This is a genomic window from Streptacidiphilus sp. EB103A (assembly GCF_041261405.1).
GTDB lineage: Bacteria > Actinomycetota > Actinomycetes > Streptomycetales > Streptomycetaceae > Streptacidiphilus.
Genome location: NZ_JBGCAQ010000004.1, coordinates 227,543 through 337,634 on the forward strand (window position 1 = coordinate 227,543; position 110,092 = coordinate 337,634).

The following is a 110,092-nucleotide window of genomic DNA, read 5'->3' on the forward strand; positions in this document are numbered from 1 at the left end:
CAGCACCACGGTGTGGGCGTCCGGGGTGGACACCTTCGAGACGTCCTCGGGGAAGAGTCCGACCAGGTGGGCGTTCCAGTTCGAGGCGTTCGCCTTCAGCAGGTTGTAGACAAAGGAGAAGTCCCGGCTGGTGACCGGCTGTCCGTCGGACCAGTTCCAGCTCTTGAGCGTGATGGTGATCCGCTTGTCGCCATTGGAGTAGTCAAGGGAGCTGAACAGGCTCTTGTCCTTGTTCACCACCGAGTTGGCGCCGTCCCCCGCGTAGACCAGGTACGGCCACAGGGGCTGGGTGAGGTTGACGTTGTAACCGTTCTGGTTGGTCGCCGGAGCCAGCGGGAAGATGAAGTCGGGCTGCGCGCCCACCTCCGCGATGGTGACCGTCCCGCCCTTCTTGACCGGGAGTTTGGTCGCACTGGCGCTCTCGCCGTTGCTGATCGCCCCGTGGCCGCTCCCCCCGCCTCCTGAGCAGCCGACGGCAAGGATCGCCAGGGCTGTCGCGCCCGCGGCGAGTCTCAGTCGTTGGATAGCGCGCATGCGTGTCACCGTCTCCCTCGTTCGCATCACACCATGTCCGAATCAGTCATATTTTCTACATGCCCATGACATCAGCCGTTGCAGGGATTTACCCGTGCCCCACCGGGTCCATGCCCGGCCCGGCGTCACGCTGTCATGATCATGGCTCATTGATAGCAGTGGCCTGCAGCCGCTCACAACGCTTGGAATGTTGCAGCATTGCGAAATGTGCAGCGGCAGTGTGTCGGGCAGTCCGGAACTGTTGACCCAGTTGCTCGACCTCTGCTGAACTCACGCTCATGAAGCCGCAGCTGGAACTCATTCGGCGGCGTCGTCGCTCTGCTCACCGTTGTCAGCACCCTCGCCGCATGCGCGTCGACCACGAAGGCCACGCCACTGAGCATCACCGGCGCGTCGAGCGCCGCCCCCCATCCCGAGTGGAGCCAGTACACCTTCACCATCGGCGACAACGGCGGTGACGGCAGCGAGGCCCTGGCCAGGATCACCGGTGCGTTCGACAACGCCTCCTACAAGGTGAAGTTCGCCCGGTTCACCTACGGCCCCCCGCTGGTGCGGGCTGCCGCGTCGGGCGACATCGACCTGGGAAGCGTCGGCGACGTGCCGCCGATCACCGGCGCCGCGAAGGAGTACGGCTTCAAGATCGTCGCCGTCACCCGGTCGCTCACACCCACCCAGCCGGCGGAGAACATCATCGTCCCGAAGGGCTCGGCACTCCGGACGCTCGCGGACCTCAAGGGCAAGAAACTCGCTGTCCCGCAAGGCAGTTCGGCCCACGGCCTGGCCCTGAACGCACTCAGGAGCGTCGGCCTCACCCCCAAGGACGTACAGCTGGTCTTCCTCGACCCGGCAGCCGGCGCCACCGCGTTCGCGACCGGCAAGGTGGACGCCTGGGCGATCTGGAACCCGCAGTCCGCGCTCGCGGTCAAGGCGGGAGCCCGGATCCTGGCGAAGGGCCTCCCGCCGATCGGCCAGACCAGCAACTACTACGTCGCCAGTGACAAGTCGCTGAACGACCCGACCAAGCGGGCGGCGCTCACGGACCTCCTGAAGCGGCTGGCGAGTGAGTTCCACTGGGCGGTCCAGCACCCCGACCAGTACGCGAAGGCGATCTCCCAGGAGGAGGGAATCCCGCTGGCCGACGCCAAGGCGGTGCTGAGCTCGCTGGAGACCCGGGTGACCGCGGTGGAGCCGGCGGACGTCACCCTGGAGCAGCAGCTCGGCGACGCCTTCCTGGAGGCCGGTCAGATCACCAAGAAGGTCGACGTCCAGTCGATCACCGACAATCTCCTCCCGGCCGGCTACGACAGCTCGAAGCTCAACTGAGCGTTGTCGGCAGGCTCAGCAGCAGGTCCCGGACGGCGGCGGGCCGGGACAGGAAGGGGTGGTGGCCGGTGTCGAGTTCGACGACGCTGCCGGCCCGGCGGGCGAACTCGCGCTGCAGCCGCGGCGGGGTGCCCCGGTCCTGGGCGCAGACCAGGTAGGTCGAGGGCAGCTGCTGCCACGCGGCCGCCCCGACCGGCTGCCCGGTCACCTGGACGCTCTGCCGGGCCAGGTGGTCCGCAGCCTGCGCCTGGACCTCGGGGTCGCAGTCCTGCAGGAAGGTGTCCACCAGCAGCTCGGGGCGGACCCCGAAGGTGCCGGCGCCGGGGTCGACGTCGAGGAACGGGGCGGGGCCGCCGTCGCCGAACTCCGACAGGCTCTGCCCGACCTCGGGCAGGTAGCTGGAGACCAGCAGCAGGTGGCGCACCGACCCGACTCCCGCGGCGGCTTCCGCGGTGACGATGCCGCCGTAGCTGTGGGCGACCACGACGGTCGGCTCGTCGTCGGCCTGCAGCACCTGACGCACCGCGGCGACGTCCTGGGCCAGCCCCGGACCGCCGACGCCGCCGGGCCGGCCCGCCTCGCCGCAGCTCGGCAGGGCCGGGGCCACGCTCGACACCCCCCGCTGCTGCAGCAGCTCGGCGGTGCGGTGCCACCACCACGACCCGTCCCGCACGCACGCCCCGTGCACGAACACGACCCTCATCACCATCTCCAATTCGCGACACAATGCGGCAGTACGCGGTTCACGGTCCCCGGTGATGATGGGGGGCAGGTCCCGGTCCACCAGTCAGGAGAACGCCATGAGCGTCGTCGTCCTCGTCGGCAACCCCAAGCCACGATCCCGTACCTACGCGGCGGCGCACCTGGTCGCCGAGAAGCTGACGGGAGCTCAAGCCGACCACAGCATAGATCTCGCCGACCTCGGCGCCGGGCTGTTCGACCCCGAGGACCAGCGGGTCGCCGAGGCGATCGCCGCCGTCGAGGGTGCGAGCCTGCTGGTCGTCGCCAGTCCCACCTACAAGGCCAGCTACACCGGGCTGCTCAAGCCGGTCCTGGTGGAACTGGGCGCGACCGTCCCGGTGAAGGGCCTGTTCCTGCTGGACTCGGACTACGCCGCCTCGGAGGAGCTGGAGAGCTGGCTGCCGGCAGCACGCAGCCAGGTGACCGCCACGCTGAACACCGAGCGGGCCCGGGTGACGTCATGACGGCGGATGCGAAGGACCCGGTGTCCGAGGCCGACCTGCGCCATCTGCGCCGATCCGTGGAACTGGCGACCGAAGCCCTGGAGGCCGGTGACTGGCCGTTCGGTTCGGTGCTGGTAGGCGGGGACGGGACCGTCCTCGCCGAGGATCGCAACCGGGAAGTGAGCCTGGGCGACCCCACCCGCCACCCGGAGTTCGAGCTGGCGCGCTGGGCCGCGACCCACCTGACTCCGGAGGCGCGGGCGGCGGCGACGGTCTTCACCTCCGGCGAGCACTGCCCGATGTGCGCGGCGGCCCACGGCTGGGTCGGGCTGGGCCGCATCGTCTATGTGAGCTCGGCCGAGCAGACGGCGTCCTGGAACAAGGAGCTCGGCGCCGCACCCGCCGACGTCCGCCCGGTACCGATCACGGATCTTGTTCCCGGCCTCGTGGTCCAGGGACCCGTTCCCGGCCTCGCCGAGGAGGTGCACGAGCTGCACCGAAGGTTCCGCGGTCAGAGCTGAGAGGAACTACGGCTTCTCGCGGAAGTGGACGATCACCCGTCCCTCGTTGCCCGGCGCCGATTCATGGCGGAGGTAGAGCTTCTTGATGTGCCGCTGGTCCAGAAACGCCAGCACGCGCCGCTTCAGCTGACCCGACCCCTTGCCGGGGATGATCTCGACGGCGGATTCGCCGGAGTGCGAGGCCGCGAAGAGGAACTGGCGCAGGGCGAGTTCGATGTCGCGGTTGTTGCGGTAGATCGGGTGCAGATCCAGGCTCAGCACGACGCATCAACTGCCGTAGATCCGGGACGGCTCGACCAGGACCACGGTGCGTCGCTGCTCGACCATCACCCGGTCGTACTCGTCCCAGTCCTCGTGCTCGCCGCCGGCCGCGGTGAACACCGCGCGCAGCAGCAGCCGCAGGCTCTCCGGGTCCAGCCAGGGCTGCGGGTCGTCGGGCCCGGCGAGCTGGGCCCGGCCCTCGACGGTCGCCCAGCGCCAGCCGTGCCGGAAGACCGCGGTGACCTGCGGCCGGTCCCGCAGGTTGGCCAGCTTCACCCGTCCGTAGGTGACGAAGGCCAGAACCGGTACGCCCGTGGTGGGATGCGGCAGCACCCCGGCGTTGACGACCGAGGCCTGCACGGTCGCATCCGCCCGCAACGTCGACACCACCACCAGCCCGTGCTCCTTCCGCCCGACGGCAGCGGCTTCCTGAAGCGTCGTCATGGGTGCTTCCCCTCACTCTCGTCGGGCCGTGGTCCTCTGGCCCGTCAGTCCTGCCAGTCGAGTTGGTGCTCGGGCACTCCCACCGTCCGGCCGTAGGCGCGCGCCTCGGCGGCTACGGCCGTCTCTCCGCGAGCGTAGCGGTACACCCTGCCGGCAAAGACGATCACACGCTCGTTCCCGACCCGCAGATCGGCGTACCAGCCGCCCTCCGCCCGGAGGCAGGACGCCAGCGCCTCGGCGACGCTGTCGGCCTCCCGGTCGTCGACCTCGAAGTCGACCACCGTCCACAGCGGCGGCTGATGCGGACCCACCGTGTCCGACAGGTCCAACCGGGTGATCCGACGGATCCTCAGCCCAGGCGGCTCGAAGACCGCGCCGGGGCGCAGGCTCTCGCCGATGACGCAACCCGTGGCCACGATCACCCCGGCCGGGGGCCGCTGCCGGTCGGAACGGCGCCGAAGTCCACCCGGGGGGTGGGTCGGAAGTCCTCGGGTCGGACGGCCTTCGGCCCGGTCAGCCGCTTGGCGAAGGGCAGCGGGCCGCCCAGGGTCTCCGGGTCGGCCGTGAGGTCGAAGAGGGCGGTGTAGCCGGTGACCAGGTAGAGGCCCCTGGCCTCCGGCTGGCGCGGCCCGGTGGTGAGGTAGACCTGCTGGTATCCGGCTGCCGCGGCGGCCTGCTCCAGCTCGTGGACGATGCGCCGGGCCAGGCCCTGGCGGCGGTGCGCGCTGTGCGTCCAGATCCGCTTCAGCTCGGCGGTGCGCTCGTCGTAGCGGCGGTACGCGCCCCCGGCGACCGGCTCGCCGTCCTGCAGCAGCAGGAGCAGCAGCCCGCCGTGGTCCGGCTCGAACTCCTCGGCCGGATACCGGGCCAGCTCCTTGCTGGCGCCGGCCAGCGAGGGGTAGTGGGTGGTGTACTCGTACTCCAGCTCGCTGAGCAGCGGCTGGACCAGCGGATCCGCCAGGACGGCCGGGCGGACTTCGTACCGCGGGGCAGTGGTCGTCATCGAAGCGCCCCCTCGGCGGCGACGGCCGTGCGGGCCCGCTCGGCGTCGCGCGCGGCGACGCCCTCACGCACCAGCGGGATGACATGGCGGCCGAAGTCGATGGCGTCGCCGAGCAGGTCGTAGCCCCGGGCGGAGAGGATGCCGACGCCCAGGTCGTAGTAGTCGAGCAGAGCCTCCGCGACGGTCTCGGGGGTGCCGACCAGGGCGTTGGAGTTGCCGGCGCCGCCGGTCGCAGCGGCGGTCGGGGTCCACAGCGCGCGGTCGTAGCGCTCGCCCTGCTCGGCGATGGCGATCAGCCGCTGGGAACCGGTGTTCTGCGGGGCATCCGCTCCGGGCCGGCTCCAGGCACCCGCCTCGCGGCGGGCCTTGATCGTCGCGACCGTTCGGTGGGCCTTCTCCCAGGCCAGCTCCTCGGTGGGCGCGATGATCGGCCGGAACGCCACCTGGATCCGCGGCGGGTCGGTGCGCCCGGCCGCCTCGGCCGCCGCCTTCACGGCCTCGATCTGCTTGGCAGTCTCCGCCAGCGGCTCACCCCACAGTGCGTAGATGTCCGCGACGGCTCCACCCGCCGCATAGGCGGCGGGCGAGGAGCCGCCGAAGGAGACGTCCGGACGCGGCTGCCGCACCGGGAACACGTCGCTGGCGAAATCGTTGAAGCGGTAGTACTCGCCCTCGTGGTCGAAGGGCTGGTGCTCGGTCCAGGCCCGCTTGACGATCTCGATGTACTCCCGGGTGCGCGCGTAGCGCTGGTCCTTGGTCAGGAAGTCGCCCTCGCGCTGCTGCTCGTGGTCGTTGCCGCCGGTGATGAAGTGGACCGTGAGCCGACCGTCGCTGATCCGGTCGAGGGTGGCGAACTCCTTGGCGGCGAAGGTCGGATAGGAGACGTTCGGCCGGTGTGCCAGCAGGATCTGCAGCCGGTCGGTGTTGGCCGCGATGTACGCGGCGGCGATGCCCGGCTCGGGCGAGCCGGAACCGTAGGCGAACAGGACCCGGTCCCAGCCGTGGTCCTCGTGGGCCCGGGCCAGCCGGAGCGTGTACTCCTTGTCGAAGGAGGCCCCGCGGCGGGGGTTGGTCTCCGAGCCGTCGTTGGTGGCGGCGATACCGAGGAACTCGACGGGCATGACGGTGCCTTTCCGGTCGTTGGAGTGCGCACCCCCGCCCGCCGACGCAAGCGCGATCAGGCACGGAGGGTGGTGTGACGAAGCGTCAGAGAGTGCGCGGGACAACGCCACGCGCGGTCGGGCGAGACGGCCCGCTACCGGGGAGTCAGCGACAACACGCCGCGGACCACACCCGACCGAAGTCGATGTGGCACCGGACGACCAGGTGCTGCGCGGTACTCATACCGAACAGTCCAACAGCCCATCGGAGCCACGTCAAGATCCGCCCGAGGCGCGGGACGCAGCGTGCTACGCCCGGAGGCCGAGGCGGGACCACAGCTCCCGCTCGACCTCCGTCGGAGGGATGTGAGCGCAGAGGCGCTCGGGATGGCCCGGTGACGGCCGGTCGGCCGTTACCCCCCGGTGCCAGGGCTCCGGCCAGGGCCAGGGCGCGCAGACACCCCACAGGGACCCGCCGAACGCGATCAGCCCCGGCGTCCACCGGTCCAGCAGAATCGACCACCACCGCGCCGCCCGCCGCGACCTCCACCTCACCGGAATCTCCTCCTCTCCCACCGAGTCCGGGAAACGCGGCACCGCCCCTGGCGCACCGGCGCCGACAGGCTGGCTGATGGCGTGTCAGAGCAGGGGCCGGACGCACTCGGCGAAGGTGTACGCCTCCTCCAGGTGCGGGTAGCCGGAGAGGACGAACTCGTCGACGCCCGCCGCTCGGTATTCGTCGATCCGTTCGGCGACCTCCTCGTGGCTGCCGACCAGCGCGGTCCCCGCGCCGCCGCGGACCAGGCCGATCCCGGCCCAGAGGTTGGGCGCCACCAGCAGCCGGTCCCGGGAGCCGCCGTGGAGCTCCAGCATCCGGCGCTGGCCCTCCGACTCCAGCGCGCGCAGGCGCTGCTGTCCGGCCGCGATCGCCCGGTCGTCCAGGCCCGCGATCAGCGCGTCGGCGGCCTGCCAGGCCTGGGCCGCGGTGTCCCGGCTGAGGACGTGGATACGCAGCCCGAACCGCAGCGTCCGGCCTTCCGCCTCGGCCCGCTCGCGCACCCGGGCGATCTTCTCGGCAACCAGCGGGGCCGGCTCGCCCCAGGTCAGATAGGTGTCGGCGTGCCGGGCCGCCAGGGCGATCGCGGGGTCGGAGGAGCCGCCGAAGTAGACCCACGGGGCCGACTCGGGGGGACGGCGCAGCTGGGCGCCCTCCAGGTGGTAGTGCTCACCCTTGTGGTCGAATCGGTCGCCGGTCCAGGAGGCCCGCACCACGTCCAGGAACTCCCCGGCCCGGGCGTAGCGCTCGTCATGGCCCAGCCGGTCGCCGTAGCCGCGCTGTGCTGGAGCTGGAGATGAGCAAGATCGACCAGCTCACCGCGCTGCGCGCGGCCGGCATCGAGGTCCCCCGTACGCTGGCGGTCATCGGCCGCGACGTCATCGCCCCGGCCAAGGCGGCGTCCGCATCAACGCCCACGACGCGGTAGACGAGGAGGACCCGATGGGAATCGAGCCGGAAAGCGATGGGCACGAGCGAGCGCAAGTCTCCCCCTGGCGCCCGGTCGCCGGGGACGTGCCGGACGCGGTCCGCGACGCCTGGAGGCCCGACGATCGGCACCGGGTGCTCGCCGAGCAACTGCACCGGTTCGGGCTCTGGGATCACCTTCCCGCCGAGGCGCGGGCCGACGCCGTCGCAGACGTCGCGTCGGGCGGCTACCCGCTGGACTTCGACCTGCTGTACGAGCGGATCGAGTTCTTCGCCGACGGTGAGTCGCTCGCCGAGGGCGGCGTCGAGAGGTTCCTCGGGGAGATCGCACCGGCCCTCGCCCGGTTCGGGCTGTACCTGCAGGTCCAGGCGGTCGAGCAGCCCTACCTCGGGCTGGGCCACGGCGACTATGTGCTCTCCGTCAACGGCATCGGCTGCACGATCTGGAACGCGGACGACTGGAGCGGAGGCAATACCTGGGAGCAGGCGACCGCACGTCCGCTGGCTGTCGTCAACCAGTTGCTCGCAAGCGCGGGCACCAGCCGGGTCCGCGCGCACACCCTCTACGCCGGCGGCAATGAGGGCATCCTCCTGCTGATGGACCCCAGGGCCGCAGAAGCGATGCGAGCCAGCGGACTGTGCCCCGACCACGAGGTCCCCGCGCTCGCCGCAGCCGGTCAGGGACGTAGCCAGAGGGGTTAGGCGACGAACCAGTGCTCGACGACGCCCTCGGTGGGAGCGGACTGCGGGACCGGTTCGAACAGGGTTGGCGGCACGGGGGGCGTGGCGAGGAGGGCTGCGATCCTCGGGATCTGAGCCGCGATGCTCGCGCTGTGCTGCCTGAACGCCTCGATCGAGGCGAACGCCTGGACGACCAGCAGCGGTCCGTCGGCGTCGCCGCGCGCGCGGTGCACCGAGTAGTGCAGGCACCCGGGTTCGGCACGGATCTGCGTGGCGAGTTCGGTCAGCACCTCGACGAGATCCTCGCGTCGTCCGTTCCTGGCCTCCATGGTGGACACGGCAACGACCGTGCCGGTGCCGACGGGCTGACCGCTCTGGAGCAGTGCCAGTGCCTGGTCCGCCTCAGCCCGACTGCGCAGCCGGATCTCCCGGCCGCCCACCGCCGCTGCGGCCGAGGCCGCGACGGCGACCGCGCCCACCTGGTCGGCACTGACCCGGTCCTGATCGCCTGAGCCGGTCAAGCGGGTCCTGACCGGCCCGAGGACCAGGGCGAAGACGCGCTGCCGTCCGGCCACCTCGGCCTGGAGGACCTGCCGCATCATCAGCAGGGCGGCCTGCTCCATGCTGACCAGGCTGCTGCCGGTTACCGGCGTGAGCGCGGATTCCCCGACGATCAGCGTGAAGGCCCCGTCTGCGTTCAGCCGGGGCAGGAAGGCCCGCAGAACGGCCACGTGCGCGGCGGCGAGCCCGACGAAGGCGCTCTGCCAGTCGCTCTCGTCGATCTCCCAGAGCTGCTTGCCGGCCCACCATCCACCGATCGGGGCCACTACGTCGTCGACGCCGCCGAGCCTGCGCTCCATCTCCTCGGCAAGCTGCTGGGCGCCGACGAACGTCGTGTAGTCGTGGACCAGCAGGTGCAGGCGGTCGGTCGCCGCGTCACCGAGCACGCGCCGGAACTCCTCCGCCCGCTCCCGGGTGCGGGTCGGCACGAGGACGTCCGCACCGGCGGCGAGGTAGCTGCGGACGACACCCTCGCCCACGGCACCGGTGCCGCCCGGAACGACAACCCGGCGACCGGACAGGTCGGGCAGTGCGGTGATGCTGTGCATGGGATCACTCCTCGGGAGCGATGAGGGGCAGTGGACCGGCGATCCGCCACTGATGCCACTCACGTGTTGGCCAACCCAACGTTGGCTTCCCCAACGTAACAGACATGTGTTGGGATGGCCAACAGTTGGGATTAGGATGCGGGAATGGCGGACATGGACCACGCACTGCAACCCCCGGCCCGACTGCGTGCGCTGACCAGCTGGCAGGCGAGCAAGGTGTCGACGCTCGGCGCCCGGCTGACCGCGCGACGCATGCCGCTGGGCGCCCGCGCCGATTTCGCCGTGCTGGCGGCACTGGAGGAGTACGGGACGCTCAGCCAGGCCGAGATCGGACGGCGCCTCGGCCTCGACCGCAACGACGTCAGCGGCATCATCAACCGCCTGGAGGACTCCCGCCGTGTCGACCGCCAGGCTGACCCCGCCAACCGCCGCCGCAACGTCGTCACCCTCACCGCCGCCGGAAGGCAGCACCTCGACCAACTCCAACAGCACGCCGACGCCGTCCAGGCCGAACTCCTCGCCGGCCTCGACACCGCGGAACAACGCCAGCTCCAGGCCCTGCTCACCAAACTGCTCGACAGCCACAAGCCACAATCGGCCTAGCTGACGGCTGCAGCACTAGGAAGCGTCGTCGTGCGCCGGGCCCACCTCACCGACCAGCTGGACCACCGTCGCGGCGATCACGTCGGCGTGCTCGGACGTGATGTACGAGTGCGTGCCGGGGACACTGGCAGCGAGCCGGAAGTTCGGGTGGCTCTCGATCAGCGGAGTGAGCGAGGCACGCATCCGATCGACCCGCTCCTGGGTGTCGTAAGCGTGCGCCTGTGCGGCGGTGATGAACCCGACCGGGCAGTCGAGCAGGTCGTAGTACGGGCCGAGCCCGCCGCAGATCTCGTCGAGCTCGAGTTGGGCCCGCGCGCCCTGCACCGGCGTCATCCGGTCCCCGACACCCAGCCGGATCAGCACCCTCATCAGCGGCGACATCGGCTTGAGCACCTCGCGCACGCGCTCCGTCTCGACCTCGCTGAGCCTCGATACCGGGAAGGCACCGTCCACGAGGACCAGCGCGCTGATCTCTCCCGGGTGTGCGGCGGCATAACGCACGGCCAGGGCCGCCCCGAGTGACCATCCGACGAGCACCGGCTTGCGCACACCGGTCGCGGCCAGGACCGCCGCGAGACCGTCAAGACAGCCGGCGAAGGAGTAGTCCTTCGAACCGCCCGACCTGCCACGGCCCCGCTCGTCGTAGCTGACGACCCGACAGCGGCCCGCGAGCAGCGCCTTGGTAGCACTCCAGTCGGCCTGAGTGCCCATGAAGCTGTTGAGCAGCAGGACGGGGTAGCCCTGGCCCTCGGTGTCGTTGCCGTCGAGCACGGCGTCGGCGACGGGGATGCGTAGATGGCGGGACAAGATTCGCCTCCGGACCACAGGCGTTCGGCCGGCGATGTGCCGGTCCTCCCAAGACTCGCACCGCCACGATGGCCGCGCCATGGCCTGCCCAAGGCGTCACGGAGGGAGTTGGCATCGGTCTCGGTCAACCCCAGTGCTCGAAGTCCGGTGCGGCGATCGACCGCCTCACACACTACGGGCGCGGTCCTGTTCCCCCCGCCGAATGAGTCCGAACTCCGGTTTCAGCGGCGGTCGCTGAGACCCGCGACCACGGCGGCCAGTCGGTCCATGGCGTGGGCCACGCCGAGCCCGTCCATGTAGTCGCGGACGTGCACGATCCGGCCGTTGCGGACCCGGATCACCAGGAGCCCGGGAAAGCTGAAGGGCCGGCCGGTTGTGGTCACGGTTCCGGTGACGAGCTGTTCGACGGTGATCACCTCGGGGTCGGTGCTCTCGTGCACGACGACTTCGCGGATCTCCTGTGGCTGCGCCGGGCTTGTGCCCCAGGCAGCGCGGTAGCCCGCGCGGACATCTTCGCGTCCCTGGTAACGCTCGGGCATGCCAGGGAAGAGGAAGGGAAACTCGTGGACGGCGTCGACGGCGTACAGATCGGCCAGGTCGTCCGCGGACTTGTCGAGCATCGCGCGCTGATAGCGGGCCAGAACCTCACGAGGACCGAGGCTGGCCGAGACTGTGTCCGGCATGGCGGCTGGGCTCCGTTCGGTCAACGCGCGGCTGAACTCGCGTGAGCGGGCCGGGCGTTCGAGCGTGCGGATGTGGTGAGGCCCTTCCCAATCCGATTGTGACACCCGACTTGGAGACCCTCTTGACCGCACTTTACGGGCCCCGGGCCGGTAGAGGTACACGAATGAGTCCATAGAAGGGGCCGGATTCAAGACATCGATCGGGCTACCCGAGGTAGGGAGCTGTCCGATGCTGTAGGTAGTGGCGCAGGCGTAGCCGCTGCGTGTGGTGCATGGGCAGCGCATCGAGGTCGTCCGGCCAGTGAGCCCCTGGAGTGCGCGGCCGCCGCCGCCGGGAGCATCAACGCTGACAGCGTCACCACGTCCGTCACCACCGCCGTGGTCTCGTTGACCTCCGCCCCGACCGCTCATGCCCTCGCCCCGGGCGAGAAGTCGCTGGGACACCCCACGGTCACCGTCAACCTCTCCACGATGAAGATCGCCTCAGTCACCTGCGGTTGAGCGTCCGGGAAGCTGCGCACCGCGTGTGGCCGGAGCCTCGCACTTGCCTAGCGTTTCCGCAGGTCAGCGAGGCCTTCTGTCAGTCCCTTCACTGCTGCTTCAAGCACTTCCGTGCGCTTGCAGAAGGTGAAGCGGACCTGGCTGCGGCCTGCGTCCGGGTCGTCGTAGAAGACGGAGTTGGGGACGGCGACGACGCCGCAGCGTTCGGGGAGGGCGCGGCAGAAGGCGTAGGCGTCCTTTTCGCCGAAGGGGGCGATGTCGGTGGTGATGAAGTAGGTGCCCTGCGGGTCGTAGACCTGGAAGCCGGCGATGCGCAGGCCGTCCGCCAGGAGGCCGCGCTTGCGGGTCAGGTCGGCGCGGAAGTCGGCGAAGTAGCTGTCGGGGAGGCGCAGGGCCTCGGCGATGGCGTACTGGAACGGGCCGGCGCTCACATAGGTCAGGTACTGCTTCGCCGTGCGTACGGCTGCGACCAGGGCCGCGGTAGCAGTTACCCAGCCGACCTTCCATCCCGTGAAGGAGAAGGTCTTGCCCGCCGAGGAGATGGAGACGGTGCGCTCGCGCATGCCCGGGAGCCCGGCGATGGGGTGGTGTGCCCCCTCGAAGACCAGGTGCTCGTAGACCTCGTCGGTGACGACCAACAGGTCGCGCTCGCAAGCCAGTTCAGCGATGGCGACCAGCTCGTCCGGGGTGAGCACCATGCCGGTGGGGTTGTGCGGCGAGTTGAGCAGCAGCAGCCGGGTGCGCGGGGTGACCGCGGCGCGCAGGGCGTCGAGGTCTGGACGGAAGTCCGGCGCGCGCAGGGTGAGCGGGACCCGGGTCGCGCCGGCCATGGCGATGCAGGCGGCGTAGGAGTCGTAGAACGGCTCAAAGGCGATGACCTCGTCCCCCGGTTCGAGCAGCGCCAGCATCGCCGCGGCGATGGCCTCGGTCGCGCCGGCGGTGACCAGCACCTCGCCGTCCGGGTCGTACGAGAGGCCGTAGAACCGCTGCTGGTGCTCGGCGATCGCCGCGCGCAGCTCGGGGATGCCGGGGCCGGGCGGGTACTGGTTGCCGCGTCCCTCCCGGATCGCCCGGACCGCGGCCTCGGAGATCTCGGCCGGACCGTCGGTGTCGGGAAAGCCCTGCCCGAGGTTGATCGCCCCGGTCGCGGTGGCCAGCGCCGACATCTCCGCGAAGATCGTGTTGCCCAGCCCGTCCAGCCTGCGGTTCAGCAGTGGCCTGTCCATCGAGTGTCGTCTCCTAGCGGGGGCGCCTTGGTGCGGCCATCCTGCGTCCCGAGAGGCACGGTCGGCAATTCCGGTCGCTGTTCGTAGGTGCCGAGTATCCGCGAGGCAGTCACTCTTCTCAGTGCTTGAGATCACTTGTCTTGTTCCTTGGCCGCTTCCTACTGCGCGCCGAGGCAGATCTCTCTGTTCTGGGTCATACTTCGACCCCCTCATTCAGACATAAATTCGATTGTGTATCTACGGAGCAGTCCGTACCGCCAGCCCGGATGCGGCACGCGCCTGCCAGACCGAACCTGGAAACATGACCGATCCCATCCTCCAGAACCTGTCCCACGCCGCCGCCCACCGGGGCGAGGACCAAGGCGCCGTCATCCACCTCGCCGCCGACGGCCTGATCTGGCAGGGCCGCCTGGTCAGCCCCGCCGTCTGGGCCGCCGCACAGGCCGACACCCCCTCCCAGGACGACAACCTCCGCGACACGGCCGCCGACGCCAGCGACTACCTGCACTTCGCCGCCGCCTCCTGCTACACCGGAGGGCGATGGCTGCGGATGCACAACGTCAGGATCGCCACCGCCGCGGTCAGCGCCTGGTGGCTGAACCACGCCGACGAGTGACCGGCGCGGCCTGATCCTCTCAGCGGACCGCCGAGAGCTACTGTCCGCGGAGCGGGGTGATCGTGCTTCCGGTGACCCCGTCGACCAGTCGCCGCGCGCCGAGAGGCTGATGCAGCGTTACCGTCAGCTGCTGCGACTGGCCGTCGTCGCATGCCTGGTCGGGCACGGAATGATCCACCCTGTGGATCCTCACGGTGACGGTTGAACTCGACTCTTCGGCAACCAGGTTCGGCTGATCCTCGCAGCCCGTCCAACTGGCGGGCGAGGACAGGCTCCTGCCGTCGCCGCTCACGAGCACCGGGCCGGTCACGGCGGTGGAAGACTCGTGACCGAAGATCTGGTTCGCGTTCCTGATGCATACAACGGCAGCCATGACGAGCAGTGCGGCCACCACCGTGTAGAACGTCGGCCCTGGCCGGTGCACGGGCCGGAGGTGGGACCACATCGGAACCTCCATGTCGGGGAAGCAGCGGCGGCCTGGGTCCGGAAGGAGGTGCCCGGAGCCGGGCCGCTGAATATACGCGAGCGCTGAACGCGAGCCCCCGCCCCGGCCACCGTCTCACGCGGAGGCTGAACGGCCATTCCGGTTCGGAGCCGGTCGCGTTGAGCGCGTCGGTGAGCACATGTGGGTGCGCGTGCGAAAGTTGGTGCGAGAGAGTTCGACCACGCACATCATCGTCGACAATCTCACCCCCGTCACGCGTGCCTGCCCTTAGGGCACAGAAAGGAGACGTCGCATGACCACGGCTGTGAATCCACCGTCGCAATCCATGTCGGTGAGCGACAGCGCGGCGCGGACCCTGGCGAACGCCACCAAGACCGTCCCGCAGATGGCCTCCATCACGCCTCGCTGGCTGGTGCACCTGATGTCCTGGGTCCCGGTCGAGGCGGGCATCTACCGGGTGAACAAGGTCGTTCATCCCGAGTCGGTGCGCATCGAGTGCGACACCAACGACGAGTCGCCGCTGCCCGACACCTTCGTCGACTACTCGCAGGAGCCCCGGGAGTACCGGCTCAAGGCCGTCCAGACGGTCCTGGACCTGCACACCCGGATCTCCGACCTGTACTCGAGCCCGCACAACCAGACCGCACAGCAGCTGCGGCTGACCATCGAGGCGGTGAAGGAGCATCAGGAGGGCGAGCTGATCAACAGCCCCGAGTACGGGATGCTGAGCAGCGTGGCGGCCACCCAGCGGATCTCCACGCTGGCGGGACCGCCGACACCGGACGACCTGGACGCCCTCATCACCAAGGTGTGGAAGCAGCCGGCCTTCTTCCTCACCCATCCGGAGGGGATCGCCGCGTTCGGCCGGGAGTGCACCCGGCGTGGCGTGCCGCCGGCGACGGTGAGCATGTTCGGCTCGCAGTTCATCACCTGGCGCGGCCTGCCGATCATCCCGTCGGACAAGGTCCCGCTGGTGAACGGCAGGACCAAGTTCCTGCTGCTGCGCACCGGCGAGTCGCGTCAGGGCGTGGTCGGACTGTTCCAGCCCGGGCTCTCGGGGGAGCAGGGGATGGGGCTGTCGGTGCGCTTCATGCAGATCGACCGGAGCGCCATCGCCTCCTACCTGATCTCCCTGTACTGCTCGCTGGCGGTGCTCACCGAGGACGCGCTCGCCGTGCTCGACGACGTCGAGGTGGACAAGATCCATGACTACGCCCCCGCCTACCGCTAACGAGACCGCCCCGGCCTGGCTGCCGGACGAGATGACGCTGAGTCGGCTGGCCGGGGAGTTCTTCCGGGCCCTCCCCGGGCAGCCGACGGGGCCGATGGGGCCGATCGAGCCGGCGCCTCCGGTCGGTGACGGCCCGTCGGACTGGCCGACGCCGACCGGCCTGCCGGCCGCGGACCCGCCTCCGCCGGCGCCGATGGCCGGGATGAGCCCGCCCGCCGGGCCGCCACCGACCAGCGCCCCGGCGGGCTACGCAGCGAGCCCGCCCGGCGTCGCCGGACCCGTCGTGGAGCTGCCGGCCCTGCCGGTGACCCCCGCGCCGCCTCAACCCTCGATCCCCGGGCAGTTCTACTTCCTCGCCGAGGCGCCCGGTTTCCCCCCAGAGCCGCCGGAGCTTCCCGGCTTCGGGCATCTGGGGCTGCCGCCCCTCGGCGATCCCGCGCCACCGGCTGCCACGACCGTGCCGTTCTACTTCGTCCAGGAACCCTCGACATCCGGCGCGCCCGCCGCGCCCGTCGGGCTGCCGATCGACCCGCACCCGGGGTTCGACGTACACGCCGTCCGCCAGGACTTCCCGATCCTGTCCGAGCTGGTCAACGGCCGTCCGCTGATCTGGCTGGACAACGCCGCGACCACGCAGAAGCCGCGCGCGGTGATGGACCGGCTGGTCGAGTTCTACTCGCGGGAGAACTCCAACATCCACCGCGCGGCGCACGAGCTGGCCGCCCGGGCGACCGACGCCTACGAGGGCGCCAGGAAGACCGTCGCCCGGTTCATCGGGGCGGGCTCGGCCGAGGAGATCGTCTTCGTCCGGGGCACCACCGAGGCGATCAACCTGGTGGCCAAAGCCTGGGGCCCGCAGAACCTCCGCGCGGGCGACGAGATCGTGATCTCCCACCTGGAGCACCACGCCAACATCGTGCCCTGGCAGATGCTGGCGGAGCAGACCGGTGCGGTGATCAGGGTGATCCCGGTCGACGACGACGGGCAACTGCTGCTCGACGAGTACGCCGCGCTGCTGTCCGAGCGCACCAGGCTGGTCGCGGTCACCCAGCTGTCCAACGCGCTCGGCACCGTCGTGCCCGTCGAGCAGATCATCGCGATCGGGCACCGGGCCGGGGCGCGTGTCCTGGTCGACGCGGCGCAGTCGGTCCCGCACCTGCCGATCGATGTCACGGCGCTGGACGCGGACTTCCTGGTCTTCTCCGGGCACAAGCTGTTCGGACCGACCGGGACCGGGGTGCTCTACGCCAAGCGTGAGGTCCTGGAGTCCATGCCCCCGTGGGAGGGCGGCGGCAACATGATCACCGACGTCACCTTCGAGCGGTCCAGCTACCAGCCGCCGCCGGGTCGCTTCGAGGCCGGCACCGGCAACATCGCCGACGCGGTGGGGCTGGCCGCGGCCATCGACTACGTCAGCCGCATCGGCCTGCCCAACATCGCCGCCTACGAACACACGCTCGTCGAGCACGCCACCGAAGGTCTGCGCCGGGTGCCCGGGCTCCGGTTGGTCGGCACGGCCCCGAACAAGGCGAGCATCGTGTCGTTCGTCCTGGACGGCTACGAGCCGAGCGAGGTGGGCACCGCGCTCAACGAGGAGGGCATCGCCGTGCGTTCGGGCCACCACTGCGCGCAGCCGATCCTGCGCCGCTACGGCCTGGAGGCCACCGTCCGGCCGTCCTTCGCCTTCTACAACACGCACGAGGAGGTGGACACCCTGGTCGCCGCGGTCCAACGACTCGCGGACCGCCGCGGCGGGCACCACCGGAGCGCGTACTGAGTCGGCGCCGATCTCCCCCGGTCAGCGGGGGAGATCGGCGTGCTTCTCCAGGAACATGTCCACCTGGGCCGGGTCCTCCAGCGGCAGCGGGTAGACCAGCAGCCGGTCCACGCCGAGTTCCGCGTAGCGCAGCGCGCTGCCCGCGTCCACCTCGACCGGATCGATCTGCATGAAGTTGATCTCCAACCGGCCCAGCCGCGCCGGCCGGGACACCTCGTCCGCGGCCTGGCGCAGCCCGTCGAGATGGGTGACCAGGTCCTCCGGGGAGCTGCCGCCGCCGATCCAGCCGTGCCCCTTGGCGACGGCCCGCCGGTACGCGGCCGGGCTGTGCCCGCCGATCACGATCCGTGGGCCGTCCGGCCGCACCGGGCGCGGATGCGCGTCCACCGCCTCGAAGTTCACATACCGGCCGTGGTACGCCGGTTCCGGCTCGGTCCACAGCTGCCGCATCGCATCCAGATACTCGTCGGTGCGGCCGCCGCGCTCGGACAGCCGCACACCCACCGCGGCCATTTCCGGTTCGAGGTAGCCCGGCGCGACGCCGAGCAGCAGCCGCCCCCCGGACAGCACGTCCAGGCTGGCGACCTGCTTGGCCAGCACCACCGGATTGCGCTGCGGCAGGATGACGATCCCGGTGCCCAGCTCCATCCGCTCGGTCAGCGCGGCCACATAGGACAGATGCACCAGCGGGTCGAGAATCGGGTCGGTGGGCGCCATCGGCGAGTCGGGCACCCGTGGGCTGGGCAGCACCACATGCTCCCCCACCCACCAGGAGCGGTAACCCAACTCCTCAGCCCGCCGGGCCAGCCGAGCCGTCTCGGCCGGCCCCACCGTCGCCTTGGCACTCAGCCCGAACACACCCAGTTCCATGGGGTCCATTGTTCGGCGGGTTCGGCCTGACTGTCCAAGAACATCCGTGATAGGCATCGGTTATGGATGCCCGTATCCATAATGCCCCCGCTCAGGTCGCGGAGTAGCCGGTGAGCTTGGCGATCCAGGCGAACAGGTCCGGCGCGTCGTAGTTGACCGCGTGTCCGCCGTCCCAGTACAGACCCGAGTTGACCTGGTCGCCGAGCTGCGTGGTGATCGCGGCCAAATTGCACACGACCGTGTGCGCGGTGTTGGTGTCCAGCGTTCCGGTGCGCAGCCACCAGTGCTTGGCGCGGGAGGAGTTCTTGCTCTCCAGGTGGTACATCGGGTTCATCTGGTTGATCTTCTTCGGAAGGTCGCTGTCGAGCTGCGCGCTCTGATTTCCCGAGGCGTGCCGCAGGCTGTAGAGCGTGAAATGCCGGGCGTTCACGGTCTCGCTACCGAACTCGATGTTCTCCGCCGCCGAAAGGTCGAAGGTATCGAATGCGGGGGCGGTCTTCATTCGGGTGCCCACGTGCTTGAGGAAGTTGTCCCAGGTGAACGAGGCCTTGCCGTTGGACCAGGTGATCCAGGTGTTCTTCGCGAGGTAGGCGGTCCGCTCGGACGAGGTCAGGGTCTTCGACAATGCCGTGGTGGCGGAGGGGATCAGATATGCCTTCATCATGTAGGAGGCGTAATTGTCCGCGGTGAGCGTGCCGAAACTGTCGATGCCGGGGAGCGCGAGTCCCTTCTGGTACGTCGCGAACTGCTCCTTGAGCTGGCTGGAGTAGGTCTGGTTGACGGTGCTGCTGCCGCTGCTGCTCGCGGAACTGCTGCCGGCGCCGCCGGGGGCGCCCATCGCCTGGTAGGTGAGCGTGCTCCACATCCACTCGTACTGTCCGTCGGCGTGGTCGAGGTCCGTGATCGGCGAGTAGCAGGCGGAAAGCCAGACGTTGTCGTCCCCGTCGGCAGCGCCGAGCGCCTTGAGATCGGCGTCGTACAGGGAGCTGTTGCCCGACGCGCCGACCAACGAGGACAACGCACCGCCGGCGCTGCCGCCGGAGGAGATGATCCAGTCCTGGTTCCCCGGGATGCGGTCCTTGTTGTGACGCAGGTAGCGGATCGCGGCCTTGAGGTCGACGATCGCGGCCGGGGCCTTGCCGTAGTACGTGCCGTTGGTGCCCGACGACTTCTGGTCGCGGCCCCGGCAGCCCGGCTCGACCACGACGTAGCCGTTGGCCAGCGCCACCTCGCCGTTGTCGTAGCTGGTCCAGGAGCTTCCCATGGAGCTGCCCAGGCCCACGGAGGAAGCCCCGGCCGCTGCGCCGCCGGCCCCGCCACCGCTGCTGCTGCCTGATGCTCCCGATGCGCCGGGAGCCCCGGAGCCGGTCGGCGCCCCGCCCGAGCTCGCGCCGCCTGCGCTCGCACCGCCGGAGAATCCCCCGCCGGCCGAGCCTTCGGACGTGCCGCCGCCCTGCGCGGTCGCGCCCCACGAGGAGGAGGACGTGTATCCGCCGACATTGATCGCGAACATGATCGGCGCCTTGGCGGCGTTCACGGCCTTGCCGTCGATCTCCACCGGAACGCTGATGTTCAGCGACTGGTACTTGTAGTTGACCGGGTGCTGGACGTAGACGTTGTTCCGGTAGAAGCGATAGGTGACCTTCTTCGACCCGCTTCCGGTGTTCACCGTCTTGCTCAGGGTCGTGTAGGAGCTGGAGTCGAAGTCCAGCGAGTAGGTCTGGGAGGAAGAGGAACTCGACGCGGAACCGGACGCCGAACTCGACGACGACTTGGAACCCGAGCTGGTGCATCCCGCGGCAACCGGGATCATCGCCGCTCCGGCCACCGTCTTGAGTACCGACCTGCGCCGCATTCCCGTCCCCATTTCCTCATTGCCATCGAAAGATGATCATTTTCAGCCGGACCCTACAGCACCGCCGGCGAGCGACCCGGATACGAATCGCACTGCTAGGAATACTTGGGCCAGATGTGGGAGGGCTATCCAAATGCCTCGAGGAAACCAAGAACACCAGCCGAGGATTCCCGCGCCTCGATCGTCGGTGGCGTTGGGCTTGTCAGGCGCGGTCGTGGAGGGTGACCTGGTAGCCGTCGGGGTCGGCGAAGGTGAACGTCCGGCCGAAGGGGCCGTCGATCGGCGCGGAGACGATGGTGTGACCGTCGGCGACAAGAGCGTCGTGGATGGCCTGGACGTCGGTGGCGTGGAGCCAGATCGCGGCACCGATGCCGGGCTGGGCAACGGATGCCAGATCGGTGCCGGGAACGACGTCGCGGAGTGCGAACGCGATCGGCTTGGTCTCGAAGACGACGGCGTGCGGAGGTCCGGCCTGCGAGCGGACGAGGCCGAGGTACTGCTCGTAGAACGCCTGTGAGGCGTCGAGGTCGCGCGCCTGGAGCGAGATGAAGTCGGGGCCGGTGGCGGGCATGATGATGCTCCTTCTCTTCGTGTCAGATTCCTGACACAGGCCAATGTATGTCAGAATGCTGACATGAGTCAAAACGGTGCCGGCGTCGACCTGGACAAATCACTGGGCTACCTGCTGAAAGAGGCTTCGAGCGCCCTGCGCGCAGCCATGGAGGAGGTGCTGCGACCACTCGGGATGAGCGTGACGCACTACTCCTGCCTCGAGCTGCTGGCTCAACGGCCGGGCTTGTCGAACTCCGAGCTCGCGCGTGGCGCGTTCGTGACCCGGCAGTCGATGAATGTGCTGCTCCAGGCCCTGGAACGAGACGGCTACGTGACCAGGCCTGCGGAGGCGCCCGTCGGGAAGGTCCTTCCCGCGCGCCTCACGCCTCGCGGCCGACGGAGCCTGGAGAAGGCGACCGTGGCGGTCCGGTCCGTCGAGGTCAGAATGCTGGCCGGCCTGACCGGGACCGAGCAGTCAGGCGCGTTCCGGATCCTGCAGAGCATGATTCATTCCCTGCGCGACGGCAACGACGACGCACAGCTCGTTCCTCGGCGGATTACGCCGACATGACGGTGCGCCAGCCTCCGGACGCGCCAGGTGTGCCGGTGAAGTCGTAGCGCACGGTGTCACGGCCGAGGGCGACCAGCGTGGTGGAGACCGTCCCCGCGATGCGACCGCCGAGGTCCTGGCGGACGACGAGTGCGCGGGGGTCCTGAGGGTCCAGGCCGTCGCCGTCGATCAGGGGGAGCCAGTCGCCCCAGGCGGTTGCCGTCGGGCCGGATTCGGGCGACGGGCGGCGGGCTGCGGCCAGGCGGGGAACGAAGTGGGTGATCCTCGCTCGGATGGCGGCCCGGTCGGGACCCGGCCCCGCCGACGGCTCCGTGCTGCCTGCCAGGCCGAGGTTGGTGACCATGTGCAGTCCGGGTTCCAGCTCGCGGTCGGCGAACGCCTCGCCGTCCCAGCTGAGCAGCCGCACCTCGTCGAGGGTCGCGCAGATGAGATGGAACGGGTCGTAGCGGGCCGGGTCGAGTTCACCGAGCCCGCCTTCCGCCGCGAACCGCAACGGGAGCTCGCCGCGCGACAGGCGCCCGTCCTCCGGGGCGGTTCGCCCGAAACCGTTGAGCACGCACCCGGCCCGGGGCACGCCCGGATCGACCGCCAGCCAGGTTCCGCCCGCCAGCAGGTCCAGGCCGCCGACGACCTCCGGCCGGTCCGGCCAGTGGTGGCCTGGGGGAAGCGACTTCCGATCGTGGAACTCGTCGCGAACGCCCGCCAGGAGAACCGGGAACGAGGCGGTCGGGTCGAAGCTGATCACCGCAGTGCACATGACGCCATTGCAGCACCTGCCGGTACCGCAGCGCGCATCGGGTGCGGCGATCGGCACGTGAGTCACCGTGAGGTCATATCCTGCCTAGGCCGGGACTACGGAACGAGGGACGTGTGTCGGACAGTCAGGACGCCCAGCCCGCCGTGTCGGAGGCCGCTGTATCGGAGGCACAGGCCGAGGAGCGCAGGCTCCGGCGGGATCTGGGTCTCTGGGGCCTGACCGCGATCGGGTTCTCCAACATCATCGGCTCGGGGTGGCTGTTCGCCGCGATGTACGCGGCGCAGACCGCCGGGCCGGCGTCGATCCTGGCCTGGCTGGCGGCCGGGGTGCTGTGCATGCTGGTCGCGCTGGTGATGGTGGAGCTCGGGGTGTCCCGGCCCGAGGGCGGCGGCACGGTGCGCTGGCCGCTGTTCGCCAGCGGACGGCTGGTGGGGACGCTGATCGGATGGTCCACGCTGCTCTCCGTGGGCGGGACCGCCGCCGAGATCAGCGCGATCATGCGGTACGCCGACCACTACCTCCCCTGGCTCTACCACGGCGGGAGCCTCACCGGTCGGGGTCTGGCCGTGGCGCTGGGGCTGAGCATCGTGCTCACCGCGCTCAACTGGTTCGGGGTCAAGCTCTTCGCCCGGTTCAACAACCTGGTGTCGGTCTTCAAGGTCGTCGTCCCGGTGCTCACCGTGATCGCGCTCTTCGCGTCCGGCTTCCACTCCGGCCGGATGACCGCCGCGGCCCACGGCGGATTCGCGCCCTACGGCTACCCGGCCGTGCTCAGCGCGCTGGCCGGCGGCGGCATCGTCTACTCGCTCAACGGCTTCCAGGCTCCGCTGGACTTCTCCGGCGAGGCCCGCAACCCCCGCCGCACCATGCCCGGCTCGGTACTGGGGGGCATCGGACTGGCCCTGGTGCTGTACCTGGCGCTGCAGTTCGCCTTCCTCTTCACCGTCCCTGAGCGACTGCTCGGACACGGCTGGTCGGGGGTGAGCTTCGACTCGCCGTTCGGCCAGCTCGCGCTGGTGCTCAACCTGCAGTGGGTGTCCAGCCTGCTCTATGTGGACGCGGTGGTCTCGCCCGGCGGCTCGGCCTACGTCGGGGTCGCCATCGACGCCCGGCACACCTACGCGCTCGCCAAGAACGGCACCCTGCCGCGGTACTTCATGCGGGTGAGCGGGAACCACGGCATCCCGCACCGGGCCCTGCTGCTCAACCTGGCGGTGATCATCGTCTTTCTGCTGCCGTTCAGCGGCTGGCAGCAGATCGTCAGCGTGATGGGAGACATGTATCTGCTCATCTACGCCGCCTCCGCAGTGGCGGTCTCCGTCTTCCGCGGACGGCCTGACGCTCGGCTCCGCGGCTGGGTTCCCGGGCTGGCCTGGATCGCGCCGGTCAGCTTCGTGGTGGCCAGCGAGTTCGTCTACTGGTCCGGCTGGCACGATCTGCGCCTGGCCCTGCCGATGGTGCTGATCGGACTGCTGCTCTTCCTGCTGCTGCGGCCAGAAGACACCGCAGGGCAGTCGCTCGGCAGTGAACTCCTCAGCGGCTCCTGGCTGGTGGTGTACCTGCTGGTGCTGACGCTGCTGTCCTGGCTGGGCTCGTTCAAGGGCTCCGGCCACCTCGCCGCGCCCTATGACTCGATCACCGTCGCCCTGGTGTCGGCGGCGGTGTTCGCCTGGGCGGTGCGGGCCGGCCGGAGCCTTCCCTCGCGCTGATCAGTCCGTGCCGGACTCCATCGCGGCACGGTTCAGCGCCTCGTCGTCACCGGAGACCTCGCCGCCATGGGCGATGGCCTCGGCGCCGCCCTCCGCCATGCTGCCGATCAGGCCGGTCGCGGCCGCCTGGGCGGCGCCGACGGCGGGGTTGGCGGAGCCGATCAGGCCGAGCCCGGCGTACTGCTCCAGCTTGGCGCGCGAGTCGGCGATGTCCAGGTTGCGCATGGTGAGCTGGCCGATCCGGTCCACCGGGCCGAACGCCGCGTCCTCGGTGCGCTCCATGGACAGCTTGTCCGGGTGGTAGCTGAACGCCGGTCCGGTGGTGTCCAGGATCGAGTAGTCCTCGCCGCGCCGCAGCCGCAGCGTGACCTCGCCGGTGATCGCCATGCCGACCCAGCGCTGCAGCGACTCACGCACCATCAGGGCCTGCGGGTCCAGCCAGCGGCCCTCGTACATCAGTCGGCCGAGACGCCGTCCCTCGTTGTGGTACTGGGCGACGGTGTCCTCGTTGTGGATCGCGTTGACCAGGCGCTCGTACGCCGCGTGCAGCAGGGCCATGCCGGGCGCCTCGTAGATGCCGCGGCTCTTGGCCTCGATGATCCGGTTCTCGATCTGGTCGGACATGCCCAGGCCGTGCCGGCCGCCGATCGCATTGGCCGCCATCACCAGGTCGACCGCGGAGGCGAAGGCCGCGCCGTTGATCGTCACCGGGCGGCCCTGCTCGAAGCCGATCGCCACGTCCTCGGTGGCGATCTCGACCGAGGGGTCCCAGAACCGGACGCCCATGATCGGCTCCACCGTCTCCACACCGGTGTCCAGGTGCTCCAGGGTCTTCGCCTCGTGGGTGGCGCCCCAGATGTTGGCGTCGGTGGAGTACGCCTTCTCGGTGCTGTCGCGGTAGGGGAGGTCGTGGGCGAGCAGCCACTCCGACATCTCCTTGCGGCCGCCGAGCTCGGTCACGAAGTCGGCGTCCAGCCAGGGCTTGTAGATCCGCAGCTGCGGGTTGGCGAGCAGACCGTACCGGTAGAACCGCTCGATGTCGTTGCCCTTGAAGGTCGAGCCGTCACCCCAGATCTGCACGTCGTCGCCGAGCATCGCCCGGACCAGCAGGGTGCCGGTGACGGCGCGGCCGAGCGGGGTGGTGTTGAAGTAGGCACGCCCGCCCGAGCGGATGTGGAACGCCCCGCAGCTGAGGGCGGCCAGGCCCTCCTCGACCAGCGCCGCGCGACAGTCCACCACGCGTGCGATCTCAGCGCCGTAGGACTTCGCACGGTCGGGCACCGAGTCGATGTCGGGCTCGTCGTACTGGCCGATGTCGGCGGTGTAGCTGCACGGGACGGCGCCCTTGTCGCGCATCCACGCGACCGCGACCGAGGTGTCGAGGCCACCGGAGAAGGCGATGCCGACGCGCTCGCCGATGGGAAGGGAAGTGAGGACCTTAGACATAGGAATATTATGCATAATCGCGCATGGCCATGCAACGCCGACTCACCCGGGCGGCCTACCGACCCGCGGGTCAGTCGAGCACGGCGAGCGGGAGGTGCGCGGTGACCACCCAGTTCGGGGCGTCGACGATCTCGGAGATCTTGAGGTCGGCGGTGACGCTCGCCAGCAGGTAGGCGTCCTCCGGGGAGAGGCCGCTGCGGGCGACGATCTGGTCGAGCAGCGCTCGGACCGCGTCGCGGGAGGCCTGCATCAGGTCCGGGCCGATGCCGGTGGTCGCCAGGGCCCGGCCGGTGCGGTGGCTGCGGGCGTCGGTCTCGACGACGGGGGTGGGCGGGGCGGCGTCGCGGAGCAGGTCGACCCGGATCCGCACCGTCGAGTCCGTCTCGATGCCGGTGCCGGCGACCTCGCCGTCCCCCATCGCGGCATGGGCGTCGCCCAGCGAGAGCAGCGCGCCGTCCACCCCGACCGGGAGGATCAGTCGGGCGCCGGGGCCGAGATGGCGGATGTCCATGTTCCCGCCCCAGCGGCGCGGCGGGATCATGCCGTGCGGGCCCGGCTCCGGCGGTGCGACCCCGACGGTGCCGAGCATCGGCGCGAGCGGGATCTCCAGGCCGGGGATCAGTTCGACGGACCCCTCGGTGATCTTGGAGATCCGCAGGTGCGGCGCGGCGAAGTCGTCCGCCAGCAGCCCGAAGCCCGGAATGCAGGCGGTCCAGCCCCAACCGCCGACGCTCATGTCCAGAATGTCGACGACAAGGGCGTCGCCGGGCCGGGCCGAGGCGATGGCGAAGGGACCGGTGACCGGGTTGAGCCGGCCGAAGTCGAGACCCAGCAGGTCCTGCGGATCGGAGCCGGCGTCGAGCTGACCACCGCTGGCCTCCGCGGTCTCCACGACGAGTTCCTGTCCGGGCGTCAGTTCCGCCAGTGGGGACAGGGTCCGGTCCCAGGCGGTGTGGGTGCGGGTGCGCGCGACGTGCATGGCGTCGGTCCTCCAGAGCGGGATCGGACTGCCGCCGCGGCCCTCGCACGGCCGCCCGTGGACGGCGGCGACGGCAGACCGTCCCCCGCTTCTCAGAAGCCGTGCCGGACTGCGACGTTGGACACGGAGGTGATCGTACTCCGGGTTCGACGCCTGGTGAACAACGGATCAGTGCGTCGGGAGCTGGGACTGCGGCGTCGTCGGCCAGATCGGTGCCGGGACGGCGTGCCAGGTGGCGGTGAGGCCGCTGGTGTCGCCGCCCTGGTCGCCGGTGAAGGTGTAGACCGCGAAGCCGTTGACGGTCACCTGGTCGCCGACGCCGTCCGGTCGGACCACTGCGGCCAGGGTCCCGGCGACGCCCGGGGGCAGCGCGAGCGTCGCCCCGGGGTGGGTCAGCAACGGGTGGTACTTCTTCAGACAGGCGGCGACGCAGTCGAACGTTCCCTTGGCCGGGTTGTCGCCGTCGTCGTGGTAGAGGACGTTGAAGTCGGGACCGGTGAAGACGCGGCCCTGGGTGTCGGTGTCGATGACGCCGACGGTGTAACCGGGGGTCGGCGTGGCGACCGGGGCGGCGCTGCGTGAGCCGCAGGGCGCGGCGCCCGCGAGCAGGGGGGTGAGTGCCGCGACCAGGAACGGTGCTGCGATGGCGATTCTGCGCATGACGGGCTCCAGATCCCTCAGTATGTGATCGTAACGCCGCTGACGGCGTGCTTGTCGGTCCTGGCACCGGTCCCTCCGGTGAAGCCGACCAGGACGTTGGGCGGCACCGGGACCGCCACGCTCATCACCTGCTTGCCGCCGACGGAGACCAGCACCTTGCCGCCGGAGACCCTCACGGTGACCGCGACCGGTCCGGCCCGCAGGTTCGCGACGGCGGTCGAGGTCGAGGCCCAGACCAGGTGGCCGCTGCTCGCGGTGACGGTGACGCCGACGAAGTTGTTGGACGGGTTGTCGGTGTTCTGGACGGTGTCCAGCGCCACGGCGACGCCGGGCAGGCCCAGCCAGCCGAGGCCGGCGCCGCCGGTGCCCAGGGCCTTGGGCCCGCTCCTGCTCGCGTCGAGCATCGCGAAGGTGAGTCCGTCGCCGCCGGTGCCGCCGCCGATGGTGGCGGTGAAGCCGGCCGAGAGTCCGCCGGAGGGGACCGGGGCGGACTGGAACGCCGATCCGGCCTGCGCGGTGGTCGCCTGGGTGAGGACCAGGGTGGTGCCGCTCATGGTGGCGCTGCCGTTGCGGACCCACCCGTTGGGGCCGGGCGGCGGGACGGCGTAGGAGCGGGCCGTGATGGTCGCTCCGCGCACGGTGTGGATGTCGTTGCGACCGCCGGTGCCGCCGGTGAAGGCCAGGTAGGCGGCGGGCGGCAGCGAGGCCACCGCCTTGGACAGCACCTGTTTTCCGTCGACCGTGACCGTGACGGTCTGCTTGGCCACCGCCACCGTGACCTGGTGCGGGCCGCTGCGCAGGTTGGGCACGGCCGTGCTGGTGGCCGCCCAGGTCAGGCCGTTGGCGGTGACGCCGGTGGTGATGCCGACGAAGTTGTTGGACGGGTTGGTCGGCGCCTGGTAGGTGTCCAGCGCGACCCCGACGCCCGGCAGCGGGGCGAACCCGAGCTCCCGGCCGGGTCCGCCGACGGAGGCCGGGGTGGCCTTGGCCGGGTCGAGGAAGGCGAACGTGATCCCGTCGGCGCCGGTGCCGCCGCCGATCACCGAGGTGAAGGAGGCGCGGAGCCCGTCGGTCAGCACCGGGACGGGGAAGACCGCCGCGCCCGCCTGGTTGTTCTGAGCCTGCGTCAGGTCCAGGTCGGTGCCGCTGATCTGGGCCGTCCCGTTCAGCCGCCAGCCGCCCGCGGTCGGGTCGGGGACGGTGATCTGCCCGCCGGGGGCGGTCCCGGTGCCGGTCAGCGTCTCGTTCTGCGGGCCCTGACCGTCGTTGCCGGTGATCTGGTAGACGCCGGTGAAGTCGCCGGTCGCGGTGGGCGAGAAGGTGACGCCCTGGTGGACGGTCTCACCGGGGGCCAGGACCTGGCCCTCACTGATCGGGTTGCTGGTCAGGAAGGGTGCGGCCGGCGGTGCGGCCTTGGTGACGGTCAGCGGGATGTTGCCGGTGTTGCTGATGTCGAAGGTGAGGTTCTTGGAGGTGCCCACGGGCACGGAGCCGTAGCCGGTGGCGGTCGGGGTGATGGTCAGATGCGGCGCACCGGTGACGGCGCTGCCGGTCAGTGCGACCGTCGAGGTGCCGTTGGCGCCGGTCACCGAGAGCGAGCCGGTGTCACCGGCGGAGGCCGTCGTCGGCGCGTAGCCGACGTCGACGGTGACCGACTGCTTCGGCTGGACCGTGACGCCGTTGGTGGCGGCCAGTCCGGGGGCGGAGAAGGGGGCACTGGGCCCGCTGGTCGCGGTTACCGTCTCCGGGGAGGTGCCGGTGTTGGTGAAGCTGACCCCGAGGGTCCGGGTCGAGCCGGTGGGCACCTGGCCGAAGTCGAGACTGCTGGGGAAGGCGGTGAATCCCGGCCTGGTGCCGTAGCCGGTGAGGCTGAAGCCGAACGAGCCGAGGTTGGTCGTGAAGGTCACCACATCGCTGGCGGGTCCTGCCGCAGACGGGGCGAAGGTGACGGGGACGGTGTAGGTCCCCTTGCCCGCCAGGGACTTGGGCAGACCGGAGGCGGCGGCGGTGAACGGGCCGCCCGGGGTGGTCGTCACGCCCGTGACGGTGACCGGCTGACTGGCCGTCACGGTGAGGTTCAGGGTCTTCGAGCCGCCCCCGGCCGGCACGTCGCCGAAGGCCACCGGGCTGCCGTGCAGGGCGGCGCCGGCCGGGAAGCCGAAGGCCATCAGGCGGCCGTCGCGGGTGCCGACGTAGACGCGTCCGCCACTGGTGGCCGGGACGGTGAACTTCGCGGTGTGGCCGATCGGGGCCGAGAACAGCAGCCGCATCCTGCCCCCGCTGGGAACGGCGTCGTAGGCGCGGAGCTGCCCGTTGGCGCCGGTCCCCCCGTCGGTGTACTCCACCCAGACCGTGGCCGAGCCGGTCCTGGTGCCGTCCGAGGTCACCACCGGGGAGCCGGAGGTGTAGCCGAAGGTCTCCGCGCTCGTCCCCGCCAGGTGCAGCTTCGGGTTGCCGCTGCTGTCCAGGCCGAAGGCGAGGGCGCGCAGCGGGCCGCGCGAGCCGGTGTAGTAGACGAGCCCGCCCGATCCGCCGTAGGCGGCCGGATGGCCCCAGACGCCCTGGAACGGGCCGGTGACGCCGAGTACCGCGTCGGTGCCGCCGGGGCCCTGCTTGCGGCCGCCGAGACGGTCGCGGTCGAGCAGGAAGACCCGGCCGTCCTTGCCGATCTCCACCAGCAGGTGCGGGTGGGCGGTGCTGGCGCCGAACGGGGCGGCGGGCAGGGCGAGCGGGCCGCCGGAGCCCAGGTCGGTGTCGTTCTGGTCCAGGCTGGGCCCGTTGGCCGGGCTGAAGAAGTCCTGCGCGTGCAGCGAACCGTCACTGTTGACGCCGAGCCGCACCACGGATTCCGAGAGCTGGCCCGGCGGACGGTTGCCCGGTCCGGCCGGCGGACCCGTGCCGTTGCCGGTGGCGAGCAGGATCCGGCCCGGCCCGTCGGAGACCAGCCCGCCGCCGCCCTGCCAGATGCCGCCCCTGCCGTTGGTGGAGGAGTTCTCATCGACCCAGAGCTTCTCCGCGCGGCTGGCGGTGTCGACGCTCGCCACGAACCCCCGGTACGGGCCGATGTCGCAGTGCGAGCCGAAGCCGGCGTAGATCCTGCCGCCGAGCAGGAGCAGCCCTGGCCGCTGCAGTTGGTGGAACGCGTCGAAGGGGCGGCTCGGGTCGTTGGTCGGCGCACCCTGGATACGCACCGGCCAGCCGCTGCGCTCGGCTCCGGTGGCCGGGTTGAGGGCGTGCAGGAAGTAGCCCGGGTGGCTGCCGTCCGGGCTGTTGACCTTGCTGGTGAGGTAGACGGCCTTGGTGGCGGGGTCGTAGACGGGCGTGCTGGTCACCCCGAAGTTGGGGACCAGGTCACCGCAGCCGATGTTGCTCGCCGCCCACGGGGTTCCCAGCGACTTGCTCCAGTGGACCGACCCCGTGGTGGCGTCGATGCCGTAGACGCGGGCGTTCTCGGTCGCGGCGACCACGGTGCCGCCGACGACCAGCGGCTGGGCGTAGACCTGCCCGTCCACCGCCGTGGAGAACTGCAGGCCGAACTGCGAGCTGGTCACCTGCGCGGGCGTGAGACCGGGCTCGGCCTGGTCCCAGCCGGTCCGCAGGGTGTCCTGGGACATGGTGGTCTCGTCGGCGCTGACCTGGATCGGGGCGAACGCTCCGCCTGTGATCACCAGACAGAACGTCAGAAATCTGACCAGACAAGCAGCTCTACGCTCCGTCGCCATGCCCGCAGAATGCGTCAGCCACCTCGCCCGTCCGGGGCGGCACGGCGGGCGGCTGCGGTGATTCATCCGACCGGGCGAACGAGCGGCTTCTCAGCGCGGTCGGCGCTGGTGCCTGCGCCGGGACGCGGCCGGCGCCGTGGATAGTGACTGCATGAGATCCACCACCGCCGCACTGGCTCTGGCCGTGGCTGCCCTGGGGGCGGGTCCCGCAGCGCACGGAGCCGTTGCCGATTCCACCGTCGTGCGCCAGCGGGTGGCACCCGGGGTGGGCTATGCGGCGTTCACGGTCCCCACCTCGCACGGCAGCGCCTGGGTCCACGTGGTGACGGCTGATCTGGGCCGTCGTGGGGTGGCCGCCGGTCTGCTGTACCCCGGTGCGGTGGCCTCCCGCGAGCCGGTCTCCCGGATGGGGCGGGACGCCGGGGCCGTGGCCGCGGTCAACGGCGACTTCTTCGACATCAGCGAGGGGCAGCACCCCGGCGTCCAGGCGACCGGTTCCGCCTCCGGTTCCTCGGTGCTGGACGGTCTGCCGCTGAAGGGCGCGGTGCCCCAGGGTCAGCGTTTCGGCTGGTCGGCGCCGTCCGGCGACAGCGACGAGGATGTCTTCGGGGTGGGGGTGGACGGCCGGGCCCGGATGGGCCGGCTGGTGCTGCGCGGCCAGCTCCTCACCCCCCGGGGCACGCTGGTACTGGCGGGGCTCAACCAGTACGCCCTGCCGGTCGACTCCATCGGGGCGTTCACCCCGCAGTGGGGCGCGGTCTCCCGGGCCCGCGCCGTCTGCGGTACCGACCGGAACCGGGCGGCTCCCTGCACTGCGGACAGCTACGAGGTGACTGTCCGTCAGGGCCGGGTCGAGACGGCGTCCGCAACCCCGGGCACCGGTCCGGTCCCGCCCGGCAGCACGGTCCTGCTCGGCCGCGAGGCCGGCGCGCGCGCCCTGCGCGGGCTGACGCCCGGCACCCCGGTCGGGGTCGACTACCGCCTCGAATCGAGTGGTTCGGTGCCCTTCGCCTTCGCCCTGGGCGCCTACCCGCTGGTCCGGGACCACCAGCCGCTCCCCGGCCTGGACGACGTCACCGCCGAGCCGCGCAGCGCCGTCTGCACCGCCGACGGCGGGCGCACCCTGCGGCTGCTGTCCACCGACGGCCGCGAGGGCGTCTCCAGCGGGCTCACCCTCAGCGAACTGGCCGGCCTGCTCGGGTCCCTGGGCTGCGCCCAGGCCTCCTACCTGGACGGCGGGGCATCCGCCACCCTCGCCACCCTCGACCGGAACACCGGCCGCTTCCTGGTCCGCAACTGCCTCGACCACCAGCAGGAACGACCGGTGCCCAACGGCATCGCCGTCTTCTCCCCCGGCAGGACCATTCAGTCGCGCTGAGCCAGCGGCTCCCCCGCCACCGCCTGCGACGCGCTTCCGTCCACCCCGACCGGGACCTCCCCCGCGAGCAGCACCCGGTGCATGATCCGCGGGGCGTCGAGGTGCTCGGTGTCGGAGGGCGCCAGGTGGATGGTGGCGCGGTTGTCCCAGAACGCGACGCTGCCCGGCTCCCAGCGAAAGCGGACGGTGTACTCGGGCCTGGTCGCCTGCTCCATGAAGAGCTCCATCAGCGGTCGGCTCTCGATCCGGGACACACCGACGACGCGCTCGATGTAGTAGCCGTTGACGAAGAGCAGGCGTTCACCGGTCTCCGGGTGCACCCGCACCAGCGGATGCACCGACACCACCGGGTGGTCCTGCAGCTTCCGCAGGTAGGGGTCCTCGCCCGCCAGGGCCAGGTAGCCGACGCCGTGCCGGTGCTCGGTCCACAGGCCGTCCGCGAAGCGGCGCAGCGGTTCGGACATGCCCGCGTAGGCGGCGGCGAGGTTGGACCAGGTCGTGTCGCCGCCGTAGGGCGGGACGTCCTCGGCCCGGAGGACGGTCGCGGCCGGCGGGTCGATCCTGGCGGTGAGGTCGCTGTGCCAGCCGCGCAGCGCCGTGTGCCGGCGCCGGTCCAGCCAGTCGGCGCGCTCCTGGCCGAAGCGTCCGGCCAGTTCCCGGCGGTCCGCCGTGGTCTCGATGTACGGGAAGTCCGCCGGCGAGGCGGTGCCCCGGGACTGCGGCGGGACCAGGGCGCCGAAACGGCGGGCGAAGGCGACATGGGCCGCGTGGTCCAGGTTCTGGCCGCGGAAGAACAGCACCTTCCACCGGTGCAGCGCCGCCCTGATCGCCTGGACCGTCCCGGGGTCCAGCGGTCCGGCCAGGTCGACGCCGACGATCTCCGCCCCGATGTGCCCCGCGGCCGGGCGCAGGTCCAGTTCCGTTGTGCCGTGCCCGCCCACTCGCTCTCCTCGCGATCGACGCAGAACCACCTGACGCAGCATTACCACCCCTGCTAGCCCTGAAGCCAGTGCCTGCGTCCCAGACTGATGAGCCGCAGCTGGCGGCGGGCGGTGGCGGCGATGCGCTGCTCGGCGGCCGCGTCGCCGTCCGCCTCCAGCAGGGCGGCGGCGGTGGTGACGGCGTGGTCGACATAGAGGTCGGCCAGCATCCTGACGTCCGCCGGGTCCCAGCCCTCGGACTCCGGCTGCGCGGCCAGGTCGCCGGCCAGGTCGTCGGCGAACTGCCGGAAGCGGGCGTCGACCGCGTCGCGCACCGGCTGCACGCCGCCGTGGCGCTCCCGGGCCAGGAAGCGGAAGTGCGCGCGGTGCCGGCCCACGTACTCGGCGATCACGCCGACGGTGCGGTCGATCACCTCGTCCGCGGGGGCCCGGTCCGAACGGATCGCCCTGACCATCTCGCGCAGGCTGCCGAAGGACTCGTCCACCAGCGCCACGCCCAGCTCGTCCAGGTCGCGGAAGTGCCGGTAGAAGGCGCTGGGCGTGATGCCGGCCTCGCGGGTGACCTCGCGCAGGCCGACGCTGCTCAGGCTCTGGTGTTCGAGCAGGCGCAGCCCGGCGTCCAGGAGGGACTGCCGGGTCTGCTGCTTCTGGGCCTGCCGGACCCCGAGAGTGTGGCTCACGTCATACAGTAAACAACTGTTCTCCGGACCTGGCGACCGCGGGGTGCGAGTAACCTGATGGAAGTCAGTGAACAGATGTACTCTCAACTGCCGCGAACGGAAGCCCCATGGCACTCCTCATCGGTCTCCTCGCCCTCAGCTCCCTGCTCTGGGGCGCCTCCTCCTACCTCAGCCCCTCCTTCCAGGCTCTCGCCGCCGTCTTCGTCGGCGGCTGGCTGATCGCCTTCGCGGTCCGCGAGCGGATCGCCCGGGCCCGCCGACGCACCGCCCAGGAGGGCTGACCCATGGCCACCTCCCAGCTCACCCGCAGCCGCAACCGCGCCGAGGGCAACGACACCGCGGTCGCGTCGTTCATCGTCGGGCTCCTCGGCCTGTTCATCTTCAACTTCGTCCTGGGCCCGCTCGCCATCGTCCTCGCCGTCGTCTCCCTGGTGCGCGGGACCGAGCGCCGCACCCGCGCCCTGATCGGCCTCGCCCTCGGCGTCGCGGACCTGCTCGTGCTCGGCGCCCTGATCGCCACCCACCCGGGCGGGGTCACCCTGTACCTGGGCATCTGACCCGGTCGGACCGCTCAGCGCTGCAGCCGCGCCAGGCCGAAAGGCGCGAGGGACCCGGGTCGGCGGCCGGTGAGGATGAAGTCGGCGAGGCGGCGGCCGGTGACCGGGCCGAGGGTGACGCCGAGCATGCCGTGGCCGGTGGCCGCGTAGGCGTTGTCATGGCCGGGGACGCGGTCGATGACGGGCAGGCCGTCCGGGAGGAAGGGCCGACCGCCGACCCAGGGGTCCCGGATGAGGGCCACCAGGTCGTCGGGGTCCTCGAACCACGGGCCGAGGTAGTGGCGGCTGGCCCGGGCCACAGCCACGATGCGGCGCCAGTCGAGGCGGTTGTTGTTGCCGCTCAGCTCCATCGTGCCGGCGATCCGCGTGGTCCCGCCGATGGGTGAGGCGACGGTCCTGCGCTCCCCGAAGTAGAGGGTGTGCCGCGGCGCCGGTTCCAGGTCGACCGAGAAGCTGTAGCCCTTGCCGGCCTGGAGCGGCAGGGCGTGCCGCAGTTCGCGCAGCAGCGCGGGCGAGCGCATTCCGGCCGCGACGACCACGGCCGAGCACGGGATCTCGCCCTGCTCGGTACGCAGCCCGATCACCCGGTCCCCGGCGTAGCGGAACCCGGTGGCCTCGGAGTTCTCGTGGATCTTCACCCCGGCAGCGGTCAGCGCGCCGCCGAGGGCACGGGAGAACGCCTCCGGGTCGACCACGCCCTCCCCCTCGACGAGATAGGCGGCCCGTACCCGGGGCGACAGCGCGCCGTCCAGCCGGTGCGCCGCCGCGCCGGTGGTGACGTCGTCCGGCAGCGGGTAGCGGCCTTCCGCCATCTCCCGCTGCACGGCGAGGTGGTGCCGGGCCTCGGTGGCGGAGAGGAAGGCGTGCACCATGCCCGGACGGCTGAGCGTGGTGTCGATCCCGGCTTCGCCGAGCCCGTCGAAGAGCTCGAAGGTGTCGCGGTTCAGCTCCGCGATCGCCGCGTACCCGCGCCGGAAGGCGGCCGGTGTGCTGCTGCGCCAGAACCGCCACAGCCACCGAGCGAACGCCGGATCCGGCAACGGCCGCAGGTAGAGCGGGGAGTCGGGCCGCCCCAGCGACTTCAGGACGTAGCGCAGCACGCCCGGCGCCGGCACCGGGGTGGAGTGGCTGAGGCACACCCATCCCGCGTTGCCCCGCGAGGCCCCGGACGCGATCCCGCGCCGCTCGACGACCTCCACGGCGAGGCCCGCTTCGGCCAGGTAGTACGCCGTGCACAGCCCGACGACACCGCCGCCGATCACCACCACGGGTGCGGTCACCGGCCGGCCCCGCTTCCGTTGCCTGCGTCGCTTGCGTACGAGGTCAGGAACGCCCGGGTGCGTGCCTGGGAGGGGTTGCCGAGGACCTCGTCCGGGGTGCCCTGCTCCACGATCCGGCCGCCGTCGACGAAGACGACCTGGTCGGAAACCTCGCGGGCGAACGGGAGTTCATGGGTGACCAGCATCATCGTCATTCCGTCGGCGGCGAGTTCGCGCATGACGCGCAGCACCTCGCGGGTGGACTCGGGATCCAGGGACGAGGTGGGCTCGTCGAAGAGCAGCACCTCCGGCTTCAGCGCGAGCGCCCGGGCGATGGCGACCCGCTGCTGCTCACCACCGGACATCTGCTCGGGGTGGGCGAGCCCGCGGTGGGCCAGTCCGACCCGGCGCAGCAGCGCCACGGCCCGCTCCAGGGCCTCCCGTTCGGGCACACCGGCCTTGCGCTGCGCGAGGACGACGTTCTCGACAGCCGTGAGGTGCGGGAAGAGGTGGAACCGCTGGAAGACCATGCCGACGGTCCGGCGCAACCGGGCCAGGTCGCGGCAGACCGTCCGGCCGTCTCGGTGCACTGCCTCCCCGGCGATCTCGACCGTGCCGCTGTCCGGCCGTTCGAGCAGATTGACGCAGCGCAGCAGGGTCGTCTTGCCGCCGCCGCTCTGCCCGATGACGCTGACGATCCGGCTGCGCCCGACCTCCAGTCCCACGTCGTCGAGCACGGTGCGGCCGTCGAAGGCCTTGCTGAGGCCGCTGATCCGCACCACGACGGCGTCGGCGTTCTCGGGCGACACGTCGGCCACGGCGCCGGCGGTGACCGGATCGGTCATACCGTCACCTCCTCTTTCCGGTCGAGCAGTTGGCGGGCGGTTCGCAGCCGCCGTCGCCGCTGCGGGGAGAGCGGGACACCGGCCCGCACCTTGCGTTCGAGGACGAGCAGCAGCTGCGACAGCGGGTAGCAGACCGCGAAGTAGCCGGCCGAGATCACCAGGTACACCTCCAGCGCCCGGAACGTGGCCGAGGCGATGAGCTGGCCCTCCGACATCAGCTCGGCGGCCGAGATGGTGACCAGCAGCGAGGTGGACTTCAGCAGGTCGACCAGCATGGTGTTGGTCCCGGGCAGCGCCAGGCGCAGTGCCTGCGGGAACACCACATGGGTGAAGGTGCTGACCCGCCCGAGCCCGAGCGCCTCGGCGGCCTCGGTCTGGCCCTGGTGCACCCCGCTGATCGCCGCCCGGAAGGTCTCCGAGAGGTAGGCCGCGTAGAAGACGACCAGGCTCAGGCAGCCGGCCGAGAAGACGTCCAGCCTGATGCCCGCCGAGGCCAGACCGAAGTAGGCCAGGAAGATGATGGCGAGCAGCGGGACGTTCTTGAACACCTCGGTGTAGACGGCGGCCAGAACCCGCAGCGGCCAGGGGCGGCCGAGCCGCAGCAGCGCCACGACCAGGCCGAGGACGACGGCGCCGACGAAGCTCACCGCCGTGTAGGACAGCGTCCGCAGCAGGGCGTGCAGCAGGTCGGACCGGTAGTCGGACCAGGGGACCTGGATCAGGGAGGAGGCGAGGGTCATCTCGTCGGCCCTCACTTCGCGGTCGTCGCGATGGACGGCGGTATCCAGTCGGCGGGCCGGTCCACGCCCCTGCGGGCGGTGGCGACGTCGGAGGCCGGGACCAGGAACTGCTGCGGATCGCCGCCCCATTTCCTGATGAGTGCGGCCAGCTCGCCGTTCTTGTACATCGCGTCGATCTGAGCGGAGACGGACTGTTCCAGTGCGGTGTCCTGCTTGGGCAGGTAGAAGCCCGTCTGGTAGGGGCGGAAGTAGGCGTAGGCGGGCTTGGCCGCGACCTGCGCGGCGGTCGGCGGCGTCAGGTACTCGGTTCTGATCTTCAGGTCCGGCCGGGCCTGCTGAGCGGCGATGATGAGCAGCGGGTCCAGGAAGCCGACGTCGATGCGGCCGGCGCCGAGGTCGTCGAAGACCCCGTTGGCGTTGGGGTAGGCGTGCAGGGTGGCGCCGGGCACGGACTGGATGGACTTGACCCACACATAGCCGGTCACCGTGCCCAGGCTCCGGCCCTGCAGGTCGTCGACGGTGGTGTACGTCCCGGAGCGGACCGCCATCGCCGGGGGCGAGTAGTACGGCGGGTCGGTGAACAGGCCCTGCTTCTGCCGGTCCGCGGTCCAGGCGATCCCGCCGACGGTGATGTCGTCCCGGCGGGACTGCACCCCGGCGAGCATGCCGGCGAAGTCCGTCACATCGGGCTGGACCGCCAACCCGAGCTTCGCGGCTGCGTAGTTGATGATGTCGCCGTCCAGTCCGACGATCTTCCCGTCCTTCACGGTGGTGTAGGGGGCGTACGGCTCGACGGCCACCTTCAGCACGCCCGGCGTGATGGTGCCGAGCGCGGCGGTCGAGGCGGAGACGTTCTTGGGGGCACTGCCGCCGCCGGAACCGCAAGCGGTCAGCAGCAGGAGCAGTGCGGGGAGGGCGGCGAGAACGGAACGCATACGGGTCATCGGCTTCGGGCCTTCCGTATCGGGAGTGAAGTCGGAACTGCTGGGGCCCGCCGTTCACCGCGCTGTGCCTGCGGCGGGAGATATGGGGCGTAACGGTACGGCCGCCGCGAGGCCCCGTCACTGGTCGCTCCGTACCGACTTGCCGCCGCGGACCGGCCACGCACTGTACGGTGCGTACCACCCATTCGGCGGGAGGCAGGTCGTGCTGAGCCCCTCACTCGCGCAGGAGATCGCCGGGGACACCTCCGCGGTCATCGGATTCAACGTGCTCATCACCGACGACACGGGCACCGTCATCGGCAGTGGCGACACCCGCAGGGTCGGGTCCTTCCACGAGGCGTCGGTCGAGGTGATCCGCACTCAGGAGGCTGCCGCGCACACCGCTTTGCAGGCCCAGGAGCTGCGCGGGGTGCGCCCCGGGGTCACCCTGCCGCTGGTCATGGACGGACGCGCGGTGGGCACGGTCGGGATCACCGGCACCCCGCGCCAGGTGGGCCGCTTCGGGCTGCTGGTGAAACGCCAGACGGAGATCCTGCTCCGCGAATCGGTGATGCTGCGTTCCCGTCTGCTCGCGGAACGCGCGGCCGAGAAGGTGCTCGCCGACATCGCCTCGTACGACCCGCAGGTCGTGGAGAGCGAGTTCATCACGGCCCGCGCCGCCGGACTGGGCTTCGACCTGCGCCTGCGCCGGATCGCGGTGGTCATCGAGGTGTCCCTGCCGCAATCCGGGTCGCCGCCGGCCCGACCGCGGGGCGGCCCCGCCCGGGACGTGGCGCCGGGCCGCTCGGAACTCCTCCGCACCGTGCGCGAGGTCTTCGCCGACCCGCAGGACATCGTCGCGAGCCCGTCCCCCGGCTGGATCTGCGTGCTCCACCGGCCGACCGCCCGAGCGTCGGTCGACTCGCTGCGGAAGGCCTGCCGCCGGCTCGCCGACGTCATCGCCGCCCAGGACGGCCTGGCCGCCCGCGTCGGCATCGGCGAACCCGCCACCTCGGCCGACGGCCTGCACGACTCCTACCAGGACGCCCGCGACGCCCTCGACCTGGGCGTTCGCCTGACGCCCGGGCCCGGCGTCGTGCACCTCATCACCGACCTCCGGGTCCCCCAGCTGCTCGCCTCGGCGGGCCGGCCCGCCCGCGCCCGGCTGCTCGCCCGCGCCGCCGCCGACCTGAGCACCCAACCGGACTGGCCGGTTCTCCGCGCCACCGTCACCGCATGGTGCGAGAGCGGTTTCAACCTCGTCCGCACCGCCGAGGCCCTGCACATCCACCGCAACACCGTCGTCTACCGCATGAACAAGATCGAGCAGCTCACCGGCCGCACCCTGCGCGACGCGCCGACCGCGCTGGCCCTCTACCTCGCCTGCCTCGCCGACCGACTCGACGCCCCACGCGGCGCCGGCGATTGACTGCACGGTCCGACTGGATGGCCGCCGCCGAGTTGTCGGCGCAGGGGGGCGGGCGCAGGCTGATCGTATGGACGCCGAGGCCGGGGGCGAGTTCGAGCGCGCGCTGGTGGAGCGGGCGTTCCGGCAGGCCTCGATGTCGCTGTCGGTCTTCGACATCGAGCAGCGCTATCTGCGGCTCAACCAGGTGGCCTGCGAGGTCATGGGAGTCGCCGAGGACGCCCTGCTCGGCCAGATCTTCCCCTACGGAGTCCCCGAGGACGTGGACTACCTGGGGACCGTGCGGGCGCTGCGCGAGGTGGCCGCGACCGGGAAGCCCTTTCACTACGAGAGCTTCACCCGGGCGCCCTCCGGCATCCGCGAGCACGCCTGGAACCTGGAGCTCTGGCCGATCCGCGACACGTCCGGAGCAGTCTGCGCGGTCGGGATGGCCGGCTTCGACAGCAGCGAGCAGCACTGGGCCCGGCAGCGCCTGGCCGTGCTGGACGAGGCGGCGGTGTCCATCGGGACCACCCTGGACCTGGGCCGGACCGCGCAGGAGCTGGCCGAGCTGGTCATCCCGCGGTTCGCCGACTTCGTCAGCGTCGACCTGCTCGAAGCGGTGCTGAACGGCGAGGAGCCGGCCGCCGGCCCGCCGGAGACCACCGTGGTGCTGCGCCGGATGGCACATCTGTCGACGGTGTCGGGCACCCCGGAGGCGGTCATCGGCCTCGGCGCCGCCGACACCTATCCGCCCTACTCCCCACCGGCCCGGGCGCTGCGCTCCCGGCAGGCGGTGTTCAGCGGCAGCGGCGACCCGGACTTCGACCGCTGGATGGCCGGCGTCCCGGCCCGGGCGGAGCGGATCAGCGGCTTCACCGTCACCTCACTGCTGGCGGTGCCGCTGATCGCCCGCGACACCGCGCTCGGGGTCGCCGTCCTGCTGCGCACCCGTCCCGACCCCTTCAACAACGACGACTTCGCCCTGGCCAAGGAGCTCGCCAGCCGCGCCGCCGTCTGCGTCGACAACGCCCGCCGCTTCACCCGGGAGCGCATCACCGCGCTCACCCTGCAGGAGAGCCTGCTGCCGCAGGGACCGTCCGAGCTGTCGGCGGTGGAGGTGGCCAGCCGCTACCTGCCGACCGACTCGCTGGCCGGCATCGGCGGCGACTGGTTCGACGTCATCCCGCTCTCCGGCGCCAGGGTCGCCCTGGTGGTCGGCGACGTGGTCGGCCACGGCATCCACGCGTCCGCGACGATGGGCCGGCTGCGCACCGCGGTGCAGACCCTGGCCGACGTCGACCTCCCGCCGGACGAGCTGCTGGCCCATCTGGACGACCTGGTGCTGCGGCTGGGCAGCGAGGACGAGAGGGGCGACCGCCCCCGCTCCGGCGCCGGCGGGATCGGCGCGACCTGCCTGTACGCGGTCTATGACCCGGTCTCCCGGATCCTGACGGTGGCCAGCGCCGGCCATCCGCCGCCGGTCCTGCTGCTGCCGGACGGCACCACCCAGGTGGTCGAGCTCACCGCCGGCCCGGTGCTGGGCGTGGGCGGGCTGCCCTTCGAGTCGACCGAGCTGGAACTGCCGGTGGGCACCCTGGTCGCGGCCTTCTCGGACGGGCTGATCGAGTCCGGCGAGCACGACCCCGACCTCGGGGTCGCCCGGCTGCGCGAGGTGCTGGCCGAACCGCTGGTCGACTCCTCGGCGGACTCGTTGGAGGACCGCTGCGACCGGGTGCTCACCGCGCTGCTGCCGGAGCACCCCGCCGACGACGTCGCCCTGGTGCTGGCCCGCACCAGGGCGCTGGACGCCGTGCACGTCCGGGACTGGGAGCTGACCTCGGACTTCGCCCGCGTCGCCGAGGTCCGCCGGCTCGCCACCGACCAGCTCGACGCCTGGGGGCTGTCCGAGGCCGGCTTCGTCACCGAACTCGTCGTCAGCGAGCTGGTCACCAACGCGATCCGCTACGGCTCCGAACCGTTCCGGCTGCGCCTGATCCACGACCGCTCGCTGATCTGCGAGGTCTCCGACGGCAACTCCACCTCCCCGCACCTGCGCCGGGCCAGGATCTACGACGAGGGCGGCCGGGGCCTGCTGCTGGTCGCCCAGCTCACCACCAGCTGGGGCACCCGGCACACCGCGGTCGGCAAGACCATCTGGACCGAACAGTCGCTGGACTGACCGGTACTCGGGCCATCAGGGCGTCGCGACCACCCGCTGTTCCGTCATCAGATGCTCGACCAGCGCCAGCAGCAGGTCGCGGCTGACGTCGCGCCGACGCAGGTCGCCCATCAGGATGGGCACCCTCGGGTCCAGGTCGAGCGCGTCCCGGATCTCCGGGAGGGTGCGGTCCTGGCGGCCGTCGAAGCAGTTGACGCCGACGACGAAGGGAATGCCTCGGTTCTCGAAGAAGTCGATGGAGCCGAAGCTGCTCTCCAGCCGCCGGGTGTCGGTCAGCACCACCGCGCCGAGGGCGCCGTGCACCAGGTCGTTCCACATGAACCAGAAGCGCTCCTGGCCCGGGGTGCCGAAGAGGTACACCACCAGCTGGGGGCTGACGGTGATCCGGCCGAAGTCCAGGGCCACCGTCGTGGTGGTCTTCTGCTCCACCCCGCCGATGTCGTCAACCCCGACGCCCGCGACCGTGAGGTGCTCCTCGGTGCGCAGCGGCGCCACCTCGCTCACCGCGCCGACCATGGTGGTCTTGCCCACGCCGAAACCGCCGGCGATCAGGATCTTCACCGCTGCGGGGGCTTCCGCCCCGGTGCGGAAGTCCCGGTTGTCAGAGTCTGAGTAGGCCATCTCTCACCGCCTGAAGAAGGTTCATGTCAGGACCTGCACCCACCGCGATCGCCAGCGGCGGCCGCGCCGTCACTCCGCCGAGCTCGATCAGGTCCGCGATGAGGATCTTGGTGATCGCCACCGGCAGGTTCAGCCCGGCAGCCACCTCGGCCAGCGCCACCGGCCTGCTGCACTGCTGCAGGATCAGCCGGTGCTCGGGTTGCAGCCCGCGGGTGACCGGCTGTTCGGCCGGCCAGGGCACGGTGGCGATCACGGTGATCAGCGTGAGGTCGTCCCGCGCCGAGGTGGTGCGCCCATGGGTGATCGTGTAGGGACGGACCAGGGTCTGCTCCGGGTCCTGGTCGTCGGAATCCTCCGTCCAGTGGTTCACCCACGTCCACCGCCCTCCGCATTCATGCCGACGACGCGCACCTCGGTGCCCAGTCGCTGCCCGACCTGTAGGACCAGGGTGTGCATGGCCACGGCCATCACTTCGGCGTCCACCTCCTGGCCGGCCACCACCGCCAGGTGGGTGCCCCGGCCGGCCGAGCTGATGAAGAGCCAGAGGTCGGCGAGCTCGACGATGACCTGTTGGACCGGTCCCCCGCCGAACACTTCGCCGACCCCGCGGGCCAGGCTCTGCTGGCCGGTGGCGATGGCGGCCAGGCGCTCGGCGTCGGCGCGGGCGACGCTGGCGGACTGGCTGACGACCAGTCCGTCGTCGGACAGCACGATGGCGTTCCTGGTGCCCGGAACCTGGTCGACCAACCGGTCGAGCAACCAGTCGAGGTCCTCGTTGGTGGCCGTGGTGCGCTGTGTCATCTTCCGTCTTCCTTCCGGGTGCGGTCGTGACCCGGTGAGGGGTGGTGGTTGGAGTGGTGGTCGGGGTCGTTGGCGAGCCGGGCCAGCCGGGACTGGCGCTGGAAGGCGCCGACGGCGGCCCCGGACCGGCGCGGTTCGCCTCCCCTGCGGGGCAGCGGCTGCGCGGAGGGAGCGGCGTAGGGTCCGTCGTCGTACCGGGGCGGGGGCTCCTGGAGCCCGGCGGCCAGACTTGCCTGGCGTACCCGCTTGGGCAGCGGCTCCAGCCGCGGCGGCGGCGCGGGTGCCGCGGCCGCCGGGGCGGACGGCGCGATCCAGGGGCCGATCAGCGGACGGGCGAACACCTCCTGCTGCTCCGCGGGGTACGCGTGCGGACCGGCGGGTTCGCCGAAGCCGCCGGATCGGGGTGCGGCGTACGGGTCGTCCGGGTAGTCCGAGTAGTCGGAACCCGCGGCCTCCGATCCGGGGTCCTCGATCACGGAGAGCTGCGGCGGAGCCGGCGCGTAGCCGTTCGGCACCTCCTGGACCGGGTCCTTGGCGATCAGCTCCGGCGGAATGAGCACCACCACCCGGGTGCCGCCGAAGGAGGAGGGCCGCAGCTCCACCTTGAGGCCGAGGTTGGCCGCGAGCCGGGCGACGACGTACAGGCCGAGGCGGGCGTCGTCGGCCCGGGAGATCACGTCCATCCGGGGCGGAGCCACCATCAGCTGGTTGGCCTCGGCGTACTGCTCGGGGTCCATGCCCATGCCGCGGTCCTCGATCTCGATCGCGAGACCGCGTCCCACCCGCGCGGCGGACACCTCCACCGGGGAGGGCGGCTTGGAGAAGGTGACCGCGTTCTCCATCAGCTCCGCCAGCACGTGCACCATCGGGCCGACGGCACGCTCGGACAGCAGCGTCTGGCCCTCGGTCTCGATGCGGATCCGGCGGTAGTCCTGCACCTCGCCCTGCGCGGAACGCAGGACGTCGAGGAGCAGTACCGGCTTGCGCCAACGCCGTTGTGGCTGTCCACCGCCCAGGATCACCAGGTTCTCCTCGTAGCGCCGTAGCCGGGCGGCCAGGTGGTCGAGGTCGAAGAGGCCTTCCAGGACCTCGGCGTCCTCGTGCCGCCGCTCCATCTCGCCGAGCCGTTTCATCTGCATGCCGATCAGCAACTGGGTGCGCCGGGCGATGCGTTGCAGTAGCCGCTCGAAGCCGCGGTACTGCTCGGCCTGTCGTACGGCCGTCTCCAGGGAGGTGGTCCTGGCCTGGTTGAGCGCCTGGCCGAGGGCGCCGAGTTCGTCGCTGCCGTGGTCGATCTCGGGCAGCTCGGCGTCCAGGTCGACCGTCTCGCCGCGCCCCAGCCGGTCCACCAGCTCGGGCAGCCGGGTCTGCAGGTCGCTGGCGGCGTTGCGGAGCGCGAAGATCCGGCGGCGCAGCACCAGGGTGAGCCTGATCGAGATCCCTATCACCAGGAGCACCGCGCCGGCGCCGACGGCGGTGTTGGTGATCAGCGTCGACAGCAGGTCGTCGAGACGGCTGGCGGACACGGCGATGATCCCGCCGCCGTAGGTGGTGCCCAGCTGGTTCAGCTGGGGTACCAGCGCGCCGGTGGCCTGCTGCCACTCCTTGCCGGCCTGCGAGGAGACGGCGGAATGACCGTTGCCGTCGGTCGGGGCGGACAGGACGGCGTTCTCGACCGCGGTCTTCTGCTTCCAGGCGGAGCCTGCCAGCACACCCTGGTACATCTGGGCGTACTGCGCGGGCATCAGCGGGATGACCTGGTTCTGGTAGAGGTACTGCTCCGCGCCGATCAGCTGGGAGATCTGCAGGCGCTGGCTGCTGGTGAGGTGGCCGCTCACGGTCCCCGCGGTGAAGATCGCGTTCTCCCGCGAGATCATCTCCAGGCCCCACTGAGCAGGCAGCACCGGGCGCCCGAGCGAGACCAGGTTGGAGACGTTCACATTGAAGTAGCTGTTGAACAGCTGCAGGTCCTCGGCGATGACGCCGGTGTAGTTGTCGTAGGTCTGCTGCTGACCGGCGCTGCCCTTGTCCATGGCGGCCCGGTAGCCGGGCAGTTCACCCACGCCCGGGGTGGCCGCCAGGAAGTTCCCGACCATGCCGCCGGGGCTGGACCCGGCCATGGCCTGCAGGCTGGCGATGGATGCGTCGGTCGCCTGACGCTGCTTGGTCAGCTGACTCCGGTAGGCGCCGGGGTTCGCGATCGCCGCGGCGCTCAACTGCCGCTCCGACTGCAGGTTGTAGAAGACCGCGACGATCGGGACGGCGCCGGACTTGCCCGCCGTGTTCTGCTCGTTGGCGGTGTGCCAGTTGTCGTACAGCTGCACCGCGTTCATCGCCCACAGCGCGACGACCGCGATGGTGGGCACCACGGCCAGCACGAGCAGGACCGACCGGAGCGAGAGCTGCCGTCTGGGCCTGACCCGCGCCGCCGTCCGCGCCGGTGCGTCGGTGCCGGTTCCCTCCCCGTCCATCGAATCCCCTTCGGCCTGTTGTGTCGCCGCTCTTGCATGGAGTGCCACAGAAGTCCCCGGCATGTCAGCAATGGCGGACTACTCCGATTGGGGTCCGCGCCGTGCCAGGGGAGCCTACTAGTAGCTCAACCCTTTTCCATACGGTTTGTTATCCGATCGGCATCGATCACTTCGGTAGCGCCTTCGTTCCACGTGGGTTGACGCCCATCGTTGCCTGTGGAAGCATCATGCTCGCTGTAGAGAATGGGATTCTTGATATGGAGATTGCGCTACTCCGTGCATCCGGGCACATGCTGACCTCACCACCTGGCTGGCGATCAGGCTCCCGGCGGGAGGAACCGCTGCCACAGATGTGAGTCGCGCACGGCTGTGAAGATCATCCGGATACCCGGACTCTCCAGGACCGAGACTGCTCTTACCACGCGCGATGCCGAGAAGGGACAGACTCTCCGAATGTTTTCGGCAATTCTGATCGAGAAGGGCGAGGCGGGGCAGTCGGCCACGCTCGCGAACCTGGCCGAGGCCGAGCTTCCCGATGGCGACGTCAGCATCGACGTCGCCTATTCGACGCTTAATTACAAGGACGGCCTCGCCCTCACCGGCGCGTCCCCCGTGGTACGCCGGTTCCCGATGGTGCCCGGCATCGACCTGGCCGGCGTGGTCACCGCGAGCACCCACGCGGACTGGAAGCAGGGCGACCGCGTCGTGCTCAACGGCTGGGGCGTCGGCGAGACCCACTGGGGCGGACTGGCCCAGCGCGCCCGCCTCAACGGGGACTGGCTGGTGCCCCTCCCCGCCAACTTCACCACCCGGCAGGCGATGGCGATCGGCACCGCGGGCTACACCGCGAGCCTGTGCGTGGAAGCTCTGCTCGGCCACGGGGTCCGTCCGGACCAGGGTGAGATCCTGGTGACCGGGGCAACCGGCGGCGTCGGCAGCGTCGCGATCGCGCTGCTGGCGGCAGCCGGCTTCACGGTGGCCGCGGCGACCGGGAAGGCCGCTGAGGCGGAGTACCTCCAGCAGCTTGGCGCCACCACCGTACTGGACCGGGCCGAACTCGCCACCGCCGGAAAGCCGTTGCAGAAGGACCGCTGGGCGGGCGTGGTCGACGCCGTGGGCAGCCACACGCTGGCGAACGCCTGCGCCCAGACCCGCTACGGCGGCGCGGTCGCCGCCTGCGGCCTGGCCCAGGGGATGGACTTCCCCGCGTCGGTCGCCCCGTTCATCCTGCGCGGCGTGTCCCTGCTGGGCATCGACAGCGTGATGGCGCCGACCAAACCGCGCCGGGCCGCCTGGGACCGCCTGTCACGCGATCTGGACGCCGTCGCGCTCGAAGTGATCGCCCAGGAGGTCGCCCTGGGCGAGGTCGTCGCGGCGGCGGGTCAACTCATGGACGGCAAGGTGCGGGGCCGCATCGTCGTCGACGTCAACCGTTAGTCAGGAGCACCTGTGAGCAAGCCTGTCGAGCTCGACCTCTCCGACGTCGACCACCGCGTGGGCAAGCCGGTCGGCGGCGGGCAGCTGTGGGACCCGTGCAGCTCCACCGACATCCGCCGCTGGGTGATGGCGATGGACTACCCCAACCCGCTGCACTGGGACGAGGAGTTCGCCCGCAACTCGAAGTTCGGCGGGCTCATCGCGCCGCAGTCGGTCGCGGTCGGCCTGGACTACGGGCACGGGGCCGCGCCCGCCTGCGTCGGCCACATCCCGAACAGCCACCTGATCTTCGGCGGCGAGGAGTGGTGGTTCTACGGCTGCCCGGTACGGGTGGGCGACCAGCTGTTCCAGGAACGCCGGTTCCACGACTACAAGGTGACGGAGACCAAGTTCGCCGGCCCCACCATGTTCGCCCGCGGCGACACCACCCACACCAACCAGCACGGCACCCTGGTGGCGCGCGAGCGGTCGACCGCGATCCGCTACCTCTCCGCCGAGGCCGAGAAGCGCGGCATGTACGAGAGCCAGCTCGGCGCCGTGAAGCAGTGGACCGAGGCCGAGCTGGTCGAGCTGGAGCAGCTGCGCCGCGACTGGCTGATGTCCAACCGGACGGGCGTCTCACCGCGCTTCGACGAGGTGAAGGTCGGCGACCGACTACCGCGCCGGGTGCTCGGCCCGCACAGCATCGCCAGCTTCACCACCGAGTACCGCGCCTTCGTCTTCAACATCTGGGGCACCTTCCGCTGGGTCTCGCCGCCCGGGGTCGACGACCCCTGGGTCTACCAGGACCCGGGCTGGACGGAGGGGTTCGCCTTCGACGAGGAGGACGCCAGGATCGACCCGCGCAAGCGCGACGGACTGTACGTCGGCCCCTCCCGCGGCCATATCGACGCCGCGAAGGCCGGCCAGGTCGGCATGGCGCGGGCCTACGGCTACGGTGCCACCATGGGTGCCTGGTGCACCGACTACCTGGCCTACTGGGCCGGCCACGACGGCATGGTGCGCCACTCCAAGTCCAGCTTCCGCGGGCCCGCCTTCGAGGGCGACGCCACCTACTTCGACGCCGAGGTGGTCGGCAAGGAGCAGGAGTCGGCCTGGGGTGTCCCGCTGGTCCAGGTGAAACTGCGGCTCACCAACCAGAACGGCGACGTGGTGGTGGACTGCACGGCCGAGGTCGAGCTGCCGCTCTAGGAGGTAGGCGATGGGCACCGAATCTCCTGGACCACCCCTCTCGCTGGTGTCGGGCCCGCCGCTCAGCTCCGAACCGGGCCTCGGGGCGCTGACGCTGCCCGGTTTCCTGCGCGAGGTGACGTCGCTCTACGGCGAGCGCGAGGCGCTGGTGCTGCGCACGGCCGACGGCGTCAACCGCTGGACCTACGCCGAGCTGTGGGAGCGCTCGATCGAGGTGGCCCGCGCGCTGCGCGCGGGCGGCCTGGGACGTGGCGGCCGGGTGGGCGTCCTGATGACCAACCGCCCGGAATGGGTCGCGGCGGTGTTCGGCACCCTGCTCGCCGGGGGTGTGGCGGTCACCCTCAGCACCTTCTCGACCCCGCCCGAGCTGGACTACATGCTGCAGTCCTCCGGCGTCTCGGTGCTGCTGTTCGAGCGGAAGGTGCTGAAGAAGGACTTCGCCGCCGTGCTGACAGAGTTGGAGCCCGAGATCGGCAAGGCCGCCGCACCCGGCACGCTCCAGTCGCTGCGGTTCCCCTTCCTTCGCCGCCTCGCCGTGCTCGGGGAACCTGTCCCGGACGGCGCTGTGGACCCCTGGGAGGTGTTCCTGACGCGCGGTCGGCAGGAGCCGCGCGAGTTGGTCGAGGCGACGGCTGCGGCGGTGCAGCCCAGCGATCCGGCCGTGCTCTTCTTCTCGTCCGGCTCCACCAGCAGGCCGAAGGGAATCCTGAGCGCGCACCGAGGCGTCGCCATCCAGATGTGGCGCTGCCGGCGGATGTACGGCTTCGGTCCGCAGGACCGGGTCCGCTGCTGGACGGCCAACGGCCTGTTCTGGTCCGGCAACTTCGCCATGGCCCTCGGCGCCACCCTCGCCGCCGGCGGCGCCGTGGTGCTGCAGACCACCTTCGACGCCGCCGAAGCCCTGGAGCTGATGCAGGCGGAACGGGTGAACTTCCCGTTCGCCTGGCCGCACCAGTGGGCGCAGCTCGAAGGCGCGACCCCGTGGGCCCAGGTGGATCTGAGCAGTATGCGCTTCGTGGACTTCAACACCCCGATCGCGGGCCACCCCACCGTGTCGGCCAAGTGGTTCGAGCCCGGCCACGCCTACGGCAACACCGAGACCTTCACGATCACCACCAGCTTCCCGGCCGACACCCCGCCCGAGGTGCACGGGGGCAGCAGCGGCGAGGCGCTGCCAGGGGTGACCGTCAGGATCGTCGACCCGCTCACCGGCGCCGTCGTCCCCCGGCGCGAACGCGGCGAGATCTGCGTCAAGGGCCCCACCCTGATGCTGGGCTACCTCGGCACGCCACTGGACGAGACGCTCGACACCGAGGGCTTCTTCCGCACCGGGGACGGCGGGTATCTGGACGACGTCGGACGGCTCCACTGGGAGGGCCGGCTCACCGACATCATCAAGACCGGCGGCGCGAACGTCTCACCGCTGGAGGTGGACGAGGCGCTGGCGGGCTTTCCCGGCGTCAAGGTCGCACAGACCGTCGGCGTCCCGCACGAGACACTCGGCGAGGTAGTCGTCGCGTGTATCGTGCCGCACGAGGGTGCCGGCCTGCAGGCCGAGGCGATCCGCACCTTCCTGCGGGAGCGGCTGGCGAGCTACAAGGTGCCCCGCCATGTGCTGTTCTTCCGTGAGGAAGAGATCGCGCTCACCGGCAATGCGAAGATCAAGTCCAGCGATCTCCGGCAACTGGCCGCGGAGCGACTGAACAAGTAGGCAGAGGGAGCCGTATGTCCGTTCTGGCAAGGCCCGCGGTCGCCGCCCTGGCCGCGAAGGGCTTTCAGCGTCTTGTCCTCCTGAGCGAGCGCCGCAGCTCGCCGGTGCGCTTCCCGGAGTTCCCGCGGAAGACGCGCGAGATATCCATCCCGACGTCGGTCGGCCCCGCGCGGGCCGTGGTGTACTCGCCCGCGGCACCCGCGAACGGCGACGACCCGCCCGCGGTGCACGTCAACTTCCACGGCGGCGGCTTCGTCCTGTCGATGACGGAGCTCGACGACCCGCTCTGCCGGTACCTGGCCGCCGAGGCGGGAGTCGTTGTGGTGAATGTGGACTATGTCGTCGCTCCGCAGCACAAGTTCCCCGAACCACCCCACCAGGCCTTCGAGGTGGTGCGGTGGGTGGCCGAGCACGGCGCCGAGAACGGCTGGGACGGTACCCGGCTCTCCATCGGCGGCCAGAGCGCCGGCGGCGGCCTCGCCGCGGCCGTGGCGCGCCAGGCCCTGGAGCAGGGCGGCCCCGCCATCGCGCTCCAGGTCCTGCACTACCCACCGCTCGACCTCGTCACCGGCTTCAAGGACAAGGGCATCCCGATCAAGGGGTCAGAACTGCGGCCCTGGATGGCCGAGATGTTCAACAGCTCCTACGTCCCGGATCCGCAGGACCGGACCGACCGGCTGGTCTCCCCCGGGAATCCGGCGGACACCGCCGACCTCACCGGGATAGCCCCGGCGCTGGTCATCACGGCGCAGTTCGACCTCCTCCGTGGCGAGGCGGAGCGCTACGCCGAGCGGCTCCGTACCGCCAAGGCACTGGTCGAACTCCACGACGTGACCGGAGCCGACCACGGCTACGACGTCAGGGACGACCGGAAGGCCCGCGAGGTCTACGCCCTGATCGCCGCTCAGATTCAACTGGCCGCCCAGGGCAAGGCGGTCTGACGCAACGACGTGGACGTGGACGCACAGGTCGGGATGGTTCTGCCGCATTTCGCCGACAGTCCCACCCCGACCCGGTAACCCGCGCCCGGCCGACTAGGCGAAGGCGGGTACGGGACGCACCGCTGCCAGCGCGCCCACGATCTCGTCGACCATGGTCTTGGCGTCGCCGAAGAGCATGGCGGCGTTCTCGCGGAAGAAGAGCGGGTTCTGCACCCCGGCGTAGCCGCTGGCCATCGAGCGCTTGAAGACGACGACGTTGGCGGCCTCCCACACCCGCAGCACCGGCATCCCGGCGATCGGGCTGTCCGGGTCCTCGTAGGCGGCCGGGTTGACCGTGTCGTTGGCGCCGATGACCAGGACGACGTCGGTGTCCGCGAAGTCGTCGTTGATCTCGTCCATCTCCAGCACGATGTCGTAGGGCAGCTTCGCCTCGGCCAGCAGCACGTTCATATGGCCCGGCAGCCGGCCGGCGACCGGGTGGATGCCGAACCGCACGTCGACGCCCCGCTCGCGCAGCAGCCGGGTCAGCTCGGCGACGGGGTACTGCGCCTGGGCCACCGCCATGCCGTAGCCGGGCGTGATCACCACCCGGGCGGCGCCGGCCAGCAGTTCGGCGGTCTCCTCGGCGGAGGTCTCCCGGTGCACGCCCTGCTCGCCGTCGTCGGTGCCCTTGGGCGCCTCGATGCCGAAGCCCCCGGCGATGACGGAGAAGAAGGAGCGGTTCATCGCCGCGCACATGATGTAGGACAGGTAGGCGCCCGAGGAGCCGACCAGCGCGCCGGTGACGATGAGCAGGTCGTTGTTGAGCAGGAAGCCGCTGGCGGCGGCCGCCCAGCCGGAGTAGCTGTTGAGCATCGAGACCACGACCGGCATGTCGCCGCCGCCGATCGAGGCGACCAGGTGCCAGCCGAAGAGCAGCGCGATCGCGGTCACGGCGATGATCGGCCACAGGCCGGGGTGGACCACGAAGAGGACGGTCAGGGCCGCGAAGGCGAGCAGCGCGACCAGGTTGAGGATGTTCTTCCCGGGCAGCACCAGCGGGGCCGACTTGATCCTCGCGCTCAGCTTCAGGTTGGCGACGATCGAGCCGGTGAAGGTGACCGCGCCGATGAAGATGCCGATGAGGACCTCGGCGTGGTGGATGTGCAGCAGGGAGCCGGTGAAGCCGCCGAGGCCGTTGCGTTCCACCTCGATGTAGGAGGCCCAGCCGACCAACACGGCGGCGAGGCCGACGAACGAGTGGAGCAGGGCGATGAGTTCGGGCATGCCGGTCATCTGCACGATGCGGGCCCGCCACAGACCGATGGCACCGCCGATCACGACCGCGCCGCCGAGCACCAGCAGGGTGGTGCCGCGCACCGAACTGTCGTGCACGGTCAGGACGATGGTGGCGGCGAGGGCGACGACCATGCCGACCACGCCGTAGGTCCAGCCCTGCCGGGCCGTCTCGTGCTTGCTCAGGCCGGCGAGGGAGAGGATGAAGAGCAGGGCGGCGACAAGGTACGCCGCTGTGGCGATCGAGGCTGCGGACACGTCAGTTCCCCTTGCTGAACATGGCGAGCATGCGGCGGGTCACCGCGAAGCCGCCGAAGATGTTGATGGAGGCGAGCAGGGTCGCGACCCCGGCCAGCGCCTGGATCGAGTGCACCCCGAGCCCGACCTGGACCAGCGCGCCGACGACGATGACCCCGGAGATGGCGTTGGTGACGCTCATCAGAGGGGTGTGCAGCGCGTGGTGGACCTTGCCGATGACGTAGTAGCCGATGACGATCGCCAGGGTGAGGACGGTGAAGTCCTGCGGGATGGGCGCCGGGGCGAACGCGATCACCAGCCAGAGCAGGGCGATCGCGGTGAGCACCAGCGCGAGCCTCGCGGCGGCCGACAATGGCTGCTTCACCGGCTTCTCCGGCTTGACCTGCACCGCCACGGCCGCCGCGGGGGCCGCGCTGACCTGGACCGGCGGTGGGGGCCAGAGCTTCTCGCCGCGTCCGGTCCCGGTGGCGCGCACGACCGTGATGCCACGCTGGACCACGTCGTCCAGGTCCAGGACGACCTGGCCGTCCTTGCCCGGGGTGAGCAGCTTGAGCAGGTTCACCAGGTTGGTGCCGTACAACTGGCTGGCCTGGGTGGGCAGCCGGCCGGCCAGGTCGGTGTAGCCGAGGACGGTCACGCCGTTGTCGGTGACGATCTTCTTTCCCGCGACGCTGCCCTCGACGTTGCCGCCCATGCCGGCCGCCATGTCGACGATCACCGACCCGGCCTTCATCGAGGCGACGTCGGCGGCCGTGATCAGCCTGGGCGCCAGGCGCCCGGGGATGAGCGCGGTGGTGATGATGATGTCGACATCGGCGGCCTGGTCGGAGTAGAGCTTGGCGGCGGCCTCGTTGTAGCGGTCCGAGGTGGCCTTGGCGTAGCCGTCGCCGCCCTGCTCGGCCTGCTCCTCGACGACCACCGGAAGGAACTCGCCGCCCAGCGATTTCACCTGGTCGGCGACCTCGGGGCGCGGGTCGGTGGCGCGCACGATCGCGCCGAGGCTGGAGGCCGCGCCGATCGCCGCCAGGCCGGCCACGCCCGCGCCGGCGACCAGCACCTTCGCCGGCGGCACCTTGCCGGCCGCGGTCACCTGGCCGGTGAAGAAGCGGCCGAACTCGTGGGCGGTCTCGACCACCGCCCGGTAGCCGGCGATGTTGGCCATGCTCGACAGGACGTCCAGGGACTGGGCGCGGCTGATGCGCGGCACAGCGTCCATGGCCAGCACGGTGATGTCCCGTTCGGCCAGGGCGTCCACCAGTTCGGGGTTGAGTGCCGGGGCCAGTGTCGAGACCAGGTACGCGCCGTCCTTGGGCCTGCCGACGTCGTCGGGCGAGGGGCCGTTGACCCGCAGGACGACGTCCGCGTCCCAGGCGTCCTCCGCGCTGCCGATGGTGGCCCCGGCGTCCTTGTAGCTCGCGTCGGTGAAGGCGGAGAGCTCACCGGCTCCGGCCTCGATCACCAGGTCGTAGCCGAGGGCGATGAGCTGGCGAACGGTCGCGGGTGTCGCGGCCACGCGGGTCTCGCCGACGGGCTCGCGGGTCACTCCTATGAGCATGGGAAGGACTCCTTTGGAACATGAACCTCTGGGTGCGAACGGGGATACGGCGAAGGTCTGGCACCGGCCCGGTGTCCCGGGCCGGTGCCAGACCTTGTTCAGGCGCGAAGAGTAGCGGATCAGTGGAGCATGAGTAGAGCATGACTGGATTGATGAGCACTCCTGTCGACCGGTGTACTGCCCTCGGCGCGGCGACTAGCAGACTCGTCCACGTTTCTGCCGCCGTCAGCGCAGCGAGGGTCGGACCGAGCAGGCAGTAGTTGTCGACGAGGCAACCGGGAGATCGCTCGGGCCCGGGAAGAGGTCGGCATCTTCCCGGGACGAACCCTCTCACTCCACGAGGACTGACTCCCGGTCCCGGAGGCCGCGCAGGACGTGTACCAGCGTCGGCACCAGCAGGAGCAGCGTCGCGGCCTCGGCCAGGACGCTGATCAGCGACTGCGGGGAGGGCTGCAGGCCGCGTTCGGTGAAGCCGAAGACGCCGATCGTGCGCGAGGCGGCGAATCCGCCCAGTGCGCCGGCGGCGGCCCCGGCGGCGGCGATCCGCAGCGTCAGCGGGCCGCCGAACGGCAGCAGGACGGCGAGCGCGAAGGAGACCCCGGCCTGGATCAGGAACAACACGCCGATCACGTGGATGGAGCGGTATCCGGTGATGTAGAGCTGGGCGTGGATGTACCCGCTGACTGCCAGCGTGGCGGCGATCGGGATGCGGAACGCCACATCCACCGGGGGCCGGTCGCTCATCCCAGCCTCCGGTCGTTCACGGCGAGGGCCTGGACGCCCTGACGGTAGGTCACGGTTCGGATGCCGAGGGCGGATCCGAGCCGCCCGGCGGGCAGCACCTGCGGTGTGGGTGCGGGACCGTGGCCGGGAGCGGGCAGGGGGTAGGCGGTGGTGGTGGCGGAGTGGAAGGTGACGTTGCCCTCGGTCCTGCTGAACAACTGGTGCACATGGCCGTTGAGGCAGGTGACCGAGGAGAAACGGCTGAGCAGGGCCAGGACCTGCAGGGCGTCGTCCGTGCTCCACCCCCACGCCGGGTACATGGCGAACAGCGGAATGTGGCTGAACACCACGACCGGGGTGTCGGACTTCAGCCCCGCGACGTCCCTGCGGACGAAGTCGATCTGGTCCTGGCCCAGGTGACCGAGCTTCTCCAGGCTCAGCGTGTTGACCAGCGCGATGAAGTGCACCCCGTGGGTGTCGAAGGAGTACCAGCCGTCGCCGCTGGTTCCGGTGCCGAACCGCTGGCGGTAGGCGCGTCCCGCGTCGCCGACCGAGTCGTGCTCCCCCGGAACAGTGAACACCCGGTCGGTGCGCACCCCGGCGAGCATCTGCCGCACCTGGTCGAACTGGGCCGGGGTCGACAGGTGCGTCAGGTCGCCGGTGTGCATGACGAAGTCGGGACGGAATCCCAGGGTGTCGATCTGGTTCAGCGCCTCGCCGAACGAGGCGGTCACGTCGGTGTTCGCGGGGCCGTGGAAGCCGATGTGGCTGTCGGAGACCTGGACGAAGCGCAGGGCGCCGGCACCCACTGCGGCGGCGCCGTCCTGGTCGTGGGCGATATGGCTGACGACCTCGCCGCCGGCCACGGTCAGGACCACGGCGGAGCCGAACCAGCCTGCGTGCCGGATGAGTTGACGACGACTCATGCCGTGCTCGGAGTCGGGGGTCTCGCTCACTTGGTCACCGTCACTGTCGCGGTCATGAACGGGTGGATGGTGCACAGGTACGCGTAGGTCCCCGGGGTGGTGAACCGGTAGGAGTAGCTCTGCCCCGTGCTCAGCGCCGCCGACGTCAGCGGGCCGCCGGAGCCCTGACTGGTCACGGTGTGGGTGTCGGTGTCCTGGTTGGTCCAGGTGACGGTGGCACCCGCCTTGACGACCAGCGCGGCGGGGCTGAACGCGAAGCCCTTGATGGTCACCACCGCGTCGCCGGCCACCGGAGCGGCCGGAACAGCCGCGGCGGATCCGCTCATGGTCATGCCGGGCATCGTGGAAGGCGCCGGGACCGGGCCGGTGGCGGTGGACCCGGGCGTTCCGGCCAGCGACTGGCTGACGCCGGGACTGATTGCCGCGGCAGGGTGGGAGGGGCTGCCACAGGCGGTCAGCAGCAGGCTCGTGCTCAGGGCTGCCACGCCCAGGAGTGGTCGAAGGTGCAGGCTCATGACTCTCGCTTCAGTAGTCCAGGCGGGGCGCCCAAAGCCGGGGTGCAGCCGGCGTCCCGCGTAGTCATCTGGAGATAGCAGCGGGGTTACACGGCGGCGGTGTAACCCGGAGTGCTATCCCCCTACGACAGCAACAGACCCTGCGAGTCGGAGCGGAAGTGACGGCGCCCCTACGATGAACCGTGACCATGTGGATTCGAGCGCGGCTGGCCGGAGTTCGGAGGCTTCCCGTGCACGCGGCCTCTCCCGGTGAGCGGCCCCGCGCCGAGCCGGACCGGCCGAGCGAGAACTCAAGGCCCACCGTGCTGCCGACCGCCGCGTACGCGGACTGGGACGCGATCTACAGCGACAACGTCGGGCGCATCTACCGGCAGATGTTCGCCAAGGTCGGCAACCGTCCCGACGCCGAGGACCTCACCTCCCAGGTCTTCCTGGATGCCATGGGCCCGCTGCGCACCACCGCGAGCATCGGCGAGGTCCGCTCCTATCTGCTGGCGACCGCGCGGACCGTCCTGGCCCGGCACTGGCGCAACACCCTGGGCCACCAGGTCACCGAGATCGACCTGGACCAGGTCGACCTGGACGACTTCGCCGCGCCCGCCCGCACCGAGGACCCGGGACAGACCCCGGAGCGGGTCACCACGCTCCTGTCCGCGCTGTCCGAACGCCACCGCATGATCCTCACCCTGCGGTTCCTCCGGGGCTACTCGATCAGGGGCGCCGCCGCCGAACTCGGGGTGAGCGTCGCCAACGCGAAAGTGCTGCAACACCGCGCCCTGCGCAAAGCAGCAGGACTCGACCAGGAAGGGGAAGCGTGATGAAGCGTCCGATCGACCGCTACGTGGACGGTCTGCTGCGCCGGCGCCGCCCCAAGTCCTTCGCCCCCGATGAGGAGGACCTGGCCGTCGCACGCACCGCCATCGAACTGGCCGCCACCGGACCCGACGCCCAGCACCCGCGCGAGGCCTTCGTCGAGGACCTGCGCCGCCGCCTCGCCGCCCAGGCCGCCGCCCACCGCCCCGTGCCACCCCGCCCGTCGAGCCGCTGGGCCATGGAACGCCGCTGGTTTCTGACCGCCACCGCGGTAACCGCGTCAGCGGCCGCCGGCGCCGCCGGCTACGCCCTGACGCAGTCTCCTGCTTCCACCCCGGCCGAGTCCGAACTGACCCCCACCACGGGCAGTTGGCAGACCGTGGTCACCGCCACCGAACTGTCCGAGGGCACCACACTCCCCTTCGACCTCGGCACCGTCACCGGGTTCCTGCGGCGCGTCTCCGGACGGGTGCAGGCCGTCTCGGGCATCTGCACCCACCAGGGGTGCCGACTGCGCCTGACACCCCCACAGGACCAACTGGCCTGCCCCTGCCACGGAGCGACGTTCACCCTGGCCGGCGAACCCCTGACCCACCCTCACAACAGCCATCCCCTGCCCGCGCTCCCCCGGCTTCCAGTCCGCGTGCAGGGCAACGACATCCAGATCTACGCCCCGGCCCGAACCTAGACACGACGGGCGAGTGGTACCGCAGTACCACTCCGTCGAGCCAGTTGTCCCCCGTGGTCCCACAGCCACCGCCGCAGGCGTCCCTAGCCTGATTGGCCGGCCACCAAGCAGGGCCAGCCGACGGTTGCCCCGGGGACCGAGAGCGAAAGTCACCTGGACACAATGGGCGCATGACCCATGACACCGCCCCCGGACCACCGACCGACCGCGAGTACTGGACGGAGCTGGTGCACAGCCGTCTTGAGCGCATCGAGGCGCTGCTGGCCCCCGACGAGCAGACACCCGAGCCCGAGCGCCCCGCCTGGCAGCGGCACACCCGGGGCGAACAGCGCTGGGCCGTGATGGTGGCGCTCCTGATGGCGATCTGGGTGCAGTGGGCGCTGCCGGACCGCCTCAGCATCCATCCGCACTGGCTGCTGCCGGTGCTGGAAATGGCCATGCTGGTGGCACTCTGGATCGCTCATCCGCACCAGCGCATCTCGCACAGCTCCCGCCTGCTGCGTGTACTGGGACTACTGCTTGCCGCCGCGGTCAGCCTCGCCAACGGTTGGTCCGCCGTCCTGCTGGTGCGGGACCTGCTGCAGGGCACCGAGGGCTCCAATGCCGTGGCGCTGCTGATGACCGGCGGCGGCATCTGGCTGACCAACATCATCGCGTTCAGTCTCTGGTACTGGGAGTGGGACCGCGGCGGCCCGGCCGCCCGCGCCCTGGGCACGCATCAACACCCGGACTTCCTCTTCCCGCAGATGCAGCAGGAGGGCATCGCGCGCAAGGACTGGGAGCCGCAGTACGTGGACTACCTCTATGTCGCACTGACCAACGCCACGTCCTTCAGCCCCACCGACACCATGCCGCTGTCCCGCTGGGCGAAGCTGCTGATGTCCCTGCAGTCGACCATCTCACTGCTGACCCTGGCCCTGGTCATCGCACGTGCGGTCGGCGTCCTGAAATAGTCCTGCCAAATCCCTCGTCACCGCGCAGATCCTCGAACCAGTCGCCCGGACCAGCACCCGCACGGACTGGCTCCAGCAACTCCTGCACACCACGGTCCTGCTGGGTCTGACCGTACTCCCTGCAGCTCGCCTTCCAGCGCCACGGCGAGTCGGTCTCCGCCTGGATCCGGCGGCGCCGACTGGAGCGGTGCCGCCGGGACCTGGCCGAACCCCTGCTGGACGGGCAGTCGATCGAAGCGGTCGCCGCACGCTGGGGCTTCAGGTATCCACAGGCGTTCAGCCGTGCGTTCCGCAGTGCCTACGGCGAATCGCCCCGTGACTGCCGCGAGCGGCACCGCGCCCTGCGCCGGATCGACCGGTGACGGTGCCGTCCCTCCCCTTCAGCGGGCCCACAGGCCTCGGACATGGCCGAGGTGACGGGTCATCAATTCACGTACGGCGTCCTGGTCACGGTCGAGGAGCAGATCGAGGATCCGGAGGTGCTCCTCGGCGGACGCCTTCAGCAGTCCCCGCTCGACCAGCGCGGTGAGCCCGTACAGCCGCGACCGCTTGCGCAGGTCGCCGACCACCTCAAGCAGATGCTCGTTGCCGGCCAGGGCGAGCAGGCCGAGGTGGAAGCGGCGGTCGGCCTCCACGTAGGCGATGAGGTCGCCGGCGGTGGCCGCGGTGACGATCTCCTCGGCAGCCGGACGGAGTGCTTGCAGTGCCTCCGGGTCGGCGGTGGCGGCGAGGCCCACGACCACGGGGATCTCGATCAACGACCGGATCTGGGTGTACTCGTCGAGCTGGCGCTCGGAGACAGCGGTGACCCGGAAGCCCTTGTTGGGCACCGTGTCGACCAGCCCCTCCTTGACCAGGTCGAGCATGGCCTCACGCACCGGAGTCGCGGAGACTCCGAACCGGCCGGCCAGCATCGGCGCGGAGTAGACCTCGCCGGGGCTCAGCTCGCCGGCGATCAGCGCGGCACGTAGGGCGTCGGCGACGCGCTCGCGGTAGCTGGGGCGGGCTCCGCCCAGGGCGGGCAGGACCGGTCCGGCGCTGCCCGAGAAGAGCTTGGAACCTTTGTCCTCGTTGCGCTGAGCGGCCATGCGTTGCTCCTCCTGGATACGCCTTGCACATGCAATGTCACACGCCACCAGTATGGTCGAGGGTCACAGCACGAAGCCGGCCGGGAACGGGTCGGCCGGGTCGAGCAGGTACTGGGCGGTCCCGGTGATCCAGGCCCGTCCGGTGACCGTGGGCACCACGGCGGGGTGTCCGGCGACCTCCGTGGCCTCGACCAGGCGGCCGGTGAAGGACGTGCCGATGAAGGACTCGTTGACGAAGTCCTGGTCCAGCGGGAGTTGGCCGCGGGCGTGCAACTGCGCCATCCGGGCCGAGGTGCCGGTCCCGCAGGGCGAGCGGTCGAACCAGCCCGGGTGGATGGCCATGGCATGCCGCGAGCGCTCGGCGTTCGAGCCCGGAGCGGCCAGGTACACATGGTGGACGCCGTGGATGGAGGGGTTCTCCGGGTGTACCGGCGGATCCTCCGCGTTGATGGCGTCCATCAGCGCGAGCCCGGCGGCGAGGATCTCGTCCTTGCGCTCGCGCTCGAAGGGCAGCCCGAACCGGTCCAGCGGCAGGATCGCGTAGAAGTTGCCGCCGAAGGCCAGGTCGTAGGTCACCGTGCGGCCGTCGGCGAGGACGGCCTTGCGGTCGAGGCCGACCGCGAACGACGGCACATTGCGGATCGTGACGGCCTTGGCGGCCCCGTCCTGCACCGCCACCTCGGCGACCACCGGTCCGGCCGGGGTGTCCAGCCGGATGGTGGTGACCGGCTCGACCACGGGGACCATTCCGGTCTCGACCAGGACGGTGGCCACGCCGATGGTGCCGTGGCCGCACATCGGCAGATAGCCGGAGACCTCGATGTAGAGGACGCCGAAGTCGCAGTCGGGCCGGGTGGACGGCTGGAGGATCGCCCCGCTCATCGCGGCGTGCCCGCGCGGCTCGTTCATCAGGAAGTTGCGCACGTCGTCACGGTGCTCGCGGAACCACAGACGGCGTTCGTTCATGGTGGCGCCCGGGACGGTGCCGATGCCTCCGGTGACGACCCGGGTGGGCATGCCCTCGGTGTGCGAGTCCACGGCGTGCAGGACGAGCTTGCTGCGCATGAGCGGGAGATCCTCTCTACCGACAGGTAGGAATAACCGGGTCAGGAAAGACCCAGGGCCAGAGCCTTCTCGGTGGCCTCGCGAATCGCCCGCTCCTGCTCCGGGAGCAGCGGGACGCGCGGCGGGCGGACCGGGCCGCCACGGCGGCCGACGATGTCCATGGACAGCTTGATCGCCTGGACGAACTCGACCTTGGAGTCCCAGCGGTGCAGCGCGTGCAGCTGCCGGTAGAGCGGTACGGCGGTGGCCAGGTCGCCCTTGACCGCGGCGTGGTACAGCTCGACCGTCGACTTCGGCAGGGCGTTGGGGTAGCCCGCGACCCAGCCCTTGGCACCGGCGATCGCCAGTTCCAGCAGGACGTCGTCCGCGCCGATCAACACGTCCAGTTCGGGGGCGAGTTCGGCGATCCGGTAGATGCGGCGGGTGTCGCCGGAGAACTCCTTGACGCCCTTGATCAGGCCCGCCTCGTGCAGCTCGGCGAGCAGTTCGGGAGTCAGATCGACCTTGGTGTCGTGCGGGTTGTTGTAGGCGACGACATCGATGCCGACCTCGGCGACGGCGGCGTAGTGCGCGAGCACCGAGCGCTCGTCGGCCCTGTAGGCGTTCGGGGGCAGCAGCATGACGGCGGCGCAGCCCGCGTCCTTGGCCTGCTGCGCCCAGCGGGCGGCTTCGGCGGAACCGTACGCGGAGACTCCCGGCATGACCTTGTCGCCGCCGATCGCCGCGACCGCGACCTCGACGACCCGGGCGCGTTCCTCGTCGGTGAGGACCTGGTACTCGCCGAGGGAGCCGTTGGGGACGACGCCGTCGCAGCCGTTCCCGACGAGCCACCGGCAGTGGTCGGCGTATGCCTCGAAGTCGACGCTCAGGTCGTCATGGAGGGGCAGGGCGGTGGCGACCAGGACACCGCGCCAGACAGGGTTCTCGGTGGTGCTCATCGGAGTCTCGACCTTCTCGTGGAGTGTGACAGCTCACTGCGGGCTGCAGCGGCGGTGGATCCTGAGGGACTGGTCACGAGCGGCCATCGGGCTCCTGGGCCAGCACCGCCAGGGGCACCGGCCGGGCGAGGGGCCGCTTGGCGGGGCCCACCGCACACCCCGCGACGCCGGCGACCCCGGGAGCGCAGATCCGCCCCTGGCACCAGCCCATCCCGGCACGGGTGAGGAGCTTGACGGTCCGCAGGTCGGTGGCGCCCAGGTCCTGGACGGCCTCGCGGACCGCCCCGGCCGGGACCTCCTCGCAGCGGCAGACGACGGTGTCGTCGGTGACCTGTTCCGTCCAGTGGGCGGGCGGAGCGTAGACGGTGTCGATGGCCGCGAAGAACTTCCGCAGCCGGGCACGGGTCCTGGCAGGCGCCGCCCGGTCGGCCCGCCCGGGGTCAACCCCCTTGAGCCTGGCAGCGATCGAGTATCCGGCGATCTCGCCCTCGGCCAGCGCCAGCACCGCTCCGCCGATTCCGGTCGCCTCGCCCGCCGCCCAGACGCCGTCGACATCGGTGCGCTGCTCGGCGTCGGTGACCACGAACGGGTCGCCGGTGGCGTCGATCGCACAGCCCAGCGACTCCGCGAGATCGGTGTGCGCGAGCATGCCGTGCCCGACGGCCAGGGTGTCGCAGGCGATCCGCCGCTCACTGCCCGGCCGGAGCCGGCCGTCCGCGTCCAGTGCGGCGACGGTGACGGCCTCGACGCGGTCGGAGCCGTGCGCCTCCACCACGGTATGACAGACCGTCACCCGAACTCTGTGGCACGTCAGTCGGGCGGCATACCGGACCGCCTCGACGACCTTCGCCGGATTGGCGGCGAGCGTCGGGGCATGCCGGACGAGGCTCGCGGGACGTGCGGACTCCACATACGCGACGATCCTGGCGCCCGCCGCGGCGAGCCCCACCGCGACCGGCATCAGCAGCGGCCCGGTCCCGGCGACGACGACCGTACGGCCGGGCAGCACCAGCCCGCCCTTGAGCATCGCCTGGGCGCCGCCCGCGGTGACCACCCCGGGCAGGGTCCAGCCGGGGAACGGCAGCACCTTCTCGTACCCGCCGGTCGCCAGGAGCACGGCGTCGGCGGTGACCGCCTCCGGCTCCACCTGTTCGGGCCCGAGCAGGGCGTGCACGGTGAAACCCGCTCCACTTCGGACCTCCCCCGGGTCCGAACGCTGCTCCACGAACCAGATATGACGGTCCGGCAGATGTGTGATCCGTCCTGCCGCGATGTGCGCGGCCAGCCGGTTGCGCAGCTTCTTCCAGGTGCCCCAGGCGTGGTGGAGCACCTCCGGCCTGCGTGCTCCGAGTTCGACGGCCGGCTGGCGGTAGAACTGCCCGCCCGCCTGGGCGGCGGAGTCGAGCAGCGTGACCCGCACCCCCTGGTCGGCGGCGGTCAGCGCGGCGGCGAGCCCGGCGGGGCCGGCGCCGATGACCGCCAGAGTCCTATCCGAGGCCGTCATGGCCGGTTCCCTCCTGGGTCAGGATCACGTCGCCGGACCGGGCCGGGACCAGGCAGGCCCGCTGGTTGGGGCGGCCGTTGACGGTGACCAGGCAGTCGAAGCAGACGCCGATGCCGCAGAAGACGCCGCGCGGCGATCCGCCCCCTCGGGTGGTGCGCCACGAAGTGACGCCCGCCGACCAGAGTGCAGCGGCGACGGTCTGCCCGGGAAGCGCCTCGATCGCGCGGCCGTCGAGGGTGACACTGAAGGCGGGGCCGGGCCGGGCCCGGGCGAGTTCCAGGGGATTCACACGGGCTCCTCGGGAAAGCGGTCGGGCCGGAACGGAGTGAGGTCCAGGTCGGGCGTCCTGCCGGTCAGCGACTGCGCGATCAGATGCCCGGTGCCGACCGCGAGCCCGATGCCCGCCCCCTCGTGGCCGCACGCATGATGCAGCCCCGGCACCCGGGGGTCGGCGCCGATCGCCGGGAGGTGGTCCGGCAGATAGGGACGGAAGCCCAGATAGGCGCGCATGGCGTGGACCGTGCCGAGTACCGGGAAGAGGGCGGTGGCCTGCGCCGCCAGGCGCCGTGCCACCGGAAGGGAGAAGCTCCGGTCGAAGCCGACCCGTTCACGGCTGGCACCGATCAGCACCGGGCCCGCTGCGGTGGCCTCGACGACCGCCGAGGACTGCAGTCCCGCGTCGCCGCTGGCCACATCGGCCACGTAGTCGGCGGCGTACACCTTGTGCCGGACGACCCGGCTCGGCAGCGGCTCGGTGACCAGGACGAAGCCGCGCCGCGGCAGGACCGGGAGATGCACCCCGGCCAGCGCTGCCAGCTCGCCGCCCCAGGTACCGGCCGCGTTCACGACCGTCGGGGCATGGACGTCGCCGTGCCCGGTCCGGACACCGAGCACCGATCCGTCCTTCCCGCGCAGGACGCCGGTGACGGCCGTGCCGGTGCGCAGTTCCGCTCCGGCACGGCGCGCAGCTCGGATCACCTGCGCGGCGGCCAGCGACGGCATCACCTGGCAGTCCTGCGGATAGAGGACCCCGCCCGCGAGCCCCGGCGCCAGGTGCGGCTCCAGGTCGCCCAGTTCCTCGGGGGCGACGCTCCGCGCCTCCACGCCCGCCGCACGCTGGCCGGCGGCGAAGGTCTCCAGCGCCGCCATGCCCTCGGGGCGGGAGGCGACGACCACTCCGCCCTTCGCCTCGAACTCCACTGCCCTGCCCAGGCCCGGCTCGGCCGCGAGTTCGCCCCACAGCCGCCTGGACAGCAGCGCGAGGTCCAGCTCAGGGCCCGGCTCCTTGTCGGAGACCAGCAGGTTGCCCTCGCCCGCCCCGGTGGTGCCGCCGGCCACGGGGCCCCGGTCCACAAGGAGCGTGGTCAGACCCGCCCGGGCCGCATAGAGAGCGCAGGCAGCACCCACCATTCCGGCCCCGACGACCACGACGTCGCAGGTCAGTCGATTGCTCACATCAGTACAATGTCACATGCTTCTTGTTCGGCCAAGACCCCCTGGGCTGATCCTCGACCCGCTCCTGGCCGAGTGTGCCTGGCGGTCATGGCGAGGGTCAGAGGGTTGTGACGAGTCCCCCGTCGATGCGGAAATCGCTGCCGGTGATGTTGTCCGCGCGGTCGCTGGCCAGGAACAGGACGAGGTCGGCCACCTCCTGGGGGTGGGTGAACCGCCCGGTGGCGGCATCGGCGGCGGCTTGCTGGGCGACCGCGACCGCGGTGGTGCCGTTGGCGCGGGCGACGGTGGCCGCGACGCCGTCGCCGCCGAGCCAGAGATCGGTCTGGACCGGCCCGGGGCTGATGGTGTTGACGCGGACCCTGGTGCCGTACTCCTTGGACAGGGACTTGCACAGGTTGGTCAGGGCGGCTTTGGCCGCGCTGTAGTCGATCACCGGCGGATCGGGCAGGTACGCGTTGACCGAGCTGACGGTGACGATGGACGCACCGGCTCGGGTCGCCAGGTGCGGCAGCGCGGCGCGCATGGTGCGCACGGCGGCGAAGAAGTTGATCGTCATCGCCCAGTCCCAGTCCTGGTCGGTGACGGCGAGGAAGCCGTCCAGGCGTGGGCGGACCGCGCCGACGTTGTTGACCAGGATGTCGATGGTGTCGAACCGGCCGACCGCCTCGTCGATGAGCAGCGCCGGTCCTTCGGGCGTGGTCAGATCGACCAGGACGGGGTGGACGTCCTTCTGGTCGGCGAGCACGTCGAGCTCCGGGCTGCCGTGCATCGCGCCGGCCACGACGTGCACGCCTTCGGCCGCCAGGGATCGGGTGATCGCCAGGCCTATGCCTTTGCTGGCGCCGGTGACGACGGCGACTCTGCCGGTGAGGTGGAGATCCATGGTTGCCTCACAGGCCTTGCGCGTGCAGCCAGGTGAGCGCGGCGTCCGCGACGTCGCGCCAGCCGTGGTCGATGGTCAGCGAGTGCGCCCGGTCGGCGAACTCGACGAGGTCGGTGACGGCGTCGCTGTGCCGGTACTGCTTGAGGGTCGCCTTGGTGACCGCTTCCGGGACGGTGTGGTCCTTGCCGCCCATGACCAGCAGCAGCGGTCCCCGACCGGAGTTGTCGGTGTCGACCTTCGCCGGGGAGTGCGGGTTGAAGTTGGCCGCGGCGGCCTCGAACAGCGGCTTGCCCGGGGCCGGGATCGCCCACCGGGCGAACAGGGCGTCGGACTCCTCGGCCGGGATGGCGTTGCCGAACGCGAAGCGGAACTGCTCGGCGGTCAGCGCCACGGTGCGGTGCTTGTTGGCCGGGTTCTTGAACACCGGCAGCGTCGCCCGCAGTGCGGACAGCGGCAACGGCAGCACGCCCTTGATCTGGGCGGCGTCGATGGCCACCGCGGCGGCGGCCAGATCCTGGCCGAGCAGCTTCTGGGCGATCATGCCGCCGAAGGAGTGACCGACCAGGATCGGCTTCGCGTCGAGCTCGGCAATGATCTTCGCGTAGTGGGCGACGACATCGTCGATGCCGTGATCGGCCATGCCCTCGGGGTTCTCGCGGGCCTCGGACACGGTCGCGGGATCACCGGGCCAGCCCGGGGCGGAGGCGTCGTAACCGGCCTGCGTGAACACCTCCAGCCAGGGATCCCAGGAGGTGGCGTGCAACCAGAGACCGTGGATGAACACCACGGGCGGCGGCGTAGTCATCAGAGGCTTCCTTTCGGAGCGCGGGTTTGCCTCAACCGTAGGGCGGCACCCTGCCCGCGCACCCCACGCAAACGCGTAGTGCGCACCGGAGCACCGGAGCTACGTCACGGTCCGGTGGTCGGCGTCGGCCACGACGCGGGCGAGCTCGACCCGCGAGCGCAGTTCGAGCTTGCGGAAGATCTGCCGCAGGTGATAGTCGACGGTGTGAGCCGAGATGAACAACTGGGACGCTGCCTCCCGGTTGGTCAGGCCATGGGCGACGTGCTCCGCGACGGCGCGCTCCGAGACCGTCAGCATCGCCCATCGACTCGCCGCCCCGTCCGTGACCGGTTCGGACACCGGCGTCGGCGCGCCGGCATCGGCGTCCAGCCGGACGACCGCGCCGGCGGTGGGGTCGGCCTCGTCCACCGCCGTGCACCACACGCTCCGGACGCCTGAACTCAGCACGATCAGTGATGCCGCGCGCCCCGACGCCTCGGCGAGCAGTGGTTCGGCCCACTCCCAGAGCACCGCACGGTCGCCGGCGTGAACGAGCGAAGCCCCCGCGCTGTTGACGAACATCCTGCGTCCGTCCAGCACGGCGATCGGCCCTTTGGCCCGACGGCGCGCCTGCAGAAACGCGGCGTGCAGGGCCGTGCCGCTCACCCCCGACTCACCGGCCAGTCGCTGCTGCGTCTCATGCACGATGCGACCGATCAGCGCCGGCATCACCGGGCTGTACGCCCGCCTGGCACACGTCATGTTGACCACGCCCAGCACCCGCCCGGTCAGCGGGTCGGTCACCGCGCTCGAAGCGCAGGACACGGCAGTCAGAGCGTCCGCGAAATGCTCCGGGCCCAGGACGATCGAGGGGCCCCGGGTGCTGAGCGCCGCGCCGATGGAGTTCGTCCCGACCACCGCCTCGTCGCAGACGAACCCCGCCGCCGCACCGATCCGGTCCATCGCCGAGGCCGCGCTCGCCGGGGTCCACCGCTCGATGACATGACCACGACTGTCCGCAAGCAGCAGGGCGACCTCGACACCCGCGAGGTCTGCGCTCACCGCCGCCATCCCGGGCGCGGCCGCCCACCGCAGACGCCCGTCGGCGTCGACATCCGGGTCGTACGGCGCATGGATCCTCTGCGGAACCAGGCCGGCCTCGGCCGAACGCCGCCACGACTGCAGGATCGCGTCACTGATGCTGCGCTGACCGCGCGGTCCGTCGGCGAGGCGATCCAGGACGTACTGCAGCGACCTGTCAGCGCCGTCGGCAACCAGGGCCGCGGCATCGCTCACGACGCCGGGCCGTTCCGCGCGACCGGCCACAACGGCCACCGTGTTCCCCTGAGCCTCGCTCCACTGGGCGCACTACCTACCTGATTATGCCCCGAGCCCTGCCGCGAGCAGCGGCCGTTCTCGTGGAGAACGGCCGCCGTACTGCGGGCGCAGTAGGGGAAGTAGCGGCGGGTGGACGACGCCGGAGCGGCGCCGTCAATGGAGACTGGTCGGTACCGGGAAACGGATCCCAGAAGTCCAGAAAGTGAGTCAGAGCATGCCGACGATGAAGTCCGTACAGACCGCCGCAGCCGGTGCCGTCGAGGTCGTGGAGATCGAGCGGCCTGTGCCCGGCCCGGCGGACGCGCTGGTGCGGATCCGCGCGTGCGGCATCTGCGGTACCGATGTGTTCTTCCTGCACCTGGGCGGCATGCCGACGGGGCCGGACGGTGAGACCCGGGCACTGCACCTGGGGCACGAGCCGGCCGGCGAGGTGGTCGAGGTGGGGGCCGAGGTCACCGGGCTGGCGGTGGGCGACCGGGTGGTGGTCAACCCGCAGGGCGCCCCCAGCGGGATCATCGGCTGCGGCGGCGCGCTCGGCGGCATGAGCGAGTACCTGCTGATCGAGAACGCCGTGGTCGGCGAGAGCGTCGCGGTGTTCCCCGACACGGTCCCGTTCGACGTCGCCGCGCTCAACGAGCCGATGGCGGTCGCGCGGCACTGCGTCAACCGCTCCGAGGCGCTCCCCACCGACAAGGTCGTGGTCTTCGGGGCCGGGCCGATCGGGCTCGGAGCCACCATCTGGCTGAAGCTGCGCGGTGTCGCTCAGGTGACCGTCGTCGACGTGATCCCCGACCGCCTGAAGACGGCGCTCGCGGTGGGTGCGGACGCCGTCATCGACTCCTCCCAGGAGGACGTCACCGCCCGCCTGACGGAGCTTCACGGCCAGAGCGCCAACGCGCTGGGCCAGCCGCGCCCCGGCACCGACGTCTACATCGACGCGGCCGGCGCCGCCGCCGTCTTCAACACCGTGCTGGCCTCGGCGAAGTGGAAGGCGAAGCTGGTCATGGTCGCCGTGCAGAAGAAGTCCGACGACATCGACCTCGGCGGGATGCTCAGGAGCGAGCTGACCCTGATCGCCTCGCAGGGCTATCCCACCGAGATCTTCGAGGTCACCGCGGAGATCGTGGAGCACCAGGACCGCTTCGCCCAGCTGATCAGCCACCGCGTGCCCTTCGCGGAGGTCGAGGAGGCCTTCCGGCTCACCATGACGCCGGGGGCGGCCGAGAAGGTGGTCGTGACCTTCGAGGACTGAGCCTGTAGAGGATGGGCCGGGTCAGGGACGGGGCCAGATCCGGCCGTCCAGGCGTTCGATGTCCGTGTTGAACCGCTTCAGGTAGGCGGCGAACTCGGCCACGTCCTCCGCCGACCAGCTCTCCAGGATCCGGTCCAGGCCGCCCACCAGTTCGGTGCGGGCCAGTTCGAGCCGGAGGGCGCCCTCCTCGGTGACCCGGAACTTGCGGGCGATACCCCCGTCCGCGTCGGGAATCCGCTCCAGCAGGCCGCCGCGCAGCATCGCCGCGGTCTGCCGGTTGAGCGTGGAGGCGTCCAGACCGAAGGCCTCACTCAGTTGGCCGATGCTCATCGGGCCCTCCATACGGAGGCGGCTGAGCAGGATGTAGGCGCTGCGGTCCAGATTGGCGCTGGTGGTCTTGGAGCGGTTGCTCATGTGGACGTGCCGTCCCATCAGCATCGTCTCGTACTCGACCAGGTCCGTGGGCTTGTCCATGGGCGCAAGTATGCAGGTCCCCGAGGGTCCGCCGAATCGGTCGGCGGACCCTCGCTGCCGTATGTCGCACTCCTGGACACCTGCGGACGCAGCGCATCGGTCCGTCGCCGTACTGCGTTCACACCAGGCCCAACAGTCGGCAGCCGCACGACGACTACGGGGGTGCGCCCCCGGGAGCCTTGAGAGGTATCCGAGAGAGATGTGGAGACCCTGTCATGGCGTCCTTCCTGTACCTACTGGGCCGGCTGGCCTTCCGCTGGCGCTGGTGCGTCGCACTGTTCTGGGTGGCCGTACTCGGCGCCGTCGGCGCCGGCGCGGCCCTCGCCCCCGCCGCACCCGACAGCAGCTTCTCGATGCCGGGCACCGAGTCCCAGAAGGCGTTCGACCTGCTGGCACAGCGCTACCCGGGAACGACGGCTGACGGTGCGTCGGCCCGGATCGTCTTCGTCGCCCCCTCCGGTCAGAAGGTCACCGCCACCGCCAACAAGGCGGCGATCGAGAAGGCCGTGGCCGAGGTGGCCGGCGGCACGCAGGTCGCCACCGCGGTGAACCCGTTCCAGGCGCAGGCAGTGAGCAAGGACGGCACCACGGCCTACTCGACCGTGTCCTACCAGGCAGTCGCCAAGAACCTCACCGACACGACCAAGAACACCCTGACGGACGCCGCCCAGCAGGCCCGGGATGCCGGGCTCAAGGTCGAGATCGGCGGCACCGCCCTGGAGAAGCAGCCCGCGGCAGGCGGTGCCAGCGAGGGGATCGGCATCCTGGTCGCGGCCGTGGTGCTGCTGATCACCTTCGGCTCCATCGCGGCGGCCGGCCTTCCGCTGCTGACCGCGATCGTGAGCGTGGGCGTCGGCGTCGCCGCGATCACCGCCCTGGGCAGCACCCTCGGACTCGCCAGCACGACCAGCACCCTGGCCATGATGCTGGGCCTGGCCGTCGGCATCGACTACGCCGTCCTGATCATCTCCCGCTACCGCGAGGAGCGCGGCAACGGATACGCCCCGCAGGAGGCGACGGCGCGGGCGGTGGGAACCGCCGGTTCGTCGGTGGTCTTCGCCGGACTGACGGTCGTCATCGGACTGGCCGGGCTGTCGGTGGTCGGTGTGCCGACGCTGACCAAGATGGGCCTGGCCGCCGCCGGGACGGTGATCATCGCTGTACTGGTCGCGCTGACGCTGGTCCCGGCCCTGCTCGGATTCTGGCAGCGCGCGGTCCAGCCGCGCGCCGTTCGCAAGGCCGAGCGCAAGGGCGTGCGTCCGCTGCACAGCGGCAAGAACCCCGCCAAGCTCAACGGGGGCGCCCGCTGGGCGAAGTTCGTGCTGCGCCGTCCGTTGCCGATCCTGCTGCTCGCGGTCGTCGGACTGGGTGTCATCGCCGTGCCGGTGACCCAACTGCACCTGGGCACCGCCGGGGACGAGGCCAAGCCCACCTCCACCACCGAACGCCGCGCCTACGACGACCTGGCCAAGGCCTTCGGGGCCGGGTTCAACGGCCCGCTGACGATCGTCGTCGACGCCAAGGGCGCCGCCGACCCCAAGACCGCCGTGACCGGCATCGCCCAGAAGATCAGCGCCACCAGCGGCGTCGTCTCCGTCTCGGCGGCCCGCTTCAACAAGGCGGGTGACACCGCGGTCTTCTCCGCCGTCCCGGCCACCGCGCCCAACGACACCAGGACCACGACCCTGGTGCACACCCTGCGGGACGAACGCTCCTCGATCACCGCCGGCACCGGCGCGACCTACCAGGTCTCCGGTACCACCGCCATCAACATCGACAGTGCCCAGAAGGTCCAGGGCGCGCTGATTCCCTACCTCGGCATCGTGGTGGGCCTGGCCTTCCTGCTGCTGATGATCGTCTTCCGGTCCGTACTGGTGCCGCTCAAGGCCGCGCTCGGCTTCCTGCTCTCGGTGCTGGCCGCACTGGGCTCGGTGGTCGCGGTCTTCCAGTGGGGCTGGCTGGCCTCGCTGCTGGGGGTCCACCAGACCGGACCGATCATGAGCCTGATGCCGATCTTCATGGTGGGCATCGTCTTCGGACTGGCCATGGACTACGAGGTCTTCCTGGTCTCCCGGATGCGCGAGGCGTACGTCCACGGCGAGCAGCCCAAGGACGCGATGGTCGCCGGACTGCGCACCAGCACCCGGGTGGTGGTCGCCGCCGCACTGATCATGATGGCGGTGTTCTCGGGCTTCATCGGCGCCGACGAAGCCATGATCAAGATGATCGGGTTCGGCCTGGCCATCGCCGTCCTGTTCGACGCCTTCGTGGTCCGGCTGGCCATCGTCCCCGCGGCGTTCGCGCTGCTCGGACAGAAGGCCTGGTGGATCCCGCGCTGGCTGGACCGGGTGCTGCCCAAGGTGGACATCGAGGGCGAAGGACTGGCCCGCCGCACCGCCGCCGCCGTACCGGACCACGCGGGTGCACCCGCGGACGAGGAGCACGCGGACCACGAGAGCTCCGTGGCGAGCCGCTAGTCCACAGCGCCCGTCGCGAGAGGAGAACCACGGTGAACACCCTGGCCGCTGTGGCACTGTCACTCGCCTCGGTCGTCGCCTATGCCGCCGCGGCGGCGGTGCAGCACCGCATCGCCGTCGCGCCGGCCCGCCCCGGAACGTTCTCGCTGCTGGGCCAGGGTGCCTGGTGGACGGCGGTCGCCCTGAACGGTGCCGGGGCGGCCGTCCATGTGGCCGCCCTGATGTACGGTCCGCTGACGCTGGTGGAACCGCTCGGCGCGCTCACCCTGGTCGCCGCCCTTCCGCTGGGCGCCCGCACCGCCGGTCGGCGGGTCGGCCGCAACGAGTGGCGCGGCGCCGTCCTCACCGTCGTCGGCTGCGCCGCGTTGCTGCCGGTCACGGCCGGTGCCTCGGTGCCGGGCGGCGGCCCGGGCGTGGCCGGTGCGACGGTCGTGGCGGCTGCCGCCCTCCTCTTCGTCCCGGTCGCTCTCGCCCTGCGGAGCGGCCGCCCTCGCATGATCGGCCTCGCGGTCGCCTCCGGCGTCACCTCCGGGACCGCCTCGGCGCTGGCCCAGACCCTGGTGCACACGGACCACCTGCTCTCCCCCGGGTCCGTCCTGACCGGAGCGCTCACCCTGGGCCTGGCGGTCGCCGGCCTGATGCTGGCTCAGGCCGCCTACACCGGCGGCCTGGGCGCTCCGCTCGCCGTCCTCACCCTCGCCGACCCGGTCGCCGCGGCGGCCATCGGCCTCACCGTCCTCGGCGAGCGCATGCACGGCGGCCTGCCCGCCGCAGCCCTGGCCGCCGTGGGCGCCGCGCTGGCGTCGTACGGGGTGGTCCTGCTCACCCGCCCCGGCGTCCGGCCCGAGCCCGTCACTCCGGCCGGCGCCCTCGGCCCGGCCGTACTGCGGTCTCAGTAGCCCGACAGCCAGCAGCCGCACGACGACCGAACAGACCCGCTCGGACAGCCTTGAGGGGTATCCGAGACAGATTCCGAAAGCAGGGGCACTGATGACGAACCACCTACGAACCGGGGCGGTCGCCGTGCTGGCCTGCGGTGCGCTGGTCGCCGCGCTCGGGCTGACCCACCACGGCCGGGACAGCGGTTCGGCCCCGGTGGGGCCCTATGTCGCGCTGGGGGACTCCTACACCGCCGGCCCCGACATCCCGGACCAGAACGGCACGCCGCTCGGCTGCGACCGCTCCAGCCAGAACTACCCGGCCCTGGTCGCCGCGGCGCTGAAGCTGCAGCCGGCCCAGATCAGCGACCGGTCCTGCAGCGGCGCCACCACCGCGGACCTCTCCGGTCAGCAGTCCACCGGGAACGGCACCAACCCGGCCCAGTTCACCGCGCTGACGTCCGACACCCGGCTGGTGACCCTGGGCATCGGCGGGAACGACATCGGCTTCAGCTCGCTGATCACCCGCTGCGTCGAGACCGGCGTGCTGTACAACGCGATCAAGCTCGGTGTGAGCATCGGCGACGACGCCCCCTGCCGCGCCCAGTACGTCTCCGGCGGCACCGACCAGGTCCAGCAGAAGATCGACGCGGCCGCGACGCGGGTGTCCGCCGCGCTGGACGAGATCAAGAAGCGCTCCCCCAAGGCCCGGGTGTACGTCGTCGGCTACCCCGCGGTCCTCCCGAGCGACGGCACCGACTGCGCCCGCTCGATGGGACTGGCCGCCGGCGACGTCAGCTATCTGCGGGAGAAGGAACAGGACCTCAACAGCATGCTCCAGCGCGAGGCGAAGGCCGCGGGCGCGGGGTACGTGGACACGTTCACCCCGTCGGTGGGGCATGACGCCTGCGCGGCGGCGGGCACCCGCTGGATCGAGCCCCTGGTCCCCTCTTCTCCTGCGGCCGCGGTGCATCCCAATGCACGGGGGGAGCGGGGTATGGCTGACGCGGTGTTGAGCACTGTTGCGGGATGAGCGGGGGTTTCTGAGGGGTGTTCGGCTGCGGACCGTAGTGGGCTTGTCGCGCAGTTCCCCGCGCCCCTAAGGGGGCTGCGACTAACCCACTGGGGGCAAGTTGCACCCCCCAGGGGCGCGGGGAACTGCGCGACAAACCATGCAGACGGCGCAGCCAGACTCAGTGCTCGCCCGCCGGGCGGGTCACCCACTCGCCGTTGACCCAGCCGCTGACCGTCTCGTAGCCGGGGCGGAACGAGCCCAGCCAGGAGACCCGCAGGTTCTGCTCCGCGGTGGAGACCTTCGGGGTGTAGCTGCTCGCCTCGGTGACCGGGCCGCCGGTGGTGTCGACGGCGATGTTCGGGTACGCGTAGATCGGCAGGCTGGCCGTGGTCCTGCCGGTGGAGTCCACCGTCGAGGCCAGCAGGCTGGACGGGGCCTTGCCCGCAGTGACCCAGGAGGTGACGGCCGTCAACGCGTCGAAGCTGGACGGACCTTGGCCGCCGCCGCAGTGGGCGACGCCCGGCAGCAGGAACAGGCGGGCGAAGTCGGTGGTGGACGCGCTGCCGCCCATGTACTTCTGCACGGCCTGGTAGTAGGAGATGGTGCCGACCGGGTTGATCGCCGGGTCGGCGTAGCCGGCCCACAGGATCAGCTTGCCGCCGGCGGCCTTGAAGGCCGTCAGATCGGGGTCGGTGGCGTCGAGTTCACCGTCGTTGGCCTTGGTGATCTTCGCGAACTCGGCCGCGGTGAACTTGACGTCCAGGTAGGACGCGGTGCCGTTGAAGGTGCCGGACGCGGAGACCAGGCTCTGCCAGGCGCCGGTGCCGATGCCGGCGTCAATGGTGGTCGCCTCGACCGTCCCGTTCCTGGGGACGATCCAGCCGGCCCAGTTGAGCTCGGAGCCGCGGGTCTCGTAACCCGGGTACAGCAGCTTGCCGTTGGAGTCCTTCACGCCGTCGTAGAGCTTGTTCACGGTGGTGACCTGAGCCGCCGTCAGGCAGTAGTCGGCGGTGGTGGAGGTCTGGGCGGCCTTGCACGCGATGCTGCTCGGCTGCCAGCTGCAGGCCAGCGGATCGGCCAGGTAGCCGGTCGCGGTGCCGCCGCAAGCCGCGAGCACGGCGTTGTGGATCGGGGTGAGGTCGGCCGCGGTCAGGACGGAGTTCACGCCGTCGGCGGCGGTGTTCGCCTGGGCGTTCCAGGCCTCCTCGAAGGCGTTGAGCTCGGTCTGGATCGAGGCCGGCGACCCGGCGATGATGCCGTTGAAGTCGGTGGGGTAGCGCTGGGCCTCGATCAGGGCCTCGCGGCCGCCGTCCGAGCAGCCGTCGAAGTAGGACTTCGCCGGGGCGCTGCCGTAGAAGCCCTTGATGACGGCCTTGGCGACCAGCGAGAGCTGGTGCTCGGACGAGTAGCCGAACACGGCCTTGAGTTCCGGGTCCTGGAAGGCGGGCGCGGTGAAGCCGCCGCCCTCGTGGCCCTCGTCGTCCGCGGCGACGGCGAAGTTGCCGGCGGTCGACTGGGCGCAGCCGGTGGCGGCGGCGGGGGTGCCGACGTTCACGTTGCCGCAGTAGCCGCCGCAGCCCTCCTGGAGGTACTCGCTCGCGTAGGTGCTGGTGGGCAGGTAGAGGGTGAAGTGGGTCTCCGGGGCGATGATGCCCTGGACCTCACAGGCGGCCCAGCTGCCCGCCGGGTTCGACGCGGCGGCGACCGAAGTCGCCGAGGTGATCGAGGTGTTGGCGCCGGCGAGCGCCAGCAGGTTGATGCTGCTGGTGACGCTCGCACAGCTGAGCGCGGGCTGGACGACGGCTGCGCTGCTCGCACTGGCTGCCGTCGCGGTGGTGGCCGTGGCTGCCTGCGCGCTGCTCTGTCCGCCGGAGGCCGACAGGCTCAGGCCGATGGCGAGGGCGAAGGTGAGGACGGACGTGGGGATCGTCCACCGGCTCCTGTGCCGAAGGAAACGAGGGGACATGGTGCGACTCCTGAATTGGCAGGTGGGTTGGAGTAGCTGAAAGGCATGGGTGAGCCGGGTCGCGCCTACTACGACCCGGCCACCCGCCCTCGTGTGCGGTGTCAGACTGCGGCGGATTCCGCCTCGATCATCGCGATCTCCGCCTCCTGCTCCTTCTTGCCGCCCAGCAGCGCGACCGTCACCACGCAGCAGACCAGCGCGGCGATCCCGCAGATCAGGAATCCGAGCGAGTAGCCGCTGTCCAGGGCCTTGACCGCGAGCGGGGCGGCCTTGCTGAACGGCACGTCGGCCGGGACGGAGTTGGTCGCGATCGCGCCCGCACCCTCGGCTGCGGCCTTGACCGCCGAGAGCGAGGAGTCACCCGCCAGTGCGGCGTTGAAGTTGGTCGCCGCCTTGCTCAGGGCGACCGCGCCGATCAGGGCCGGGCCCATGGCGAAGCCGAAGTCGCGCACCATGCTGGTGGTGGCGGCGGCCATGCCGGCCAGCTTGCTCGGCACCGTGTTGACCACAGTCGCGGTGACCGAGGAGACCGCGAAGGAGAAGCCGACGCCGACCAGTCCCATCGGCAGGATGATCGAGGGTAGCGAGGTCTGCGTGATCGGCAGCTGGGAGGCCAGGAACTGCCCGACGGCCATGAGCAGGAAGCCGCCGCCGAGAACCCAGCGCGGCTGGTAACGGGCCATCATGAAGGAGGTCAGCGGCAGCAGGAAGATGGTGAGACCGCTGAGCAGGATGAAGGCGAAGGCGGTGCGCATCGCGCTCTGGTGCTGGATGACCTCCATCCGGATGCTGATGGAGTAGGCGGTGCCGAGGAAGGAGAACATCCCGATCACGGTCACCGCGGCGGCCAGCGAGAAGGCGCGGTTGCGGAACAGGTCCATGCGCAGCAGCGGGTTCTCGACCCGCGTCTCGATCACCACGAAGGCGATCAGCAGCACGGCGGCGGCGATGAAGCAGCCGATGACCGTCGCGCTGCCCCAGCCGGCGGTCGGTCCCTCGATCACGGCGTAGAGCAGGGCGAACAGTCCCAGCCCGACCGCGGTCTGGCCGGGGACGTCCAGCGAGCGGCCCTCCGGGGAGCGCGAGTCGGTGGTGAAGAACCAGCAGAACACGGCCACGGCCGCGGAGAGGGCCGAGATGATCCAGAACGCCATCCGCCAGCTGCCGTAGGTGGCGGTCAGACCGCCGAGCATCGGGGCGATGAAGTTGCCCGTGGACAGCAGCGCCGCCCACAGCGCGATCATGCGGGCCCGGCCGGCGTGGGTGTGGCTGCCCGAGGCGATGATGGCCAGGGTCGTGGGGAACAGCGCCGCCGAGCCGAGGCCGGCGATGAACTGGCCGACGTACATCTGCGCGACACCGGTGGAGGAGCCGGAGATGATCTCGCCTATCAGCAGCAGCACGGCACCGCCGACCAGCAGCTTCTTACGGCCGAACAGGTCGCCGAGGACACCGAAGGTGAGCTCCAGGGCGGCGATCGGGAGCAGCGTGCAGTCGGAGATCCAGTCGAGCTGGGAGGCACCGGTGGGGTGCAGGACGGTCTGGAAGGTCCCGTTGAGAGTGGCCGGTACGGCCAGACCGATCTGGGCCAGACAGACCGCCAGCCCGACGGCGACGATGGTGGCCGTGTTGAGCGTTGTGTGCGAGACCGAACGGCGCGTTTCGGTGCTCGAGGCCCCCGGCGCGGACAGCGGGATGGACAAGGTGACCCCTTGGTTCGTGGAGAACTTCATTGTTTTCTCAGGTGGGGTAATGCGGTAACGGCGATGCGTTTCGGCGACTGTAGACCGAGGTCGATAGTGGCGCAATAGTTGAGACGAAAATTGTTGACAATGTTGTAGCCATCTCCTAGCGTAACCGTCAGTCGCACAGGAGTTGGCAGGGAAGGCAACATGAACACAACGAGCTCCACCACCGGCGCCCAGGCCACAGGGCCGCTACTGGTGATCAGCGCACACGCCGGTGACTTCGTCTGGCGGGCCGGCGGGGCCATAGCGCTCACCGCCGCTGCCGGACAGCGTGCCAAGGTGGTCTGCCTGAGCTACGGCGAACGCGGGGAGTCCGCCCGCGCCTGGCGCGAGGGCAAGAACCTGGAGGAGATCAAGGCGGTGCGCCGGGCCGAGGCCGAGCAGGCCGCGGCGGCGCTGGGCGCCGAGATCGAGTTCCTCGACGCCGGCGACTACCCCCTGCTGGAGACCCAGGAGCTGACGGACCGGCTGGTGCACGTCTACCGCGAGTTCGAGCCCGCCGTGGTGCTGACGCACACCCTGGCCGACCCCTACAACGGCGACCACCCCGCCGCGGCCCGGATGGCGATCCAGGCCAGGATCCTGGCCCAGGCGATCGGCTACGAAGCCCCCGGGGAGCCGCTCGGCGCGCCGCCGGTCTTCCACTTCGAGCCGCACCAGCCGGAGCAGTGCGACTTCAGGCCCGACACCCTGCTGGACATCACCTCCGTGTTCGACCGCAAGCGCAAGGCCATGGAGTGCCTGCCCGCCCAGCAGCACATGTGGGACTACTACACCGACCTGGCCAAGCGCCGCGGCGTCCAGCTCAAGCGCAACGCGGGCCCCAACCTCGGCCTGCCGCACACCTGCATGGCCGAGGCCTTCGTCCGGCTCTACCCGCAGACCACCGGAGTACTCGCATGAGCGCACCCAGGAACGTCGTGATCACCGACCCGCCGCGGGCCGAGGCCGAGCACGTGGAGGCGCTGGCCCGGTACGGCGTGGCCACCGTGCACGAGGCGATGGGCCGCACCGGCTACCTCGGTCCCGGGCTGCGCCCGGTGCACCTGGGCTCCCGCATCGCCGGGACGGCGGTGACGGTGCTGTCCTGGCCCGGGGACAACCTCATGATCCATGTCGCGGTCGAGCAGTGCCGGCCGGGCGACATCCTGGTGGTGACCACCACCTCGCCGTCCACCGACGGCATGTTCGGGGACCTGTTCGCCACCGCCCTGCAGCACCGGGGCGTGCGCGGCCTGGTCATCAACGCCGGCGTCCGCGACGTCGCCGACCTGCACGCCATGGGCTTCCCGGTCTGGTCCGCGGCGGTCAGTGCACAGGGCACGGTCAAGGCCACCCCCGGCTCGGTCAATGTGCCGGTCACCATCGGCGGGCAGACGGTCAGGCCCGGCGACGTGGTGGTCGCCGACGACGACGGCGTGCTGGTCGTCCCGCGCCTGGACGCGGCCGGAGCCGTGGTCGCGGCCAAGGCCCGCACCGACAAGGAGGACGCCACCCGCGCCGCCTTCCGCGAGGGCCAACTCGGCCTGGACCGCTACGGGTTGCGGGACCAGGTCAAAGCCCTGGGCATCGAGTACCTCAGCGCCGACGAGTACGCCCGCCGCGGCGACTCCTGACCAGGAAGGCGGCGTCATGCCTCCCACCTCGAACGGCCTGCCCTGCATGCTGATGCGTGGCGGCACCTCCAAGGGCGCCTACTTCCTGGCCGAGGACCTGCCGGCCGACCCGCAGGAGCGCGACCAGCTGCTGCTCCGGGTCATGGGCACCCCCGACCCCCGGCAGATCGACGGCATCGGCGGCGCCCACCCGCTCACCAGCAAGGTCGCCGTCATCTCCCGCTCCCCCGATCCGGACGCCGACGTCGACTACCTCTTCCTGCAGGTCGGTGTGGAGGCGGCGACCGTCTCCGACCGGCAGAACTGCGGCAACATCCTGGCCGGCGTCGGCCCCTTCGCGGTCGAACGCGGCCTGGTCGCCGCGGCCGACGGGCAGACCCGGGTACGGATCCGGATGGTCAACTCCGGCGCCCTGGCCACCGCCTCCTTCCCCACCCCCGGCGGGGTCGTCGACTATGACGGCACCACGGCCATCAGCGGAGTCCCCGGCACCGCAGCCGCCGTACTGCTGGACTTCGCCGACACCGAGGGCTCGGCCGGCCACGGCCTGCTGCCCACCGGCAGGCTCCGCGACCTCATCGACGGCGTCGAGGTCACCTGCATCGACAACGGCATGCCGGTGGTCGTCGCGGCCGCCGCCGACCTGGGCGTCACCGGCTACGAGACCCCCGCCGAACTCGCCGCCGACACCGCACTCGTCGCCCGGATCCAGTCACTGCGGCTCAAGGCCGGCCAGCTGATGGGCCTGGGCGACGTCACCGACGCCCCCGTCCCGAAGACCACCCTGGTCGCGCCGCCACGGGACGGGGGCGCCGTCAGCACCCGCACCTTCATACCGCTGCGCCCGCACGCCTCGATCGGCGTGCTCGGCGCCGTCACGGTGGCCACCGCGGTGCTGCTGGAGGGAGCGGTCGGACACGATCTGGCCCTGCTGCCCGCCCCCGGCACCGCCCTCGGCATCGAGCACCCCACCGGCCGGCTGGACGTCGTGGTCGAGGTCGATCTCGACACCGGCATCGCCCCGCCCCGGGTGCGCCGCTCCAGCCTGGTGCGCACCGCGCGCAAACTGTTCGACGGCACCGTCTTCCCCCGCCCCAGCTCCTAGCGACAGCCCAGTAAGAAGGCCTCCACCATGGCACCCAAGCACGAGATCGCCCACCTGGCCCATGTCGAACTGCTCACCCCCGAGCCGGAGAAGAGCCTGGACTTCTTCACCCGGATCATGGGCCTGACCGAGAACGGCTCCGACGGTGACTCGGTCTACCTGCGCACCTGGGACGACTACGAGCACCACTCGCTGAAGCTGACGGCCCATCACACCTCGGGCATCCGCCGTACCGGTCTGCGGGCCGGCAGCCAGGAGGCCCTGGAGCGCCGGGTGAAGGCCATCGACGAGGCGGGCCTCGGCATCGGCTGGCAGGACGGCGACCCCGGCCTGGGCCCGACCTACCTCTTCCGCGACCCGGACGGCCACGAGTTCGAGCTCTACTGGGAGAGCGAGTGGTACCAGGCGCCGCCGGAGCTCGCCCCCGCGCTGAAGAACCAGCCCCAGGCCTACCCGGGCCGCGGGGTCGCGGTGCGCCGGCTGGACCACATCAACTACCTCGCCGCCGAGGTCGAGTCCTCCTCCGAGTTCGTCCGGGACGTGCTGGGCGCCCACACCACCGAGGAGATCCTGCTCGACAACGGGAACATCGGCGGACGCTGGCTGACCTTCACCAACAAGTCCTACGACCTGGTCTACACCCGGGACTGGACCGGCAGCCACGGCCGGCTGCACCACATCGCCTTCGCCACCGACACCCGCGAGGACATCCTCCGCGCCGCCGACATCTTCCTGGAGAACGGCGTCCACATCGAGACCGGCCCGCACAAGCACGCCATCCAGCAGACGTTCTTCCTCTACGTCTACGAGCCCGGCGGCAACCGGATCGAGCTGTGCAACCCGCTGACCCGGCTGGTGCTGGCGCCGGACTGGAAGACCATCACCTGGACCGAGGCCGAACGCGCCAAGGGCCAGGCCTGGGGGCTGAAGACGATCGAGTCCTTCCACACCCACGGCACCCCGCCGGTGGAGCCGCCGCCGGCCGGATGACACCGGCTAGCATGAGAGAAACATTATTGTCGCCAATCTGGGGAGTGGGCATGGCTACGCGCGCTGACGCGGCAGGAACTGTGGGAGCCGTGGGAGTCGTGGGGCCGACGGTGGCCGACACCATCCGGGAGGCCATCACCAGCGGGGAGTTCGCACCCAACCAGCGGCTGGTGGAGGCCGAGCTGTCCCAGCAGTTCGGCGCCAGCCGGGCCGCGGTCAGGAACGCGCTGGCCCAGCTGGCCACCGAGGGCCTGGTCGAGCGGATCCAGAACCGCGGCGCCCGGGTCCGCGCCGTCTCACTGGCCGAGGCCATCGAGATCACCGAGGTCCGGATGGTGCTGGAGGGCCTGTGCGCGGCCAAGGCGGCCGAGCGCGTCACCGAGGACGACCGCACCGAGCTGCGCGAGATCGGCGCCGGCATGCAGGAGGCCGTGGCCTCCGGAGACGTGTTCGGCTACTCCGACCTCAACCGCCGGCTGCACGCCCGCATCCTGGCGGTCAGCGGCCAGACCACCGCCTGCGCCGTCCTGGAGCGGCTGCACGGGCAGAACGTCCGGCACCAGTTCAAGCTGGCCATGCACCCGGGACGGCCCAACGTCTCGCTGCCCCAGCACCTGGCCGTCATCGAGGCCGTGTGCTCGGCGGACGCGGAGGCCGCCGAGGCCGCCATGCGCACCCACCTGCGCAGCGTCATCGAGACCCTGCCCGAGGTGGACAAGGACCGGCCCCGCCGGGCGCTCGCCGGAGCGTGAAGTCGGGTCTGGTGAAGGGGTCCTGACTGTTGGTCAGGACCCCTTCTGACTGCCTCAGCCGATCGACTCCGAGCGTTGGACGGTCCCGGTGATGCCCGCGGCGTCCTGCCCGGCCAGCAGCACGGCGGCCCTGGCCATCGCCTCCGGGGGTTCCACCGCCTCCGGGGGAATCTCCCGACCGCCACCGCTCGCGGCCCAGCCCTCGGTGAGCACCACCCGGGACGGAGCCAGGCAGTTGACCGCGATGTTGTCGGGCTTCAGTTCGGCCGCCAGCCCCAGGTAGAGGCGCTCGACGGCGGCCTTGGAGACCCAGTAGGCGTTGGCGCCCCGGTCGGTCATGCCGACCCCGCCGGTGGTCACCGCCACCAGCGAGCCGCCGCCGCGTGCCCTGAGGTGCGGGATCACGGCCCTGGTCACCAGGAACACCCCGGTCAGGTTGACGTCCAGGCAGAGCTGCCAGCGCTTCAGCGGCGTGGTCTCCACCGGGCCGAGCCAGAGCACCCCGGCGTTGGCGATCAGGATGTCGATCCCGCCGAACTCCTTGACCGTCGCGGCCACGGCCGCCTCGACCGAGTCCTCGGCGGTGACGTCGCAGGGGACCGCCAGGGCCCGGCCGCCCGCGTTCGTGATCCGTTCCGCGACCGCATGGATCGTGCCGGGCACCCGTCCCTCCTGCTCGGAGCGGGCGGCGACGGCGACCGAGGCCCCGGCCTCCGCGAGGGCCAGCGCGACCGTCCGGCCGATGCCCCGACTCGCCCCGGCGACGAACGCCACTTTTCCTGTCAGCGGCTTCTCCTCAACTTCTCTTCGTGATGTCCGCGCGCGAAGGGCTGCCGACCGCGGGTTCACGTGGGGGTACGGGGGGTCGCCCCCCGGAGGGTTGGAGTCCGCCAGCGGGCCGCTCACTTCGGCGGGAACCTGAGGCCGCCGTCGAGGCGGATGACCTCGCCGTTGAGGTAGCCGTTCTCGCAGATGTGCTGGACCAGGGCCGCGTACTCGGGCGACTGGCCCATCCGCTTGGGGTGCGGGACCTGCGGACCCCAGTAGGCCTCCAGCTGGTCGCCGGCCTTCCCGTAGGCCGGGGTCAGGAAGGTGCCCGGGGCGATGGTGACCACTCGGATGCCGAGCGGCGAGAGGTCACGGGCGGCGACCAGGGTCATGCTCACCACCCCGCCCTTGGCTGCGGCGTAGGGCAGTTGGCCGATCTGGCCCTCGTAGGCCGCGATAGACGCGGTGTTGACGATCACGCCCCGGTCGCCGCCCTCGGCCGGCTCCTGCTTGGCGATGGCGGCCGCGGCCAGCCGCAGCACATTGAAGACGCCGGTGAGGTACACCTCGATCGTGGTCCGGAAGCCCGCGAGGTCCAGCGGTTCTCCGGTCTTGCCGATCAACCGCCCGCCGCTGGCGGGACCGCCGTGGGCGTCCACCGAGATCCGCAGCGGCCCCTGCGCCGCCGCCTCCTCCATCGCCGCCTTGACGTCGCTCTCGGAGGTGGCGTCGGTCCGCACATAACGGACACCCAGCTCCTGCTCCAGCACCTTGCCCTTCTCATCGGCGAGGTCGGCGACGACCACCTTCGCCCCAGCCGCGTGCAGGCGACGGACGGTGGCTTCGCCCAGGCCTCCCGCGCCGCCGACCACGACCGCGGAACTCCCACTGATCTGCATGAAGGCTTCCCTCTCTTGCGAACGGTACTCTTGAGGTAGGAGAATAGCATTCTCATGAATATCACCATGGTCCTTGAGATGGCGGCTTCGGCAGGCGATCGGACGGCGGTGACGGCAGGCGGCCGTTCACTGACCGCCGGGGAACTGCTGCGGCTCGCCCATGCAGCCGCCCACCGATTCCGGCACTACAGAGCCGTGCTGTACCTGGGTGCCAACCACGCCGCCTACCCGGTCGCCCTGTTCGGCGCGGCCGTGGCCGGTGTCCCCTTCGTGCCGCTCAACTACCGGCTCGGCGACGAGCAGTTGACCGGCCTGCTGGCCCGCCACCCCGGAGCCCTGGTGCTCCGTCCGGCGGATCTGGACGCCCTGCTCGACGCCCCCGAGCCGGCGTCGGCGGACCCCCTGGACCCGGCCCCCCAGGAGGAGGATGCCGTCGCCGTCCTGCTCTACACCAGCGGGACGACCGCCGCGCCCAAGGCCGCCGTGCTGCGCCACCGGCACCTGCTCGCCTATGTGCTGAACACCCAGGAATTCCAGTCCTCCGGGGAGGAGGACGCAGCGCTCGTGGCGGTGCCGCCGTACCATGTGGCCGGGCTGATGAACCTGCTGACCAACCTCTACTCCGGCCGCCGGGTGGTCTACCTCGACGCGTTCGACGCCGAGGGGTGGCTGCGGACCGTCCGCAGGGAGCGGGTCACCCACGCGATGGTGGTGCCCACCATGCTCGCCCGCATCGTCGCCCAGGTCAGGGGCGACGACGCCGACACCCCCACTCTGCGCAGCCTCGCCTACGGTGGCTCGCGGGCCCCGCGGCCGGTCGTGGAACTGGCCCTGCGCACGTTCCCGGGCACCGGCTTCGCCAACGCCTACGGCCTGACCGAGACCGCCTCCTCGATCGCGGTGCTGGGCCCCGACGACCACCGCGAGGCGCTGGCCTCGGACGATCCGGCCGTACGGGACCGGCTCGGGTCGGTCGGCCGGGCTCTGCCGGGCATCGAGATCCAGATCCGCACCGAGGACGACAAGCCGGCCGAGGCCGGGACCACCGGGCTGGTGTTCGTCCGCGGCGACCAGATCTCCGGCGAGTACGGCGGACGCAGCGTCCTGGACCCGGAGGGCTGGTTCGCCACCCGGGACCGCGGCCGGCTGGACGCCGACGGCTACCTCTTCATCGAGGGGCGCGCCGACGACACCATCATCCGCGGCGGCGAGAACATCGCCCCCGCCGAGATCGAGGACGTCCTGCTCTGCTTCCCCGGGATCACCGAGGCGGCGGTGCTCGGAGTGTCGGACCCCGAGTGGGGGCAGCGGATCGTCGCCGTCCTGGTCGGCGCCGGGGACGCGGAGGAGATCCGACAGTGGGTCAGGGACCGGCTGCGCTCCTCCAAGACGCCCGACGCCGTCGTGTTCCGCGCCGAACTGCCGAAGACCGACACCGGAAAGCTGCTGCGCCGCACCCTACTGGCCGAACTGGAGACCACCCATGCCTGAAGCAGTCCTCGTGTCCGCCCTGCGCACCCCCGTCGGCACCTCCTTCAAGGGGACCCTGCGCGACACCAACGCCTTCGACCTGGGCCACCACATCGTGAGCGCGGCGGCGGAGGGGCTGGACCCGGCCCTGATCGACGACGTGATCCTGGCCGAGGGCCTCTACGGCGGCGGGGTCATCGCCCGGCACGCCGCGATCACCGCCGGTCTCACCGCCGTCCCCGGGCTGGCCCACAACCGGCACTGCGCGGCGAGCCTGGCCTCGGTCCAGAGCGCGGCCGCGAGCATCCGGGCGGGAATGGACCAGCTGGTCATCGCCGGCGGGGTGAACTCCTCCTCCACCGGGCCCCGTTCCCGGATCAAGGTCGACGGGGAACTGGTCGACTGGAACCCGCCCACCCACCCCGACCGTCCGGACGCCCCCAACCTCGACATGTCGATCACCGTGGGCTGGAACACCGCCGTCCGGGCCGGGATCACCCGCGCCGAGATGGACGCCTGGGCGCTGCGCTCGCACCGCAACGCCGTGCGCTCCATCGACGCGGGCCACTTCAAGGAGGAGATCGTCCCGATCGAGACCGTGCACGGGGTGTTCTCGGTCGACGAGCACCCGCGCCGGGAGACCAGTGCCGAGAAGCTGGCCGCACTGAAGGTGCTGCACCCGGAGATCGAGGGCTTCAGCATCACCGCGGGCAACGCCGCCGGGGTCAACGACGGCGCGGCCGCGCTGGTGGTCGCCAGCGACCGGCTGGGACTGCCGACCCTGGGCACCGTCCGGGCCTGGGCCTCGGTCGGCGTGGACCCCGCCGAGACCGGTCTGGCCTCGGTCCCGGCGATCACCAAGGCGCTGGCCCGAGCCGGCCTGTCGGTCTCCGACGTGGACCTGTTCGAGATCAACGAGGCCTTCGCGGTGGTGCCGGTCGCCGCCTGCCGACTGCTCGACATCGACCCGGAGTTGGTGAACGTCAACGGCAGCGGCTGCTCGCTGGGCCACCCGATCGCCGCCACCGGCGCGCGGATGCTGGTCACCCTGGTGCACGAACTGCGCCGCCGCGGCGGCGGCGTGGGCGTGGCGGCGATGTGCGCGGGCGGCGGCATGGGCTCGGCCACCGTCGTCGAGGTCCCGGCGCCGTGACCGACGGACACGCCGGTCCCCTCACCGGCCTGCGTGTCCTGGAGCTCGCGGGGCTGGGACCCGCTCCGCACGCCGCCATGGTGCTGGCCGACCTCGGCGCCGACGTGGTGCGGGTCGAGCGGCCGTCCGGGCGGGCCCTGCGGCTCGGCCCGGACGGCGCCACCGACATCGTGCTGCGCGGCCGCCGCTCGGTCGCCGCCGACCTCAAGCAGCCCGAAGACCTGGCCCTGGTACGGGAGTTGGCGGCCAGAGCGGATGTGCTGGTGGAGGGTCTGCGGCCGGGGGTCGCCGAACGGCTCGGGGTCGGTCCCGACGAGTGCCTGCAGCGCAATCCCCGGCTGGTCTACGGCCGGATCACCGGCTGGGGGCAGACCGGTCCGCTGGCCCAGGCTCCCGGGCACGACCTCAACTACATCGGCCTCACCGGCGTGCTCCACGCGATGGGCCGGGCCGACGGTCCGCCGGCTCCCCCGCTCAACCTGGTGGGGGACTTCGGCGGCGGATCGATGCTGCTGGTCGTGGGCGTCCTGGCCGCGCTGTGGGAACGCTCGCGTTCCGGAGCCGGGCAGGTCGTCGACGCCGCCATGGTCGACGGGACCGCCCTGCTGGGCCAGATGACGCTGGCCCTGCGCGGCATGGGCGCCTGGTCGGACCAGCGCGCCTCCAACCTCCTGGACGGAGCCGCCCCGTTCTACGACACCTACACCTGCGCAGACGGCCGCTATGTCGCGGTCGGCGCACTGGAGCCGCAGTTCTTCGCGGCCCTGCTGGACGGACTGGGTCTCGACCCGGCCGCGCTGCCCGCCCAGGACGACCGCGACGGCTGGCCGGCGCTGCGGGCCCGCTTCACCGAGCTCTTCGGCTCCCGTCCCCGGGACGAGTGGGCCGCGCGGTTCGCCGGGACTGATGCATGCGTCACTCCCGTGCTCACCTTCGCGGAAGCGGGCGCGCACCCGCACCTGGTGGCCCGCTCCACCCTGACCGAGGTCGACGGCGTGCTCCAGGCCGCCCCCGCCCCGCGCTTCTCCCGCACCCCCAGCGCGCGGCCCGAAGCCCCGGGCGCACCGGGGAAGGACACCGAGGCGGTGCTCAAGGACTGGGGTGTGAAGGTTTTCTGATTCACGGTCAGCGAGCAGTCCAGCCGCCGTCGACGATCACGGTCTGCCCGGTGACATAGCTCCCGGCGTCCCCGGCCAGCCAGAGCACGGCGCCGACGATGTCGTCGGGGGTGCCTTCCCGCGGCAGCGGGGTGTTGCGGCGCAAGTACTCGGCGGCGCGCTCGCTCTCGTAGAGCGGGCTGGTGATCTCGCTGCGGAAGAAGCCGGGGGCCACCGTGTTCACCCGGATCGAGTGCCGCGCCCACTGCACCGCCAGCTCGGCGGTCAGCCCGGACAGGCCGGCCTTGCTCGCCGCGTAGGACGCCTGCGGGATACCGGGGATGCCGACCAGGCCGCTGATGGACGAGACATGGACGATGCTCCCCCGGCCGACGGCGCGCATGTGCGGGAAGACCGCCTGCGCGAGCATCAGCGGGGCCAACAGGTTGAGGTCCAGGGTCCGACGGACGCCGTCCAGCGGCTCATCCTCGGCCCGCTCGCTGTTGAACATGTTCCCGGCCGCGTTGACCAGGATCTCGGGCGGCCCCAGGCCCTCGACCACGGCGGGGACCACCGAGCCGACCCGGTCCGAATCCGACAGGTCGCAGGCGACGGCGAGGCCGTCGATCTCCTTGGCCAGCTCCTCCAGCCGGTCCTGACGGCGCGCCACCACGGCCACCCGGGCGCCGAACGCGGCCAGGGCGCGGGCGACCGAGGCCCCCAGTCCCGAAGAGGCACCGGTCACGATCGCGACCCGTCCCTGCAGGCCGAACATCCGTACTGCCGCATCCGGGTCCGACACGTGGGCCTCTCCGAGTTCTTGGGGATTCGTGCTTCGCTTTCCGCCAGGTCAGCCGCGACGGAAGCGCATCCGGCTCCTGGACGACGCTGCGTCGATCACCCGGTCCTTGAGGCTGCGGCACACCCAGCGCTGGGTCGCCGTCAGATGCTCCCCCGCGATCCGCGCGGCTTCGTCGGCGTCGCCCTGTTCGATGCTCTCCACCAGGCGTTCGTGCGCCCGTTGGGCGACGGCGCGGTCGGCGCGCGAGGGGTAGGAGCCACGCGACACCTGGGCGTCCGCCCACGCCTCCTCCTGGACCGACCAGAGCGAGGTGAGGCTCTTCACCACGACGCGCAGCGTGACATTGGGGTCGAACCCGACGACGGTGTCGTGGAATGCGCGCGAGGACCGGGTGAACGCCGCGCCGTCGTCGATGCATCCCTCACTCTCGGCCAGCAGCTCCCGCAGCCGCGGCGCCAGGACCCGCTTGCGGTCGCGGTCCGACCGCTGTGCGCAGTGGGCCGCGCACAGCGGTTCCAGCGTGGCGAGCGCGGCGCCCAGGTCCGGAACCCCGACCTGCATCGCCTGGAGCGTCAGGCCCAGGGCGTAGCCGGCCGTCCCGATGTCCGGCGCGTGCACGATGGCGCCGCCGCGGTTGCCGCGCAGCACGGTGACGAAGCCCTCGGTCTCCAGGATTCGCAGCGCCTCGCGCACCGAGGGGTGGCTGACGCCGAACTCGGCGACCAGCTCCTCCTGCTTGGGGAGCGTCGAGCCGTCGGTGATGCCGCCTGCCAGGATCCGGTCGCGCAGCGCCGCAGCGACCTGCTCCGCCATCCGCATCTGCCCGATCCTGACGTGCTCGGACCCTGTTCGTTCCATGATTACAAGGTTAGCAGTGATAGTCCGTCACCCCCTCAGCCTCCGGTCCCGGCGAGCAGCTCGGGAAGCCGGGTGCGTTGCACCTTGCCCATCGCGTTCACCGGCAGGGCGTCGACCTGGGACCAGACCTCGGGAACCTTGTACGGCGCGAGCTCGCGTCGGCACAGCCCGGCCAGTGCTTCCAGGTCCAGCGGCGGGCCGGCGCTCTGGACCACGGCGCCCACCCGCTGTCCGAGGCGCTCGTCGGGCACCGCGTACACGGCGACCACGGCGACGTCCGGGTGCGTCGCGATGACCCGTTCCACCTCCAGCGGGTAGACATTGGCCCCGCCCCGGACGATGACCAGCTTCTTGCGGTCCAGTACGGTCAGCCACCCGTTCTCGTCGACGGTGCCGATGTCACCGGTGGGAACCGGTCCCGGCGCCTGCGGCCGGACGCCGCCGTCCTCCCAGACGCCGAGCATCGGCCGCCACCTGTCCGCCCACGGACCGGAGGCGGTCCCGCTCAGCCGCAGCTCGCCCAGCTCGCCTGCCGGGAGGCGGCGCCCCTCGTCGTCGTAGGCCGCGACGTCGTAGTGCGGCAGCACCCGCCCACTGGTACCCGGGCGCCACTGGTCACCCGCCGGGTCGATGGACACCACGGTCGGCGCCTCGGTCAGTCCGTAGGTGACCCGGGGCACCAGGCCGTGCGCGGCAGCGAAAGCCTGGCGCAGGGAGTCCGAGGTGTCACTGCCGCCGCTCCACACCTCCCGCAGCGAGCCGAGGTCGAAGTCCGGTCTCCCGGCCAGGTCGTAGAGCTGCGCGGGCGCACCGTTCCACACCGTGACCCGCCGACCGGAGATCCACTCGGCGACCCCTTCGACATCGCGCCGGTCCATCACCACCGAGCACCCGCCGGCCTGTGCGGTTAGCAAGGTGGACAGAACCATCAGATTGAGAATCGTCAACGGGAAGCTGTCGCCCTTGCGCAGCTCGGGTCCCCAGCCCCGAGTGGCGACCAGCACCGCGCCCGGCAGCAGCAGATTGCGCTGGCTGTGCACGATCGCCTTGGGGCGTCCCGAGGTCCCGCTGGTGAAGGCGATCCCGGCCGGGGCGTCGAGGTCCACCTCGACTCGGGGAACCTCTTCGTGATGGTCCATCAGTTCGGCCCACTGATCAGGGTCGACCCGGCCCGGCGACTCCAGCCGGTAGCGGGGACCGGCCAGCACGACCGCAGGGTCGCAGAGGTCGTGCAACTCCTGCTGCTCGCCGGCCGGGAGCGCTTCGCCGAACCCGGCCCAGACCGCCCCGATCCGCTGCGCGCCGTGGAAGGCCGCGACGATGTCCAGGTCGTTGGGCAGACAGGCCGCGACCCGGTCGCCCGGGCGCACCCCGAGTGACCACAGCGCTCCGGCCGCCCTCCGCGCCTGCTCGTCGAGTTCGGCGTAGGACCAGACGCCGGAGACCGCCTCGACCGCGTCGGCACCCGGGCGCAGTGCGAGTTGGGCGTCCAGCACCTGCGCGATCGAGCCGGGAAGGGCGACGCTGCTCATGGCATCCTTGATATCACTATCCTTGTAAAGATTAAAGCTATAGCCCCCCGAGGCCGGCGCCTGGCCGTTGACGCCACAGCCGCACCGTGAAAATGTGATCCTCGCATGTGAGAATAAACTTCTCTCGGCTCCGGAGTGGCAGTGACGGAGAGGTACTTACGGTGACGAACGACTTCGAGGCGATGGACTACTTCCGGGACGACGCGCTCGTCGCGGACCCGTACCCCTATCTGGACGCCCTGCGCGAGCAGTGCCCGGTGCGGCGCGAATCCCATCACGACGTGCTGATGGTGACCGGCTACGACGAGGCCGTGGAGGTGTTCCACGATGCCAAGACGTTCTCGTCCTGCATCGCGGTGACCGGCCCCTTCCCCGGGTTCCCGGTCCCGCTCGTGGGCGACGACCTGACCGAGCTGATCGAGCAGCACCGCGACGAGCTCCCCATGAGCGACCAGCTCCCCACGATGGACCCGCCCACCCACACGGACCACCGCGGGCTGCTGATGCGCCTGATCACACCCAAGCGCCTCAAGGAGAACGAGGAATCCATGGCGCGGCTCGCCGACCGCGTGCTGGACACCTTCCTCGCCGACGGCGAGGGCGAGTTCATCAGCGGCTTCGCCGGCCCCTTCACCCTGTTGGTCATCGCCGACCTGCTCGGCGTCCCCGAGGAGGACCTGGGCGAGTTCCTGGAGCGGATGCAGCACCGGCCGCAGTCGGCCGGCGGCCTCGGCAGCACCGGCGACGACACCCTGGCCCACTCCCCGATGGAGTTCCTCTACGAGCGGTTCGCCGCCTACATCGAGGACCGCCGCCGCGAGCCGCGCGACGACGTGCTCACCGGCCTGGCCACCGCAACCTTCCCGGACGGTTCGATCCCCGAGGTCGGGGACGCGGTACGGGTCGCCGCCAATCTCTTCTCGGCGGGCCAGGAGACCACCGTCCGGCTGCTCAGCTCCGCGTTCAAGCTGATCGCCGAGGACCCCGAGCTGCAGCGGCTGCTGCGCGGTGACCGCACCCGCGTCCCCAACTTCGTCGAGGAGACCCTGCGGATGGAGAGCCCGATCAAGGGCGACTTCCGGCTGGCGCGGGTGCCGACCACCGTGGGCGGGGTCGACGTCCCGGCCGGCACCACGCTGATGGTGGTGAACGGGGCCGCCAACCGCGATCCGCGCCGCTTCGAAGACCCGGGCACCTTCGACCCCGCCCGCACGAACGCCCGTCAGCACCTCGCGTTCGGGCGCGGAATCCACGCCTGCCCCGGCGCGCCCCTGGCCCGGGCCGAGGGCCGGGTGGGGATCGAGCGGCTGCTCGACCGCACCTCCGACATCCGGATCTCGGAACGCGTGCACGGCCCGGACGACGCCCGCCGCTTCCAGTACCTCCCGACCTTCATCCTCCGCGGCCTGACCCACCTGAACCTTGACATCACGCCCGCCGACATCACGCCCGCCGAGGAGACCGCCCGATGAAGGTCACCGTCGACGAGGACAGCTGCCGGGGCCACGGGGTCTGCTGGACGATCTGCCCCGAGGTGTTCGACCTCTCCGACGACGGCTACGCCGTGGTGGAGCCGTCGGAGGTCCCGGTCGAGTACGAGGCGGCGGTCCGCACCGCCGTCACGACCTGCCCCGAGCACGCCATCACCGCGAACTGACACCACGTCACAGTCATAGGAGATCCATGCCCAAGGGTTACGTCATCCTGACCGAAGCCGTCAGTGATCAGGCCGGCATCGACGCCTACGCCCGGGCCGCCGGTCCGTCGATGGTCAGCGGCGGCGCATCCGTCCTGGCCGCCGACGGACAGCCCCAGGTCCTCGAAGGCAGCTGGCACGGCGACCGCACGGTCGTCCTCGAGTTCGCCTCGGTGGAGGCAGCCCACGCCTGGTACGAGTCGCCCGAGTACGAGAAGGCCAAGCCGCTGCGGCAGGCCGCGGCCGAGACCAACGCGGTGATCGTCACCGGCTTCGAGATGCCGCCGCGGCCGGCCCGGGCTCCGGCGTCGTGACCGGACAGCAGCCTACTGGGGATCGGAGTGGCGGCGCGCGAAGAGAATCCCTCCGAGCCTGCTCTCGGCCGAGCTGAGAGTCATCTGCGCCTCGACCGCGAAGCCGGCTTCGTTGAGCCAGGCTGCCACTTGGTCGGGCCGGCGGCGATGGACGTGGACCTTCATCGGATGGCCGCCGTAGCCCTGCGTCTTCAGCTGTGTCTCGTCACCGACGTGGAAGCTGAGCAGCAGTGGACCACCGGGCCGCAGCACTCGCCGGAAGTGCGCGAGGACCGAGCCGATCTCGTCGTCGGGGATGTGGATCAGCGAGTACCAGGCGACCAGGCCGGCCATCGAGGCGTCGGAGAGGTCGAGGTCCGTCATGGACCCGATCTCGAACCGCAGCCTGGGGTGCTCACGCCGGGCCGACTCGATCATCGCCGGCGACAGGTCGATCCCGAACGTGTCCACGCCCAGATCACACAGGTAGGCCGTAATCCTTCCCGGCCCGCATCCCACGTCCGCGACCGGCCCGCCGCCGTTGGCGCGGACCAGGTCGGCGAACAGTGCCAGGACCGCGCGTTCGTAGGGCGTTTCGTCCAACAGGTTGCGCACCTGGTCCGCATAGCTCGCGGCGACGGTGTCGTAGGACGTCCGGGTGTCCGCCAACCAGCCTTCAGTGTTCACGCGCTGACACGGTATTCGCCCGTGATGAGCTGGTAGAAGATGGGCTCACCGGTCGTCGTGACCCGGTGCCGGAAGCGCGTTCGTTCCAGCATCGCGAAATCACCGTCGGCCACCAGCTGGTCGACGGTGGCGCCGAAGCCGTCCGGATCCGACTCGTCCATCCACCGCTCGTCGATCGTGAAGGCCACCGGGGCGCCAGGGGGCAGGGCCGCGAGCGCGTTCCTGAGGGCCTGTGGTGTGGCGTGTGTGCCGCCGAACGCCCCGGCCGACACCAACCCGCCGAGCGCGTACGGGCGCAGTTCCTCGCGGAGTGCGCCGTCGTGGGAGAAGTTGCCGACCACGTAGTCGGCGTAGACGCCTGGCCGGTCGCGCAGACTCGCCACGCGCGCGTCCGGCAGCGAGTCGACGCCGACGACCCGGGCCACGCCACCGCGACGCAGCAGCTCGCCGACCGCTCCCGTGCCGGCGCCGACGTCGAGCACCGTCATCGAGCCGGGCTCCAGCCCGAGGCGCTCGACCACCCGCAGGAAGCCCTCTGCCGCGACCTGCGGCGATCGGCACTGCAGCAGGTCCTGGACGACGTGCTCATAGAGGCCGGGTACGGCGTAGATCCGCGTGTACTCGTGCAGGTGCACGGTCTCGTGCTCACTCAACGCGATGTACTCGCCGTCGGCTACCGGCGGCCCGAGCAGACGGACGCCAGCAAACACATCATTCATGTCCGCAAGAGTATGCGAATGTACCTCAGGGGGTCCGTGGGATCGCGGGGACCGGGAAGAGGGCGTCGAAACCGTCCCGCCGGACCTGCTCCGCGAGCAGGGTCGTCGTCCCGAGGCGGCCGACCGGGCGGCGGAGTACCGGTTGCAGGTGGCGGTCGATGACGGCGAGGTCGTGTTCCTCGCACAGGCCTATCGCCGCGAGGATCTGGTGGGCGTGGGCGAGGACGGACTGGGCCGACTCGAGCATCTGCAGCCGCAGCGCCAGCAGGTCGGCGGGCTCGGCCCGGCCGACGCGGAGCAGCCACCAGGTGTAGCGGGCCAACTCGTCCAGGCTGTCCCGGGCCAGCACCAGGTCGGCGATGCGCCAGCGGATCTCGCCGAACCGTCCGATGGCCACCCCGAACTGCCGTCGTTCCCGGGCATGACGCAGCGCCAGCTCGGTGGCCCCGGCCAGGGCCCCGTCGACCCAGAACGCGTCGAGCAGCAGGTGCATCCCGGACACGTCGGTCGCCAACGGGCCGAGCCCGGTGTCGACCAGCCGCACCTCGCAGCCGAACGGGTCCAGCGGGGCGTGCCTGGGCTGCTCCACCGAGACCGAGAACACCCGCTGGTCGCGCAGGTCCACCGCGATCGCGTCCTGCATCACATCGGCATGGTCGAGCGCGGTGCACTCCCCCAGCACCAGGTGCACCCCGCCCCAGTCCTGACGGACCGTCGGCGGAACGGCGAGGACGTGGATCAGCGGCCACGGCAGCACCACTCGTCCGGCCTCCCGCACGGCCAGCGCCGCGGCGGCAGCCTCTTCCTCCTCGCCCCAGGGGTCGAGCGAGAGCGCACCGATCTCGTCCAGCCTCGGCCGGACCACCTCCGACCGGTGGGCCGGTTCGGCCTCGGCCCGTCGGGCCGCCTCGACCCCGCCCATCGAGCGGAGCGCATCGGTCACGGTCTCCGCATAGGCCCTGGCGCTCTTCGGCCACTCACGACGCATGGTCCGTTCCCTCCAGTGCGGCGCGGGCGACGACCAGTCGCTGCACCTCGATCGTTCCGGACGCGATCGTCGCCGACCGCGAGTAGCGCAGCACATCCTCGACATGGCCGAGCAGTCCCCGCCCCGAAGCGGGCGCGAGACCCTCCGGACCGCATACGTCGGCGGCCAACTCGGCTACCTCCTGGTCCAGTTGGATCGAGGCCAGCCGAGCCAGCGAGGCCACCTGCTGGGTCAGCCGCCCCGACTCGCCGAGTGCGACAGCCCGATAGCTGAGCAGGCGGGCGACCCGGGTGTGCACCAGCGCGCGGACGTACTCCGCGGCGGCGGCCGGCTCGTCCAGCCCTTCGTGGCCGGCGAGTTCGGAGAGCACCCGGTCGTCGCGGGCGTACCGGGGGATGCCGATGCGTTCGTGTTTGAGAACCAGTCCCATCACCTCCCAGCCCCCGCCGACTTCCCCGAGCACCGCGTCGGCGCCCACCCGTACGGAGTCGAAGAAGACCTCGTTGAGGTGCTGCTCACCCATCATCGAGTCAATCGGGACCACGGTGATCCCCGGACTGTCCATCGGAACCAGGAAGACGGTGATGCCGTCGTGCTTCTTCTCCGACCGGGAGGTCCGGGCGGCGAGGAAGCACCACTGCGCGAGGCCCGCGTAGGAGGTCCAGATCTTCTGACCTTCGAGCACCCACTCCGCGCCGTCGCGTCGCGCGGCGAGCTTCAGCGAGCCGAGGTCGGTGCCCGCCTCGGGTTCGCTGAACCCCTGGCACCAGACCGCCGTCCCGGAGGAGATGTCGGGAAGGTGCCGGGCGCGCTGCTCGGCGGTGCCGACCTCCATCAGCACCGGACCGACCCAGTTGAGACCCATGTACTGCGGGCCGCGCGGTTCGAAGTGCGCCCACATCTCCTCGCGGAGCACGGTCTGCTGCCACAGGTCCGCTCCCCCGCCGCCGTACTCCAACGGCCAGCTCAGGGTCAGCAGGTCCTCGTCCGCGAGGCGTCGGCAGATCCGGGCGACGACAGCCCGGATGTCCGGCGCGAGGGAGAACGGCGTGACCCAGTCGGGGGGCAGCTCCTCGGCGAGCAGGGCACGGAGGCGGGTGCGGAGCGAGGCCGCCCCGGGGCCGAGATCGAGATCGAGTTCAGGACCTGCCTGGGCCGTTGACATCGGCGCACGCCCCTCGCATAGTCATGCTAAAGATTACTAAGATATAAAGGATAGCAAGAGGCCTAGACGCATGGAACACACAGGTCCCCTCTCCGGGGTGCGGGTCGTCGATCTGACGGCCATGGTCATGGGTCCGTACTGCACCCAGATCATGGCCGACATGGGGGCGGACGTGATCAAGATCGAACCCCCGACAGGCGACAACACCCGCTACATCTCGGTCGGGCCGGAACCGGGCATGGGCGGCGTCTTCGTCAATGTGAACCGGGGGAAGCGCAGCGCCGTACTGGACCTCCGCTCCACCGCAGGCAAGGAGACACTGCGGGCGCTCATAGCCGACTGCGACGTCTTCATCCACTCCATGCGTGCCCGGGCGATCGCCGAACTCGGCTTCGGCTACCGGGAAGTGGCCTCCATCAACCCGTCCGTCGTCTACACCAACTGCTACGGCTACGGCCACCGTGGCCCGGACGCCGATCTCACCGCCTACGACGACACGATCCAGGCGGAATGCGGCCTGCCCTACGTACAGCAGCAGTTGACCGGTGAGGCCGGCTATGTCGGCACCATCATGGCGGACAAGGTGGCCGGGCTGACGGCGGTGTACGCGACCACGATGGCGCTCTTCCATCGGGAGCGCACCGGCGAGGGGCAGGAGGTCGAGGTCGGCATGTTCGAGACGATGGCCTCGTTCATGCTGGTCGAGCACGCCAACGGCGCGATGTTCTGCCCTCCCCTGGGCCCCGCGCTCTACCCCCGCGCTGTGGCGCCGAACCGCAAGCCCTACCGCACCAAGGACGGTCTGGTCGCCGCGCTGGTCTACAACGACAAGCAGTGGACCGCGTTCGTCGAAGCCGTCCAACCCGCCTGGGCAGGCGAGCAGTTCGCCACCCTCGCACAGCGGGCACGGCAGATCGACACCGTCTACGCCCTGCTGGGAGAGACCTTCCTGGAACGTACGACCAGGGACTGGCTGGACCTGCTGCGGTCGCTGGACATACCCGCCGCACCGGTCCGCACACTTGACGAACTGTTCGACAATCCGCATCTCAACGACGTCGGATTCTTCGAGACGGTCGAGACCCCGAACGGCCCGGTGCGCTTTCCCGGCCCCCCGACCTGGTTCTCGCGAACCCCTGGCCGGGTCGCCGGTCCTGCCCCCAGGCTGGGCGCGCACACGGAGGAGATCGCGGCAGAGATGGAGCACCGTTGATGACCGACACCGGAGCAGGCTTCCGTGCACGCTCGTGGCTGTTCGCCCCCGGCGACAGCGAGCGCAAGATGGAGAAGGCCGCCGCAGGCACCGCGGACATCGTCGTCCTCGACCTCGAGGACGCCGTGACGGACGACGGGAAGCCCAAGGCACGCGAGATGATCGCCGCCTTCCTCGCGGCGCAGCCGCTGGAGGCCCGAAACCGGCTGTGGATCCGGGTCAACCCCCTGGACGGGCCCCACACGCTGGCCGACCTGGCAGCGGTGCTCCCGGCCCGACCCGGCGGCATCATGCTGCCCAAGGCGCGCAGCCGTGCCGACGTCGAGCTGCTGGACCACTACCTCTCCGCACTGGAGGTCTCGGCAGCAATCGACCAGGGCTCGACCAAGGTCATCGTCCTGGTGACCGAGACGGCCGAGGCCATGTTCACCACCGGCAGCTACCGGGGTGCGCCCCGGGTGGTCGCCATGACCTGGGGCGCCGAGGACCTCGCCGACGCCGTGGGCGCCAGCGAGAACCGCAACCCCGACGGCAGCTACTGCTTCACCTACGAACTGGCCCGAAGCCTCTGCCTGTTGGGCGCGGCAGCCGCCGGGGTGGCGGCCGTGGACACCATCCAGGGCGACTTCCGCGATCTGGACGGACTGCGCAGGCGCGCCGGGAAGGTACGCCGCGACGGCTTCCGCGGCATGCTGGCCATCCACCCAGCCCAGGTCGACGTCATCAACGCGGCCTTCACCCCCGGCGAGGAGGAGCTGGCCGCGGCCCAGGAGATCGTCGACCTCTTCGCCGCCCACCCCGGCGTCGGTGCCGTCGGCCACCGGGGCGCCATGCTCGACCGTCCCCATCTGGCCCGCGCACAGGCGCTGTTGGCCTCGGCGGGACGCGCATGAGAACCGTCTCCGCCGACGACCTGGACCTCAGCGAGTGCCTGCGTCCCGGCGACCGCATCGTCATCGGCCAGGCCTGCGGCGAACCGACCACGCTGGTCGAAGCGTTGACCGCTCAGGGCCGCGCCATCGGCGGGCTCTCGGCCTTCATCGCGACCAGCTTCTCCGGGCTGCTCACCCCGGCGACGACCGAGGGCATCTCCATCGCCAGCATGGGCGCGATCGGCGCACTGCGCTCACTGGCGAAGGAGCACAGACTCAGTGTGATCCCCTGTCATGTCAGCCACGTCGGACCGATGATCGAAGCCGGGACGCTCGGCTGCGATGTGGCGTTCGTCCAGGTCAGCCCACCCAATGCAGACGGGTACCACAGCTTCGGACTCACCAGCGACCACGTCCGGGCCGCCGTCGCCACGGCGCGGGTCGTCGTGGCGGAGGTGAACGACCACGTTCCCTTCACCTACGGAGAGTTGCTTCACTCCACCGACATCGACCACGCCGTGCGGGTCTCGCGTCGACCCACCCAGGTCCCGCCCGCAACGATCAGCGAAACCGACCAAGCGATAGCGAAGCACGTGGCGGCGTACATCGAGGACGGCTCGGTCCTGCAGACCGGGATCGGCGCCGTGCCGGACGCCGTCCTCCGTCTGCTGCACGACCGCAAGGATCTGGGCGTGCACTCGGGCATGCTGGGTGACGGCCTGGTCGATCTGGTCGAGGCAGGCGTCGTCACCAACACACGCAAGCGCATCGACCGCGGGATCTCCATCAGCGGCGCCCTGATCGGCACCACTCGCCTCTACAACTTCGCTCACTGCAACCCGCACATCCGCATGTGCACCACCGCCTACACCCACCACGCGGCCGTCCTCGCGCAGCTCGACGGACTGGTCACCATCAACTCGGCGCTGGAGGTCGACCTGACCGGCCAGGTGAACGCCGAGCAGAGCGGCTCGGCCTATCTCGGCGGCACCGGCGGCCAGGTGGACTTCGTCCGCGCCGGAGCGCTCTCACCGGGGGGCCACGCGATCATCGCCCTGCCGGCCACCGCCAAGGGCGGCACGATCAGCCGGATCACCGCCCAGCTGTCAGGGCCGGTCACCACGGCACGCAGTGACGTGGACGTCATCGTCACCGAGTTCGGCTCGGCCGAGCTCAGGGGCCAGACCCTGGCCGAGCGCACCCGCCGTCTGATCGCCATCGCTCACCCTGCCTTCCAGGAGGAGCTCGCCCGGGCGGCCCACACCATTCAGCAGAGGGGATTCTGATGGGCGACGCCGTACTCTTCGAGGCCCGTGACGACGGCGTCGCGGTCATCACCCTGAACCGGCCGGAAAGCCGCAACTGCCTGGCCCGGGACGTCCGCGAGGGGCTGTACGCCGCCTGGGACCGCTTTGAGCGCGACGGCCGACTGCGGGTCGCCGTCCTCACCGGAGCGGGCCAGAAGGCGTTCTGCGCCGGCGGCGACCTCAAGGAGATGGTGGAGCAGGGTCTGCGGGAACCGCCCCGCGACATGTTCCCGCTCCCCTACGACACCGTCGAGCTGTCGAAACCCACCATCGCCGCCGTCAACGGCGCCGCGTTCGCCGGCGGCTGGATGCTCGCCCAGGCCTGCGACCTGTGCGTCGCCAGCACCACCGCGACGTTCGCGATCTCCGAGGTCAAGGTCGGCCGAAGCTCTCCGTGGGCCTCACCTCTTATCCATATGATCCCGCAGCGGATCATGATGGAACTCCTGCTCACCGGCAAACCGATCACCGCCCAGCGGGCTTACGAGATCGGTCTGGTCAATCGTGTCTCCGATCCGGAGACACTTATGGGCACCGCCCTCGATCTCGCCCGCGACATCCTGGCGGGCGCCCCCCTGTCGGTACAGGCCGCTCGGGAAACCGTGATGCTCGCCACCGAAATGGGCCGTTCGGCGGCCCTCAAGGCCGCCAGACACGCGTCCGAGCTCTGCTACAACAGCGAGGACGCCCAGGAGGGCCCCAGGGCCTTCGCCGAGAAGCGCCCCCCTCAGTGGAAGGGCCGCTGACCGGCCATGGGCCCGGGCATCATCGGCCAGGCTGCCGGGCTGTTCGCCGTCACCAACGTCGACGACAGCCTGGTCCTGACGCTGTTCTTCGCCCAGGGCGCCTGGCACCCCGGCTCCACCCGTCGCATCGTGCTCGGCCAGTACCTGGGCTTCGCCACGATCCTCGCGGTGGCGGGGACTGCGGCCCTCGGAGCCACGCTGCTTCCCCGATCGGCCATCCCCTACCTGGGGCTGCTCCCGCTCGCGCTGGGCCTCAGGGCCGCGCGACACGCCTGGCGGCACCGCGGCGAGAAGCGCGCCGAGGCCGCACCCAGGGTGAGCGGCCCCGGCGTCCTGGAGGTCGCCGCGGTCACCTTCGCCAACGGCGGCGACAACATCGGCGCCTACGTCCCGGTGTTCGCCACCGCCGGCGTCGGCGGGATGAGCGTGTACGCCGCGGTGTTCCTGCTCCTGGTCGCCCTCTGGTGTCTGGCGGGCCGGTTCTTCGCCACCCGCCCGCTGATCGCCGGGGCGCTCAGCCGCTGGGGCCACGTCCTGCTGCCGGTGGTCCTCATCGCCATCGGCCTCATCGTCCTCGTCGACGGCGGCGCCTTCGGACTCTAGGTCGCCGCAGGCAGGCACCTGGTCGATACCATCGGTGAATGCGAGTTGAGTCCTACACCGTCGCCGTAACTGATGCGATTATGGACGATCTACGCGAGCGCATCCGGCACACTCGCTGGCCGGACGGAGCCCCCGGAGAACCATGGAGTCAGGGCACCGACCTCGACTACCTACGCAATCTGTTGGCCTACTGGGCGGACGGTTTCGACTGGCGGGCGCGTGAGCGTGAACTCAACCGCTACCAGCACCGGACCGCCGAGGTGGACGGTGTTCGAATCTCCCGGGCTCCGCCCGGACAGAAGCGGCTCCGCCGCGCGACAGCGGCCGGGGGCGGCCCAGGTCCGGCGCGGAGCGCTCGCCGGGAGCGCGGGGCGGGGCACGTGCGTCCCCCAATCGGGTTACCTGGGGGGAGTTACAACCACGCTGGGGGGCGTAGCACCCATATATGGGTGTAATTCACCCCAACATGGTTGCAACTCCCCCCAGCACGGGCAATCCGGCCCGAAGGAACGTTTCTGCAGCCCCGGCATCGGCGCGCACCCGGCAAACGCACGCCCCGCCGTCCTCCCCCTCGTCGTGGTTGCCGCGAGGCGGAGCCGAGCCACCCCAGGCACGCACGGAGCGGCGTGCCCCAGGGAGGTGATGGTGGTTCAGCGGGAGCAAACGCGCACGTCGGAGACGGCAGCGGGACGGGGGCTCGGCCGCGGGAGGGATACCGGGGCCGCGTCGGCGCGTCGCGCCCCCGGTCGCGGAGGCGATCGGTCACCGGTCAGGCCTGCTTGAAGAGGGTCTCGCTGTGGTCGCCCTGGGCCGCGCCGACGGAGTGGTCGGCGAGGAAGGGCATGCCGAGCAGGCCCTGGGTCCAGTCGACCGACGGGCCGAAGTCCTTCAGCCAGTCGTAGAGCATGGTGCGATGGATGATGCGCCACTCCCCGTCGCGCTGCTCCATCCGGTCCAGGTAGCGGCCGCCGAGGACGATGTCGCTGTCCTGGTCGCCCATGGTGATCCGGTGGTAGGCGGTGACGTGGGTCTCGACCACGGCTGTGTTGCCGTCGAGCTGGATCAGGCTCTGTCCCAGGGTGTGCAGGGTGACCGGGATGGTCGGCGCGCCCGGTACGACCCAGGCGAGGTACTCCTTGAAGGTGCCGAGGAAGATGCCGTGGTCGTCGGTCGCGTCCGGCCAGTAGCTGCCGCTGATCAGGTCCGCGTCGCGGCGGTCCTCGCCGCGGCTGAGGCGGGCCAGGCAGTCGCGGATCCGCTCGCGGGCGATGAGGCCGTCCAGATCGGCGGGGTCGGCGGCGTCGGCGGCGTCGGCGCTCACGACATCATCTCCCGCTTGTTGGTCAGTGGGCGCTGGTAGGAGGGGTCCTCGGTGCTGCGCGAGGGGACACCGTTGAGGTCGATGCCCGGCACGTCCGCGAACGGGATGGGAAGGGTGGGGACCAGGCCCGACCACTCGATGGCGTTGGTACGCAGGACGATCCGCCACTCCCCGTCGCGGCGCTCCAGCCGGTCGATGTAGCGTCCGCCGGCGATCCAGTTGGACTCGTCGCGGTTGCGCCCGACGAACAGGTAGTAGGTCTCGGTGTGGGCGACGTCGCCGTCGATGTCACAGGTGTTGTTCAACAGATTGTGGTGCGTGGACACCTGCCCCTGCTCATGGAGCACGACTGCCCAGTCGTAGAGTGCGACCGGCCCGCCGACGAACTCCCCGGCGGCGATGACCGCGTCGTCATGGAAGGCGGAGAGGAAGAGGTCCCGGTCGAAGCGGTCCATGCCTCGGCTGAACCGGGTCAGGCAGTCGGTGATGTCCTGTCGGTCGAGCAGTTGCCCGATCCGGGCCAGTCTGTCTTCGGCCATGGTCATGTCTTCTCCGGATACGTTGTGTTCGGTGTTCGGCGTTCAGCGTTCAGACCGGCGACCAGATCGGTGCGCCGCGTTGCGCGCGCAGCGACGGCGGCGTACGGCCGTCGACATCGGTGACGCCGTACTCCCGCGCCAGCTCGGCGGCGATGTAGGTTCCGCCGGAGCGCCGCATCACCTCCGGGTCGCCGGCGAGGGCGACGATCACGCGCCCGGGGAACTCGACCGAGGAGCCGACCTGAGGATTGGTCACCGTCTGCGCCGTCATGGCGGGACTGCGCTGCAGATTGCGCTCCGCCCGCTCGGTGAAGGTCAGGCCCAGCCACATCGACAGCGAGGCCACCCCATACGGCTTCAGCTCCACGGCCATGTCGCGCGCCATCCGATCCACGGCGGACTTGCAGGTGCCGAAGACGACGCCGTAGGTGTAGGTGACGCCCACATAGCCCGACGTGGCCACGATCAGGCCGGACTTCGCCCGAGCCATGATCCGGGCCGCATGCCACGCCGCGACGAAGTTGGAACGCACTCCGACGTCGACCATCTCCCAGTTGGAGAGCGGCTTCTCCCAGAAGGGTTGAGGATCCGTCAGGTCCTCGGGCAGCGAGAAGGCGTTGTTGACCAGGATGTCGAGTCGGCCCTGCTCCTGCTCGACCTGGTCGAAAAGGGCCGCGACCTGCTTGTCCTCAGCATGGTCCACCTGGACGGCAATGCCCTTGCCGCCCCGACGGTCGACCTCAAGGGCGGTCTCGGCGACGGTACCGGGCAGCGGGTAGGAGCCGGGCGTGACCGTCCGTCCGGTGACATAGACGGTCGCGCCCTCCTCGGCGAGAGCGAGGGCGATTCCCTTCCCGACCCCCCGGCTGGCACCGGTCACCACCGCGACTCTGCCTGAAAGGGAACCCATGGATGCTCCCCTCTACCCGTTGGCCTGGTCGGGGGGCGCGTACCCGAGAATTCCCTTGATCTCCAGGTAGTCGTGGAAGCCGAACTCGCCCCACTCGCGCCCGTTGCCGCTCTTCTTGTAGCCGCCGAACGGGCAGTTGAAGTCGAACCCGTCGTTGATCGCCACGTACCCCGCCCGGATCCGGCGCGCGACGGCCCGGGCCTGGTCGAGGTCTGCACCGGCCACATACCCGGCCAGGCCGTACTCCGTGTCGTTGGCGATCTCGACCGCGTGGTCCACGCTTTCATAGCCGTGGATCGTGAGCACCGGTCCGAAGATCTCCTCCCGGGCGACGGTCATGTCACTCGTCACCTCGGCGAAGACCGTGGGCTTCACGTAGTAGCCCCGGGTCAGCCCTTCCGGCCGTCCGGTGCCGCCGACGACCAGCACAGCACGCTCGTCGATGCCCTTCTGGATGAGCGCCTGGATCTTGTCGAACTGGGCGCCCGAGACCACCGGACCGATCACGAAGTCACCGTTCGGATCGCCCACGGTCACCTGGGACGCGGCCTCCCGGGCCACCTCTACCGCCTCTGCCATCCGCGCGGCCGGCACCAGCATCCGTGAGGGCGCGCTGCACGTCTGCCCGGAGTTGCCCATCATGGTGGTGACGCCCTTGCCCACGTTCTCGGCGAAGTCGGCATCGTCCAGGATGATGTTCGGACTCTTGCCGCCCAGTTCCTGGGTCACCCGCTTGACGCTGGGCGCCGCGTTCCTGGCGATCTCGATGCCGGCCCGCGTCGAACCGGTGAAGGAGATCATGTCGACGTCGGGATGGACGGAGAGCGGCACCCCGACCCCCGGACCGTCGCCCTGGACCAGGTTGAACACCCCGGCCGGAACGCCCGCAGCATCCAATATCTCGGCGAATACCTGCCCGGTGAACGGCGACTGCTCCGACGGCTTCAGCACCACCGTGCAGCCGGTCGCCAGCGCCGGGAAGAGCTTGACCGCGATCTGGTTCATCGGCCAGTTCCACGGCGTGATCAGCCCACACACACCGATCGCCTCCTTGACGATCAGGGTGGCCCCGCGCTGCTCCTCGAAGGCGAAGTTGCGGAGCACCTCGATCGCCGTGGTCAGATGCCCGACCCCGAGCCCCACCTGGAAGCCGTGGGCGAGCGCGCTCGGCGCGCCCATCTCCTCGGTCAGCGCCGCGGCGAGGTCCCCGGCCCGGTTCTGGTAGACCTCCAGGATGTTCTGGAGCACGTCCAGCCGCTCCTTGACGCTGGTCGTCGACCAGCCGGGGAAGGCCGCCCTGGCAGCAGCGACAGCCCGGTCCACATCGGCGGCCGACCCGACCGCCACCCGGCCGCAGACCTCCTCGGTCGCGGGGTTCACGATGTCCAGCGTCCGCGGCTCCACCGGATCGATCCACTGGCCGCCGATGTAGAGCTTTGCGTAGTCACGCATCACTGCGTCCCCTCCGCATACCAGGTCCGGAACTCGTCATAGCTCGGCATTTCCTCCGAGTTCGCCTTCGGATCGACCGCGACGTGGATGACGCCGGTCCGACCGCTGGCGTAGGCACGCTTGATCGCGGGGGCGATGTCCTCGTCGCGGTCGACGTACTCGCCGTAGCAGCCGAAGCCCTCGGCGACCTTGTCGAGCCGGGTCTTGGTGCTCCAGTGCGTTCCCGTCTCCAGCGACCCCTGGCCGAAGGTGCGCTTGTAGACGCCCACCTCCAGGCCCCAGGCGTAGTCGACGGCCACCACGCAGACCAGCGGCAGGTTCAGCCGCGCGGCGGTCTCCAGTTCGGCGATGTGGAACTGGAACGAGGAGTCCCCGGTGATGAGCATCAACGGGCGCTTCCTGCCCTCCGCGACCGAGGCGCCGATCGCGTACGGGAGCCCCGTACCCAGGTGGCCGAAGTTCTGATTCCACATCACGTCGTTGGGCTTGGCCTGGGAGTAGGTCCAGCCGAAGATCGTGGTGGCGCCGCCGTCGCGCACCATGATGCCGTCCCTCGGGAAGACCTTGGTCGCCTCGACGATCAGGCGCGCGGGATGCACGGGCGACATTCCGGAGGGGGCGGTCTCCGCCAGTTCCGCCAACTGGGCCGCATCCTGCTTGATCCAGCCGTCGAGCCCCGGAGCAGGACTGCGCGGCGAGTCCTTGAGCGCCTCCACCAGCTGCGGGACGACCGCACGGAGGTCGCCCACCAGCGGGACGTCGACCGAGCGGTTGACGCCGATCGCCTGCGGGTCCTGCTCGATCAGGATCCACTTACGGTTGGCCTCGTTGGCGACCCAGTGACGTCCCTTGCCGTAGTGGACCGGCTCGCCAAGCTCGGTGCCGATGGCCAGGCACAGGTCGGACTTCACCACCGCGTCGATCGCCGCCGCCGAGAAACCGTAGGGGAAGGTACGGTCCTCCAGACCCTCGATGTACGAGGTGCCGCCCGAGGTCTGGATGACCGGGCAGGCCATGAGATCGGCCAGCGCCTTGACCGACGCACCGGCCCGGGTGGTGTGCACGCCGTGGCCGATCAGCAGGATCGGCTGCTTGGCCGCGCCGATGTACCGCACCGCCTCGGCGATCCGGTCCGGGCCGGCCGTCTGGTCCACCAGGCGGTAGGCCCGCGGCAGCAGCGCCGGCGGCACGTCCAGCTCCTGCTGGATCACATGGGAGGGGTACTCGATGTAGACCGGGCCCGGCGTTCCGGACAGGGCCTTGCGCAGGCCCTCACGAATGATCTCGTCGGTCTGGTCCGCGTACTCGATGCTGGCGCAGTACTTCACCGACGGCTCGAACAGCGCGGCCTGGCTGACGAACTGGATGCGGCCGCGCCGCACCCGCTGTTCGGTGATGCGCGCGCGCTGGCCGCCCAGGAAGATCACCGGCGAGTTCTCGACCTTGGCGCACATCATGGCGCCGGCGAGGTTGGCGACGCCCGGGCCGAGCGTGCCGATGCACACCGCGGGCTTTCCGGTCATCCGCGACACCGCTTCGGCCATGAAGCCGGCGGACTCCTCGTGGTGCGGGGCGACCACGTTCCAGCCGCGCTCCTCGGCGAGGTGGAACATATGGACGAAGTTGGGATCGGGAATACCGAAGATCGTGTTGATGCCCTCGGCTTCCAACAAGTCCAGAATGCGTTCAAAGACCTTGACCGACATGCTAGTTGCCCTTCATTGCCATGGCGAAGCTGTTGCCGATGTGGTCGACGAAGGCCGAGGGGACGACCGGCAGGATCCAGGGGTCGCTGGTGTCCCGGATGCTGGCGATCTCCTCGCCGACCTGGTCGATCGTCCAGGACGGCTGGTACACCCCGACCGTCTCGGCGACGAAGGCCCTGGCCACCCGGCCGGCCATGGTCACCAGCAGCTCCCCGCTGATCGAGCAGGACTCATGGGCCAGCCAGCCCACCGCCGGCGCCGTCAACTCCGGGCCCATCGGCGGGTACGCCGAGGTGTCGATCCCCTCGGCCATCCTGGTCAGCGCGCCTGGAGCGATGATGTTGCTCTTCACACCATGCGCCGCCCCCTCCAGCGCGACCACATGGGAAAGCCCGATCACCCCCGCCTTCGCCGCGCTGTAGTTGGCGACCTCGTGGTTGCCGTACAGCCCCCCGATCGACGAGGTCAGCACCACCCGGCCGTACCCCGCCTCGCACATCAGCGGGAAGGCCGGCCGGACCACATGGAAGGCGCCCCGCAGATGGACGTCCAAGACCGCGTCGAAGTCCTCGTACGTCATCTCCGCCAGCGGCGCCCGCCGGACGTTTCCGGCGTTGTGGATCAGGATGTCGATCCGGCCGAAGGCGTCGATCGCCGACTGGACGATCGCCTGCCCGCCCGCCGCCGTCGCGACCGACTCGGTGCAGGCGACGGCCTCGCCCCCGGCCGCCTTGATCTCCTGGACCACTTCCTCCGCCGGACCGCTGTCGACCCCCTCGCCGGTCAGACCGAAACCCGGGTCGTTGACGACGACCTTGGCACCCTTCGAACCGAGCAGCAGGGCGTAAGCACGCCCCAACCCCCGTCCGGCTCCGGTGATCACGGCCACGCGACCGTCAAATCTCAGCTCAGGCATCGGCGGGCATTCCCTCCAGGGCGAGGCCGGCCATGTCCCCCGCGTCGCGCCAGGACTGCAGCAGGTCCTCGAAGACGTAGAAGCCGGGCCAGTAGGGGTCGCCGAGATGCGACCGGATCTGCTGCTCGCCCTCGTTGTTGTAGTAACCGGGCGTGCACTCGCGCTGGAAGTTGGTGTTGTCGACCGCGCTCTCCTTGACGGTCGTGCACCACCCCTCCTGAGCCTCCGGCGTGGGTTCCACGGTCGACGCACCGCGCGCCACGGTCTCCTTGATGATGTAGGCGATGTGGTCGGCCTGCTGCTCGAACATCGCGGTGGTGCTGGCGGTCACGCCGCCCTGGATGAACCCGGTGAAGAACTGGTTGGGGAAGCCGTGGCTCATGGTGCCGTGCAGGGTGCGGTAGCCGTCGGCCCAGTGGTCGTAGAGCGACAGGCCGTGGCGGCCGGTGTACGGCGCGATGCCGAGGCGACGGTCCAGATCCGTGGTGATCTCGAAGCCGCTGGCGAAGATGATGCAGTCGACCTCGTGCTCGACGCCGTCGGCGATGATGCCCTTCGCGGTGATGCGCTCGACGCCCTTGGTTCCCGACACGTCGACCAGCGTGACGTTCGGACGGTTGAAGGTCGGCAGGTACGCGTCGCTGAAGCACGGCCGCTTGCAGAGGAAGCGGTAGTAGGGCTTCAGCGCCTCCGCCGTCTCCGGGTCGTCGACGATCTCGTCGATGCGGTCCCGCAACCGCTGCATCGCCCGGTAGTCCTGTTCCTCCCTCAGCTCCATGAACTTCTCGGGGTCCATCAGCGCGGCCCAGCCGTCAGTCGCGTCCAGATGCGCGGCCAGGTTGCGGCTGACCTCGGTCCAGCCGTCGCAGACGATGTCCGGCTGGCCCGGGCCGAAGGCCTCGAAAGCCGCCGTGTGGAAGTTGCGCTGGATCTCCTTCTGCCAGCCCGGCTTGAGCGTTTTCACCCACTCGGGATCGGTCGGCACGTCGCCGCGCTCGTCGATGTACGACGGCGTCCGCTGGAAGACGTACAGGTGCTCGGCGGAGCGGGCCAGATGCGGGATGATCTGGACGCCGCTCGCGCCCGTGCCGATGACGGCGACCCGCTTGCCGGCGAGTCTGTCCAGCCCGCCCTTGATGTCGCCGCCGGTGTACTCGTAGTCCCAGCGCGCCGAGTGGAAGGTGTGTCCCTGGAAGTCCGTGATCCCCGGAATCCCGGGCAGCTTCGGCCGGTTGAACGGCCCCTGGCACATGACCACGAAGCGGGCCCGGATCTCGTCGCCCCGATTGGTGCCGATCCGCCAGCGCTTGATCTCCTCGTCCCATTCCAGCGAGCGGATCAGGGTACTGAAGAGCGCGTTGTCGTAGAGGCCGAAGTGCTTCGCCATGCGCTGGCAGTGCTCGAAGACCTCGTCCCCCATCGCGTACTTCTGCTTCGGGATGTACCCGACCTCTTCGAGCAGCGGCAGGTAGCAGGTGCTGTCCACGTCGCACTGGATGCCGGGGTAGCGGTTCCAGTACCAGGCGCCGCCGAAGTCGCCGGCCTGCTCGATGACCCGCAGGCTGGAGACGCCGGTCTGCTTGACCCGGGCTGCGGCGATGAGACCGGAGAGGCCGCCGCCGAGGACCGCGACGTCGATGGACTCCGAGATCGGCGGTCGCGGCTCGACCGGCGTGTACGGGTCGCTCTCGTAGAACTCCTCGAACTCGCCTTCGGCCACCAGGTACTGCTGCTGTCCTTCGGGGCGGATCCGCTTGTCCCGCTCCAGCAGGTACTTGGTTCTGAGGGCCTCGTGGTCGATCTCGGGTGTCCGTGTCGGTGCGCATTTCTGCATGCGAAGTCCTCGGTTCGGGTGGGCTGTCAGCTGAGGTCGCGCGGTGCGCCGGTACCCATGTACCTGGCCAGGTTGTGGTGCAGGTTCACGATGCTGCGCTCGCGGTAGGGGTTGGGCTTGGGGCCGGTGAATCCCCGCGCCTTCATGCCCCTCTGGACCGCGGCCATGTTGGAGAAGTCCTGCGGCAGGACGGTGCGCCAGGCCGGGTCGCCCACCGGTGTGAACTCCCACTCCGTCTGCGGCTCCTGGCCCTCCGGGTAGAGCTCGTACACGGCGGCCTCGAAGATGCACTTGTTCGGGTCGTAGCCGTAGGGCCGGGCGCTGTAGCAGAGCATGTTGTTCAGGGCGTGGCCGATCTGGAAGTTGGGGAAGATCTGCCAGGCGGTGCCGCTCCGGCCGATGTCCTCGGGGGCGACGGTCGGCCAGACCACGCCGCGCGCGGCGTCGTCACGCCGGGCCGAGTCCAGCCAGTGCCGCAGCACCTGGTCGGCCGGGGTCCCCTCGGGCAACTCGTCGACCAGCCGGTTCGCGGCGTCCACGAGCGTCCGGGTGGTGTTGGTGTTGGCGTTCTCCCAGGTGAAGTTCTGCAGGTCGGCCGTGGACACCCGGGGGTCGCCACCGGTGCCCAGCCGCAGCTTCGCCTGGTTCTCGTCCAGGCCCTTGGGCGCGTCGTAGCCGATGTTGCTGTGCTTGCCCTGGGCCCTGGCCCAGCCGAGGAAGCTGCCGTAGGTCATGAACTCCGGGTGGGTCTGCTGGACGTGGTAGGTCTCCATGAA

110 protein-coding genes and 1 pseudogene (2 of these 111 cut by a window edge) are annotated in these 110,092 nt (G+C 70.7%); 45 read left to right on the forward strand and 66 right to left on the reverse strand.

Annotated features, from left to right (window positions below; all coding sequences use genetic code 11):
* Window positions 1-534, reverse strand: partial view of a peptide ABC transporter substrate-binding protein gene (locus ABH941_RS08260; protein ID WP_370127960.1) — the beginning only. It extends 1,311 nt beyond the left edge of the window; the window shows 534 of its 1,845 coding nt (coding positions 1-534); its start codon is at window positions 532-534; the stop codon falls past the left edge of the window.
* A 438-nt stretch (window positions 535-972) separates the two neighbouring features.
* Between ABH941_RS08260 and ABH941_RS08265 the strand changes: the two genes are divergently transcribed.
* Window positions 973-1,857, forward strand: a complete 885-nt coding sequence (locus tag ABH941_RS08265) for an aliphatic sulfonate ABC transporter substrate-binding protein (RefSeq protein ID WP_370128151.1) — start codon at window positions 973-975, stop codon at window positions 1,855-1,857.
* On the opposite strand, the gene ABH941_RS08270 is transcribed toward ABH941_RS08265, so the two are convergent.
* Window positions 1,850-2,560, reverse strand: coding sequence for an alpha/beta hydrolase (locus ABH941_RS08270; protein WP_370127961.1), 711 nt, complete (start codon window positions 2,558-2,560; stop codon window positions 1,850-1,852). The genes ABH941_RS08265 and ABH941_RS08270 overlap by 8 nt on opposite strands.
* 97 nt (window positions 2,561-2,657) lie before the next feature.
* On the opposite strand from ABH941_RS08270, the gene ABH941_RS08275 reads away from it, so the two are divergent.
* Together ABH941_RS08275 and ABH941_RS08280 are read left to right on the forward strand one after the other, a co-directional pair.
* Window positions 2,658-3,062 (forward strand): NAD(P)H-dependent oxidoreductase, encoded by a 405-nt coding sequence (locus ABH941_RS08275; protein ID WP_370127962.1) that lies wholly within the window; start codon window positions 2,658-2,660, stop codon window positions 3,060-3,062.
* Entirely contained in the window at window positions 3,059-3,562 is a 504-nt protein-coding gene (locus ABH941_RS08280) for a nucleoside deaminase (RefSeq protein ID WP_370127963.1), read from the forward strand. The genes ABH941_RS08275 and ABH941_RS08280 overlap by 4 nt, the downstream gene beginning before the upstream one ends.
* Before the next feature lie 6 nt (window positions 3,563-3,568).
* On the opposite strand, the gene ABH941_RS08285 is transcribed toward ABH941_RS08280, so the two are convergent.
* The 7 genes and pseudogenes from ABH941_RS08285 to ABH941_RS08315 form a co-directional block, all read right to left on the reverse strand.
* On the reverse strand, window positions 3,569-3,823 hold the full coding sequence (locus ABH941_RS08285) for a Smr/MutS family protein (protein WP_370127964.1): 255 nt from the start codon (window positions 3,821-3,823) through the stop codon (window positions 3,569-3,571).
* Between the two features lie 6 nt (window positions 3,824-3,829).
* Window positions 3,830-4,267, reverse strand: a complete 438-nt coding sequence (locus ABH941_RS08290; RefSeq protein ID WP_370127965.1) for a TIGR03618 family F420-dependent PPOX class oxidoreductase — start codon at window positions 4,265-4,267, stop codon at window positions 3,830-3,832.
* A 44-nt stretch (window positions 4,268-4,311) separates the two neighbouring features.
* Window positions 4,312-4,683: a hypothetical protein gene (locus ABH941_RS08295; protein ID WP_370127966.1), complete on the reverse strand. Its 372-nt coding sequence runs from the start codon at window positions 4,681-4,683 to the stop codon at window positions 4,312-4,314.
* A gap of 2 nt (window positions 4,684-4,685) precedes the next feature.
* Window positions 4,686-5,270, reverse strand: a complete 585-nt coding sequence (locus ABH941_RS08300; RefSeq protein ID WP_370127967.1) for a GNAT family N-acetyltransferase — start codon at window positions 5,268-5,270, stop codon at window positions 4,686-4,688.
* Window positions 5,267-6,391, reverse strand: a complete 1,125-nt coding sequence (locus tag ABH941_RS08305) for an LLM class flavin-dependent oxidoreductase (RefSeq protein WP_370127968.1) — start codon at window positions 6,389-6,391, stop codon at window positions 5,267-5,269. The genes ABH941_RS08300 and ABH941_RS08305 overlap by 4 nt, the downstream gene beginning before the upstream one ends.
* Before the next feature lie 288 nt (window positions 6,392-6,679).
* Window positions 6,680-6,967 carry a DUF6059 family protein gene (locus ABH941_RS08310; protein ID WP_370127969.1) on the reverse strand — a complete coding sequence of 96 codons (288 nt, stop codon included), beginning with the start codon at window positions 6,965-6,967 and terminating at the stop codon, window positions 6,680-6,682.
* Between the two features lie 42 nt (window positions 6,968-7,009).
* A pseudogene (locus ABH941_RS08315) lies at window positions 7,010-7,708 on the reverse strand (LLM class flavin-dependent oxidoreductase); the annotation flags it as partial.
* A gap of 14 nt (window positions 7,709-7,722) precedes the next feature.
* Here ABH941_RS08315 and ABH941_RS08320 point away from each other — a divergent pair.
* Both ABH941_RS08320 and ABH941_RS08325 read left to right on the forward strand, forming a co-directional pair.
* The gene (locus ABH941_RS08320) at window positions 7,723-7,854 is read left to right on the forward strand and encodes a hypothetical protein (protein WP_370127970.1); all 132 of its coding nucleotides are present in this window, start codon (window positions 7,723-7,725) and stop codon (window positions 7,852-7,854) included.
* A gap of 14 nt (window positions 7,855-7,868) precedes the next feature.
* Window positions 7,869-8,555 carry a hypothetical protein gene (locus tag ABH941_RS08325; protein ID WP_370127971.1) on the forward strand — a complete coding sequence of 229 codons (687 nt, stop codon included), beginning with the start codon at window positions 7,869-7,871 and terminating at the stop codon, window positions 8,553-8,555.
* On the opposite strand, the gene ABH941_RS08330 is transcribed toward ABH941_RS08325, so the two are convergent.
* Window positions 8,552-9,643, reverse strand: a complete 1,092-nt coding sequence (locus tag ABH941_RS08330; RefSeq protein ID WP_370127972.1) for an SDR family NAD(P)-dependent oxidoreductase — start codon at window positions 9,641-9,643, stop codon at window positions 8,552-8,554. The genes ABH941_RS08325 and ABH941_RS08330 overlap by 4 nt on opposite strands.
* Before the next feature lie 144 nt (window positions 9,644-9,787).
* Between ABH941_RS08330 and ABH941_RS08335 the strand changes: the two genes are divergently transcribed.
* On the forward strand, window positions 9,788-10,246 hold the full coding sequence (locus ABH941_RS08335) for a MarR family winged helix-turn-helix transcriptional regulator (RefSeq protein ID WP_370127973.1): 459 nt from the start codon (window positions 9,788-9,790) through the stop codon (window positions 10,244-10,246).
* Between the two features lie 15 nt (window positions 10,247-10,261).
* Here ABH941_RS08335 and ABH941_RS08340 read toward each other — a convergent pair whose 3' ends face one another.
* The 3 genes from ABH941_RS08340 to ABH941_RS08350 form a co-directional block, all read right to left on the reverse strand.
* A complete protein-coding gene (locus ABH941_RS08340; protein WP_370127974.1) occupies window positions 10,262-11,053 on the reverse strand; it encodes an alpha/beta fold hydrolase in 792 nt (263 codons plus the stop codon).
* Between the two features lie 221 nt (window positions 11,054-11,274).
* On the reverse strand, window positions 11,275-11,736 hold the full coding sequence (locus ABH941_RS08345) for a nuclear transport factor 2 family protein (protein WP_370127975.1): 462 nt from the start codon (window positions 11,734-11,736) through the stop codon (window positions 11,275-11,277).
* Window positions 11,737-12,284: 548 nt separating this feature from the next.
* Window positions 12,285-13,463 (reverse strand): pyridoxal phosphate-dependent aminotransferase, encoded by a 1,179-nt coding sequence (locus tag ABH941_RS08350; RefSeq protein WP_370127976.1) that lies wholly within the window; start codon window positions 13,461-13,463, stop codon window positions 12,285-12,287.
* Window positions 13,464-13,764: 301 nt separating this feature from the next.
* Between ABH941_RS08350 and ABH941_RS08355 the strand changes: the two genes are divergently transcribed.
* Window positions 13,765-14,079: a hypothetical protein gene (locus ABH941_RS08355; protein ID WP_370127977.1), complete on the forward strand. Its 315-nt coding sequence runs from the start codon at window positions 13,765-13,767 to the stop codon at window positions 14,077-14,079.
* 37 nt (window positions 14,080-14,116) lie between these two features.
* Here the strand turns inward: ABH941_RS08355 and ABH941_RS08360 are convergent, their stop codons facing one another.
* The gene (locus ABH941_RS08360) at window positions 14,117-14,473 is read right to left on the reverse strand and encodes a hypothetical protein (protein ID WP_370127978.1); all 357 of its coding nucleotides are present in this window, start codon (window positions 14,471-14,473) and stop codon (window positions 14,117-14,119) included.
* 343 nt (window positions 14,474-14,816) lie between these two features.
* Between ABH941_RS08360 and ABH941_RS08365 the strand changes: the two genes are divergently transcribed.
* Window positions 14,817-15,755, forward strand: coding sequence for a family 2A encapsulin nanocompartment shell protein (locus ABH941_RS08365; RefSeq protein ID WP_370127979.1), 939 nt, complete (start codon window positions 14,817-14,819; stop codon window positions 15,753-15,755).
* Window positions 15,730-17,532 carry a family 2A encapsulin nanocompartment cargo protein cysteine desulfurase gene (locus tag ABH941_RS08370; protein WP_370127980.1) on the forward strand — a complete coding sequence of 601 codons (1,803 nt, stop codon included), beginning with the start codon at window positions 15,730-15,732 and terminating at the stop codon, window positions 17,530-17,532. Before ABH941_RS08365 ends, ABH941_RS08370 begins: the two co-directional genes overlap by 26 nt.
* Before the next feature lie 21 nt (window positions 17,533-17,553).
* Here the strand turns inward: ABH941_RS08370 and ABH941_RS08375 are convergent, their stop codons facing one another.
* The 3 genes from ABH941_RS08375 to ABH941_RS08385 form a co-directional block, all read right to left on the reverse strand.
* Window positions 17,554-18,402: an LLM class F420-dependent oxidoreductase gene (locus tag ABH941_RS08375; protein WP_370127981.1), complete on the reverse strand. Its 849-nt coding sequence runs from the start codon at window positions 18,400-18,402 to the stop codon at window positions 17,554-17,556.
* 91 nt (window positions 18,403-18,493) lie between these two features.
* Window positions 18,494-20,257: a subtype B tannase gene (locus ABH941_RS08380; protein ID WP_370127982.1), complete on the reverse strand. Its 1,764-nt coding sequence runs from the start codon at window positions 20,255-20,257 to the stop codon at window positions 18,494-18,496.
* Window positions 20,258-20,459: 202 nt separating this feature from the next.
* The gene (locus ABH941_RS08385) at window positions 20,460-20,828 is read right to left on the reverse strand and encodes a VOC family protein (RefSeq protein ID WP_020549970.1); all 369 of its coding nucleotides are present in this window, start codon (window positions 20,826-20,828) and stop codon (window positions 20,460-20,462) included.
* A 63-nt stretch (window positions 20,829-20,891) separates the two neighbouring features.
* Here ABH941_RS08385 and ABH941_RS08390 point away from each other — a divergent pair, with 63 nt between their 5' ends.
* Entirely contained in the window at window positions 20,892-21,380 is a 489-nt protein-coding gene (locus ABH941_RS08390) for a MarR family winged helix-turn-helix transcriptional regulator (RefSeq protein ID WP_370127983.1), read from the forward strand.
* Here the strand turns inward: ABH941_RS08390 and ABH941_RS08395 are convergent.
* Complete coding sequence (locus ABH941_RS08395) at window positions 21,367-22,137, reverse strand: NRDE family protein (protein WP_370127984.1); 771 nt, start codon at window positions 22,135-22,137, stop codon at window positions 21,367-21,369. The two genes, ABH941_RS08390 and ABH941_RS08395, sit on opposite strands and share 14 nt — an antisense overlap.
* 143 nt (window positions 22,138-22,280) lie before the next feature.
* On the opposite strand from ABH941_RS08395, the gene ABH941_RS08400 reads away from it, so the two are divergent.
* Complete coding sequence (locus tag ABH941_RS08400) at window positions 22,281-23,846, forward strand: APC family permease (protein WP_370128152.1); 1,566 nt, start codon at window positions 22,281-22,283, stop codon at window positions 23,844-23,846.
* Here ABH941_RS08400 and argG read toward each other — a convergent pair whose 3' ends face one another.
* From argG to ABH941_RS08420, 4 genes are all read right to left on the reverse strand, one after another.
* On the reverse strand, window positions 23,847-25,292 hold the full coding sequence (gene argG, locus ABH941_RS08405; protein WP_370127985.1) for an argininosuccinate synthase: 1,446 nt from the start codon (window positions 25,290-25,292) through the stop codon (window positions 23,847-23,849).
* A gap of 70 nt (window positions 25,293-25,362) precedes the next feature.
* Window positions 25,363-26,271 (reverse strand): acetamidase/formamidase family protein, encoded by a 909-nt coding sequence (locus ABH941_RS08410; RefSeq protein WP_370127986.1) that lies wholly within the window; start codon window positions 26,269-26,271, stop codon window positions 25,363-25,365.
* 168 nt (window positions 26,272-26,439) lie between these two features.
* A complete protein-coding gene (locus tag ABH941_RS08415) occupies window positions 26,440-26,931 on the reverse strand; it encodes a hypothetical protein (protein WP_370127987.1) in 492 nt (163 codons plus the stop codon).
* Window positions 26,932-26,948: 17 nt separating this feature from the next.
* Window positions 26,949-30,599, reverse strand: coding sequence for a choice-of-anchor D domain-containing protein (locus ABH941_RS08420; protein WP_370127988.1), 3,651 nt, complete (start codon window positions 30,597-30,599; stop codon window positions 26,949-26,951).
* A gap of 205 nt (window positions 30,600-30,804) precedes the next feature.
* Between ABH941_RS08420 and ABH941_RS08425 the strand changes: the two genes are divergently transcribed.
* Window positions 30,805-32,031 carry a phosphodiester glycosidase family protein gene (locus tag ABH941_RS08425; RefSeq protein WP_370127989.1) on the forward strand — a complete coding sequence of 409 codons (1,227 nt, stop codon included), beginning with the start codon at window positions 30,805-30,807 and terminating at the stop codon, window positions 32,029-32,031.
* On the opposite strand, the gene ABH941_RS08430 is transcribed toward ABH941_RS08425, so the two are convergent.
* Entirely contained in the window at window positions 32,019-32,972 is a 954-nt protein-coding gene (locus ABH941_RS08430) for a TauD/TfdA dioxygenase family protein (RefSeq protein ID WP_370127990.1), read from the reverse strand. The genes ABH941_RS08425 and ABH941_RS08430 overlap by 13 nt on opposite strands.
* Before the next feature lie 53 nt (window positions 32,973-33,025).
* Window positions 33,026-33,652 carry a TetR family transcriptional regulator gene (locus ABH941_RS08435; protein WP_370127991.1) on the reverse strand — a complete coding sequence of 209 codons (627 nt, stop codon included), beginning with the start codon at window positions 33,650-33,652 and terminating at the stop codon, window positions 33,026-33,028.
* A gap of 107 nt (window positions 33,653-33,759) precedes the next feature.
* Between ABH941_RS08435 and ABH941_RS08440 the strand changes: the two genes are divergently transcribed.
* Together ABH941_RS08440 and ABH941_RS08445 are read left to right on the forward strand one after the other, a co-directional pair.
* Window positions 33,760-33,933 carry a hypothetical protein gene (locus tag ABH941_RS08440; RefSeq protein WP_370127992.1) on the forward strand — a complete coding sequence of 58 codons (174 nt, stop codon included), beginning with the start codon at window positions 33,760-33,762 and terminating at the stop codon, window positions 33,931-33,933.
* A gap of 3 nt (window positions 33,934-33,936) precedes the next feature.
* The gene (locus ABH941_RS08445; RefSeq protein WP_370127993.1) at window positions 33,937-34,209 is read left to right on the forward strand and encodes a DUF4190 domain-containing protein; all 273 of its coding nucleotides are present in this window, start codon (window positions 33,937-33,939) and stop codon (window positions 34,207-34,209) included.
* Between the two features lie 14 nt (window positions 34,210-34,223).
* Here the strand turns inward: ABH941_RS08445 and ABH941_RS08450 are convergent, their stop codons facing one another.
* From ABH941_RS08450 to ABH941_RS08465, 4 genes are read right to left on the reverse strand one after another with little or no spacing between them, the layout of a single operon-like run.
* Entirely contained in the window at window positions 34,224-35,489 is a 1,266-nt protein-coding gene (locus tag ABH941_RS08450; RefSeq protein WP_370127994.1) for an NAD(P)/FAD-dependent oxidoreductase, read from the reverse strand.
* On the reverse strand, window positions 35,486-36,313 hold the full coding sequence (locus tag ABH941_RS08455) for an amino acid ABC transporter ATP-binding protein (protein ID WP_370127995.1): 828 nt from the start codon (window positions 36,311-36,313) through the stop codon (window positions 35,486-35,488). Before ABH941_RS08455 ends, ABH941_RS08450 begins: the two co-directional genes overlap by 4 nt.
* Window positions 36,310-37,053 carry an amino acid ABC transporter permease gene (locus ABH941_RS08460; protein ID WP_370127996.1) on the reverse strand — a complete coding sequence of 248 codons (744 nt, stop codon included), beginning with the start codon at window positions 37,051-37,053 and terminating at the stop codon, window positions 36,310-36,312. Before ABH941_RS08460 ends, ABH941_RS08455 begins: the two co-directional genes overlap by 4 nt.
* 11 nt (window positions 37,054-37,064) lie before the next feature.
* On the reverse strand, window positions 37,065-37,988 hold the full coding sequence (locus tag ABH941_RS08465; RefSeq protein WP_370127997.1) for a substrate-binding periplasmic protein: 924 nt from the start codon (window positions 37,986-37,988) through the stop codon (window positions 37,065-37,067).
* Between the two features lie 211 nt (window positions 37,989-38,199).
* On the opposite strand from ABH941_RS08465, the gene ABH941_RS08470 reads away from it, so the two are divergent.
* Window positions 38,200-39,405, forward strand: a complete 1,206-nt coding sequence (locus tag ABH941_RS08470; protein ID WP_370127998.1) for a CdaR family transcriptional regulator — start codon at window positions 38,200-38,202, stop codon at window positions 39,403-39,405.
* Between the two features lie 67 nt (window positions 39,406-39,472).
* Entirely contained in the window at window positions 39,473-41,563 is a 2,091-nt protein-coding gene (locus ABH941_RS08475) for a SpoIIE family protein phosphatase (RefSeq protein ID WP_370127999.1), read from the forward strand.
* Window positions 41,564-41,578: 15 nt separating this feature from the next.
* Here ABH941_RS08475 and ABH941_RS08480 read toward each other — a convergent pair whose 3' ends face one another.
* Genes ABH941_RS08480 through ABH941_RS08495 form a run of 4 tightly spaced genes read right to left on the reverse strand, consistent with a single transcriptional unit; the run spans window position 41,579 to window position 45,456 of the window.
* Window positions 41,579-42,184: an ATP/GTP-binding protein gene (locus ABH941_RS08480; protein ID WP_370128000.1), complete on the reverse strand. Its 606-nt coding sequence runs from the start codon at window positions 42,182-42,184 to the stop codon at window positions 41,579-41,581.
* Window positions 42,165-42,554, reverse strand: a complete 390-nt coding sequence (locus ABH941_RS08485) for a DUF742 domain-containing protein (RefSeq protein WP_370128001.1) — start codon at window positions 42,552-42,554, stop codon at window positions 42,165-42,167. The genes ABH941_RS08480 and ABH941_RS08485 overlap by 20 nt, the downstream gene beginning before the upstream one ends.
* Window positions 42,551-42,985, reverse strand: a complete 435-nt coding sequence (locus ABH941_RS08490; RefSeq protein WP_370128002.1) for a roadblock/LC7 domain-containing protein — start codon at window positions 42,983-42,985, stop codon at window positions 42,551-42,553. The genes ABH941_RS08485 and ABH941_RS08490 overlap by 4 nt, the downstream gene beginning before the upstream one ends.
* Window positions 42,982-45,456 carry a nitrate- and nitrite sensing domain-containing protein gene (locus ABH941_RS08495; RefSeq protein ID WP_370128003.1) on the reverse strand — a complete coding sequence of 825 codons (2,475 nt, stop codon included), beginning with the start codon at window positions 45,454-45,456 and terminating at the stop codon, window positions 42,982-42,984. Before ABH941_RS08495 ends, ABH941_RS08490 begins: the two co-directional genes overlap by 4 nt.
* 453 nt (window positions 45,457-45,909) lie before the next feature.
* Here ABH941_RS08495 and ABH941_RS08500 point away from each other — a divergent pair, with 453 nt between their 5' ends.
* From ABH941_RS08500 to ABH941_RS08515, 4 genes are read left to right on the forward strand one after another with little or no spacing between them, the layout of a single operon-like run.
* Window positions 45,910-46,893 (forward strand): MDR family oxidoreductase, encoded by a 984-nt coding sequence (locus ABH941_RS08500; protein ID WP_370128004.1) that lies wholly within the window; start codon window positions 45,910-45,912, stop codon window positions 46,891-46,893.
* 12 nt (window positions 46,894-46,905) lie between these two features.
* On the forward strand, window positions 46,906-48,084 hold the full coding sequence (locus ABH941_RS08505; protein ID WP_370128005.1) for a MaoC family dehydratase N-terminal domain-containing protein: 1,179 nt from the start codon (window positions 46,906-46,908) through the stop codon (window positions 48,082-48,084).
* 10 nt (window positions 48,085-48,094) lie between these two features.
* Window positions 48,095-49,795 (forward strand): class I adenylate-forming enzyme family protein, encoded by a 1,701-nt coding sequence (locus ABH941_RS08510; protein ID WP_370128006.1) that lies wholly within the window; start codon window positions 48,095-48,097, stop codon window positions 49,793-49,795.
* 14 nt (window positions 49,796-49,809) lie between these two features.
* The gene (locus ABH941_RS08515) at window positions 49,810-50,736 is read left to right on the forward strand and encodes an alpha/beta hydrolase fold domain-containing protein (protein WP_370128007.1); all 927 of its coding nucleotides are present in this window, start codon (window positions 49,810-49,812) and stop codon (window positions 50,734-50,736) included.
* A 93-nt stretch (window positions 50,737-50,829) separates the two neighbouring features.
* On the opposite strand, the gene pntB is transcribed toward ABH941_RS08515, so the two are convergent.
* The 5 genes from pntB to ABH941_RS08540 all read right to left on the reverse strand — a co-directional run bounded on the left by pntB (window position 50,830) and on the right by ABH941_RS08540 (window position 55,988).
* Entirely contained in the window at window positions 50,830-52,269 is a 1,440-nt protein-coding gene (gene pntB / locus ABH941_RS08520) for a Re/Si-specific NAD(P)(+) transhydrogenase subunit beta (RefSeq protein ID WP_370128008.1), read from the reverse strand.
* 1 nt (window position 52,270) lies between these two features.
* Window positions 52,271-53,824 (reverse strand): Re/Si-specific NAD(P)(+) transhydrogenase subunit alpha, encoded by a 1,554-nt coding sequence (locus ABH941_RS08525; protein WP_370128009.1) that lies wholly within the window; start codon window positions 53,822-53,824, stop codon window positions 52,271-52,273.
* Window positions 53,825-54,154: 330 nt separating this feature from the next.
* On the reverse strand, window positions 54,155-54,568 hold the full coding sequence (locus ABH941_RS08530; RefSeq protein WP_370128010.1) for a hypothetical protein: 414 nt from the start codon (window positions 54,566-54,568) through the stop codon (window positions 54,155-54,157).
* A complete protein-coding gene (locus ABH941_RS08535; RefSeq protein ID WP_370128011.1) occupies window positions 54,565-55,503 on the reverse strand; it encodes a metallophosphoesterase in 939 nt (312 codons plus the stop codon). The genes ABH941_RS08530 and ABH941_RS08535 overlap by 4 nt, the downstream gene beginning before the upstream one ends.
* A complete protein-coding gene (locus tag ABH941_RS08540) occupies window positions 55,500-55,988 on the reverse strand; it encodes a cupredoxin family copper-binding protein (RefSeq protein WP_370128012.1) in 489 nt (162 codons plus the stop codon). Before ABH941_RS08540 ends, ABH941_RS08535 begins: the two co-directional genes overlap by 4 nt.
* Before the next feature lie 230 nt (window positions 55,989-56,218).
* On the opposite strand from ABH941_RS08540, the gene ABH941_RS08545 reads away from it, so the two are divergent.
* From ABH941_RS08545 to ABH941_RS08560, 4 genes are all read left to right on the forward strand, one after another.
* Entirely contained in the window at window positions 56,219-56,806 is a 588-nt protein-coding gene (locus ABH941_RS08545) for an RNA polymerase sigma factor (RefSeq protein WP_370128013.1), read from the forward strand.
* Window positions 56,806-57,489: a Rieske (2Fe-2S) protein gene (locus ABH941_RS08550; RefSeq protein ID WP_370128014.1), complete on the forward strand. Its 684-nt coding sequence runs from the start codon at window positions 56,806-56,808 to the stop codon at window positions 57,487-57,489. The genes ABH941_RS08545 and ABH941_RS08550 overlap by 1 nt, the downstream gene beginning before the upstream one ends.
* 170 nt (window positions 57,490-57,659) lie before the next feature.
* On the forward strand, window positions 57,660-58,442 hold the full coding sequence (locus ABH941_RS08555; protein ID WP_370128015.1) for a hypothetical protein: 783 nt from the start codon (window positions 57,660-57,662) through the stop codon (window positions 58,440-58,442).
* 119 nt (window positions 58,443-58,561) lie between these two features.
* Window positions 58,562-58,804, forward strand: a complete 243-nt coding sequence (locus ABH941_RS08560; protein WP_370128153.1) for a helix-turn-helix domain-containing protein — start codon at window positions 58,562-58,564, stop codon at window positions 58,802-58,804.
* An 18-nt stretch (window positions 58,805-58,822) separates the two neighbouring features.
* On the opposite strand, the gene ABH941_RS08565 is transcribed toward ABH941_RS08560, so the two are convergent.
* The 9 genes from ABH941_RS08565 to ABH941_RS08605 all read right to left on the reverse strand — a co-directional run bounded on the left by ABH941_RS08565 (window position 58,823) and on the right by ABH941_RS08605 (window position 67,485).
* Window positions 58,823-59,530 (reverse strand): GntR family transcriptional regulator, encoded by a 708-nt coding sequence (locus ABH941_RS08565; protein WP_370128016.1) that lies wholly within the window; start codon window positions 59,528-59,530, stop codon window positions 58,823-58,825.
* A 63-nt stretch (window positions 59,531-59,593) separates the two neighbouring features.
* On the reverse strand, window positions 59,594-60,595 hold the full coding sequence (locus ABH941_RS08570) for a proline racemase family protein (protein WP_370128017.1): 1,002 nt from the start codon (window positions 60,593-60,595) through the stop codon (window positions 59,594-59,596).
* Between the two features lie 41 nt (window positions 60,596-60,636).
* Window positions 60,637-61,533, reverse strand: coding sequence for a dihydrodipicolinate synthase family protein (locus ABH941_RS08575; RefSeq protein WP_370128018.1), 897 nt, complete (start codon window positions 61,531-61,533; stop codon window positions 60,637-60,639).
* 73 nt (window positions 61,534-61,606) lie between these two features.
* Window positions 61,607-63,037, reverse strand: a complete 1,431-nt coding sequence (locus tag ABH941_RS08580) for an NAD(P)/FAD-dependent oxidoreductase (protein WP_370128019.1) — start codon at window positions 63,035-63,037, stop codon at window positions 61,607-61,609.
* Window positions 63,021-63,326, reverse strand: a complete 306-nt coding sequence (locus ABH941_RS08585) for a (2Fe-2S)-binding protein (RefSeq protein ID WP_370128020.1) — start codon at window positions 63,324-63,326, stop codon at window positions 63,021-63,023. The genes ABH941_RS08580 and ABH941_RS08585 overlap by 17 nt, the downstream gene beginning before the upstream one ends.
* Window positions 63,323-64,492 (reverse strand): NAD(P)/FAD-dependent oxidoreductase, encoded by a 1,170-nt coding sequence (locus ABH941_RS08590; RefSeq protein WP_370128022.1) that lies wholly within the window; start codon window positions 64,490-64,492, stop codon window positions 63,323-63,325. The genes ABH941_RS08585 and ABH941_RS08590 overlap by 4 nt, the downstream gene beginning before the upstream one ends.
* Before the next feature lie 97 nt (window positions 64,493-64,589).
* A complete protein-coding gene (locus ABH941_RS08595) occupies window positions 64,590-65,375 on the reverse strand; it encodes an SDR family NAD(P)-dependent oxidoreductase (protein WP_370128023.1) in 786 nt (261 codons plus the stop codon).
* Window positions 65,376-65,382: 7 nt separating this feature from the next.
* The gene (locus ABH941_RS08600) at window positions 65,383-66,180 is read right to left on the reverse strand and encodes an alpha/beta hydrolase (RefSeq protein ID WP_370128024.1); all 798 of its coding nucleotides are present in this window, start codon (window positions 66,178-66,180) and stop codon (window positions 65,383-65,385) included.
* 99 nt (window positions 66,181-66,279) lie between these two features.
* Complete coding sequence (locus tag ABH941_RS08605; RefSeq protein ID WP_370128025.1) at window positions 66,280-67,485, reverse strand: LuxR C-terminal-related transcriptional regulator; 1,206 nt, start codon at window positions 67,483-67,485, stop codon at window positions 66,280-66,282.
* Window positions 67,486-67,711: 226 nt separating this feature from the next.
* Between ABH941_RS08605 and ABH941_RS08610 the strand changes: the two genes are divergently transcribed.
* Window positions 67,712-68,749 carry a zinc-binding dehydrogenase gene (locus ABH941_RS08610; RefSeq protein ID WP_370128026.1) on the forward strand — a complete coding sequence of 346 codons (1,038 nt, stop codon included), beginning with the start codon at window positions 67,712-67,714 and terminating at the stop codon, window positions 68,747-68,749.
* A gap of 21 nt (window positions 68,750-68,770) precedes the next feature.
* On the opposite strand, the gene ABH941_RS08615 is transcribed toward ABH941_RS08610, so the two are convergent.
* Window positions 68,771-69,223, reverse strand: a complete 453-nt coding sequence (locus ABH941_RS08615) for a MarR family winged helix-turn-helix transcriptional regulator (protein WP_370128027.1) — start codon at window positions 69,221-69,223, stop codon at window positions 68,771-68,773.
* Between the two features lie 215 nt (window positions 69,224-69,438).
* Here ABH941_RS08615 and ABH941_RS08620 point away from each other — a divergent pair, with 215 nt between their 5' ends.
* From ABH941_RS08620 to ABH941_RS08630, 3 genes are all read left to right on the forward strand, one after another.
* A complete protein-coding gene (locus tag ABH941_RS08620) occupies window positions 69,439-71,700 on the forward strand; it encodes an MMPL family transporter (protein WP_370128028.1) in 2,262 nt (753 codons plus the stop codon).
* A gap of 32 nt (window positions 71,701-71,732) precedes the next feature.
* Entirely contained in the window at window positions 71,733-72,599 is an 867-nt protein-coding gene (locus tag ABH941_RS08625; RefSeq protein WP_370128029.1) for a DMT family transporter, read from the forward strand.
* Between the two features lie 91 nt (window positions 72,600-72,690).
* Window positions 72,691-73,611 carry an SGNH/GDSL hydrolase family protein gene (locus ABH941_RS08630; RefSeq protein WP_370128030.1) on the forward strand — a complete coding sequence of 307 codons (921 nt, stop codon included), beginning with the start codon at window positions 72,691-72,693 and terminating at the stop codon, window positions 73,609-73,611.
* A 160-nt stretch (window positions 73,612-73,771) separates the two neighbouring features.
* Here ABH941_RS08630 and ABH941_RS08635 read toward each other — a convergent pair whose 3' ends face one another.
* Together ABH941_RS08635 and ABH941_RS08640 are read right to left on the reverse strand one after the other, a co-directional pair.
* A complete protein-coding gene (locus ABH941_RS08635; RefSeq protein WP_370128031.1) occupies window positions 73,772-75,559 on the reverse strand; it encodes a tannase/feruloyl esterase family alpha/beta hydrolase in 1,788 nt (595 codons plus the stop codon).
* 101 nt (window positions 75,560-75,660) lie between these two features.
* Window positions 75,661-77,262, reverse strand: a complete 1,602-nt coding sequence (locus ABH941_RS08640; RefSeq protein WP_370128032.1) for an MFS transporter — start codon at window positions 77,260-77,262, stop codon at window positions 75,661-75,663.
* Window positions 77,263-77,451: 189 nt separating this feature from the next.
* On the opposite strand from ABH941_RS08640, the gene ABH941_RS08645 reads away from it, so the two are divergent.
* Genes ABH941_RS08645 through ABH941_RS08665 form a run of 5 tightly spaced genes read left to right on the forward strand, consistent with a single transcriptional unit; the run spans window position 77,452 to window position 81,770 of the window.
* Window positions 77,452-78,210 (forward strand): PIG-L deacetylase family protein, encoded by a 759-nt coding sequence (locus ABH941_RS08645; protein ID WP_370128033.1) that lies wholly within the window; start codon window positions 77,452-77,454, stop codon window positions 78,208-78,210.
* Complete coding sequence (locus ABH941_RS08650; RefSeq protein WP_370128034.1) at window positions 78,207-78,923, forward strand: 4-carboxy-4-hydroxy-2-oxoadipate aldolase/oxaloacetate decarboxylase; 717 nt, start codon at window positions 78,207-78,209, stop codon at window positions 78,921-78,923. The genes ABH941_RS08645 and ABH941_RS08650 overlap by 4 nt, the downstream gene beginning before the upstream one ends.
* A gap of 16 nt (window positions 78,924-78,939) precedes the next feature.
* Complete coding sequence (locus tag ABH941_RS08655; protein WP_370128035.1) at window positions 78,940-80,028, forward strand: 4-oxalomesaconate tautomerase; 1,089 nt, start codon at window positions 78,940-78,942, stop codon at window positions 80,026-80,028.
* 27 nt (window positions 80,029-80,055) lie between these two features.
* On the forward strand, window positions 80,056-81,018 hold the full coding sequence (locus ABH941_RS08660) for a catechol 2,3-dioxygenase (RefSeq protein ID WP_370128036.1): 963 nt from the start codon (window positions 80,056-80,058) through the stop codon (window positions 81,016-81,018).
* A gap of 50 nt (window positions 81,019-81,068) precedes the next feature.
* Window positions 81,069-81,770 carry a GntR family transcriptional regulator gene (locus ABH941_RS08665; RefSeq protein ID WP_370128037.1) on the forward strand — a complete coding sequence of 234 codons (702 nt, stop codon included), beginning with the start codon at window positions 81,069-81,071 and terminating at the stop codon, window positions 81,768-81,770.
* Between the two features lie 54 nt (window positions 81,771-81,824).
* Here ABH941_RS08665 and ABH941_RS08670 read toward each other — a convergent pair whose 3' ends face one another.
* On the reverse strand, window positions 81,825-82,544 hold the full coding sequence (locus ABH941_RS08670; RefSeq protein WP_370128038.1) for an SDR family NAD(P)-dependent oxidoreductase: 720 nt from the start codon (window positions 82,542-82,544) through the stop codon (window positions 81,825-81,827).
* A gap of 128 nt (window positions 82,545-82,672) precedes the next feature.
* Window positions 82,673-83,437, reverse strand: coding sequence for an SDR family oxidoreductase (locus tag ABH941_RS08675; protein ID WP_370128039.1), 765 nt, complete (start codon window positions 83,435-83,437; stop codon window positions 82,673-82,675).
* Window positions 83,438-83,491: 54 nt separating this feature from the next.
* Between ABH941_RS08675 and ABH941_RS08680 the strand changes: the two genes are divergently transcribed.
* Genes ABH941_RS08680 through ABH941_RS08690 form a run of 3 tightly spaced genes read left to right on the forward strand, consistent with a single transcriptional unit; the run spans window position 83,492 to window position 87,178 of the window.
* Window positions 83,492-84,928 carry a class I adenylate-forming enzyme family protein gene (locus ABH941_RS08680; RefSeq protein WP_370128040.1) on the forward strand — a complete coding sequence of 479 codons (1,437 nt, stop codon included), beginning with the start codon at window positions 83,492-83,494 and terminating at the stop codon, window positions 84,926-84,928.
* Window positions 84,921-86,060: an acetyl-CoA C-acyltransferase gene (locus tag ABH941_RS08685; protein ID WP_370128041.1), complete on the forward strand. Its 1,140-nt coding sequence runs from the start codon at window positions 84,921-84,923 to the stop codon at window positions 86,058-86,060. Before ABH941_RS08680 ends, ABH941_RS08685 begins: the two co-directional genes overlap by 8 nt.
* A complete protein-coding gene (locus tag ABH941_RS08690) occupies window positions 86,057-87,178 on the forward strand; it encodes a CaiB/BaiF CoA transferase family protein (RefSeq protein WP_370128042.1) in 1,122 nt (373 codons plus the stop codon). The genes ABH941_RS08685 and ABH941_RS08690 overlap by 4 nt, the downstream gene beginning before the upstream one ends.
* A 7-nt stretch (window positions 87,179-87,185) precedes the next feature.
* Here the strand turns inward: ABH941_RS08690 and ABH941_RS08695 are convergent, their stop codons facing one another.
* From ABH941_RS08695 to ABH941_RS08705, 3 genes are read right to left on the reverse strand one after another with little or no spacing between them, the layout of a single operon-like run.
* Window positions 87,186-87,959 carry an SDR family NAD(P)-dependent oxidoreductase gene (locus ABH941_RS08695; protein WP_370128043.1) on the reverse strand — a complete coding sequence of 258 codons (774 nt, stop codon included), beginning with the start codon at window positions 87,957-87,959 and terminating at the stop codon, window positions 87,186-87,188.
* Between the two features lie 48 nt (window positions 87,960-88,007).
* Complete coding sequence (locus ABH941_RS08700; protein WP_370128044.1) at window positions 88,008-88,817, reverse strand: FadR/GntR family transcriptional regulator; 810 nt, start codon at window positions 88,815-88,817, stop codon at window positions 88,008-88,010.
* 35 nt (window positions 88,818-88,852) lie between these two features.
* The gene (locus ABH941_RS08705; protein ID WP_370128045.1) at window positions 88,853-90,349 is read right to left on the reverse strand and encodes a class I adenylate-forming enzyme family protein; all 1,497 of its coding nucleotides are present in this window, start codon (window positions 90,347-90,349) and stop codon (window positions 88,853-88,855) included.
* A gap of 161 nt (window positions 90,350-90,510) precedes the next feature.
* On the opposite strand from ABH941_RS08705, the gene ABH941_RS08710 reads away from it, so the two are divergent.
* The 3 genes from ABH941_RS08710 to ABH941_RS08720 are packed head-to-tail and all read left to right on the forward strand — an operon-like array spanning window position 90,511 to window position 92,359.
* Complete coding sequence (locus ABH941_RS08710) at window positions 90,511-91,821, forward strand: cytochrome P450 (protein WP_370128046.1); 1,311 nt, start codon at window positions 90,511-90,513, stop codon at window positions 91,819-91,821.
* Window positions 91,818-92,006 carry a ferredoxin gene (locus tag ABH941_RS08715; RefSeq protein WP_370128047.1) on the forward strand — a complete coding sequence of 63 codons (189 nt, stop codon included), beginning with the start codon at window positions 91,818-91,820 and terminating at the stop codon, window positions 92,004-92,006. The genes ABH941_RS08710 and ABH941_RS08715 overlap by 4 nt, the downstream gene beginning before the upstream one ends.
* Window positions 92,007-92,032: 26 nt before the next feature.
* Window positions 92,033-92,359: a DUF1330 domain-containing protein gene (locus ABH941_RS08720; protein ID WP_370128048.1), complete on the forward strand. Its 327-nt coding sequence runs from the start codon at window positions 92,033-92,035 to the stop codon at window positions 92,357-92,359.
* A gap of 12 nt (window positions 92,360-92,371) precedes the next feature.
* Here the strand turns inward: ABH941_RS08720 and ABH941_RS08725 are convergent, their stop codons facing one another.
* From ABH941_RS08725 to ABH941_RS08740, 4 genes are read right to left on the reverse strand one after another with little or no spacing between them, the layout of a single operon-like run.
* On the reverse strand, window positions 92,372-93,025 hold the full coding sequence (locus ABH941_RS08725; RefSeq protein ID WP_370128049.1) for a class I SAM-dependent methyltransferase: 654 nt from the start codon (window positions 93,023-93,025) through the stop codon (window positions 92,372-92,374).
* Complete coding sequence (locus tag ABH941_RS08730; RefSeq protein ID WP_370128050.1) at window positions 93,022-93,744, reverse strand: hypothetical protein; 723 nt, start codon at window positions 93,742-93,744, stop codon at window positions 93,022-93,024. The genes ABH941_RS08725 and ABH941_RS08730 overlap by 4 nt, the downstream gene beginning before the upstream one ends.
* 25 nt (window positions 93,745-93,769) lie before the next feature.
* The gene (locus ABH941_RS08735) at window positions 93,770-94,732 is read right to left on the reverse strand and encodes an acyl-CoA dehydrogenase family protein (RefSeq protein WP_370128051.1); all 963 of its coding nucleotides are present in this window, start codon (window positions 94,730-94,732) and stop codon (window positions 93,770-93,772) included.
* A complete protein-coding gene (locus ABH941_RS08740; protein WP_370128052.1) occupies window positions 94,722-95,897 on the reverse strand; it encodes an acyl-CoA dehydrogenase family protein in 1,176 nt (391 codons plus the stop codon). Before ABH941_RS08740 ends, ABH941_RS08735 begins: the two co-directional genes overlap by 11 nt.
* Before the next feature lie 70 nt (window positions 95,898-95,967).
* On the opposite strand from ABH941_RS08740, the gene ABH941_RS08745 reads away from it, so the two are divergent.
* The 6 genes from ABH941_RS08745 to ABH941_RS08770 are packed head-to-tail and all read left to right on the forward strand — an operon-like array spanning window position 95,968 to window position 101,093.
* Window positions 95,968-97,110 carry a CaiB/BaiF CoA transferase family protein gene (locus ABH941_RS08745; protein ID WP_370128053.1) on the forward strand — a complete coding sequence of 381 codons (1,143 nt, stop codon included), beginning with the start codon at window positions 95,968-95,970 and terminating at the stop codon, window positions 97,108-97,110.
* Window positions 97,110-98,003, forward strand: coding sequence for a CoA ester lyase (locus ABH941_RS08750; RefSeq protein WP_370128054.1), 894 nt, complete (start codon window positions 97,110-97,112; stop codon window positions 98,001-98,003). The genes ABH941_RS08745 and ABH941_RS08750 overlap by 1 nt, the downstream gene beginning before the upstream one ends.
* Window positions 98,000-99,268, forward strand: coding sequence for an acetyl-CoA hydrolase/transferase family protein (locus tag ABH941_RS08755; protein ID WP_370128055.1), 1,269 nt, complete (start codon window positions 98,000-98,002; stop codon window positions 99,266-99,268). The genes ABH941_RS08750 and ABH941_RS08755 overlap by 4 nt, the downstream gene beginning before the upstream one ends.
* Window positions 99,268-100,035: an enoyl-CoA hydratase/isomerase family protein gene (locus ABH941_RS08760; RefSeq protein ID WP_370128056.1), complete on the forward strand. Its 768-nt coding sequence runs from the start codon at window positions 99,268-99,270 to the stop codon at window positions 100,033-100,035. The genes ABH941_RS08755 and ABH941_RS08760 overlap by 1 nt, the downstream gene beginning before the upstream one ends.
* 6 nt (window positions 100,036-100,041) lie before the next feature.
* The gene (locus tag ABH941_RS08765) at window positions 100,042-100,638 is read left to right on the forward strand and encodes a cadmium resistance transporter (RefSeq protein ID WP_370128057.1); all 597 of its coding nucleotides are present in this window, start codon (window positions 100,042-100,044) and stop codon (window positions 100,636-100,638) included.
* Window positions 100,639-100,676: 38 nt separating this feature from the next.
* The gene (locus ABH941_RS08770; protein ID WP_370128058.1) at window positions 100,677-101,093 is read left to right on the forward strand and encodes an epoxide hydrolase N-terminal domain-containing protein; all 417 of its coding nucleotides are present in this window, start codon (window positions 100,677-100,679) and stop codon (window positions 101,091-101,093) included.
* A gap of 314 nt (window positions 101,094-101,407) precedes the next feature.
* On the opposite strand, the gene ABH941_RS08775 is transcribed toward ABH941_RS08770, so the two are convergent.
* The 8 genes in view from ABH941_RS08775 to ABH941_RS08810 are tightly spaced (at most 49 nt apart) and all read right to left on the reverse strand, a layout consistent with a single transcriptional unit that may run on beyond the window.
* Window positions 101,408-101,959, reverse strand: coding sequence for a nuclear transport factor 2 family protein (locus tag ABH941_RS08775; protein ID WP_370128059.1), 552 nt, complete (start codon window positions 101,957-101,959; stop codon window positions 101,408-101,410).
* Window positions 101,956-102,498: a nuclear transport factor 2 family protein gene (locus ABH941_RS08780; protein WP_370128060.1), complete on the reverse strand. Its 543-nt coding sequence runs from the start codon at window positions 102,496-102,498 to the stop codon at window positions 101,956-101,958. The genes ABH941_RS08775 and ABH941_RS08780 overlap by 4 nt, the downstream gene beginning before the upstream one ends.
* A gap of 49 nt (window positions 102,499-102,547) precedes the next feature.
* Window positions 102,548-103,408 (reverse strand): SDR family NAD(P)-dependent oxidoreductase, encoded by an 861-nt coding sequence (locus tag ABH941_RS08785; protein WP_370128061.1) that lies wholly within the window; start codon window positions 103,406-103,408, stop codon window positions 102,548-102,550.
* Between the two features lie 12 nt (window positions 103,409-103,420).
* Window positions 103,421-104,860, reverse strand: coding sequence for an aldehyde dehydrogenase family protein (locus ABH941_RS08790; protein ID WP_370128062.1), 1,440 nt, complete (start codon window positions 104,858-104,860; stop codon window positions 103,421-103,423).
* Window positions 104,860-106,566 carry a thiamine pyrophosphate-binding protein gene (locus tag ABH941_RS08795; protein WP_370128063.1) on the reverse strand — a complete coding sequence of 569 codons (1,707 nt, stop codon included), beginning with the start codon at window positions 106,564-106,566 and terminating at the stop codon, window positions 104,860-104,862. The genes ABH941_RS08790 and ABH941_RS08795 overlap by 1 nt, the downstream gene beginning before the upstream one ends.
* 1 nt (window position 106,567) lies before the next feature.
* The gene (locus tag ABH941_RS08800; RefSeq protein WP_370128064.1) at window positions 106,568-107,482 is read right to left on the reverse strand and encodes an SDR family NAD(P)-dependent oxidoreductase; all 915 of its coding nucleotides are present in this window, start codon (window positions 107,480-107,482) and stop codon (window positions 106,568-106,570) included.
* Complete coding sequence (locus ABH941_RS08805; RefSeq protein WP_370128065.1) at window positions 107,475-109,316, reverse strand: flavin-containing monooxygenase; 1,842 nt, start codon at window positions 109,314-109,316, stop codon at window positions 107,475-107,477. Before ABH941_RS08805 ends, ABH941_RS08800 begins: the two co-directional genes overlap by 8 nt.
* Window positions 109,317-109,342: 26 nt before the next feature.
* A protein-coding gene (locus tag ABH941_RS08810; protein WP_370128066.1) for an SRPBCC family protein crosses the window boundary here: on the reverse strand, window positions 109,343-110,092 show its 3' portion. It continues 618 nt past the right edge of the window; the window shows 750 of its 1,368 coding nt (coding positions 619-1,368); its start codon lies beyond the right edge, outside the window — the gene reads right to left on this strand; the stop codon is at window positions 109,343-109,345.

Excerpts from the sequence above, each read along its gene's own strand:
- ABH941_RS08270 (WP_370127961.1), bottom strand. The coding sequence starts at position 2,560 with ATGAGGGTCGTGTTCGTGCACGGGGCGTGCGTGCGGGACGGGTCGTGG.
- ABH941_RS08275 (WP_370127962.1), top strand. The coding sequence starts at position 2,658 with ATGAGCGTCGTCGTCCTCGTCGGCAACCCCAAGCCACGATCCCGTACC.
- ABH941_RS08280 (WP_370127963.1), top strand. The coding sequence starts at position 3,059 with ATGACGGCGGATGCGAAGGACCCGGTGTCCGAGGCCGACCTGCGCCAT.
- ABH941_RS08290 (WP_370127965.1), bottom strand. The coding sequence starts at position 4,267 with ATGACGACGCTTCAGGAAGCCGCTGCCGTCGGGCGGAAGGAGCACGGG.
- ABH941_RS08300 (WP_370127967.1), bottom strand. The coding sequence starts at position 5,270 with ATGACGACCACTGCCCCGCGGTACGAAGTCCGCCCGGCCGTCCTGGCG.
- ABH941_RS08305 (WP_370127968.1), bottom strand. The coding sequence starts at position 6,391 with ATGCCCGTCGAGTTCCTCGGTATCGCCGCCACCAACGACGGCTCGGAG.
- ABH941_RS08320 (WP_370127970.1), top strand. The coding sequence starts at position 7,723 with ATGAGCAAGATCGACCAGCTCACCGCGCTGCGCGCGGCCGGCATCGAG.
- ABH941_RS08325 (WP_370127971.1), top strand. The coding sequence starts at position 7,869 with ATGGGAATCGAGCCGGAAAGCGATGGGCACGAGCGAGCGCAAGTCTCC.
- ABH941_RS08330 (WP_370127972.1), bottom strand. The coding sequence starts at position 9,643 with ATGCACAGCATCACCGCACTGCCCGACCTGTCCGGTCGCCGGGTTGTC.
- ABH941_RS08335 (WP_370127973.1), top strand. The coding sequence starts at position 9,788 with ATGGCGGACATGGACCACGCACTGCAACCCCCGGCCCGACTGCGTGCG.
- ABH941_RS08345 (WP_370127975.1), bottom strand. The coding sequence starts at position 11,736 with ATGCCGGACACAGTCTCGGCCAGCCTCGGTCCTCGTGAGGTTCTGGCC.
- ABH941_RS08350 (WP_370127976.1), bottom strand. The coding sequence starts at position 13,463 with ATGGACAGGCCACTGCTGAACCGCAGGCTGGACGGGCTGGGCAACACG.
- ABH941_RS08355 (WP_370127977.1), top strand. The coding sequence starts at position 13,765 with ATGACCGATCCCATCCTCCAGAACCTGTCCCACGCCGCCGCCCACCGG.
- ABH941_RS08365 (WP_370127979.1), top strand. The coding sequence starts at position 14,817 with ATGACCACGGCTGTGAATCCACCGTCGCAATCCATGTCGGTGAGCGAC.
- ABH941_RS08370 (WP_370127980.1), top strand. The coding sequence starts at position 15,730 with ATGACTACGCCCCCGCCTACCGCTAACGAGACCGCCCCGGCCTGGCTG.
- ABH941_RS08375 (WP_370127981.1), bottom strand. The coding sequence starts at position 18,402 with ATGGAACTGGGTGTGTTCGGGCTGAGTGCCAAGGCGACGGTGGGGCCG.
- ABH941_RS08380 (WP_370127982.1), bottom strand. The coding sequence starts at position 20,257 with ATGCGGCGCAGGTCGGTACTCAAGACGGTGGCCGGAGCGGCGATGATC.
- ABH941_RS08385 (WP_020549970.1), bottom strand. The coding sequence starts at position 20,828 with ATGCCCGCCACCGGCCCCGACTTCATCTCGCTCCAGGCGCGCGACCTC.
- ABH941_RS08390 (WP_370127983.1), top strand. The coding sequence starts at position 20,892 with ATGAGTCAAAACGGTGCCGGCGTCGACCTGGACAAATCACTGGGCTAC.
- ABH941_RS08395 (WP_370127984.1), bottom strand. The coding sequence starts at position 22,137 with ATGTGCACTGCGGTGATCAGCTTCGACCCGACCGCCTCGTTCCCGGTT.
- argG (WP_370127985.1), bottom strand. The coding sequence starts at position 25,292 with ATGTCTAAGGTCCTCACTTCCCTTCCCATCGGCGAGCGCGTCGGCATC.
- ABH941_RS08410 (WP_370127986.1), bottom strand. The coding sequence starts at position 26,271 with ATGCACGTCGCGCGCACCCGCACCCACACCGCCTGGGACCGGACCCTG.
- ABH941_RS08415 (WP_370127987.1), bottom strand. The coding sequence starts at position 26,931 with ATGCGCAGAATCGCCATCGCAGCACCGTTCCTGGTCGCGGCACTCACC.
- ABH941_RS08425 (WP_370127989.1), top strand. The coding sequence starts at position 30,805 with ATGAGATCCACCACCGCCGCACTGGCTCTGGCCGTGGCTGCCCTGGGG.
- ABH941_RS08440 (WP_370127992.1), top strand. The coding sequence starts at position 33,760 with ATGGCACTCCTCATCGGTCTCCTCGCCCTCAGCTCCCTGCTCTGGGGC.
- ABH941_RS08445 (WP_370127993.1), top strand. The coding sequence starts at position 33,937 with ATGGCCACCTCCCAGCTCACCCGCAGCCGCAACCGCGCCGAGGGCAAC.
- ABH941_RS08455 (WP_370127995.1), bottom strand. The coding sequence starts at position 36,313 with ATGACCGATCCGGTCACCGCCGGCGCCGTGGCCGACGTGTCGCCCGAG.
- ABH941_RS08460 (WP_370127996.1), bottom strand. The coding sequence starts at position 37,053 with ATGACCCTCGCCTCCTCCCTGATCCAGGTCCCCTGGTCCGACTACCGG.
- ABH941_RS08465 (WP_370127997.1), bottom strand. The coding sequence starts at position 37,988 with ATGCGTTCCGTTCTCGCCGCCCTCCCCGCACTGCTCCTGCTGCTGACC.
- ABH941_RS08475 (WP_370127999.1), top strand. The coding sequence starts at position 39,473 with ATGGACGCCGAGGCCGGGGGCGAGTTCGAGCGCGCGCTGGTGGAGCGG.
- ABH941_RS08480 (WP_370128000.1), bottom strand. The coding sequence starts at position 42,184 with ATGGCCTACTCAGACTCTGACAACCGGGACTTCCGCACCGGGGCGGAA.
- ABH941_RS08490 (WP_370128002.1), bottom strand. The coding sequence starts at position 42,985 with ATGACACAGCGCACCACGGCCACCAACGAGGACCTCGACTGGTTGCTC.
- ABH941_RS08495 (WP_370128003.1), bottom strand. The coding sequence starts at position 45,456 with ATGGACGGGGAGGGAACCGGCACCGACGCACCGGCGCGGACGGCGGCG.
- ABH941_RS08500 (WP_370128004.1), top strand. The coding sequence starts at position 45,910 with ATGTTTTCGGCAATTCTGATCGAGAAGGGCGAGGCGGGGCAGTCGGCC.
- ABH941_RS08510 (WP_370128006.1), top strand. The coding sequence starts at position 48,095 with ATGGGCACCGAATCTCCTGGACCACCCCTCTCGCTGGTGTCGGGCCCG.
- ABH941_RS08515 (WP_370128007.1), top strand. The coding sequence starts at position 49,810 with ATGTCCGTTCTGGCAAGGCCCGCGGTCGCCGCCCTGGCCGCGAAGGGC.
- ABH941_RS08525 (WP_370128009.1), bottom strand. The coding sequence starts at position 53,824 with ATGCTCATAGGAGTGACCCGCGAGCCCGTCGGCGAGACCCGCGTGGCC.
- ABH941_RS08530 (WP_370128010.1), bottom strand. The coding sequence starts at position 54,568 with ATGAGCGACCGGCCCCCGGTGGATGTGGCGTTCCGCATCCCGATCGCC.
- ABH941_RS08540 (WP_370128012.1), bottom strand. The coding sequence starts at position 55,988 with ATGAGCCTGCACCTTCGACCACTCCTGGGCGTGGCAGCCCTGAGCACG.
- ABH941_RS08550 (WP_370128014.1), top strand. The coding sequence starts at position 56,806 with ATGAAGCGTCCGATCGACCGCTACGTGGACGGTCTGCTGCGCCGGCGC.
- ABH941_RS08555 (WP_370128015.1), top strand. The coding sequence starts at position 57,660 with ATGACCCATGACACCGCCCCCGGACCACCGACCGACCGCGAGTACTGG.
- ABH941_RS08565 (WP_370128016.1), bottom strand. The coding sequence starts at position 59,530 with ATGGCCGCTCAGCGCAACGAGGACAAAGGTTCCAAGCTCTTCTCGGGC.
- ABH941_RS08570 (WP_370128017.1), bottom strand. The coding sequence starts at position 60,595 with ATGCGCAGCAAGCTCGTCCTGCACGCCGTGGACTCGCACACCGAGGGC.
- ABH941_RS08575 (WP_370128018.1), bottom strand. The coding sequence starts at position 61,533 with ATGAGCACCACCGAGAACCCTGTCTGGCGCGGTGTCCTGGTCGCCACC.
- ABH941_RS08580 (WP_370128019.1), bottom strand. The coding sequence starts at position 63,037 with ATGACGGCCTCGGATAGGACTCTGGCGGTCATCGGCGCCGGCCCCGCC.
- ABH941_RS08595 (WP_370128023.1), bottom strand. The coding sequence starts at position 65,375 with ATGGATCTCCACCTCACCGGCAGAGTCGCCGTCGTCACCGGCGCCAGC.
- ABH941_RS08600 (WP_370128024.1), bottom strand. The coding sequence starts at position 66,180 with ATGACTACGCCGCCGCCCGTGGTGTTCATCCACGGTCTCTGGTTGCAC.
- ABH941_RS08610 (WP_370128026.1), top strand. The coding sequence starts at position 67,712 with ATGCCGACGATGAAGTCCGTACAGACCGCCGCAGCCGGTGCCGTCGAG.
- ABH941_RS08615 (WP_370128027.1), bottom strand. The coding sequence starts at position 69,223 with ATGGACAAGCCCACGGACCTGGTCGAGTACGAGACGATGCTGATGGGA.
- ABH941_RS08620 (WP_370128028.1), top strand. The coding sequence starts at position 69,439 with ATGGCGTCCTTCCTGTACCTACTGGGCCGGCTGGCCTTCCGCTGGCGC.
- ABH941_RS08630 (WP_370128030.1), top strand. The coding sequence starts at position 72,691 with ATGACGAACCACCTACGAACCGGGGCGGTCGCCGTGCTGGCCTGCGGT.
- ABH941_RS08635 (WP_370128031.1), bottom strand. The coding sequence starts at position 75,559 with ATGTCCCCTCGTTTCCTTCGGCACAGGAGCCGGTGGACGATCCCCACG.
- ABH941_RS08645 (WP_370128033.1), top strand. The coding sequence starts at position 77,452 with ATGAACACAACGAGCTCCACCACCGGCGCCCAGGCCACAGGGCCGCTA.
- ABH941_RS08650 (WP_370128034.1), top strand. The coding sequence starts at position 78,207 with ATGAGCGCACCCAGGAACGTCGTGATCACCGACCCGCCGCGGGCCGAG.
- ABH941_RS08655 (WP_370128035.1), top strand. The coding sequence starts at position 78,940 with ATGCCTCCCACCTCGAACGGCCTGCCCTGCATGCTGATGCGTGGCGGC.
- ABH941_RS08660 (WP_370128036.1), top strand. The coding sequence starts at position 80,056 with ATGGCACCCAAGCACGAGATCGCCCACCTGGCCCATGTCGAACTGCTC.
- ABH941_RS08665 (WP_370128037.1), top strand. The coding sequence starts at position 81,069 with ATGGCTACGCGCGCTGACGCGGCAGGAACTGTGGGAGCCGTGGGAGTC.
- ABH941_RS08675 (WP_370128039.1), bottom strand. The coding sequence starts at position 83,437 with ATGCAGATCAGTGGGAGTTCCGCGGTCGTGGTCGGCGGCGCGGGAGGC.
- ABH941_RS08680 (WP_370128040.1), top strand. The coding sequence starts at position 83,492 with ATGAATATCACCATGGTCCTTGAGATGGCGGCTTCGGCAGGCGATCGG.
- ABH941_RS08685 (WP_370128041.1), top strand. The coding sequence starts at position 84,921 with ATGCCTGAAGCAGTCCTCGTGTCCGCCCTGCGCACCCCCGTCGGCACC.
- ABH941_RS08700 (WP_370128044.1), bottom strand. The coding sequence starts at position 88,817 with ATGGAACGAACAGGGTCCGAGCACGTCAGGATCGGGCAGATGCGGATG.
- ABH941_RS08705 (WP_370128045.1), bottom strand. The coding sequence starts at position 90,349 with ATGAGCAGCGTCGCCCTTCCCGGCTCGATCGCGCAGGTGCTGGACGCC.
- ABH941_RS08715 (WP_370128047.1), top strand. The coding sequence starts at position 91,818 with ATGAAGGTCACCGTCGACGAGGACAGCTGCCGGGGCCACGGGGTCTGC.
- ABH941_RS08720 (WP_370128048.1), top strand. The coding sequence starts at position 92,033 with ATGCCCAAGGGTTACGTCATCCTGACCGAAGCCGTCAGTGATCAGGCC.
- ABH941_RS08730 (WP_370128050.1), bottom strand. The coding sequence starts at position 93,744 with ATGAATGATGTGTTTGCTGGCGTCCGTCTGCTCGGGCCGCCGGTAGCC.
- ABH941_RS08735 (WP_370128051.1), bottom strand. The coding sequence starts at position 94,732 with ATGCGTCGTGAGTGGCCGAAGAGCGCCAGGGCCTATGCGGAGACCGTG.
- ABH941_RS08740 (WP_370128052.1), bottom strand. The coding sequence starts at position 95,897 with ATGTCAACGGCCCAGGCAGGTCCTGAACTCGATCTCGATCTCGGCCCC.
- ABH941_RS08745 (WP_370128053.1), top strand. The coding sequence starts at position 95,968 with ATGGAACACACAGGTCCCCTCTCCGGGGTGCGGGTCGTCGATCTGACG.
- ABH941_RS08750 (WP_370128054.1), top strand. The coding sequence starts at position 97,110 with ATGACCGACACCGGAGCAGGCTTCCGTGCACGCTCGTGGCTGTTCGCC.
- ABH941_RS08755 (WP_370128055.1), top strand. The coding sequence starts at position 98,000 with ATGAGAACCGTCTCCGCCGACGACCTGGACCTCAGCGAGTGCCTGCGT.
- ABH941_RS08760 (WP_370128056.1), top strand. The coding sequence starts at position 99,268 with ATGGGCGACGCCGTACTCTTCGAGGCCCGTGACGACGGCGTCGCGGTC.
- ABH941_RS08765 (WP_370128057.1), top strand. The coding sequence starts at position 100,042 with ATGGGCCCGGGCATCATCGGCCAGGCTGCCGGGCTGTTCGCCGTCACC.
- ABH941_RS08770 (WP_370128058.1), top strand. The coding sequence starts at position 100,677 with ATGCGAGTTGAGTCCTACACCGTCGCCGTAACTGATGCGATTATGGAC.
- ABH941_RS08780 (WP_370128060.1), bottom strand. The coding sequence starts at position 102,498 with ATGGCCGAAGACAGACTGGCCCGGATCGGGCAACTGCTCGACCGACAG.
- ABH941_RS08785 (WP_370128061.1), bottom strand. The coding sequence starts at position 103,408 with ATGGGTTCCCTTTCAGGCAGAGTCGCGGTGGTGACCGGTGCCAGCCGG.
- ABH941_RS08790 (WP_370128062.1), bottom strand. The coding sequence starts at position 104,860 with ATGCGTGACTACGCAAAGCTCTACATCGGCGGCCAGTGGATCGATCCG.
- ABH941_RS08795 (WP_370128063.1), bottom strand. The coding sequence starts at position 106,566 with ATGTCGGTCAAGGTCTTTGAACGCATTCTGGACTTGTTGGAAGCCGAG.
- ABH941_RS08800 (WP_370128064.1), bottom strand. The coding sequence starts at position 107,482 with ATGCCTGAGCTGAGATTTGACGGTCGCGTGGCCGTGATCACCGGAGCC.
- ABH941_RS08805 (WP_370128065.1), bottom strand. The coding sequence starts at position 109,316 with ATGCAGAAATGCGCACCGACACGGACACCCGAGATCGACCACGAGGCC.